This window comes from Gordonia polyisoprenivorans (assembly GCF_017654315.1).
Classification (GTDB): domain Bacteria; phylum Actinomycetota; class Actinomycetes; order Mycobacteriales; family Mycobacteriaceae; genus Gordonia; species Gordonia polyisoprenivorans_A.
The window spans coordinates 286,662-399,558 of record NZ_CP072203.1 but is presented as its reverse complement, the minus strand read 5'-3'; the positions used below and the strand labels follow the sequence as shown (position 1 = coordinate 399,558).

At 66.4% G+C, this 112,897-nt stretch carries 106 protein-coding genes and 3 pseudogenes (2 of these 109 only partly in view); 46 read left to right on the top strand and 63 right to left on the bottom strand.

The annotated features are described in order from the left end of the window. Positions 1-138 (bottom strand): annotated as a pseudogene (locus J6U32_RS01920) (AMP-binding protein) (it extends 1,412 nt beyond the left edge of the window). A gap of 12 nt (positions 139-150) precedes the next feature. Next, complete coding sequence (locus J6U32_RS01915; RefSeq protein WP_208793314.1) at positions 151-1,278, bottom strand: DUF5938 domain-containing protein; 1,128 nt, start codon at positions 1,276-1,278, stop codon at positions 151-153. Between the two features lie 226 nt (positions 1,279-1,504). On the opposite strand from J6U32_RS01915, the gene J6U32_RS01910 reads away from it, so the two are divergent. Next, a complete protein-coding gene (locus J6U32_RS01910) occupies positions 1,505-2,134 on the top strand; it encodes a TetR/AcrR family transcriptional regulator (protein WP_208793313.1) in 630 nt (209 codons plus the stop codon). 4 nt (positions 2,135-2,138) lie between these two features. Here the strand turns inward: J6U32_RS01910 and J6U32_RS01905 are convergent, their stop codons facing one another. Then, a complete protein-coding gene (locus J6U32_RS01905; protein WP_208793312.1) occupies positions 2,139-5,201 on the bottom strand; it encodes an MMPL family transporter in 3,063 nt (1,020 codons plus the stop codon). 271 nt (positions 5,202-5,472) lie between these two features. On the opposite strand from J6U32_RS01905, the gene J6U32_RS01900 reads away from it, so the two are divergent. Both J6U32_RS01900 and J6U32_RS01895 read left to right on the top strand, forming a co-directional pair. Then, positions 5,473-7,116: a GMC oxidoreductase gene (locus tag J6U32_RS01900; RefSeq protein WP_244332490.1), complete on the top strand. Its 1,644-nt coding sequence runs from the start codon at positions 5,473-5,475 to the stop codon at positions 7,114-7,116. Between the two features lie 52 nt (positions 7,117-7,168). Then, positions 7,169-8,221: a DUF6670 family protein gene (locus tag J6U32_RS01895; protein WP_208793310.1), complete on the top strand. Its 1,053-nt coding sequence runs from the start codon at positions 7,169-7,171 to the stop codon at positions 8,219-8,221. A gap of 21 nt (positions 8,222-8,242) precedes the next feature. Here J6U32_RS01895 and J6U32_RS01890 read toward each other — a convergent pair whose 3' ends face one another. The 4 genes from J6U32_RS01890 to J6U32_RS01875 all read right to left on the bottom strand — a co-directional run bounded on the left by J6U32_RS01890 (position 8,243) and on the right by J6U32_RS01875 (position 11,636). Continuing rightward, on the bottom strand, positions 8,243-8,851 hold the full coding sequence (locus J6U32_RS01890) for a glyoxalase (RefSeq protein WP_208793309.1): 609 nt from the start codon (positions 8,849-8,851) through the stop codon (positions 8,243-8,245). 69 nt (positions 8,852-8,920) lie between these two features. Beyond that, entirely contained in the window at positions 8,921-9,844 is a 924-nt protein-coding gene (locus J6U32_RS01885) for a MetQ/NlpA family ABC transporter substrate-binding protein (RefSeq protein WP_208793308.1), read from the bottom strand. A gap of 50 nt (positions 9,845-9,894) precedes the next feature. Next, positions 9,895-10,638 carry a methionine ABC transporter permease gene (locus J6U32_RS01880; protein WP_208793307.1) on the bottom strand — a complete coding sequence of 248 codons (744 nt, stop codon included), beginning with the start codon at positions 10,636-10,638 and terminating at the stop codon, positions 9,895-9,897. Further along, on the bottom strand, positions 10,635-11,636 hold the full coding sequence (locus J6U32_RS01875) for a methionine ABC transporter ATP-binding protein (RefSeq protein ID WP_208793306.1): 1,002 nt from the start codon (positions 11,634-11,636) through the stop codon (positions 10,635-10,637). The genes J6U32_RS01880 and J6U32_RS01875 overlap by 4 nt, the downstream gene beginning before the upstream one ends. Before the next feature lie 141 nt (positions 11,637-11,777). Between J6U32_RS01875 and J6U32_RS01870 the strand changes: the two genes are divergently transcribed. The 3 genes from J6U32_RS01870 to J6U32_RS01860 all read left to right on the top strand — a co-directional run bounded on the left by J6U32_RS01870 (position 11,778) and on the right by J6U32_RS01860 (position 14,396). Next, entirely contained in the window at positions 11,778-12,560 is a 783-nt protein-coding gene (locus J6U32_RS01870; protein WP_244332489.1) for an amidohydrolase family protein, read from the top strand. Between the two features lie 108 nt (positions 12,561-12,668). Further along, complete coding sequence (locus J6U32_RS01865) at positions 12,669-13,712, top strand: NAD(P)-dependent alcohol dehydrogenase (RefSeq protein ID WP_208793305.1); 1,044 nt, start codon at positions 12,669-12,671, stop codon at positions 13,710-13,712. A gap of 411 nt (positions 13,713-14,123) precedes the next feature. Beyond that, entirely contained in the window at positions 14,124-14,396 is a 273-nt protein-coding gene (locus J6U32_RS01860) for a hypothetical protein (RefSeq protein WP_208793304.1), read from the top strand. A 3-nt stretch (positions 14,397-14,399) separates the two neighbouring features. On the opposite strand, the gene J6U32_RS01855 is transcribed toward J6U32_RS01860, so the two are convergent. Further along, positions 14,400-16,052 carry an APC family permease gene (locus tag J6U32_RS01855; protein ID WP_208793303.1) on the bottom strand — a complete coding sequence of 551 codons (1,653 nt, stop codon included), beginning with the start codon at positions 16,050-16,052 and terminating at the stop codon, positions 14,400-14,402. A 165-nt stretch (positions 16,053-16,217) separates the two neighbouring features. On the opposite strand from J6U32_RS01855, the gene J6U32_RS01850 reads away from it, so the two are divergent. Further along, positions 16,218-17,042: a serine hydrolase gene (locus J6U32_RS01850; protein ID WP_208795914.1), complete on the top strand. Its 825-nt coding sequence runs from the start codon at positions 16,218-16,220 to the stop codon at positions 17,040-17,042. Positions 17,043-17,071: 29 nt separating this feature from the next. Continuing rightward, on the top strand, positions 17,072-17,665 hold the full coding sequence (locus tag J6U32_RS01845; protein WP_208793302.1) for a peroxidase-related enzyme: 594 nt from the start codon (positions 17,072-17,074) through the stop codon (positions 17,663-17,665). On the opposite strand, the gene J6U32_RS01840 is transcribed toward J6U32_RS01845, so the two are convergent. Then, on the bottom strand, positions 17,651-18,514 hold the full coding sequence (locus J6U32_RS01840; RefSeq protein WP_244332488.1) for a helix-turn-helix transcriptional regulator: 864 nt from the start codon (positions 18,512-18,514) through the stop codon (positions 17,651-17,653). The two genes, J6U32_RS01845 and J6U32_RS01840, sit on opposite strands and share 15 nt — an antisense overlap. 102 nt (positions 18,515-18,616) lie before the next feature. Here J6U32_RS01840 and J6U32_RS01835 point away from each other — a divergent pair, with 102 nt between their 5' ends. Both J6U32_RS01835 and J6U32_RS01830 read left to right on the top strand, forming a co-directional pair. Then, entirely contained in the window at positions 18,617-19,324 is a 708-nt protein-coding gene (locus J6U32_RS01835) for an SDR family NAD(P)-dependent oxidoreductase (protein WP_208793300.1), read from the top strand. Between the two features lie 84 nt (positions 19,325-19,408). Further along, positions 19,409-20,311 (top strand): hypothetical protein, encoded by a 903-nt coding sequence (locus tag J6U32_RS01830; protein ID WP_238534797.1) that lies wholly within the window; start codon positions 19,409-19,411, stop codon positions 20,309-20,311. A gap of 60 nt (positions 20,312-20,371) precedes the next feature. Here the strand turns inward: J6U32_RS01830 and J6U32_RS01825 are convergent, their stop codons facing one another. Further along, the gene (locus J6U32_RS01825) at positions 20,372-20,758 is read right to left on the bottom strand and encodes a hypothetical protein (RefSeq protein WP_208793299.1); all 387 of its coding nucleotides are present in this window, start codon (positions 20,756-20,758) and stop codon (positions 20,372-20,374) included. A gap of 209 nt (positions 20,759-20,967) precedes the next feature. Between J6U32_RS01825 and J6U32_RS01820 the strand changes: the two genes are divergently transcribed. Further along, complete coding sequence (locus tag J6U32_RS01820; RefSeq protein WP_244332487.1) at positions 20,968-22,155, top strand: arylsulfotransferase family protein; 1,188 nt, start codon at positions 20,968-20,970, stop codon at positions 22,153-22,155. An 18-nt stretch (positions 22,156-22,173) separates the two neighbouring features. On the opposite strand, the gene J6U32_RS01815 is transcribed toward J6U32_RS01820, so the two are convergent. Continuing rightward, positions 22,174-23,103 carry a LysR substrate-binding domain-containing protein gene (locus tag J6U32_RS01815; RefSeq protein WP_208795913.1) on the bottom strand — a complete coding sequence of 310 codons (930 nt, stop codon included), beginning with the start codon at positions 23,101-23,103 and terminating at the stop codon, positions 22,174-22,176. Between the two features lie 76 nt (positions 23,104-23,179). Here J6U32_RS01815 and J6U32_RS27700 point away from each other — a divergent pair. Further along, positions 23,180-23,947: pseudogene (locus J6U32_RS27700) on the top strand (EamA family transporter); the annotation flags it as partial. Here the strand turns inward: J6U32_RS27700 and J6U32_RS27170 are convergent. Beyond that, positions 23,867-24,604, bottom strand: coding sequence for an EamA family transporter (locus J6U32_RS27170; RefSeq protein ID WP_244332872.1), 738 nt, complete (start codon positions 24,602-24,604; stop codon positions 23,867-23,869). The pseudogene J6U32_RS27700 and the gene J6U32_RS27170 sit on opposite strands and share 81 nt — an antisense overlap. Before the next feature lie 305 nt (positions 24,605-24,909). Here J6U32_RS27170 and J6U32_RS01805 point away from each other — a divergent pair, with 305 nt between their 5' ends. Beyond that, on the top strand, positions 24,910-25,767 hold the full coding sequence (locus tag J6U32_RS01805; RefSeq protein WP_208793296.1) for a LysR family transcriptional regulator: 858 nt from the start codon (positions 24,910-24,912) through the stop codon (positions 25,765-25,767). 26 nt (positions 25,768-25,793) lie between these two features. Here J6U32_RS01805 and J6U32_RS01800 read toward each other — a convergent pair whose 3' ends face one another. Continuing rightward, positions 25,794-26,606 (bottom strand): DUF1206 domain-containing protein, encoded by an 813-nt coding sequence (locus J6U32_RS01800; protein WP_208793295.1) that lies wholly within the window; start codon positions 26,604-26,606, stop codon positions 25,794-25,796. Positions 26,607-26,706: 100 nt separating this feature from the next. Here J6U32_RS01800 and J6U32_RS01795 point away from each other — a divergent pair, with 100 nt between their 5' ends. After that, positions 26,707-26,862 carry a DUF6131 family protein gene (locus tag J6U32_RS01795; protein ID WP_006368790.1) on the top strand — a complete coding sequence of 52 codons (156 nt, stop codon included), beginning with the start codon at positions 26,707-26,709 and terminating at the stop codon, positions 26,860-26,862. 34 nt (positions 26,863-26,896) lie between these two features. Here J6U32_RS01795 and J6U32_RS01790 read toward each other — a convergent pair whose 3' ends face one another. Together J6U32_RS01790 and J6U32_RS01785 are read right to left on the bottom strand one after the other, a co-directional pair. After that, the gene (locus J6U32_RS01790; RefSeq protein WP_208793294.1) at positions 26,897-27,190 is read right to left on the bottom strand and encodes a YiaA/YiaB family inner membrane protein; all 294 of its coding nucleotides are present in this window, start codon (positions 27,188-27,190) and stop codon (positions 26,897-26,899) included. An 82-nt stretch (positions 27,191-27,272) separates the two neighbouring features. Next, complete coding sequence (locus J6U32_RS01785; RefSeq protein WP_244332486.1) at positions 27,273-28,613, bottom strand: flavin monoamine oxidase family protein; 1,341 nt, start codon at positions 28,611-28,613, stop codon at positions 27,273-27,275. A gap of 81 nt (positions 28,614-28,694) precedes the next feature. On the opposite strand from J6U32_RS01785, the gene J6U32_RS01780 reads away from it, so the two are divergent. Beyond that, complete coding sequence (locus J6U32_RS01780; RefSeq protein WP_208793292.1) at positions 28,695-29,276, top strand: HD domain-containing protein; 582 nt, start codon at positions 28,695-28,697, stop codon at positions 29,274-29,276. Here J6U32_RS01780 and J6U32_RS01775 read toward each other — a convergent pair. Together J6U32_RS01775 and J6U32_RS01770 are read right to left on the bottom strand one after the other, a co-directional pair. Continuing rightward, complete coding sequence (locus tag J6U32_RS01775; protein ID WP_208793291.1) at positions 29,273-31,780, bottom strand: type ISP restriction/modification enzyme; 2,508 nt, start codon at positions 31,778-31,780, stop codon at positions 29,273-29,275. The genes J6U32_RS01780 and J6U32_RS01775 overlap by 4 nt on opposite strands. 21 nt (positions 31,781-31,801) lie before the next feature. After that, positions 31,802-32,221, bottom strand: coding sequence for a nitroreductase family deazaflavin-dependent oxidoreductase (locus J6U32_RS01770; RefSeq protein ID WP_208793290.1), 420 nt, complete (start codon positions 32,219-32,221; stop codon positions 31,802-31,804). A gap of 141 nt (positions 32,222-32,362) precedes the next feature. Between J6U32_RS01770 and J6U32_RS01765 the strand changes: the two genes are divergently transcribed. Genes J6U32_RS01765 through J6U32_RS01750 form a run of 4 tightly spaced genes read left to right on the top strand, consistent with a single transcriptional unit; the run spans position 32,363 to position 37,989 of the window. Then, positions 32,363-33,208 carry an SHOCT domain-containing protein gene (locus tag J6U32_RS01765; protein ID WP_208793289.1) on the top strand — a complete coding sequence of 282 codons (846 nt, stop codon included), beginning with the start codon at positions 32,363-32,365 and terminating at the stop codon, positions 33,206-33,208. Positions 33,209-33,224: 16 nt separating this feature from the next. Beyond that, positions 33,225-33,659, top strand: coding sequence for a hypothetical protein (locus tag J6U32_RS01760; protein WP_208793288.1), 435 nt, complete (start codon positions 33,225-33,227; stop codon positions 33,657-33,659). A gap of 54 nt (positions 33,660-33,713) precedes the next feature. Beyond that, positions 33,714-37,070 carry a serine/threonine-protein kinase gene (locus tag J6U32_RS01755; protein ID WP_208793287.1) on the top strand — a complete coding sequence of 1,119 codons (3,357 nt, stop codon included), beginning with the start codon at positions 33,714-33,716 and terminating at the stop codon, positions 37,068-37,070. Positions 37,071-37,086: 16 nt separating this feature from the next. Beyond that, on the top strand, positions 37,087-37,989 hold the full coding sequence (locus tag J6U32_RS01750) for an alpha/beta fold hydrolase (protein ID WP_208793286.1): 903 nt from the start codon (positions 37,087-37,089) through the stop codon (positions 37,987-37,989). An 86-nt stretch (positions 37,990-38,075) separates the two neighbouring features. Here the strand turns inward: J6U32_RS01750 and J6U32_RS01745 are convergent, their stop codons facing one another. Beyond that, positions 38,076-39,122, bottom strand: a complete 1,047-nt coding sequence (locus J6U32_RS01745; protein WP_208793285.1) for a VOC family protein — start codon at positions 39,120-39,122, stop codon at positions 38,076-38,078. A 217-nt stretch (positions 39,123-39,339) separates the two neighbouring features. Here J6U32_RS01745 and J6U32_RS01740 point away from each other — a divergent pair, with 217 nt between their 5' ends. The 5 genes from J6U32_RS01740 to J6U32_RS01720 are packed head-to-tail and all read left to right on the top strand — an operon-like array spanning position 39,340 to position 43,976. After that, positions 39,340-40,218, top strand: coding sequence for an acetaldehyde dehydrogenase (acetylating) (locus tag J6U32_RS01740; protein ID WP_208793284.1), 879 nt, complete (start codon positions 39,340-39,342; stop codon positions 40,216-40,218). Next, on the top strand, positions 40,215-41,261 hold the full coding sequence (dmpG, locus tag J6U32_RS01735) for a 4-hydroxy-2-oxovalerate aldolase (RefSeq protein WP_208793283.1): 1,047 nt from the start codon (positions 40,215-40,217) through the stop codon (positions 41,259-41,261). The genes J6U32_RS01740 and dmpG overlap by 4 nt, the downstream gene beginning before the upstream one ends. Continuing rightward, positions 41,258-42,727: an aldehyde dehydrogenase gene (locus J6U32_RS01730; protein ID WP_208793282.1), complete on the top strand. Its 1,470-nt coding sequence runs from the start codon at positions 41,258-41,260 to the stop codon at positions 42,725-42,727. The genes dmpG and J6U32_RS01730 overlap by 4 nt, the downstream gene beginning before the upstream one ends. After that, a complete protein-coding gene (locus tag J6U32_RS01725) occupies positions 42,724-43,497 on the top strand; it encodes an SDR family NAD(P)-dependent oxidoreductase (RefSeq protein WP_208793281.1) in 774 nt (257 codons plus the stop codon). The genes J6U32_RS01730 and J6U32_RS01725 overlap by 4 nt, the downstream gene beginning before the upstream one ends. A 59-nt stretch (positions 43,498-43,556) precedes the next feature. Continuing rightward, on the top strand, positions 43,557-43,976 hold the full coding sequence (locus J6U32_RS01720) for a tautomerase family protein (protein WP_208793280.1): 420 nt from the start codon (positions 43,557-43,559) through the stop codon (positions 43,974-43,976). On the opposite strand, the gene J6U32_RS01715 is transcribed toward J6U32_RS01720, so the two are convergent. Genes J6U32_RS01715 through J6U32_RS01690 form a run of 6 tightly spaced genes read right to left on the bottom strand, consistent with a single transcriptional unit; the run spans position 43,973 to position 48,740 of the window. After that, positions 43,973-44,176, bottom strand: coding sequence for a tautomerase family protein (locus J6U32_RS01715; RefSeq protein WP_208793279.1), 204 nt, complete (start codon positions 44,174-44,176; stop codon positions 43,973-43,975). The two genes, J6U32_RS01720 and J6U32_RS01715, sit on opposite strands and share 4 nt — an antisense overlap. A 3-nt stretch (positions 44,177-44,179) precedes the next feature. Beyond that, positions 44,180-44,974, bottom strand: coding sequence for a 2-keto-4-pentenoate hydratase (locus J6U32_RS01710; protein ID WP_208793278.1), 795 nt, complete (start codon positions 44,972-44,974; stop codon positions 44,180-44,182). Beyond that, positions 44,971-45,759: a 2-keto-4-pentenoate hydratase gene (locus tag J6U32_RS01705; protein ID WP_208793277.1), complete on the bottom strand. Its 789-nt coding sequence runs from the start codon at positions 45,757-45,759 to the stop codon at positions 44,971-44,973. The genes J6U32_RS01710 and J6U32_RS01705 overlap by 4 nt, the downstream gene beginning before the upstream one ends. A 21-nt stretch (positions 45,760-45,780) precedes the next feature. Continuing rightward, entirely contained in the window at positions 45,781-46,590 is an 810-nt protein-coding gene (locus J6U32_RS01700) for an IclR family transcriptional regulator (protein WP_208793276.1), read from the bottom strand. Positions 46,591-46,626: 36 nt separating this feature from the next. Next, the gene (locus tag J6U32_RS01695) at positions 46,627-47,175 is read right to left on the bottom strand and encodes a flavin reductase family protein (protein WP_208793275.1); all 549 of its coding nucleotides are present in this window, start codon (positions 47,173-47,175) and stop codon (positions 46,627-46,629) included. Next, positions 47,172-48,740, bottom strand: a complete 1,569-nt coding sequence (locus J6U32_RS01690; protein ID WP_208793274.1) for a 4-hydroxyphenylacetate 3-hydroxylase family protein — start codon at positions 48,738-48,740, stop codon at positions 47,172-47,174. The genes J6U32_RS01695 and J6U32_RS01690 overlap by 4 nt, the downstream gene beginning before the upstream one ends. A 171-nt stretch (positions 48,741-48,911) precedes the next feature. Here J6U32_RS01690 and J6U32_RS01685 point away from each other — a divergent pair, with 171 nt between their 5' ends. After that, positions 48,912-49,901, top strand: coding sequence for a helix-turn-helix transcriptional regulator (locus J6U32_RS01685; protein WP_208793273.1), 990 nt, complete (start codon positions 48,912-48,914; stop codon positions 49,899-49,901). Positions 49,902-49,918: 17 nt separating this feature from the next. Here J6U32_RS01685 and J6U32_RS01680 read toward each other — a convergent pair whose 3' ends face one another. Genes J6U32_RS01680 through J6U32_RS01670 form a run of 3 tightly spaced genes read right to left on the bottom strand, consistent with a single transcriptional unit; the run spans position 49,919 to position 52,510 of the window. Continuing rightward, positions 49,919-50,221, bottom strand: coding sequence for an EthD family reductase (locus tag J6U32_RS01680; protein WP_208795912.1), 303 nt, complete (start codon positions 50,219-50,221; stop codon positions 49,919-49,921). A gap of 5 nt (positions 50,222-50,226) precedes the next feature. Continuing rightward, positions 50,227-51,282 (bottom strand): 2Fe-2S iron-sulfur cluster-binding protein, encoded by a 1,056-nt coding sequence (locus J6U32_RS01675; RefSeq protein WP_244332484.1) that lies wholly within the window; start codon positions 51,280-51,282, stop codon positions 50,227-50,229. 1 nt (position 51,283) lies between these two features. Continuing rightward, positions 51,284-52,510, bottom strand: a complete 1,227-nt coding sequence (locus J6U32_RS01670) for a cytochrome P450 (protein ID WP_208793272.1) — start codon at positions 52,508-52,510, stop codon at positions 51,284-51,286. 127 nt (positions 52,511-52,637) lie between these two features. Here J6U32_RS01670 and J6U32_RS01665 point away from each other — a divergent pair, with 127 nt between their 5' ends. Beyond that, positions 52,638-53,651, top strand: a complete 1,014-nt coding sequence (locus J6U32_RS01665) for an AraC family transcriptional regulator (RefSeq protein ID WP_208793271.1) — start codon at positions 52,638-52,640, stop codon at positions 53,649-53,651. A 76-nt stretch (positions 53,652-53,727) separates the two neighbouring features. On the opposite strand, the gene J6U32_RS01660 is transcribed toward J6U32_RS01665, so the two are convergent. After that, positions 53,728-55,113 carry an MFS transporter gene (locus tag J6U32_RS01660; RefSeq protein ID WP_425324101.1) on the bottom strand — a complete coding sequence of 462 codons (1,386 nt, stop codon included), beginning with the start codon at positions 55,111-55,113 and terminating at the stop codon, positions 53,728-53,730. A 256-nt stretch (positions 55,114-55,369) separates the two neighbouring features. Here J6U32_RS01660 and J6U32_RS01655 point away from each other — a divergent pair, with 256 nt between their 5' ends. Next, positions 55,370-55,918 carry a TetR/AcrR family transcriptional regulator gene (locus J6U32_RS01655; RefSeq protein ID WP_244332871.1) on the top strand — a complete coding sequence of 183 codons (549 nt, stop codon included), beginning with the start codon at positions 55,370-55,372 and terminating at the stop codon, positions 55,916-55,918. On the opposite strand, the gene J6U32_RS01650 is transcribed toward J6U32_RS01655, so the two are convergent. The 4 genes from J6U32_RS01650 to J6U32_RS01635 form a co-directional block, all read right to left on the bottom strand. Further along, the gene (locus J6U32_RS01650) at positions 55,905-56,837 is read right to left on the bottom strand and encodes a hypothetical protein (RefSeq protein WP_244332482.1); all 933 of its coding nucleotides are present in this window, start codon (positions 56,835-56,837) and stop codon (positions 55,905-55,907) included. The two genes, J6U32_RS01655 and J6U32_RS01650, sit on opposite strands and share 14 nt — an antisense overlap. An 85-nt stretch (positions 56,838-56,922) precedes the next feature. Further along, positions 56,923-57,402, bottom strand: a complete 480-nt coding sequence (gene couM / locus J6U32_RS01645; protein ID WP_006368761.1) for a p-hydroxycinnamoyl-CoA hydratase — start codon at positions 57,400-57,402, stop codon at positions 56,923-56,925. Between the two features lie 28 nt (positions 57,403-57,430). Next, a complete protein-coding gene (gene couO, locus J6U32_RS01640) occupies positions 57,431-58,324 on the bottom strand; it encodes a 4-hydroxyphenyl-beta-ketoacyl-CoA hydrolase (RefSeq protein WP_208793268.1) in 894 nt (297 codons plus the stop codon). Then, entirely contained in the window at positions 58,321-59,238 is a 918-nt protein-coding gene (locus tag J6U32_RS01635) for an SDR family oxidoreductase (RefSeq protein WP_208793267.1), read from the bottom strand. Before J6U32_RS01635 ends, couO begins: the two co-directional genes overlap by 4 nt. Positions 59,239-59,342: 104 nt before the next feature. Here J6U32_RS01635 and J6U32_RS01630 point away from each other — a divergent pair, with 104 nt between their 5' ends. Further along, positions 59,343-59,804, top strand: a complete 462-nt coding sequence (locus tag J6U32_RS01630) for a MarR family winged helix-turn-helix transcriptional regulator (protein WP_208793266.1) — start codon at positions 59,343-59,345, stop codon at positions 59,802-59,804. On the opposite strand, the gene J6U32_RS01625 is transcribed toward J6U32_RS01630, so the two are convergent. The 3 genes from J6U32_RS01625 to J6U32_RS01615 form a co-directional block, all read right to left on the bottom strand. Next, entirely contained in the window at positions 59,766-61,304 is a 1,539-nt protein-coding gene (locus tag J6U32_RS01625) for an acyl-CoA synthetase (protein WP_208793265.1), read from the bottom strand. The genes J6U32_RS01630 and J6U32_RS01625 overlap by 39 nt on opposite strands. 81 nt (positions 61,305-61,385) lie before the next feature. After that, on the bottom strand, positions 61,386-62,162 hold the full coding sequence (locus J6U32_RS01620; RefSeq protein ID WP_208793264.1) for a crotonase/enoyl-CoA hydratase family protein: 777 nt from the start codon (positions 62,160-62,162) through the stop codon (positions 61,386-61,388). A gap of 37 nt (positions 62,163-62,199) precedes the next feature. Continuing rightward, positions 62,200-62,913 (bottom strand): hypothetical protein, encoded by a 714-nt coding sequence (locus tag J6U32_RS01615; RefSeq protein ID WP_208793263.1) that lies wholly within the window; start codon positions 62,911-62,913, stop codon positions 62,200-62,202. 114 nt (positions 62,914-63,027) lie between these two features. Here J6U32_RS01615 and J6U32_RS01610 point away from each other — a divergent pair, with 114 nt between their 5' ends. Continuing rightward, complete coding sequence (locus tag J6U32_RS01610) at positions 63,028-63,681, top strand: hypothetical protein (RefSeq protein ID WP_208793262.1); 654 nt, start codon at positions 63,028-63,030, stop codon at positions 63,679-63,681. On the opposite strand, the gene J6U32_RS01605 is transcribed toward J6U32_RS01610, so the two are convergent. Genes J6U32_RS01605 through J6U32_RS01595 form a run of 3 tightly spaced genes read right to left on the bottom strand, consistent with a single transcriptional unit; the run spans position 63,678 to position 66,198 of the window. Next, positions 63,678-64,508, bottom strand: coding sequence for an SDR family oxidoreductase (locus J6U32_RS01605; protein ID WP_208793261.1), 831 nt, complete (start codon positions 64,506-64,508; stop codon positions 63,678-63,680). The two genes, J6U32_RS01610 and J6U32_RS01605, sit on opposite strands and share 4 nt — an antisense overlap. A 6-nt stretch (positions 64,509-64,514) precedes the next feature. Continuing rightward, complete coding sequence (locus J6U32_RS01600; RefSeq protein WP_208793260.1) at positions 64,515-65,402, bottom strand: LLM class flavin-dependent oxidoreductase; 888 nt, start codon at positions 65,400-65,402, stop codon at positions 64,515-64,517. A gap of 10 nt (positions 65,403-65,412) precedes the next feature. Further along, positions 65,413-66,198 carry an alpha/beta fold hydrolase gene (locus tag J6U32_RS01595; protein WP_208793259.1) on the bottom strand — a complete coding sequence of 262 codons (786 nt, stop codon included), beginning with the start codon at positions 66,196-66,198 and terminating at the stop codon, positions 65,413-65,415. Here J6U32_RS01595 and J6U32_RS01590 point away from each other — a divergent pair. Then, positions 66,178-66,768, top strand: a complete 591-nt coding sequence (locus tag J6U32_RS01590; RefSeq protein ID WP_208793258.1) for a GNAT family N-acetyltransferase — start codon at positions 66,178-66,180, stop codon at positions 66,766-66,768. The genes J6U32_RS01595 and J6U32_RS01590 overlap by 21 nt on opposite strands. Positions 66,769-67,029: 261 nt before the next feature. On the opposite strand, the gene J6U32_RS01585 is transcribed toward J6U32_RS01590, so the two are convergent. Beyond that, positions 67,030-68,445 carry a DHA2 family efflux MFS transporter permease subunit gene (locus J6U32_RS01585; protein ID WP_208793257.1) on the bottom strand — a complete coding sequence of 472 codons (1,416 nt, stop codon included), beginning with the start codon at positions 68,443-68,445 and terminating at the stop codon, positions 67,030-67,032. Between the two features lie 83 nt (positions 68,446-68,528). Between J6U32_RS01585 and J6U32_RS01580 the strand changes: the two genes are divergently transcribed. Beyond that, the gene (locus tag J6U32_RS01580; RefSeq protein WP_208793256.1) at positions 68,529-68,999 is read left to right on the top strand and encodes a winged helix-turn-helix transcriptional regulator; all 471 of its coding nucleotides are present in this window, start codon (positions 68,529-68,531) and stop codon (positions 68,997-68,999) included. Positions 69,000-69,025: 26 nt separating this feature from the next. On the opposite strand, the gene J6U32_RS01575 is transcribed toward J6U32_RS01580, so the two are convergent. The 6 genes from J6U32_RS01575 to J6U32_RS01550 form a co-directional block, all read right to left on the bottom strand. Then, on the bottom strand, positions 69,026-69,502 hold the full coding sequence (locus J6U32_RS01575; RefSeq protein ID WP_208793255.1) for a MaoC family dehydratase: 477 nt from the start codon (positions 69,500-69,502) through the stop codon (positions 69,026-69,028). A gap of 92 nt (positions 69,503-69,594) precedes the next feature. Then, complete coding sequence (locus J6U32_RS01570; protein WP_208793254.1) at positions 69,595-70,755, bottom strand: acyl-CoA dehydrogenase family protein; 1,161 nt, start codon at positions 70,753-70,755, stop codon at positions 69,595-69,597. A gap of 75 nt (positions 70,756-70,830) precedes the next feature. Further along, positions 70,831-72,951: an RNA polymerase recycling motor ATPase HelR gene (gene helR, locus J6U32_RS01565; RefSeq protein WP_280118968.1), complete on the bottom strand. Its 2,121-nt coding sequence runs from the start codon at positions 72,949-72,951 to the stop codon at positions 70,831-70,833. A 69-nt stretch (positions 72,952-73,020) separates the two neighbouring features. Next, complete coding sequence (locus J6U32_RS01560; protein WP_208793252.1) at positions 73,021-74,217, bottom strand: CynX/NimT family MFS transporter; 1,197 nt, start codon at positions 74,215-74,217, stop codon at positions 73,021-73,023. Further along, positions 74,214-74,888, bottom strand: a complete 675-nt coding sequence (locus J6U32_RS01555; RefSeq protein ID WP_208793251.1) for a FadR/GntR family transcriptional regulator — start codon at positions 74,886-74,888, stop codon at positions 74,214-74,216. The genes J6U32_RS01560 and J6U32_RS01555 overlap by 4 nt, the downstream gene beginning before the upstream one ends. Before the next feature lie 31 nt (positions 74,889-74,919). Continuing rightward, entirely contained in the window at positions 74,920-75,141 is a 222-nt protein-coding gene (locus J6U32_RS01550; RefSeq protein WP_208793250.1) for a hypothetical protein, read from the bottom strand. 82 nt (positions 75,142-75,223) lie between these two features. Between J6U32_RS01550 and J6U32_RS01545 the strand changes: the two genes are divergently transcribed. From J6U32_RS01545 to J6U32_RS01530, 4 genes and pseudogenes are all read left to right on the top strand, one after another. Next, on the top strand, positions 75,224-76,201 hold the full coding sequence (locus J6U32_RS01545) for a GlxA family transcriptional regulator (protein ID WP_208793249.1): 978 nt from the start codon (positions 75,224-75,226) through the stop codon (positions 76,199-76,201). A 2-nt stretch (positions 76,202-76,203) separates the two neighbouring features. Then, entirely contained in the window at positions 76,204-77,247 is a 1,044-nt protein-coding gene (locus J6U32_RS01540) for a nitronate monooxygenase (protein WP_208793248.1), read from the top strand. Between the two features lie 380 nt (positions 77,248-77,627). Continuing rightward, positions 77,628-78,723 (top strand): annotated as a pseudogene (locus tag J6U32_RS27755) (IS110 family transposase). 93 nt (positions 78,724-78,816) lie between these two features. Then, positions 78,817-79,137: a GIY-YIG nuclease family protein gene (locus J6U32_RS01530; RefSeq protein ID WP_208793247.1), complete on the top strand. Its 321-nt coding sequence runs from the start codon at positions 78,817-78,819 to the stop codon at positions 79,135-79,137. Positions 79,138-79,260: 123 nt separating this feature from the next. Here the strand turns inward: J6U32_RS01530 and J6U32_RS01525 are convergent, their stop codons facing one another. Continuing rightward, positions 79,261-80,553: a competence/damage-inducible protein A gene (locus J6U32_RS01525; RefSeq protein ID WP_208793246.1), complete on the bottom strand. Its 1,293-nt coding sequence runs from the start codon at positions 80,551-80,553 to the stop codon at positions 79,261-79,263. 27 nt (positions 80,554-80,580) lie between these two features. Further along, positions 80,581-81,804 (bottom strand): oxygenase MpaB family protein, encoded by a 1,224-nt coding sequence (locus tag J6U32_RS01520; RefSeq protein ID WP_208793245.1) that lies wholly within the window; start codon positions 81,802-81,804, stop codon positions 80,581-80,583. Between the two features lie 113 nt (positions 81,805-81,917). Here J6U32_RS01520 and J6U32_RS01515 point away from each other — a divergent pair, with 113 nt between their 5' ends. Further along, positions 81,918-82,595 carry a TetR/AcrR family transcriptional regulator gene (locus J6U32_RS01515; RefSeq protein WP_244332476.1) on the top strand — a complete coding sequence of 226 codons (678 nt, stop codon included), beginning with the start codon at positions 81,918-81,920 and terminating at the stop codon, positions 82,593-82,595. Between the two features lie 4 nt (positions 82,596-82,599). Here the strand turns inward: J6U32_RS01515 and J6U32_RS01510 are convergent, their stop codons facing one another. Beyond that, a complete protein-coding gene (locus J6U32_RS01510; RefSeq protein ID WP_208793244.1) occupies positions 82,600-83,310 on the bottom strand; it encodes a CPBP family intramembrane glutamic endopeptidase in 711 nt (236 codons plus the stop codon). Positions 83,311-83,419: 109 nt separating this feature from the next. On the opposite strand from J6U32_RS01510, the gene J6U32_RS01505 reads away from it, so the two are divergent. The 4 genes from J6U32_RS01505 (at position 83,420) to crtI (ending at position 88,287) form a co-directional block, all read left to right on the top strand. Beyond that, entirely contained in the window at positions 83,420-85,126 is a 1,707-nt protein-coding gene (locus J6U32_RS01505) for an alpha/beta hydrolase (RefSeq protein ID WP_208795908.1), read from the top strand. A 106-nt stretch (positions 85,127-85,232) separates the two neighbouring features. Continuing rightward, entirely contained in the window at positions 85,233-85,790 is a 558-nt protein-coding gene (idi, locus tag J6U32_RS01500) for an isopentenyl-diphosphate Delta-isomerase (protein ID WP_208793243.1), read from the top strand. Next, positions 85,787-86,710 carry a phytoene/squalene synthase family protein gene (locus J6U32_RS01495; protein WP_208793242.1) on the top strand — a complete coding sequence of 308 codons (924 nt, stop codon included), beginning with the start codon at positions 85,787-85,789 and terminating at the stop codon, positions 86,708-86,710. The genes idi and J6U32_RS01495 overlap by 4 nt, the downstream gene beginning before the upstream one ends. Continuing rightward, positions 86,707-88,287 (top strand): phytoene desaturase family protein, encoded by a 1,581-nt coding sequence (gene crtI / locus J6U32_RS01490; RefSeq protein WP_208793241.1) that lies wholly within the window; start codon positions 86,707-86,709, stop codon positions 88,285-88,287. Before J6U32_RS01495 ends, crtI begins: the two co-directional genes overlap by 4 nt. A 505-nt stretch (positions 88,288-88,792) precedes the next feature. Here crtI and J6U32_RS01485 read toward each other — a convergent pair. The 5 genes from J6U32_RS01485 to J6U32_RS01465 are packed head-to-tail and all read right to left on the bottom strand — an operon-like array spanning position 88,793 to position 94,076. Further along, a complete protein-coding gene (locus tag J6U32_RS01485) occupies positions 88,793-90,280 on the bottom strand; it encodes a phytoene desaturase family protein (protein WP_208793240.1) in 1,488 nt (495 codons plus the stop codon). Then, positions 90,273-91,439: a glycosyltransferase gene (locus tag J6U32_RS01480; RefSeq protein ID WP_208793239.1), complete on the bottom strand. Its 1,167-nt coding sequence runs from the start codon at positions 91,437-91,439 to the stop codon at positions 90,273-90,275. Before J6U32_RS01480 ends, J6U32_RS01485 begins: the two co-directional genes overlap by 8 nt. After that, positions 91,436-92,263: a carotenoid biosynthesis protein gene (locus J6U32_RS01475; RefSeq protein WP_208793238.1), complete on the bottom strand. Its 828-nt coding sequence runs from the start codon at positions 92,261-92,263 to the stop codon at positions 91,436-91,438. Before J6U32_RS01475 ends, J6U32_RS01480 begins: the two co-directional genes overlap by 4 nt. Further along, entirely contained in the window at positions 92,260-92,970 is a 711-nt protein-coding gene (locus J6U32_RS01470; RefSeq protein WP_208793237.1) for a monooxygenase, read from the bottom strand. Before J6U32_RS01470 ends, J6U32_RS01475 begins: the two co-directional genes overlap by 4 nt. Beyond that, positions 92,967-94,076 carry a polyprenyl synthetase family protein gene (locus J6U32_RS01465; RefSeq protein WP_208793236.1) on the bottom strand — a complete coding sequence of 370 codons (1,110 nt, stop codon included), beginning with the start codon at positions 94,074-94,076 and terminating at the stop codon, positions 92,967-92,969. The genes J6U32_RS01470 and J6U32_RS01465 overlap by 4 nt, the downstream gene beginning before the upstream one ends. Before the next feature lie 135 nt (positions 94,077-94,211). Between J6U32_RS01465 and J6U32_RS01460 the strand changes: the two genes are divergently transcribed. Continuing rightward, the gene (locus J6U32_RS01460) at positions 94,212-95,432 is read left to right on the top strand and encodes an NAD(P)/FAD-dependent oxidoreductase (protein WP_208793235.1); all 1,221 of its coding nucleotides are present in this window, start codon (positions 94,212-94,214) and stop codon (positions 95,430-95,432) included. 30 nt (positions 95,433-95,462) lie between these two features. Here J6U32_RS01460 and J6U32_RS01455 read toward each other — a convergent pair whose 3' ends face one another. From J6U32_RS01455 to J6U32_RS01440, 4 genes are all read right to left on the bottom strand, one after another. Further along, positions 95,463-96,833 carry an ABC transporter permease gene (locus tag J6U32_RS01455; protein ID WP_208793234.1) on the bottom strand — a complete coding sequence of 457 codons (1,371 nt, stop codon included), beginning with the start codon at positions 96,831-96,833 and terminating at the stop codon, positions 95,463-95,465. Beyond that, entirely contained in the window at positions 96,830-97,585 is a 756-nt protein-coding gene (locus J6U32_RS01450) for an ABC transporter ATP-binding protein (protein WP_208793233.1), read from the bottom strand. The genes J6U32_RS01455 and J6U32_RS01450 overlap by 4 nt, the downstream gene beginning before the upstream one ends. A 125-nt stretch (positions 97,586-97,710) precedes the next feature. Beyond that, positions 97,711-98,352: a response regulator transcription factor gene (locus J6U32_RS01445; RefSeq protein ID WP_208793232.1), complete on the bottom strand. Its 642-nt coding sequence runs from the start codon at positions 98,350-98,352 to the stop codon at positions 97,711-97,713. Continuing rightward, on the bottom strand, positions 98,349-99,548 hold the full coding sequence (locus J6U32_RS01440; RefSeq protein ID WP_208793231.1) for a sensor histidine kinase: 1,200 nt from the start codon (positions 99,546-99,548) through the stop codon (positions 98,349-98,351). Before J6U32_RS01440 ends, J6U32_RS01445 begins: the two co-directional genes overlap by 4 nt. Before the next feature lie 14 nt (positions 99,549-99,562). Here J6U32_RS01440 and J6U32_RS01435 point away from each other — a divergent pair, with 14 nt between their 5' ends. Beyond that, entirely contained in the window at positions 99,563-99,982 is a 420-nt protein-coding gene (locus J6U32_RS01435) for a hypothetical protein (protein WP_208793230.1), read from the top strand. Between the two features lie 525 nt (positions 99,983-100,507). Then, positions 100,508-102,163 carry an HNH endonuclease signature motif containing protein gene (locus J6U32_RS01430; RefSeq protein ID WP_208793229.1) on the top strand — a complete coding sequence of 552 codons (1,656 nt, stop codon included), beginning with the start codon at positions 100,508-100,510 and terminating at the stop codon, positions 102,161-102,163. A 175-nt stretch (positions 102,164-102,338) separates the two neighbouring features. Here the strand turns inward: J6U32_RS01430 and J6U32_RS01425 are convergent, their stop codons facing one another. Together J6U32_RS01425 and J6U32_RS01420 are read right to left on the bottom strand one after the other, a co-directional pair. Next, a complete protein-coding gene (locus tag J6U32_RS01425; protein ID WP_208793228.1) occupies positions 102,339-103,454 on the bottom strand; it encodes a hypothetical protein in 1,116 nt (371 codons plus the stop codon). Next, a complete protein-coding gene (locus tag J6U32_RS01420; RefSeq protein WP_208793227.1) occupies positions 103,454-104,623 on the bottom strand; it encodes a phosphotransferase family protein in 1,170 nt (389 codons plus the stop codon). The genes J6U32_RS01425 and J6U32_RS01420 overlap by 1 nt, the downstream gene beginning before the upstream one ends. Positions 104,624-104,662: 39 nt before the next feature. On the opposite strand from J6U32_RS01420, the gene J6U32_RS01415 reads away from it, so the two are divergent. Then, on the top strand, positions 104,663-105,283 hold the full coding sequence (locus tag J6U32_RS01415) for a TetR/AcrR family transcriptional regulator (protein ID WP_208793226.1): 621 nt from the start codon (positions 104,663-104,665) through the stop codon (positions 105,281-105,283). A 6-nt stretch (positions 105,284-105,289) separates the two neighbouring features. Here J6U32_RS01415 and J6U32_RS01410 read toward each other — a convergent pair whose 3' ends face one another. Beyond that, entirely contained in the window at positions 105,290-107,341 is a 2,052-nt protein-coding gene (locus tag J6U32_RS01410) for an OPT family oligopeptide transporter (RefSeq protein WP_208793225.1), read from the bottom strand. A 116-nt stretch (positions 107,342-107,457) separates the two neighbouring features. Here J6U32_RS01410 and J6U32_RS01405 point away from each other — a divergent pair, with 116 nt between their 5' ends. After that, a complete protein-coding gene (locus J6U32_RS01405; protein ID WP_208793224.1) occupies positions 107,458-107,943 on the top strand; it encodes a PPOX class F420-dependent oxidoreductase in 486 nt (161 codons plus the stop codon). Between the two features lies 1 nt (position 107,944). On the opposite strand, the gene J6U32_RS01400 is transcribed toward J6U32_RS01405, so the two are convergent. Both J6U32_RS01400 and J6U32_RS01395 read right to left on the bottom strand, forming a co-directional pair. Further along, positions 107,945-109,246: an aspartate aminotransferase family protein gene (locus J6U32_RS01400; RefSeq protein ID WP_208793223.1), complete on the bottom strand. Its 1,302-nt coding sequence runs from the start codon at positions 109,244-109,246 to the stop codon at positions 107,945-107,947. 37 nt (positions 109,247-109,283) lie between these two features. Continuing rightward, on the bottom strand, positions 109,284-109,637 hold the full coding sequence (locus J6U32_RS01395) for a nuclear transport factor 2 family protein (protein WP_208793222.1): 354 nt from the start codon (positions 109,635-109,637) through the stop codon (positions 109,284-109,286). A gap of 120 nt (positions 109,638-109,757) precedes the next feature. On the opposite strand from J6U32_RS01395, the gene J6U32_RS01390 reads away from it, so the two are divergent. Beyond that, positions 109,758-110,636 (top strand): helix-turn-helix domain-containing protein, encoded by an 879-nt coding sequence (locus J6U32_RS01390; RefSeq protein ID WP_244332475.1) that lies wholly within the window; start codon positions 109,758-109,760, stop codon positions 110,634-110,636. Here the strand turns inward: J6U32_RS01390 and J6U32_RS01385 are convergent. Beyond that, positions 110,564-112,897 carry the 3' portion of a DUF3376 domain-containing protein gene (locus J6U32_RS01385; protein ID WP_244332473.1) on the bottom strand. Its footprint extends 1,113 nt past the window's final position, so the window shows 2,334 of its 3,447 coding nt (coding positions 1,114-3,447); its start codon lies beyond the right edge, outside the window; its stop codon occupies positions 110,564-110,566. The two genes, J6U32_RS01390 and J6U32_RS01385, sit on opposite strands and share 73 nt — an antisense overlap.

Here is a 112,897-nt window from a genome sequence, read left to right as displayed (position 1 = left end):
GCTGTGCTGCAACGCTCCGGCGATGTCGACGGTCCGGTCGTGGACCTCGCCGTAGGTGAGTGTGACCGGACCGGAGGTCATGCACGGTGCGTCCCGGCCCAATGACGCGCCTTTGTCGAGGTAGTCCGATAGCCGCATGTGTCCGGCCTCTTAGTTGTTCACCGTGACAACCGGATCGAGAACGAGGCCAAAGGCGTGTAGAACACCGAGCAGCTCGCGGTGTCCGAATGCCTGGCAACTCGAGGCGAACCCGACCGCATGCGGCGGGGCTTTGAGGAGGTGGGCTGCCGCATAGGCGTTGAGCAGTGCGGTCTGCTTGTAGTTGCAGTTGCCGTTGATCAGGCAGTGCACGCGGCCCAGCGGCCCGGAAGCATAAACCGAGTCGAGAGAGGTGTTGATCCGGGGGTTCTCCCGCGGCGGTGTCTCACTGCGCACCGACGCCGAGATGGCATCGATGATCTGGTACTTCTCGGCCTCGCTCTTGCCGTCCATCTGCTCGAGCGCCGCGCCAACCATCTGCGGAACCCCCAGCATCAGAGGACGATTGAGCACTCCGCCGAGCGCACGTACATTGGCGACCCGCGGATCGTCCTTGAACCACACCGGATGCGAGGTGCCACCCCAGGGCAGCGCCAGTCCCAACTCGTGCTGGCCGGGTACGACGATCTGATACACGCCGTCTTCGTCTGGCCACTCGACGTACTCGTTCTGCTCGAGGTAGTACGCCTTGGCGAACGCCGCGTTGGTCAGGATCGTGTTGGTCGAGGCGACGGTCGGATGGCCTTTCCAGAACACCTCGATGTCGAGTGTGTCGACACCCGGGGTTTCCAGACAGATGTTCGCCGCGATCTCGCCGATCGAATACATCTGCGCCAACCCTGGTGTGAGAACCAGACTCTTCGCGGCGAAATCGGCTGCGTAGCGCTCCTTCGCGTCGATCATCCAGTTCTGCTCGCCGTTGGTGTCGGTGTAGTGCGCGCCGACCTCCAGGCAGGCCTCGACCACCGGATGGCCCCACCGGGCGAACGGCCCGACCGTGTTGAGAACGACGTCCGCACCGCGGAACGCCTCGACGAGAGCGGGAAGCGAGTGTTCGACCTCGACGATGTCGTGATCGACCGTCTCGATCCCCGGCACCGCTTCCACGATCGCATTGAGGCGGCTGTGATCGCGGCCTGCGGCGAGGAACGGGATGTTGTATTCGCGCAGGTACTCGCAGATCAATCGACCGGTGTAGCCGGAGGCTCCGTAGACGACGACGCGTTTGTCGGTGGGCATGAATCGTTCCTCTCGCAATGGACCGCCAGGGAGAAATGGCAGGTCAGGGACACGTATGAGGCACAAGGGGCGAAGCGATTTGCGGACCGAACCTGTGCTGCGGATCACACTAAGGCGAGTTCTGGACGACTGTCAAGAAAAATTTGGACGACCGTCAAGGAGTGGGGATCGACAGCCGGGCTAGACTCCGGGGACACGCCCGTGACCAGTGGGAGGAGCGACCGCGATGGCCCAACTGTCGGAGCCGCGCGCCCGTGTCGAGGAGCGTGCCCGCGACAAATTCCAGGCGAAGCGTCGAGAACTGGCGACCGCTACCCTGCACACTCTCGCCGAACTCGGATATGCGCGGACGAGTCTGCGCGAGATCGCGCAGAATTCCGAGTACTCCCATGGGGTCCTGCACTACTACTTCTCCGACAAGCTCGATCTGATCGCCGAGGCCGTCCGTCAGTACGAGGACGTCTGTGTGACCCGGTACGACGGAGTTGTCCAGCACTCTGCGGATGCCGACGATCTCCGAAAGTCATTCGGCGACACCTTCTTCGACACCCTGCTGCGCGACGCCCCGATCCACCGGCTGTGGTACGACATGCGCAACCAGAGTCTGTTCGATTCCTCTTTCCGCGCGCAGGTACTCGAGATCGAAGCCAGTCGAGAACAGATGATCTGGCGTGTGGTGACTCGCTACTGTGATCTCAAAGGTGTTGCGCCCCAGCTTGATCCGACAACCGCATATATCGTGCTCGATGGAATCTTTCAACGGGCACTCCTGCACCACCTCGCCGACGACGCCGACCAGGTCGACGCCGCGCGGGGTCATCTGGCAGCGGTGTTCGACGGACTCGACCGCGGCTGAGTCGTCACCTCCGGCCAACGGTTGCCGACGAGGTCGGCGATGGCCACCAGATTCTCTCGCCGATCACCGCCATCGCGGCCGGGACCAGAACCGTGCGCACGATCGCGATGTCGAGCAACAGGCCGACCCCGATGGTGAAGCCGATCTGCACGAGGTTGAGGACGGTGCCGCTCATGAGGGCGAACATCGTGACAGCGAAAACCACTCCGGCCGTGGTGATGACCCCGCCGGTACTCCCGAAGCCGCGGATGATGCCGCGCACCATCCCCTCTCGCGATTCCTCGCGAATGCGGTCGGCGAACAACATCGAATAATCCGCACCGACGGCGATGAGGGCCATGAACGACACTGGGATCACCGACCAGTCGAGGTCGATGCCGATCACGTGCTGCCAGACGAGCACGCTCACCCCTACTGCTGACGCAAAGCTCAGGATCACGGTGCCCACCAACAGGACCGGAGCCAGGATGCTACGCAGCAACACCATGAGGATGACCAGGACCGCCGCAGCGGCGACCGACGCGAAGATCAGGAAGTCGCGATGCAATTGGTCCTGCATATCCGCCGACAGCGACGCCAGTCCGGCCGTCGATACGGAGGCATCGGCCAAAGTGGTGCCCGTCAGCGCCCGATGCGCGACGACGGGAAGTTGACGGCTGGCCGCCATCGCTTCCTGACTGTAGGGGTTGACCTTCCATGTGACGATCATGCGTGCGGTGCGCCCGTTCGGCGAGATCAGGAGCCGGGAGCCGGCGACAAACCGCTTGTCGTGCAGCGCATCCGGCGGCAGATAGAATCCCGCTCCGGCGCCCGTCGATGTGGCGTCCCCCATGGTGGTCAGGTACTCAGAGGCCTGGTGCAGCCCTTTGGTCAACGCTCCGGTCAGAGCCACCATTTGCGCTGTCCCGTCACGCACCTGGTGCAGACCGTCGGCGAGTTGCGACATGCCACTGGAAAGATCGGCCACGCCCTGCTCGAGACGAGCCAGGTCGGCGCGTACCTGTTCGGTGGAACGTCCGGCGAGTTGCTGCAACAGTGAATCAACGGTGCTCAAGGCCGAATTGAGTTGCGGCAGTAACCCAGTAACTCGGGTGATCGTCTCGGTGGGGACTCCGGCAAAGGCATGCAGGGAGGTCAGTGCCGCAGAAGCGCGTCCGCCGAGCGCACGATCGAGTTGAGCGAACGCCGCACGCGCGGTCGCGCACGCCGGACTCGACGTGCACCGCGGCGTGGGTTCGCCCACCAGCGGAGTGAACACCTCATCGAGCTCGGTCAGGGCCTCGGTCGCCACCCGTGACGGGGAGTCGAGTGCGGCAATGGCCGATGCGGCGGTGGCCAGCGCTGTGCGCAGCACCGGAAGCGTCTGTGCCAGGGAGTCGCCGCCGGTCGCCGTTCGGGTGATGCCATTGACTTGGTCGAGGCCGTCGAGAACGGTACCGGCCATCGACACCACCTGTTGGGAACCGGACACCAGCGCGGGCATCTGGACGGCCGCCGCATCTGCTCCGGTCGAAAGCTGCTGCGCCCCTTCGGCAAGCATCCTCAATTGCGGTTCGGCCGCCGACATCCGGTGCTCGGCATCGCCGAGTTGGCCTCCGACGATGCGGGTCTGATAGCCGGTGGCGGCCTCTGCCAGCGGCTTTCCGTCGGGGCGCGTGATCGAGCGGACCAACCCGACCTCGGGAATCTTGGACAACGCCATCGCCGCCAGCTCCAGCGAGGCGAGATCGGCTGTGTTGCGCAGGTCGTGATCGGCGCGGAAGGTCACATACTCCGGCGAGATCTCGGCCGTCGGATAGTGCTGCCGCACAGCCTCATACCCTCTGGTCGAGTCGGTCGCGCGGACGGGCATCGCGGACTCGTCCCAGTTGAGGCGCAGGGTCGTCGTCGCGGCTGCGGTTCCGATCAGGAAAATCAGTGCCACGGTCGTGTACACCCCGGCATGCCGGATCACTCGAGCGCCGCGATGCTGCCACCGACTCTCCGTCGACGGCCGCGGCTCGGCGAGCCCGCGTCGCCCCGCAAGGGACAGGAGGGCATTGGGCAATGTCAACGCGATGGCGAGGGCGATCAGCACTGCGATCGCTGTGGGAGGGCCGGCCGTGGCGAACATGCCGATCTTGGTGAACACCATCGACGCACAGGCCGCGGCGATGGTCAGGGCGGACGCGATGAGGATCGGGGCGGTACGAACCGAGACGGCAGTGACCGCATCGACGACCTCTGCGCCGGCGCGGCGCGCGCGGTGATAGTTCGCGATTCCGAAGATGGCGTAGTCGGTCCCGGCGCCGAGCACCAACGCGGTCATGATCGCGATCGTGAAGTTCGATACCGGGAGCACGCCGTGTGCGCCGAGCAGGGAGATGACCGGACGGACGATCGCGAGAACGAGGCCCACGGTCAGCAGCGGGATCAACGCGGTCGTGAACCTGCGGTACGCGAGCGCCAGCATCACCGTGATCAGCAGGACCGAGACCCCGGTGATGATCAGGAGTGACACGTCGATGCCGGAGAACAGATCCGACAGCGTAGGGGTCGGCCCGCTGAAGTGCACGGTCAGCCCGCCGGGTCGCGGGAGTGCCGCGATGTGATCGCGAATCGCAATCGTTGCGTGGTGGGCGCGGGTCGAACCCGCCGATCCCGCACTGGCGACGAGTACGGTGACCGCCTTGCCGTCGCGGCTCAGCGCGATGTCGCGTGTCACCGGGTTGCCGTAGGTGTCCAGCACGTAGGCGACGTTGCTCTTGTCGGCGACCAACGCCCGCAACAAGGCGCCGTAGTACCTCTGCTCCGGGGCTCCGAAGCCGTTGCGGCTGACCAGGACCACGCTGCCCACCGCGTTGGACGCCGGAACGCCGAAGTCCTTGGCCATCTGCTCCAGGCTCTTGTTGGCTGGTAGGTCGGCGGGAACGAAATCGGCGGATCTGGTCGAGACGGTGTGCTCGAGCTGCGGGACCGTCACGGTGAGCGCGGCGGCGAGTACCACCCAGAACAGCACGATCCACACGGAGAACCGATGGGTAAGTCGCCCGATACGCCCGAGCACGGCATCACCCCGGTCGGCCATGTTCACTCCCCAGTCCATGTCAACGATCGATGATATGTATGCCACTCGGCATAGTGGGATGACAGTAGATGTGTCGCGCGGTAACAGTCAAGTGCCGGTGCCGGCGGGGGATTGTCGCCACCGGGCCGAAGGTCAAGTCATTCGTGAAACCGAAGTACGCAAAATCGTTGTCGTTCAGAAGGTTCGGCGTTGCTGCGCTACTCTCGGCGAATCGATTCAGGGTCGGGATGGGGTTCCCTGGGGGCGAAAGATGATGGATCGTCGATCGTTTATGCGGTTGACCGCTGCCGGAGTCACAGCTGCCGGCGTCTCGGCGACCGTCGGTGCGGGGGCCAGCGCGGCGCTACCTGCGGCACACGGCAGATACGAATCGCTGGTGCCGGAGATCTTTCGTCCGGTCGCCCCGCCCCGTCAACACTCCGAGGCGATCGTCATCGGCTCCGGGTTCGGCGGCTCGGTCAGCGCACTTCGACTGGCGGAGACCGGAATTCAGATAACCGTGCTCGAACGCGGATCGCGGTGGCCACACGACCCGTGGCGCAAGATCTTCGGGTGGGACGGCCGGATGCTGTGGCACGCCCAACGATCCCTTGCCGAGCGATCCGCGTCGTCGGCGCTGACGGTGCCCGCCTACGCCGAGACCCTCGGCGCGATGGCCGCCGTCGACGACTTCGGCGGAATCTTCGAGATCAGCTGGCACAACAACTCGGCCATCATGTGCGGTGCGGCGGTGGCCGGCGGATCGGTGGTCTACATCGGCATCACCGCCGAGTCCAAGCGGGACCCGTTCAACCAGGTGTTCAAGGGCGTCGTGGACTACGACGAGATGGCCACGACCTGGTACCCGAAGGCTCTGGCGGGCCTCGGAGCGACGGTGGTACCGCCGGACGTGTATCGCGATCACAGCTTCAGCAACTGCCGAGACTTCTGGCGCGTCGGCGAGAAGGCCGGATATGCACCGTATTTCGTCCCCGGCAACTGGCGATGGAACGTCGTGCGCGACGAGATCGCCGGTCGCGCCGCACCGATGGCCACCACCAGCGCGCTCGCCAACTCCAATGGTTCCCTCAACTCGCTGACATACAGCTATCTCCCCCGCGCCGAGGCCACCGGCAAAGCGACAATTCATCCGCGCCATCAAGTCAACGCCATCCACGTCGAACCTTCCGGGCGTTTCGTTCTCGACGTCGACTACGTCAGCCCGTACGGCGACGTCCTCACCAGGCGGACCCTGACGACCGACCGCCTCGTCCTCGCAGCCGGATGCCTTGGAACCAACAGACTGCTGGTGCGTGCCCGCGACACCGGAACATTGCCGAACCTCAACGAACACATCGGAACCGGCTGGGGCAACAACGGCAACGGCAACATCGACATCGCCGTCGGGGGCAGTCGTAAGGATCAGCAGTCGGCCGTCGGCGCCGCCGGATTCTTCGACACCACCGAGCAGTTCGCCCGGGTGATGGTCAACAGCACCTTCTCTCTCGGACCACTGGATTCCGCTGCCGCGGCGATGAATACCTCGGCGATCAAGATGGGCATCACATCGGTCGATCCGACGCGCGGCACCTTCCGCTACCACCGAGATTCGCAACAGGTCATCCTCGATTGGCCGGCCGGTGGCAACGGCGGCGTCGCGGAGAACTGCGAACGGATCGGCCACGTGATGGCGCGGCACGCCGACTTCCCGGTCGATGCGGTGGTCTACGAGCCCGATCTGACTTGGGCGCACTGCATGGGCGGAGCCACCCTGGGGACGGCGTGCGACGCCTACGGCCGCGTCCACGGATACCGGAACCTCTACGTCAATGACGGTGCGATGCTGCCCGGTTCGGCCGGTGCGTCCAACCCGTCGCTGACCATCACCGCCGTCGCCGAACGCAACATCGCGACCGTCATCGCCGACGGCGGCTAAGCTCGCCGGGGGGCCGCAGTGGCGCTGCGAATCAACGGCGGGGGGGGGGGACATGGAAGTTCGAGACAGGTTGCGCGCATTCGCGGCCGCCATACCCAGAGGGCTCAACCGCAACGCGCACCTCAACACTGTGCCGTTCGATCCGGCGACCCCGATGCGCACCCCGTCCGGCCGACGCCGCAACTGGGCGCACTACGGGGTGATGATTCCTGATCTGCCGGAACCGCACCGAACGTTCGGGGTCATGGCGATAGTGGGTTCGCCAGGGGTGCGAATATTCGCCAACAACCACGCCATCGTCACCACCCCCGACGACACCGCGTACACCGTGTCGGCCACCGCGGCGATGACGAGCGGCCAGTTCTTCACCCAATCCATTGCTGCGGAATGCGATTTCCGCCCGGACGGCAGTCACCTGCGGTTCGGATCAGAACTGACGATGCGCGGACGCTATCCGCATTTCACAGTCCACCGCTCCCACGACGAAGTCGATGTCGATGTCGACATCACCGCCACCGCGTCGGCCTCCTATTTCGCCAATATTCCAGGGATCTATCAGCATTGGAGTCTCCTCGCGCGGTACAGCGGCACCGTCAGCCACCGAGGTACACGCGAACCGATCGACGGACTGTGCACCGTCGAGTACGCCACGGGCGTGGGCGTTCACAGCCTGCTCGCGAATACCCGGCGAACACTGCCCGCGACGTTCTTCACCTACCATGTGCTCAACGTCGACGCCGTCACACAGGTCCTGTTCGTCACGTTGCTCGGGCCCGCCGACATCATCATTCAACAGGCGGTGTATGTCCGGACGGTGGAGGCCGCCGGGTCGGAGGTCTACACGGCCGGCATCGATTTCCGGGTCGATCGCCACGAGCCCGAACCACGGGTCACGCCCGACGGCAGGTGCATGCGGCTACCGCAATCTCTGTCGTGGAGTCTGACCGATTCGGAGGGGTGGACCATCATCAGCATCCAGGGCGCGGTCGACGACCTCGTTTACGGCCTCGGTGCGGGATACGTCGGCAATTACGAATATCACGGCAGTTTCGGCGGCCGACCAATCGCCGGCCGAGCGTATCTGGAGTATGTCGATTGCCGATGACGCGTCCGCAACACTCGTCGTTCACAAGTCCGATGCGTAGACGAACCCGTCCGGATCGGTGAACGTGGCTGTGCCGGTGAACAACCGGATGCGATGTACACCATCGCCTTCCGGGCGGACCCCGGCGTCCTTGGCGGCGGCCTTGCGCCCGTAGAGGGCGAGCGTGATCGGTCCGCCGGCGAACTCGACATACTTGCGGCCGAACGACTTGGCGACCTCGAAGCCGTGGTCGGTGTAGAACGCCTTGGACGTCGCAATGTCGTTGGCGCCGATCAACATCACGACGTTCTCGACCGTTCGCAGCGGTGCGCCGGTGTTCTTCTTCGACGACGAGGCGCTCTTCCAGATCGCGCCGTCCGGTGCGCGCAAGACACCGCCGTATCCCCAGAAGGAGCGCCGTGCGGGTTTCAGGAGCTCGGCACCGGCATCGAGTGCCGGGTCGATGAACGAGTCGACGACCGCCGGCTCTGCGACGACGAGGGAGAGCACGAACCCACGGAACCCGGTGGTCGGCTCGTTGCTGTGGTGCAGACGAAGCCGATCACCGAGTCCGAAGGCCTTGTCGTAGAACGCTTTGGCGTCTCCGGGATCGGTGGCGCCGAGGGACAGGGAATCGATGGTTGTGGTCATGTCCTCACGGTAGGACCGGTGACCGCACCCAGGCTTCTCGATTCCTGACCGGTTTTCCGACGTCTCCTATCAGAGCGGCAAGAGGATGTTCTTCACCTGCGGATCGGTGCGCAGGTAATTCTGGACGGCGGGATCCTTGAAAGCGGCGACCAGCTTCTTGATGTTGTCGGCGTCCTTCCACTTCGACCCGATGGTCAGCTGTCCGGCGAACTCGTCGGGCGCAGGCGGCGAGAAGATCTGCTTGGCGATGTCGATGTCGGCGGCGAGGTAATACTCGGTGTAGCCGACGGTGGCGTCGAGGTCGGGCAACGCACGCGACTGTGCCGCGAAGTCGAGCAACTTGAACTGCAAGTTCTTCGGATTCGTCGCGATGTCGTCCTGGGTGGCCTTCCACTTGTCCACCCCCGGCTTCAGGGTGATCAGACCGGCCCGCTCGAGTAGCCACAGGCCCTGCGCTTCGTTCGCGGGGTCGGAGTACAGCGACACCGTGCCGTTCTGCGGGATCTGTGCGGGCGAGGTGTACTTGTCCGACCAGATACCGAATCCCCAGCGGAACACCGGAGTTGCGGCCTCTTCCTGGAAGTCGGGGTTCGCGTCGAGTACCTGAGAGAGCCAGAGGCGATGCTGGTAGATGGTGCCCGCCACCTCGCCGTCACTGACCGCCCGGTTCAGCGTCGTGGAGTCCGAGAGTCCCTTGAACGCCACGGTGATCCCGTACCGGGGCGCGACGTTCTTCGACACGAAGTCGACGAGCGCTTCCTCGGCGGCATTACCCTCGGCGGTCACGACCGTCAGAGTCGCTCCGGGAGTGTCGTTGGCCGACTTGGTATCCGATCCGGCGAAGCGCCAGCCGATGATCGCTGCGATGACGACGACGACCACCCCGATCGCGGCGTAGATCGGCCACCGACGCCGGGTGCGCAGTTCGATGTCACCGCCCGGTGGTGGTGAGGAATCGGTCGAGTCGATCTGGGGTCCGGTGGTCTGGGACATGGGGTATCGCCCTTCGTGCGGGTGTGGAGTGAGCAGGGGAGTGGGGTGGGTCAGACTTTGGTGCGAGCGGATCGATCGGTGCGAATGGTTCTGCTGCGCAGCGACTTCTCCGGGGTGAGATGCCGGACGAGGCCATCGCCGATCACCTGGATCAACGCGACGACGACGATGAGGGTGACGATCGTCGCGATCATCACGCCGTGATCGAAACGTTGATAGCCGTAGGTGACCGCGACATATCCCAGGCCGCCCGCGCCGATGGTGCCGGCGATCGTGGAGTACTCGATCATCGCGATCGTGTTGATCGTGAGGCCGCCGACGATGTTGGGAAGGGCCTCGGGAATCTGTGCGGTCCAGATGATCTGGGCGTTCGACCCGCCCGACGCCTTGGCGACCTCCACCACCGAGGTGGGTACCGAGCGCAACGAGTTCTCGACGATGCGGGTGAAGAAGGCGATCCCGGCAATCGACATCGGGACGACTGCGGCCGGAATCCCGATGTTGGTGCCGGTGAGCAGTCGGGTGAACGGGATGATCGCCGTCATCAGGACGAGGAACGGCAGGGAACGTCCGATGCTGATCACCCAGGACAGCGGCGTGTGCAGGGACCGGTTCTCGAACAACCCGCCCGGGGCGAGGTTGTGGATCAGCGCACCGAGCGGCACCCCGACGACCAACACGATCACCATCACGATGCTCACCATGAGGACCGTGTCGATGAAGGCCGGGATCAGCAGTGACGGAATCTCGTTGACCGGCACGGTGATCGCGGCCAGGTGAGTGGTGTCGCTCATACCGTGGCCTCCTGGGAACGTGCGCCGGCGCCGACGGTGATCCCGTAGGTGGCGGCCTCGGCGGAGAAGGCCTCGAGCGAGTGGTCCTCGACGGAGACGGTGAGTTCGCCTGCGGTGACGCCGTCGACGCTTTGGATGTTCGCGCCGAGCACACCGACGGTGGTACCGATGGTGCTCGACACCCGTGCGATCCAGTCCGGTGGTACGGCCGCCGAGTTGTAGGTCACCTCGACGCTGCTGCGGCCGGGCGCGACGGGGGCGGCGGTTCCGCGCGGGCGCAACGCCTTCCCCAGTACCGAGTCGGGGTCGAGGACGAGATCTGCCACCGCCCCCTGCTCGACGATGCGCCCATGGTCGAGGCGACCGGCGCGGTCGGCGATCCGGGTGATGACATCCATCTCGTGGGTGATGAACACCACGGCGAGGCCCAGCTCCTCGCGGACGTCGCCGAGGAGGTTCAGGAACGACGTCGTCGCCTGCGGATCGAGACCAGAAGTCGCCTCGTCGGAGAGCAAGACGGCGGGTTTGAGCGCGAGGGCCCGAGCGATTCCCACGCGCTGCCGCTGCCCTCCGGAGAGCTGATGGGGATAGAGATCGGCTCGGTCGGCCATGCCGACGCGATCGAGCAACTCGCCCACCCGCGTTCGAATGGCGGCTTTGGTCGCGCCGAGATACTCGAGTGGGAGCGCGACGTTCTCGGCTGCGGTTCTGCGTGACAACAGATTCGCCGACTGAAAGACGGTTCCGATACGTCGCCGCGCGGCCCGCAAGGCGCCGGCGTCGAGATGCGCGAGGTTTTCGCCGTTGACGATCACCTCACCGGAGGTCGGCCGCTGCAACAGATTCAGGCATTGGGTCAGCGTGGACTTGCCCGCACCGGACGGGCCGACGACGGCGAAGATCTCACCCCCGGAGACGGAGAAGGTCACGTCGTCGAGGACGGTCACCGGTCCCGAGGGCGTGGTGAAGACCTTGTTAAGACGGGACACCTCGATCATGGGCGATCGGGCTCACTGTATGGACATTCTGGCACCAGGAGATCCTGACGACCCCGACGCCGAAGGACCATCATTACGCGCACACCGCGCGAAACGGCCAGGTCGGACGTGAAAGGGCCGGTACAGTCCCGAATCCGTAGCATGGCTGCCATGCCGGTCATCGACGCCCACTGCCACATCATCGATCCGCGGTTTCCACTGGTCGGCAACAACGGTTACGTCCCCGAACCGTTCGATGTGCACGACTACCTCGAACGGGTCAGACCCTTGGGGGTGTCCGGAGGAGTGGTGGTGGCCGGTTCCTTCCAGGGCAGCGCCCAGGACTACCTGATCGCCGCACTGCGCGAACTCGGTGATGGCTACGTCGGGGTGACCCAGCTGCCGGCCGATGTGAGTGACGAGCGGATTCGTGAGCTCGATGCCGCGGGCATCCGTGCGGTCCGATTCAATCTGTATCGGGGCCCGGTCCTGTCGTTGTCGGAGGTCTCGCGGTTCGCCCATCGGGTGTACGAGGTCGCCGGGTGGCACAGCGAGTTCTATCTCGACGCGAAGGCGCTGCCCGATCTGGCACCCATGCTCCGGCGACTACCCGCGGCCACCATCGATCACCTTGCGATGTCCGACGACGCGACCGGCATCCTGCTCACTCTCGTGGAACACGGATTGGTGATCAAGGCAACCGGATTCGGCCGGATGTCCATCACCGATCCCGACGCGTTGATGGCGGACATCCTCTCCGCCAATCCGCGCGGATTGGTCTTCGGCACCGATTTGCCCTCGACTCGCGCCGCAATTCCGTTCCAGGACGGTGATCTCGATCGTGTTCTCCAGGTGGCCGGTGCCGAGCACGCCGATGCGGTTGTTCGCACCAATGCCATCGAGCTGTATCGGCTCGGCGTCGCGGTCGATCCGTCCTCCCCGTAGACGGCCCTCCGCGGAGACGACCGCGAAGTGGGGGCCGACGACCCATGCGATTCCGGCCATCAGAGCGTAACAAGGAAGGGGGGCGACAACGCAGGAAGGTGATGCCAGATGAAGGCCGTCCAGATGATCAAGCCCGGTTCCGAGCCCGAACTCCGTGACGTGAGCAAGCCGGCGCCTGGCCCCGGGCAGGTACTGCTCAAGGTCGCCGCAGCGGGCGCCTGCCACTCCGACGACTTCGTTCTGAACATGCCTGCAGAGAACTTCCCGTATCCCCTGCCGATGATCCTCGGCCATGAAGGTGTGGGTGTCGTTGCCGAAGTGGGACAGGGGGTCTCGTCGATCTCCGAGGGTACCGCCGTTGCGGTGTACGGCCCGTGGGGATGCGGGATTTGCCACTTCTGTGCTCGAGGGCTGGAGAACTACTGTTCGCGCGCAATCGAATTGGGGATCACGCCGCCCGGACTGGGTACCGATGGCGCGATGGCCGAGTACCTCATCGTCGACGACGCGCGGCATCTCGTTCCGATCGGTGACCTCGATCCGGTAACGACCGTTCCGCTCACCGACGCCGGGTTAACGCCTTATCACGCGATAAAGCCGTCGCTGAGCAAGCTCGTCGGCGGCACGACGGCCGTGGTGATCGGTTCCGGCGGGCTCGGTCACGTCGCCATTCAGATGCTGCGTCACCTGACCCCCTCCCGGATCATCGCGCTCGATGTGACCGAGGAGAAGCTGGCCTTCGCCAAGGACGTCGGCGCTCATGAGGCAGTACTCAGCGACGCAGATGCCATCGCGAATGTCCGCAAGATCACCGGAAGCGACGGTGCCACCGCAGTTTTCGACTTCGTCGGATACCAGCCGACCATCGACACCGCGATGGGAGTGGTCGGCGCGATGGGTGATGTGACCATCGTCGGACTCGGAGACGGGGTGGCCACGGCCAAGGTGGGCATCTTCGCCCAGCCCTACGAGGTGTCGGTGCGTGCACCCTACTGGGGTGCCCGTGATGAACTCATGGAGGTGCTCGACCTGGCGCGCGACGGTGTGCTCGATGTTGCGGTGGAGCGCTTCACCCTCGACAACGCCCTCGAGGCCTACCGCAAGCTCGCGGCGAATGAGTTGCGCGGGCGTGCCGTGGTGGTTCCGGAGTAGCCGGGAGCCCAGGGCACCGACCTTGGTGGCTCGTCGCGTCGATTCCCCGGCGATGTGGTCACCGGGAGGATCAAGGACCAATTCCCGCCGGCAGGCGTGAGCCTGCGTTCGACGAGGCGTTGGGCGAATGTCGGTATTCGTCGACGGAGCCTGCCCACACAGCGAAGTCTCGATTTCGTCCGCACGAACGGGAGCGGCACGAATCCCGGTGGCACCTGCAGTCCGGCGCTGCACAGTTCATCGAGGTTGGCGCCCTTGCCGCCGGCGTCCTCGGCGGCATCGTCGAGTCGAAGGTTCGAGAATTCTCGGATCATTGCTGACCTCCTCGTTCACCTTCCATCGTCCGCGCCGACGACGCCGACGCCTAGGGACCGAGGACACCAGTTGGTGCTGGGTAGGATCGACGGGGCCATGCGAGAACCCGCCGGCACGACCGACCTGGTGATGATCACGGTCATCACCGTCGTCGGTGTGGCCGCCGCGTTCAGCGCGCTCGCCGCGGCCTACGTCTATCTGCGCGAACGTCCGGGACGCGACCGTGACATCAAGGGCAGGGACATCCGGGGCGGGGACATCCAGGGCAGGGACGCCCGGGAACGGCTCGCCCGCCGGTGGCTCATTGCCGTGGCGGTCTTCGGCGTCACCGCTGTCGTCCTGCGATTCGGATGGCTGATCCTGGGCTGATTGTCAGCTCGCCGCGGGCCCGAGTTCCTGCTCTTCGGCGTCGGCCTCGGCCAGCACCGCGTCCATGTGTTCGGTCATCGTGGCCTTGTTCAATCGGAAGTGCACGGCGAGATAGAACACGACGACGCTGAACACCACGGTGATGATGTTTGCCCACCAGAAGCCGAGGATGGCGCTGCTGTCGAGGTTGCCGGCCAGATAGGAGATCAGGGCGAGACCGGCCAGCCACAGGATCATCCATGAGCCTGAACGCATCTCGAGCACCGGCTGGTCGTACACCATCTCCAGGATGGCCAGCAGGACGAGGCCGATCAGGACGGCTATGAACAGTTTGAGGTTGATCGTCCACGTCGACCAGACGGCGATGAGATTGGAGGCGACGAACGCCAACACCGGGATCACGTCGCCGCCGGGCACACGGAACGGCCGTTCGCGCTCGGGGTCCGAACGACGCAGTGCCGCAACGACAACAGGCCCTGCAGCAAAGGACAGCACGGTCGCCGAGGTGATGAACCCGACGAGTTGCTGCCAGCTCGGGAAGGGCAACAGGATGATCAGACCGAGGACGAAGGCGACGAACAGGCTGATCAGCGGGACACCGCGGTTGGTCGTCTTGGCCAGTGCCTTCGGCGCATTGCCGTTGCGCGCCATGGCATAGGACACGCGTGAGGTGACGGTGGTGTAGATCAATCCGGTGTCTCCGGGGGAGATGATCGCGTCGATGTAGAGCAGCGTGGCGAGCCAGCCGAGTCCGATGGCGGTGGCGATTGCGGCGAGCGGACCGAAGTCGTTGGTGAACCCCATGGTCGCCCACCCGTGGATGAAGTCACGCGGATTGAGAGAACCGATGAACGCCACCTGCAACGCCACATAGATGATGCCGGTGAGGATCACCGACCCGATGACGGCGATGGGCACGTACTTCCGGGGATTCGACGTTTCGCCGGCGAGCTCGATGCCCTGACGGAAACCCAGAAACGAGAACACGATTCCCGAGGTGGCGATCGCGGTGAACACGCCTTCCCAGCCGTTGGGCATGAAGCCTTTGGAGGTGAAGTTGCTGGGATGGAACTGGGTGACGAGGAAGGCGATCACGACGACGGTGATGATCGCCAGCTTCCACCACACCAGCACGTTGTTGACTCGGGCGAACCAGCGGACGCCGATGTAGTTGACCACCACGAAGAGTGCGAGGAGGACCACGGCGGTGAGGTAGCCGAGGCCGGTCAGCGTGTGCACCGTGTCGCCGTTGACCGTCGATTTGGAGGTGAACGCGGCGTACTTGGTGGCGTACTGCAGGGCGCCCTCCACCTCGATCGGCGCGACCGTGCCGCACGCGATCCACAGGATCCAACCGCTGGTGTAGCTCGCGAACGAGCCAAAGGCGATGTGCGGGAAGCGAACCACGCCACCGGAGACCGGGAACATGGTGCCGAGTTCGGCGAAGGTCAGTGCGATCAGCAAAATCATGACCGCACCGATCGACCACGAGATGATCGCCGCCGGACCCGCCTTCTGCGCGGCATTCATCGCGCCGAAAAGCCATCCGCTACCGATGATCGAACCGACGCTGGCGAACAGCAGACCGATCAAACCGACGTCTCTGCGCAGGTTCCGGTTGTCACCCGCTTCGGGCCTCGCGCTCGTCTGTGTCATCAGAACTCCTTAGCCGACAGAAGAACTTTTACCGTTCTGAATTGCGAGCGAAAACGGATCGGGCGCCGGACTTTTCCGATTTATAACTACCTGTTTCCGTCATATCCGACTCGATGTCGGGTGCGATGAGGGCTGTGCCGTACGGTGGCGCCCATGCGACGACACATGATTCGTACAGCCCTCGCCGCAGCGCTCTCGGCGGTGGCGGCATCGGTCGTGTCCGTCACCGGAGCACCGGCACACGCCGCACCTCTGGGTGACATCGCGCGTGCCGTCGAGCTACCGGGTCGGCTGACCGCCGCCGACGCCTACGCGGCCACCCGGCCGGGCCACACCGGGATCGTGGTGATCGACCGCGTCACCGGTGCGACGTACGCCGATCGCAACGCCGACACCCCGGTGTGGACGGCGTCGACGATCAAGCTGGCGATCGCCACCGACCTGCTGAACCGCGTGCGATCGGGTGCGATCACGCTCTCGCCCGCCAATCGCGCCGACATGCACGCCATGCTCAACAGCTCCGACGACGAGGCGACCGATCGACTCTGGTTCGCCTTCGCCGGGCCTGATCACCAGACCTTCAACCGCGACTTCCGCGCGTTCGGGATGACGTCGCTGGCGCCGCAGCGAGGATTCACCGAGTTCTATCCCTATTGGGGATTCCAGAAGGACACACCGCGCGACCTCGCACGACTGGTCGACTACGTTCTCACCCGCACGGCGCCGGCCGACCGCGCCTACCTCATCGGCGAGATGCGTGGCGTCGCCGCGGATCAGCAGTGGGGGATCAAGTCGTTGCCCGCGAATCTGGCGCCCGGCAACAAGAATGGTTGGTCCGACGAGCAGGGCGGGTCGGTGATGAACTCCATCGGATTCGCCGGCGACAACCAGCGATTCGTCGTCGCCATCATGAACAACCTTGCGGGTCAGGGTGGTCAGCCGCAGGGTAGGGTCACCGTGTCCCAGGTGGCACGAGATCTCCTGGGCTGACCTACCTCCCAGGCTGAGACGGAGCAACCATGACCGACGCCCACCCGATCAGCGGGTTCGAGACGCCGACACTTGAGGACCTTCCCGATGATGTGCGTGACCGCATCCTCGCGGTACAGGAGAAGTCGGGTTTCATCCCCAATGTGTTCCTCCTGCTGGCCCGGCGCCCCGACGAATTCCGGGCATTCGTCGCCTACCACGACGCGTTGATGGACAAGCCCGGGAATCTGACCAAGGCCGACCGCGAGATGATCGTCGTCGCCACGTCGAGCCCCAACCAATGCCAGTACTGCGTCGTCGCCCACGGTGCGATCCTGCGCATCCGGGCCAAGAATCCGCTGATCGCCGATCAGGTCGCCGCCAACTATCGCAAGGCCGACATCACCGATCGCCAACGCGCCATGCTCGATTTCGCCCTCAAAGTCTCGACCGAGGCCTACGCGGTGTCCGAATCCGATTACGACGCACTGAAATACCACGGCTTCACCGATGAGGACGCCTGGGACATCGCGTCGATCTCGGCGTTCTTCGGGATGTCCAATCGGATCGCCAACGCCACCAACCTGCGGCCCAACGAGGAGTTCTACGCGATGGGACGTGCGGATCGCTCACGGTCCACGTAATAACAGTGCCTGCGTGCCGAGAACGATTGCCAGGTCCAGCTTCTCGGCATCGGCAGTGTCCGGCTCCGCAGTGTAGATCATGATGCGCAGGTCATCGCCGGCGACGACGAGGGTGTCGCAGTCGACGGTGATCGGCCCGACCGTCGGGTGAACGATCACCTTGTGACGTGCGGCGTCGGGGGCCGGCGCATCGTCGGCGGACTCCCAGAGTTCGGCGAATCTCGCACTCGACGAGGTCAATTCATCGATCAGATCGCGCAGCGCCGGATCGGCCGGATAGCGTACTGCCGTCATCCGGAGATCGGCGACGAGCCGCTCAATCTGTGCGTCGTGCTCCTGCGCGCTCTGACGCGCACGTGATGCCGGGCCGTGGATGTTGCGCCACAGAGCATTCCGCTCCCAACGCGTGAGGACCGACGTGTCGCCCATTAGTGCGTCGTAGGCGGGGTTGGCGATCAGCAGATTCCACGCGGCGTCGTACACCACGACCGGCGTGCCGGCGAGGCGGTCGAGCATCCGCGCGACACTCGGTGCGATCCGGGTGCAGATGAGCCCGACGCCGGGCGCGGTATAACCGGCGAGCAGGAACAGCCGTTCGCGGTCCGCGTCCGGAAGACGCAACGCGCGCGTCAACGATTCGACGACCTGCGGAGACGGGGAGGTCGCCCGGCCCTGCTCGAGCCGAGTCAGATAGTCCACCGAGATACCGGCGGTCATGGCGAGTTCTTCGCGACGCAGACCCGGAGCGCGCCGCCGCCCACCGCCCGGGAGGCCGACCGCTTCTGGTGAGAGGCGCTCCCGATGACGCCGGACGGTCTTGCCGAACTCCTCGTTCTTCACCACACGCACCACTTCAGTCTGCTCTCGCAGTCCGCGCGGTGTCCTGGTACTGCGAGTCCTACGACAACCAGACGGCTGCCTGGCAACTCGCCGACGCGCGAGGATCGATGCATGACAACCACAGTGATCACCGGGGCCAACAAGGGCCTCGGCAAGGAAACCGCACGCCTCCTCGTCGGCCGAGGCCACCGGGTGTACCTCGGTGCACGAGACGAGGGTCGCGGGCGAGCCGCGGCGCAGGAGGTCGGGGCGCAGTTCGTCCAGCTCGACGTCACCGATGACGCGTCGGTGGCCTCCGCATTCGAGACGATCGCGGCCGAGGGCGGACTCGATGTGCTCGTCAACAACGCCGGCATCGCCAAACGAGCCGGTGGTGCCACCGAGGCGATGGACGGTCCGAGCGTTCTCGAGGTCTTCGACACCAACGCCGTGGGCATCGTCCGCGTCACCGAAGCCGCGCTGCCGCTGCTCCAGCAGTCCGAGAATCCTGTGGTGGTGAACGTGTCCAGCGCTCTCGGCTCGTTCTGGGCGACCCACGAACCGTCGCGACCCGCGTCGCACTTCGTGTCCATCGTGTACGGCTCCAGCAAAGCGGCGGTGTCGATGCTCACCGTCCAATATGCCAAGGCCTATTCCGACATCAAGATCAACGCGGTCGAACCCGGGATCACCGCAACCGAACTCGGTGGCGGCGAGCCCGGCAGCCATCCCGGGCGCGCACCCGAGATCAGCGCCCGGACAGTCGCCCGGCTCGCCTCACTCGGGCCCGACGGACCGACCGGCACGTTCTGGGAGGACGACGCTGCGCTGCAGTGGTGAGCGTCCCGCGCAACGCTCACCAACCAGACCGGTGTCCGCTTCGCTCGCGCTGCGACCTCGGTGACCTGGGCGTACGCTCCCGATATGAGCAAGTTGAGTCCGGTGGTGTCGGCGTTGGGCGCCGCACAGTGGCAGCGTTGTCTCGAGCCACACCTCCTCGAAGGGGAGACGATCACCGCGTTCGTCGCCGTGCACCGACTCAAACCGACCGTCGAGGGCGTGGCGATCACGAACGCCCGGATTCTCGGATTCAACTCGGCCGCGGCGTCCGGTCGCGGAGTCATCACCATGCAGGTGGCCGCCGACGACATCGTCGGCGCCGAGTTCATCGGTGCACGGCTGGTGCCCACGCTGACACTTCGCACCGTCGACGGGCCGCGGGTGTTCGGGCAGTTCCATCGGGACGAGACGGAGTTCCTCACCTACTTCGTCGAGTCGCTGCACTCCGCCGGGGTGGGCGCCGATGTGGCGCCCGCGTTGACCCGGTGGCGACGGCAGCGCACCGAAGCCGCCGAGCGAACCCGACGGCGACGCGCGCAACGACGGCGGGTGACGGTGTACGGCGAACCGATGACCGAGGCGCAGTGGGAGGCCGTCGACGAGCACGCCGGCGACGGTGACTACCCGTGGATGGTCCTCAACGCGGGGCGGCACGGATTGCTGGCAGCCTTCGACGACCGCGTCGAAATCCGCAAGACCGGCTGGGAGTCCGGGTCGGCGGCCGGAGTGCATGTCGAGGCGCTCGCGCTGGCCGATATCACCGGCATCGAATATCGGTGTGGCGCTTTGACCGGCTGTCTCGAATTCTCGACAACTGATCATCCCGCGTCGGGTACCGGCGATTTCTGGCCGTGCTCGGTGCAGGATTCCGAGCATCTCTCCGCGCTGCGCCCCAACGTCATTCGGGTACCCAAACCGTACTATCTGGGTGCTCGGGCGGCGATCGAGGCGTTGCGTGAGCGGGTCGGCATGGGGCTCTCGGCCTGAGTGACGCCGTGACGGCACCGCCGCGGGGGAGGCGGCACCGTCACGACTCGCCAGGGTCACTCACGACCCGAAGGCATCACCGGTCGAATCGTTGAAATTCGTCCGCATGTCGTTGAATGGATTTCGCGGTCCGTAGAGCCGCGCGGTGGCGCTCGTGACGCCGCCCGGGCAGGTGATCTTCACCGTCGCATTCTGGGTGACCTTGATGATCCCGCCACTGTCGATCGGCTTGATGTTGGGAACGGTGAGCACCTTCGTCCCTTCGGTGGCGGTGGCCCTACATCCGGTGCGGCCGTGGGTGTTCCACGTGGCCTGAGCCGAGTCGGTGCCGATCAGCAGGATATGCGCTTCGGGGGGATCGGCAGCTGCGGCGGTGGCGGCGGGCGCGATTGCGGCGGCGACGCCGGTCACGACCGCGGCGACACCGATGAGGTGTTTCTTGTTCATGGCGGGGGCCTTTCGGGCTGGGTTCTCTGGCGGCCGGTCCGGAGTGGGCCGGTAGGAGGAACTGTGCGCCGAACAATCGGCGACGTAACGAGTAGTGCGGCACGCGGATCGGGCGAAGCGGACTACTCGCCCCGCGCTATCCGCGCAGGAAGAACTCAAGTCGGGCAGAGACTTGCCCCAGGGGGATGGTCGGCGGCAGAGTGCTTCGGGTGACGAAGAACGTGGCCGTGCGACTGTGGCTCTCGATCCTTGTGTCGGCGCTCGTCGGGTTCGGCGTGATGCTGGCGCCGACGGCATCTGCTGCGCCACCGGCCACCAATGGCTACACGGTGACATTGGATCGCAATCCCGGTCTCGGTGGCGTGATCCTGCTGGCACCCGCCGACCTGCTGAACAACCCCGCCGTACCGCGAGCGATCGGGGCCATCGGTGCCCACGACCCGGTGACGCTGCAGGTCCGCGCCCGCAACGGGGCGCTGCTGCACCAACGGGTCATCCCACAAGGTCAGGAGGCCGGCAACTTCCAGATACAGACCTACCGCGGGCAACGTGTGTACACGTGGTGGCAGGGTGCCAACGGCGCCGGTCACGGCGACGGGACGTACTTCGTCGCCGACCGCGACTTCCAAGTGCTGCACCAACTCCGGACGCCTGCGGGCACCTCCGGTGACCTGCACGAGTTCCGCATCCTGCCCGACGGACGCCGCGCCGCGGTGACCAGCTACGCGCGCACCGCCGCCGTGGTCAACGGAGCACGGGTCCCCGTCGTCGACTCGCACTTCTACATCATCGACATCGACAGCGGCAGAACCGAATTCTCTTGGGACGCACTGTCTCACGTGCCGGTGACCGCAACCACCACGCCGCTGCCGCTGCCGGGCCAGGGACTCGACTACTTCCACATCAACAGCATCTTTCCCGACGGGAAGGGCAACTACCTGGTGTCCTCACGCAACACCTCGGCGCTCTATCTCGTCGACGGCACCACCGGTGCCGTGCGTGCGGTGATCGGCGGCAATCGGTCCACCATGCGGGTTGCCGACAATGCGACGTTCCGCAATCAGCACGACGCGGAGCTGTTGCCCGACGGCACGATTCGACTCTTCGACAACAATTCCAGCCTTCCCGGCACCGGCGGCCCGTCGTCGATCCTCACCATCCGGCCCGACTGGAAGCGGGGCACCGTCAGCCTGGTGTCGCGATGGACCCATCCCGACCACCTCACCGCCTGGGCGATGGGTAACGCCGAAACCCTGCCCGATGGTTCGGTGTTCGGCGGATGGGGCACCACCGGGCACGTGTCGTCCCTCGACCGGACCGGGCGCCTGATCTACGACGCGACGCTGTCGGGGATGATGACCACCTACCGCGCGTTCTGGTATCCGCAGGGGTTGTGAGTCGGAGCGTCGACGGATCTACGCGCGGAACACTTCGACGCTCGGCACCTGCGGCGCACGTTCCGCAGCCGCCTGCGCCAACGCGTCTCGAAACGCACGTACGGCCGGATGGCCGGACCGGCCCGTACGGACCGCGGTGAACAGACTCCGTTCCGGGTCGCCGGGTAGGGCGTAGAGCCGCAGTCGCGGGTCGTCGCCGGCGATCAACGCTGGAACGAAGGCGAGCGCGTGACCGTTGGCCACGAACCTCGAATGCAGCAGGGTGTCAGGGCCGTCGAACCGCACGCGCGGCTCGAAGCCGGCCGAACGACACACGGCGCGTGCCCATTCGCCGCTGTCGGTCCCCGCGGGTTCGAGTGCCCACGGGAGTTCGGCGAGTTCGGCAAGTCCGGACGGCTCCACCGCCAGCGGTCCCTGTGCCGGGACGGCGAGCAGGAGCCGATCGTGGATGAGGTCGGCGCGATCGGTGCCCGGCCGGACCGGTGAGGGCCGCCCAGGGAACTGTTCGCCGAGGATGAGATCGAAGGCATGCAAGAGCAATCCCCGATATGCACCCTCGACCTCGCGCAGCGTCAACTCCACCTGTAACGCGGGATGGCTGCGTTCGAGCAGCGTCAGCACCCGCGGGACGATCTCGGCCACCACCGATTGGAACGACGACACGCGCAGCACTCCGTGCACCGACGGCTGGGCCTGCGCGAGGTCGACCTCCGCGCGTTCGAGTTCGGCGAGGATCACCTCGGCGTGCGCGACGAGTGTCAGCGCCTGATCGGTGAGCCGGACGCCTCGCCCGACCCGCTCGAGCAGAACCACGCCCGCCTCGCGCTCGAGCAGCGACAGCTGTTGGGAGATGGCCGACGGGGTGTACGACAACGCCTCGGCGACCTGGGCGAGCGTGCCACGCAGGTGTAGCTCCCGCAGGATGCGCAGGCGGCTGACGTTGAGCATCACCACATCCAGGATAGTTCAGTTGTGCTAATGATAGTTCAGTAGAAACATTCGCTGGATTGATCAGCTCCGACGCATGATCCTGGTAGTCATGCCGGTGCTGATGATCTTGGGTTCGTGCGTCTCGCTGCAGTTCGGCGCGGCGCTGGCCGTCGGGATCGCGTTCCCCGCGCTCGGCGCCGCCGGGGTCACCACGCTGCGTCTGGGGCTTGCCGCAATCCTCCTGTTGATGATGGCGCGGCCGCGGGCATGGCGGTGGAGCGTCGGGCAGTGGCGATCGGTCGTGGCGTTCGGGGTCGCGCTGGCCGGGATGAACGGCACCTTCTACGAGGCCATCGCGCGGCTGCCCCTCGGCGTGGCGGTCTCCATCGAATTCCTGGGCCCGTTGATCCTCGCCGCGGTGCTGTCACGACGCCGCACCGACCTGGTGTGGGTCGGCCTGGCGCTGGCCGCGATGGTGCTGCTGGGAGTCGAGAGCATGACCGAGGCCGCGAATCTCGATCCCCTCGGCGTCCTGTTCGCATTGATCGCCGGCGCGTTCTGGGCCCTCTACATCCTCACCAGTGCACGTGTGGGGCAACGGGTTCCGGGCTCCGGCGGATTGGCGATGGCACTGGCCGTCGCGACGGTATGCGTCCTGCCGTTCGGCATGGGAGGCCTGACGACCGGACACATCGACACCACCGTCGCGCTCGCCGCGCTCGGCACGGCACTGCTGTCGTCGGTCATTCCGTACACCCTCGAACTCGGGGCGCTGCGCCGCCTACCGCGGCACGTGTTCGGCGTGCTGCTCAGTCTCGAGCCGATCGTCGCCACCATCGCCGGCTGGGTGTTGCTCGGCCAGGCAGCAGGCGCCCTGCGGCTGACGGCGATCGTCCTGGTGATCATCGCCAGCATCGGCACCACGGTGGGCGACAAGCGCGGCCGCATTGCTCACGACGATGAGCCCGATCCCGATCCACTCGAAGGCCCCGAGTCGTTGACCGAGCACGATCACGCCGATCAGTGCGGCCCACACCGGGTTGATGCTCGTCAGCGTCCCGAACAGGTACGCGGGAATCCACCGCAGCGCAGTCAGGTCCGTCACGTACGGCACGATCGACGACAGCACGCCGCACAGCGCCGCGAGAACCAGCGCGGTGACGGTGGGCCGGTGGGTGAGCAGCCAACCGATGGCGATGGGCATCCACACACCCGCGGCGACGAGGCCGGCCAGGGCGCTGCCCTGCACTCCGGGCACCAGACGGCCCACCGAGCGATTGAGCAGGATGTAACACGCCCATGAGAGCGCGGCGATCAGCGCGAACCCGATCCCGACGTAGTCGGTCGTCGGGCCGGGACGGGTCAGTGTCACCACGCCGAGTGCCGCGGTCAGTGCACACCCGACCGACACCGTGCCGCGTGCTCCGCACACCGCGATAGTGAGCGGCCCGAGGAATTCCAGCGTCACCGCCAGACCGAGCCCGATACGGTCGACCGCCGAATACAGTCCGAGATTCATCACCCCGAACACCACGGCCAGACCGATGATCGGCAGCCATTGTCGGCGGGTCAGCCCGCGGATCTGCGGACGGATCGTTGCCATGAGGGCAACGGCGGTGACGATCTGCCGCACGGCGACCACCCCGACCGGGGTCAGCGTCGGAAAGGCCATGGCGCCCAGGGCGGCTCCGGTCTGATTGGATGCTGCGCTGCCCAGGACGAGTCCGATGCCGCGCGTCTGACGAGACATGTGCATACGTTGACAGTATGAGTGGCCTATACCGATGACCAGTGCATATATTGACTCCGGTATACGCTTTGGTCATGGAGTGGGACCTGCGTGAACTTCGCTTCTTCGTCACCGCTGCCGAGGCCGGATCGTTCACCGAAGCGGCTGCGCGCCTGTACGTCTCGCAGGCCGCGGTCTCGCGAACCATCGCCTCCCTCGAACGTTCGCTGGGTGAGACGCTGTTGCACAGGATTCCCCGCGGATGTGAACTCACCAGCACCGGCCGACAGGTGCTGCCGCACGCCCGTCGAGTACTCGCCGAGGCACAACGATTCACCCAGTTCCTCGACAGCCGCCATGCCGTTCTCCGGCTCGGATATGCCTGGGCCGCATTGGGAAAGCACACCACGACGCTGCAACGCGAGTGGGCCCGGCAGCACGAGAACACCGAACTCGAACTCGTGCGACACAATTCGGCAACCGGCGGACTCGCCGAAGGGCTCTGCGACGTGGCCATCGTCCGAGTCCCCGTCGACGAGAAGCGGTTCGGATCGGCGATCGTCGGCCTCGAACGGCGGCTGGTGGCCTTCGCCACCGACGACCCGCAGTGGGCGCGCCGACGCAGCCTGACGATGGCCGAGGTGGCCACCCGACCGGTACTCATCGACACCCGGTCGGGCACCACCCACCGCGAACTGTGGGCCGGGACGGCGCGATCACCCGAGGTCGTCGAGATCCACGACGTCGAGGGCTGGCTCGACGCCATCGCCGCCGGCCGCGGCGTCGGCACCACGGCCGAATCCACAGCTCATCACCACGCGCGCGGTGACATCACCTACCGCCCCGTCAAAGACGGCCCACGGATCGCGGTCCGGCTGGCGTGGTGGCTCGATCACGAGCCGGCAGCGCTCGGTGACCTGATCACCGCGACGACACGGCTCTATTCGATGTGATCGACGGGCCCGCGCGAAACGCACTGTCACATCCGCGCGAAACGCGCCATCACGAAGCAGTAGATGCCGTAGGCCGCCAACCCGAGACCGGCCAGGACGAGCAGAACCTGCCCGGCCGGCCACCCCGCGACCGTCTTGACCGCGCCGTCGATACCGGTGGCCTTGGCCGGATCGGCTGTCGCCGCCGCGACGATCACCAGGATGCCGGCACCGGCGAGTACGAGTCCCTTGGCCGCATACCCGACGACGCCGGTCACCGTGAGTGCCGGGTTGTCGTCGATGGTGAGGTCGTCGAGGAATGACTTCGTGACGCCCTTGTAGATGTGGTAGATGCCGACACCGATGATGACGAGTCCGACGATGATCAGAAGTCCTTTGCCGGCAACCGATCCCATCAGCCTGGCGCTCATCCCGGCGTTCTGGCTGCCACTGGACTGTCCGTGACCTGACGCGAATTGTGCTGCCGACCAGGCAAATCCGAGATAGACCACGGCCAGGGATGCAGCTTTGGCGCGATCGAGCCAGCCGTCGTCCTCGCCGGGCTTCGGATTGGCCGGATGCGGTCCGACGATCGTTTCGGCGATGCGCCACAACGCCATCGCGACGAAGGCGACGACCGCGGCCCACAACGCCAGCCGTCCCCCCGTCGACGACGCGAACAAACCCAACGCACCGGACTGATCGGCGTTTCCCGGATCGCCGAAGGCAAGGCGAACGACGATGTAGGCGATCAGCAGATGCAACAACCCACTCACCACGTGACCCGCCCGGGCCAGCGCCTCGAACTCGCCGTGCCCGGTCGCCTGCCGTACCGCGTCGGCCGGATTCTTGTCGATCATCTGCTGGCTCCGTATACGTCGGGGTGCGGGAGGTCTAGGGTGGAAGGTGCTTGCAGCAGCGCCGAGCAGTCCTCATCCGCGTCATCTCGAGAGGCTTCTCATGATCATCCTCGGCGCCATCTGTCTGATCCTCGGACTCATCTTCGGTATCCCGATCCTATGGACCATCGGCATCATCCTGGTGGTGATCGGTCTGATCCTCGCGATCCTCGGTGCCACCGGCCGTGCGGTGGGCGGACGCGCGCATTACTTCTGACCGATCCCCGGCGCCCCGAGCCACGCGCCCCGAGTCATGACACCTTGCTGAAGGGATCGTGTCCGGCGATCAGTTTGTCCACCCTCGCCTCGTCGAGTCGTGCCCGTACCGACGTCTGCTCCTGCCGGTCGCGCACCACCTTGGCGAGGGTGAACGTACTGGATGTGAGGAACAGCAAGGTGATTGCGAGAAAACCGCGCTGCCAGGCATCGATCGACAGATAGAAGACGCCGACAATTGCGGTCGCAAGGCTGACGCCGAAGGCGATCGCTGCCTGCAGGAAGAACGCTGCGGGGGTGGGGTTCTGGGGAATCTCTGAGGTTGCCATGCCGACAACGATCGCAACCGGTCTCGGTGCCGCCATGAGTAGAACCACGCGACCTGTCTGGGTGATACAGCCAGGTTGCTGTCTACGTGCCCGGCTGCCACAACTCCTCGAGCGCCACCGGATGGCCGAGAACATTGCCCGCCGCCCGATGCCCCGACATCAGCGCCGCGGTCACTGTCGCCGGGTCGTCGGTCCATGTGGCCTCCCCGGCGATGTGGAGCGCGCCGTCGCCGACCGGGGTCGCGAGCACGTCGTGGTCGGCGGTCGTCGAGCCGACTTTCATATACGCATACGACCCCCGCGCGAACGGATCGTCGCGCCACCGGGTGACGTCGACACGGGTCGGCTCGCGCGCGGCATCGCCGTAGATCTCGCGCAGTGCGTCGAGTACCGACTCGGCGATCCGGCTATCGGACCAGCCGCGAATCGCCCGGGCGCAGTCGGCGGCGGCAAAGGTCAGCAGCGTGGGGGTGCCGTGCAATGCGGACAGGTCGTAGAACGAATGCCACCAGCGACCGGCCGGCCCCTGCCGCCGGACGGCGTACACGCCGTCATCCCAGAATCGGTGCTCGAAGCGTAGGAAGATCTTCTCGAAGTCGTTCATCTCCAGCCGGTCGAGCGCACTGGCGAGTGGTTCGGGCAGCGGTGGCTCGACGGTCAGATCACCCGACTTCAGCACGCCCACCGGCACGGTCAACACGACGTGATCGGCGGCGAACTCCCCGGCATCGGATGCCACGGTGACACCGTCCGCCGACCACCGGACCCGCGTTACGGTGTGGCCCAACCGCACGTCGAGCCCCTGCGCCAGCGCCGACGCCAGCCGGTCGTAGCCGTCGGGAAAGACCACCTCGTCGCCGAGGGTTTCGTCGTCGTCGAGACCGTGGGCATCGAGTTCGCCACTCTCCACGCCGTACTGCTCCTCGGTGCGGTGCGCCAAGAACTCCCGCACCCGCTCGGCGCGGTCGGGCGTCCAGTCGAGCCCGGCCAAGGTGTCCTGCACGGCGTCGCGGTAGGAGCGCCCCGGACCGCCCGAGCCGATGGTGTCCGACAGCAGCGTGTCGACGGTCTGTATGTCCTCGACAAATGCGGCGACCTGTGCGTCGCTCAGTCGGGAACCGTCGGGGCCGTAGTAGGCGGTCGGCCGACTCAGTGGCTGATAACTGCCGACGGTGAACTCGACGGTCCGCATACCGAATGCGCGGGCGGCGTCGAACAACGAGGCGTCGTCGATGCCGTGAATCCACGAGGCACCCCGATCGGTGACATATCCGTCGGAGCGGTCGGTGTGGGTGCGGCCACCGATCCGGTCGCGGGCCTCCAGCACGACGACGCTGTGGCCGTACCTGTGCAACAACCTGGCGGTGGTCAACCCGGCAACGCCGGCTCCGACGACGACGGTGTGTGGCGACGGTCGTGACATCTGACAGACGTTATCGTCCGGTGTGGAACGTCGTGGCACAATCACACGTGCCGGGACGTCGGGGGACGCGGAGGAGAGGTTGTGGACGACGAGGACGCGCTCACGGCCGCGGCGCGAGAACTTGCCGCGCGACTCCTGGCGTCTGATCCGGACCGGCTTCGCCACGTGACCCGCGTGGCCGCCCAGGCCACCCGGTACGCCCAAACTGTCGATCCGCGACGGCGCGACGCGTTGATCGCAGCCGCCTGGCTCCACGACATCGGCTACGTTCCGGCTCTGCGAGACACCGGCTTTCACCCCGTGGACGGCGCGAGGTATCTCCGCGCGCGGGGTTGGCCCGAAGAGGTGTGCGCTCTCGTCGCCCACCATTCCGGGGCGCGCTACATCGCGGCCGAACGCGGCATCGACGAAGCACTGAGCGACTTCACTTTCGTCGAGGACGAGGTGACCGACGCCCTGACACTGGCCGACCAGACCTCCAGCCCGACCGGCCACGCCGTGATGGACGTCGAGGACCGGATGCGCGACATGCTGGACCGGCACGGGCCGGACTCGCCGCATCATCGCGCCCACCCGCACCGCGCGCCGTACTTTCGCGCCGTACGCGACCGCGTGACGAGGCGGCTCGACGCCGGTGGTGCAGGGGCGCCGAATCCGGTTTAGCGCCGGGGCTTTCGGTCAAGGGCGGACGCCGGTACCGTCATATCCGCCGCGGTGAGTTCGGCCTCCGAGACGAGGGGGCCGGCGAGGATCTCGCGGAGCAGGTGATCCATGTCGTCGTGGAGCGCGATGAGGGCGGCGATGGCGCACAGCACCTCGGTCAGCTCGTCCGACCACTGCTCGGGCCACGCGGGATCGTGGACCTCGTCCAATGGTGAGGACACCTTGCCCACCGGTCGCGCCAGCCGGTACTTCACCCACGACGACACCACGCCGACGCCGCCGACGCGGTAGTCGAGGATCGCCTGCGGGACGTGCTCCCAACGTCCCGAACCCACGACGAGAGTCTGGACGAGAGCGTCGTGGGAGAACGTCGTCGGACGCAGATTGTCCATCGGCACAGTCTGTTCCGGCAGTTGTATGTCCGCTGTGGCCAGCTCGGTGGCGGCACCGGGGGAGAAGGTCATCAGCCCGACCACCCGCCTGCCGAGCTCCACGGCGGTATCCCACAACGCGCAGTTCCCGGTGATCGGGATCCGCACGCCCGGGGTCGCCAACTCGTCGTCGAAGCGTGCGACGAATCCGGGATGCGCGGTGAGGGCCGCCAGGTAGAAGACGAGATCCTCGGCGCGGGCGGACGCTCCGACGAGGGTGCGCAACGCGTGGTCGAGACCGGGCGCCACATTGGGCGTGCCGTCGGGATGCAGACGCGGCAACGTACGGCCACCGCGATTGTTGAAGGCGTTGATGTCGGGCAGGAGCGCGCTGAAGTACAAGCCGGGTCCGGCACCGGGGCGGATCGAGTGCTGCTCGACGACGAAGATCTGGCCGGGACGGCGTGCCGCCCACAGGTCCGGGCGCGCGCGGTCGAGCAACCGGTTGTCGGCGACCAACCACTGACGGTCGAAGGCACGGAACGTGATTCGTTCCACCGGTACCGGCTGTCCACGGTGGTTGTCCGGCATGGCGGCGTCGAGTGGCGGCGTGGTGTCGAGGGGAACACCCGGCAACGGCCGCACCCCGCGCCTGTCCGGGCTGCGGCTGTCGGTGGTCTTGAACAGAACCGACCGACGGTCGGCGTCGTGCTCGTCGAGGAGGGCGCGCAGTCGTCTGTCGAGTGTCGTCGCCGACGGCGCGCTCACCCAATTGCGGTTGGGGGTCACGCCGGTGGACAGCCACGGCATGAGCGTGGCCACCTCGGGAAAGCTGTCCCACCCGCTCGCGGCGGCCGGTGTGAACGGCGAATGCCATTGTGTGCGCGCCGGTCTCCACCGCGGATCGTCGAAGGTCAGGGTGTCGAGGTCGGCGAGTTTCTCGGCGCTGGTGCCGTACAGGTCCAGATAGTGGATGTAGGCCGGGATGTCGTCGTCGGTATCCGTGGTGCGGGCGAAGATCCCGATGCACACCGGTGTCTCGATGGCGAACACCGCGTTGCGGGGCGGTGGTTTCTTACCCTCCGGACTGAGGTTGATGATCCACCCGTGAGAGGCTCTGCGGCGCAGGTACTCTCGCATCCCCCGAAAGCCGGGGCCGGTGAGATAGCCGGTGGCGGTGACGAAACAGATGAGTCCCGGGCCCGTTCGATCGGAGCATGCTTGTTCGGTGCGCGGTTGTTCGAGATGCGAGGCGTCGAACGCCCACCAACTCGCCCAGCGCCAGAAGTGGATGTAGGAGTTGGACAGCGCGAACTCGGTACTGCCGTTGGCCTGCAGCCGGAATGCGTCGAGCGGCGGACGGCCGGTGGCCGGATCGGTTCCGTTCTCGATCCACCCGCCCAGACCGCGTGCACGCTCCCGATACGGCGGGTTGCCGATCACGACCCGGACGGATGGTTGCTCGGCTCTTTCTTCAGCGAGGGCGAGCCAGCGGTCCGGGTCGTCGAGAGTGTTGGCCCGGAACAGGTTCGAGCCCTGTGCATGAGCCCGGATGCGGAACTCGGCGACGGTGAACGGGCCGGAGTGCAGCTCTGCGCCGTGAAGTCGCCCCGTGTTGGCGGCGCCGATCAGGCGCAGGATCGCAAGAGGGAACGTGCCGGTCCCCATGGCGGGGTCGACGATCCGCACCGCATCGTCACCGAGCCCGGCGGCCGCGTCGAAGTGGGTTCTCAGCAGCTGGTCGGTGAGCCGGACCATGGTGTCCGCCAACGGGACCGGCGTGTAGTAAGTGCCGGATGACCGTCGGAGCGTGGGGGCGTCGACGCGTAAGAACTGCTCGTAGAGATGGATGTGGAGGTCGGGGTCGGCGGCGGTGAGCGCCGCCCAGTCGATCGCACGCAGCGCTCTCAGGATCGGTGTGATCGTCGCGGCGAGCAACGGGTCGGCGGAATCGTCGGTGGAGTAATGGCGGCCGCCCTCGGCGACCGCGAGAACCAGTCCGAACACCACGGTTCGGGCGCACTCCTCGGGATGCACCCCGTCGCGCTCTGCGCACTCGCGCAGAGCCGCCGACTCCCGCAGGGCGCGCGTGAGGTCGACAAGGGTCGCGACGAGCGTCTGCGGCCGCTGCACCGGCGTCAGAAGTCTTGTCGCTCAGACACGTTCGAGAACAACCACCGGGATGACGCGAGAGGTCTTGGCCTGGTAGGCATCGTAGTCGGGCCACACCTCGACCATCCTCGCCCACATCTGCGGCTTCTCCTCATCGGTGGCGACCCGGGCGCGCACGGCGAAGCGCTCATCCTTGATCTGCACCGCAGCGTCGGGGTTGGCCTCCAGATTCCGGAACCACCCCGGCGGCGCATCGGTGCCGCCTTTGGACGCGACGACGAGGTAGGAGTTCTCGCCCCAAGGACGGAAGATCAGCGCATGTCGGCGTTCCTCGCCCGACTTGTTACCCGTGGTGAACAGGATGAGGATTTCGGTGCCATTCCAGTGATATCCCGGCTCACCTCCGGTCCTCAGGTACTCCTCGACGTGCGGGTCACCATGGAGATCATCGACGGAACTCATGGTTCCACCATGCCAGGAGATCACCCGGCCAGAAAGGGCCGCGACGGTGCGGCCCTCGTACTGCGGCCCTCGTACACTGGGGGAGTTCACCCGCACGATCTGTGCGGGACGCGAATCCACTCTCGACGAAAGAGCCTCATCATGGACGCAACCCTCACCCCCGAGGCAGAGGGCGCAGTCGCCGACATCGCCGCACGGTACGGCCTCTCGCGCGACGCGGTGCTCGCGATGTTGTACGCGGTCAACAGCGGCGGTGGCACCATGGCCCAGTTCTCCATCCCCGAACTCGGCGGCTCGGGACAGTGGATGCGCGGCGGCATGACGATGGTCGGCAACATGTTCGACAACGCACTCAAAGCCCGCGTCGACTCACTGTGCAGCGAGCTCTCGCAACTTCTTGCCACCACCATCGTGTTCCCACCGGCACCCAGCAACAATTCGTTCGGCGGCTCGTTCCGGGCCGGCTTCGGCACCGCCAACAACTGGTGGCCCGCCGACCTCGGGGTGCCCAGCTCCAGCGGCGGACAGAACGACTCGCGCTATGCGGTGTTCCCCGCGACGCGGCGGTTGGCCATCCAGGTCAATGGCGTGACAAGGGTTTTCGACACCGGCGACCATCAGATCGGCGGCGTACAGCAGCAACAGGGCGGGTACCCCGGTTCGGTGAGCTTCTCCAGCCAGTACGGCACCTTCGACGTCTCGAGCCTGCGGGAGATCGGTGGGCAGGAGATCGTTGACACACCGGTGGCGGCGCCCGAACCCCCAGCCCAGAACGGTTCGGCCCAGTTTGCCGCCGCCGAGTATTCCTTCGCCCAGATTCCTTCAGATCAGAACGGTCCCGCCCAGATTGCTCCGGCCCAGAACCTTCCGGCCGGCTCCGAGGACATCTTCGCCGCGATCGAGTCGCTGGCCGGTCTGCATCAGCGCGGCATCCTGACCGACGAGGAGTTCGCGACCAAGAAGGCCGAACTGCTCGCCCGGCTGTAGGGGAAGCGCGTTGGTGGTGGAACTCGAACCGGGATTGGCGGCCTCGCTCCGCAAGATCGAGCGGCAGGTGCTTGCCGAGGTGCCGTTGCGGCCCCGGTCGGTGCGGGTGATCTGGCTGGCAATCGTCGTGCTGGCCGCCTCCAGTATCGGTGCCTGGGTGACCAGCGACGTCGGCGGCGACCGGACACTGCTCGGTCAGATCGCGATCGGGCTCGGCGTCGGCGGCACCGTGCTCTCCGCGGCGGCGGCCACGCGGCGTCGATTCGGGTGGTGCGTCCTGGCCGGCGCGATCAGCGGGATCGCCGTTCCGCTGTCGGTGCTCGGGTACTGGTCGACGCAGACCGGATTGGGTGTGGCGTCGGGCTGGTTTCTCGTCGCGGTGCTGTGTCACGCGGTTCTCGTGGGCAACTGGGTGCAATGCGGGCGTCCGCCGGGTCCGCCGCGGAGGTAGACGCCCTAATTCGGACTGTGTCCTGCGTCACACCCGACTACGCTGGATGGAACCATGGTCGAGTTCGATCCGCAGGACACGCAGCGAGACGTCGTTCCGGACGCCGCCTCGGAGCTCATCGCGGCCGGATTCAGTGATCCGCTGTTGATCGGCCGTGGCGGATTCGGCGCGGTGTATCGCGCCGAACAGCCCAACCTCGAGCGCACCGTCGCGATCAAGATCCTCACCGACCACCTCGACGAAGCGAGTCTGGAACGGTTCCTGCGCGAACAACGGGCGATGGGCCGGTTGTCGGGGCACCCGCACATCGTGAACATCCTCGAGGTGGGGTCGACGCCGGGCGGCACGCCCTACATCGTCATGCCGTATCACCCGCACGATTCGCTCGACGCACGCATCCGCAAGCACGGCCCACTCGACTGGCCCGACGTGCTGCGTCTCGGGATCAAGATGGCCGGCGCGCTGGAGACCGCGCATCGGACGGGCACGCTGCACCGCGACATCAAACCGGGCAACATCCTGCTCACCGAGTACGGCGAACCGCAGCTCACCGACTTCGGCATCGCCCGCATCGTCGGCGGCTTCGAGACCGGCGCCGACATGGTCACCGGATCGCCGGCGTTCACCGCACCCGAATTGCTCACCGGCGATCCGCCGACCGTGGCCTCGGATCTCTACGGCCTCGGCGCCACCTTGTTCTGCGCGTTGACCGGGCACGCCGCGTTCGAGCGACGCAGCGGCGAGCAGGTCGTGGCGCAATTCCTGCGGATCGCCAGTGAGCCCGTCCCGGATCTCAGTTCCACCGATGTCCCCGACGAATTGTCCCGCGCGATCGAGCACGCGATGGCCCGCGTACCCGAGGACCGCCCCGACAGCGCGGCCGCCTACGGCGAGGAACTGCGGGCGATCCAGGCGCAATTCGGGCAGGCGGTCGCCGACATGGCGATCCCCGCGCAGGCCACCCAGGATCCGCTGACCGGAGCGTCGGCACGCAGGTCGCGCACCGATACCGCACCGCCGACGCCGGCCACGAAGTTCCGGCCGCCGTTGCGTCCGCGTGCACAGGTGGTCCGGGAGCGACTGCTGGATATCCTGCGGGCAGGCGAACGCCGACGGCTCATCCTCATCCACGGCCCGGCCGGCTACGGCAAGACCACCGTCGCCGCGCAGTGGGCCGAATACCTGCACCGCGAGGGTGTGGGGGTGGCCTGGCTGACCGTCGACGACGACGACAACAACGCCTCCTGGTTCGTGACGCATCTGATCGAGGCGATCAGACGCACCGACCCCGACGTCACCGCCGGACTCGACGATCTGCTCGACGAACGTCGCGAACACTCCGACCAGCACGCGCTGACCACGCTGATCAACGCGATCCACGAGCGGGGCACCCGGATGCTGGTCATCGTCGACGACTGGCATCGGGTCACCGATCCGGCGGCCGTCGCGTCGATGGACTTCCTGCTCGAGCACGGCTGTCACCATCTGCAGTTGCTGATCACCAGCCGGTCGCGGACGCGTCTGCCGATCAGCCGCATGCGCGTACTCGACGAACTCGTCGAGATCGACATCGCGCAACTGTGTTTCGACGCGGACGAAGCCCGGTCGTTTCTCGTCGACGTCTCCGGGCTCGACCTCGAGAGCCGTGACATCACCGAATTGTGGAACTCCACCGATGGGTGGGTCGCTGCACTGCAACTCGCCTGTGTCTCGTTGCGCGGCAGCGACACCCCGGCCGAGCTGATCTCCAACATCTCCGGTCGGCATCGCGCCATCGGCGACTTCCTCGCCGAGAACGTGCTCGGTGCCCTCCCGTCGGAGATCCTGCACTTCCTGATCACCACGTCGATCCCCGACACGGTGTGCGCGGGTCTGGCGTCGGCGCTCAGCGGTGAGATCCGTGGGCAGGCGTTGCTCGAGGATATCGAGGCGCGAGACCTGTTCCTACGCAGGATCGATGCCGACGGCGACTGGTTCGGCTTCCACCCGCTGTTCCTGGAGTTCCTACGCCGACGGCTCGAACGCGACGAGCCCGAGCAGGTCTCGGAGTTGCACCGCATCGCCTCGACGTGGTTCGGCGAACACGCAATGCTCTCGGAGGCCGTCGATCACGCACTGGCGGCCGGCGACACCGACCGCGCGGTGCGGCTCGTCGAGCAGGACGGCCGCACCCTGCTCGAACACTCGCAGATGGTGATTGTTCTCGGCATCATCGACAAACTCCCGCCGAGTGCGGTGGTCACCAGCCCGCGCCTGCAATTGACCGTCGCATGGTCCAATGTTCTTCTGCACCACACTGATCGAGCGCGCATCGCGATCGACCGAGTGGCCGCGGCGCTGGCGGCCGCCGAGGTCGGTGGCCGGGAACGTGACATGCAGGTGGAGGCCGACGTGGCGCTCGCCTGCGCCGATGCCACCGCCGACCGGATGGATCATATCGACGACCTCGTCACCGAATGTCTTTCGCGACCACAGACATTGCCACCGTTCGTGGTGTCCTCGGCCGCCGACGTGGCCACCATGAGCGCCACCATGCGGTTCGATTTCGATGAGGCGCACCGACGTCAGGCATGGGCTGCGCCCTACCATCAGCAGAACACCGGTGCCTACGCGGTGATGTACGGCTACGCCCTCGACGGATTGACCTACATCGAAGAACTCGACCTCGATCACGCCGAACAAGTCTTGCGCAGTGCCCTGCAGGTGTCGCGCCGCAACGGTGCCGGTGGTTCCCAGGCCTACCGACTCGCCGCGGGTGTGCTCGCCCAATTGTTGTACCAGCGAGGCAGTTCCGACGAGGCGAGCCAGCTGCTGGAGGACAGTCTCACCCTCGGACCCGACGAGGGCATCACCGATATGATCCGGGCGCGCTACATCACCGCCGCCCGACTCGCGGTCCAGCGCGGCGATCCGGTGGAGGCCGCGCGGCTACTCGACGAGGCCGCCGACGCCGCCGACCAGATCGACGCGTCCCGCCTGCGGGCCTACGTCGAGAACGAGATCATCGCCCTGGAGGCCCCGACCCGCCGACAGCTGCGTCCGCGCGTCGCCTTCGAGAACCGCCGGCCACCCGGCGGCGGCTGGGCCGAGATCGTCGCACAAGCCGAGGAAGAAGCGGCGATCCGGTTGCTGCTCAAAGAAACCGACGAGGTGGCGCTCGCGTGCCGGTGGGCGGGCGAATGGGTGATGCGGCTCGACGGCACGCCGCGCCGCCGCGCCCTGCTGCAGGCGCGGCGGCTCTACGCGCTGTGCCTCGACGCCGCCGGCCGCGACGACGAGGCGCAGCAGCAGATCACCGCGATGCTGATCGCCTGCGACGCAGCCGGAATGGTCCGGTTCGCGTTCGACGGCGGCGAAGAGGTGTCGGCGGTGGCCGCTGCCGCGCGCTCGGCGGCGGGTGGGCATCTGTAGGGGCAGGATGGAAGGCATGAGTGACAGCAAGAGCCGCACAATGTCCACCCCGCTCCTCGACATCGGTATCGAGGAGCACGGGAGTGCGTCGCATCCCGCGCTCGTCCTACTGCACGGCTGGCCGGACGACGTCCGGACCTGGGACGCGCTGGTGGATGATCTGACGGGGGCCGGCTTCCGCGTCATTGTGCCCTATCTACGCGGATTCGGTCCCACACGTTTCCACAGTACGAGCACGAGGCGTTCGGGTCAGCTGACCGCCCTGGCCGCCGACCTGTTCGCGCTGCTGGACGCGCTGGGCGTCGAGAGATTTGCTGTCATCGGCCATGATTGGGGCGCTCGCGCCGCATACATCGCTGCCGCCCTTCGTCCACAGCGGGTCCGCGCGTGCGCGGCGATCTCGGTCGGTTGGGGTACCAACGGTCGCGATCAGGCATTGAGTTTTCTTCAGACGCAGCACTATTGGTATCAATGGCTGATCGGCACACCGCGAGGTGAGAACATCGTCCACACCGACCGCCGCGCCTTCACCCGCCATCTCTGGGATCTGTGGAACCCGGAGCGGGCCATATCCGACACCGAGTTCGCCCGCACCGCGGCATCGTTCGACACTCCCGATTGGGCGGAGATCACCGTGCACTCCTACCGGGTGCGGTGGGGCGGGGCCGACCCCGACCCGGCCTACGCCGACGCCGAGGCGGCTGTCGTGTCGGTGCCGCACATCGCGGTTCCGACGCTGACGTTGCACGGCGGAGCCGACCCGGCGAGCTTGCCCGAGACCTCCGCCGGTCGTGATGATCTGTTCGACGCCGTGTACCGACGCGTCGTCCTCGATGATCTCGGGCACTTTCCGCAACGCATTGCGCCGCAACGAGTTCTCGACGAGATCGTGCCGTTCGTGGATCGCCATGGCCGGTGAGAACCCCGGTGGTCGGGGCGTCGCGATGTCGAGGTGACCGCGACGGTCGGCGCACCCGAAGACCCGCCGACCGGAGACCCTGGGCCTCAGGCGGGCGCGCCCGCCAACTCGTCGACAACCGGGGCCTCGGCCCCGGGACCGAAGTGGGCGAACTGCTCGATGTGCTGGTCCAGTGAGAGCGGGCTGGGCGTGCCATAGGTGAAATAGGTTTCCCACGGCAGCTTCGCGCCGCCCACGGCCAGGCCGGTGTCGATCTCGGCCATGTCCCACGTCTTGGTCTGTGCGTCGGGATCGAGATGCAGGTATCCGGCCTCGCCGAAGAGCTCGATCCGGTTGCCTCCGGGTTCGAACACATAGAGGAACTGGCCCTGGGTGATCCCATGGGTGTCGGGGCCCGCCTCGATCTGGATGTCGTAGTCGCGGAACATCTCCGCGGCATCGACATTGTGCTGGCCGGTGCCGTAATAGAACGCGAGATGGTGCAGCTTGCCGCGCCCACCGGTCATGTCGCGCATACATGCGACCTCGTGGCCGAGGAGGTTCGAGCTCATCCACGCGCCGATCTCGACCTCACCGTCGACCACCCGCTCGGTGGTGCGGAAACCCAGATGCCGCTCGAACTCGTTCTTCACCGAGGTCACGTCCGACGCCATCAGGTTCAGGTGATCGATACGTTTGACCGGAATACCCTGCAACGGCTTCTTCGACGGCCGCGAGAGGATCTTGCTCTGCAACTCCGTCGGGGCGAGGTACTTCTCGGCCTCCCACAGCAGAGCGAAGTCGTGACCGTCTGCGGTGTGGTACGCAAGCGTCTTTCCGTAGCCGAATTCGTCCTCGTGCCAACTGGTCTCGACGTTGCCGTCCTGAAGCGAGCGCGCGCGACGCTCCAGGGCCTCCGGTGAGCTGGTGCGCAACGCCGCATGCCCCATTCCGGCCTGCGCGGCCTCGGTGATCTTGAGACTCCACTGGTAGGGGTCCTCGTACCCGCGCAGGTACACCGACTGGCCCTCGCGCTTGGTCACATACATGCCGAGGAATCGGGTGAAGAAGTCTTCGGTCTCCTGCGGCTTGGGACTGAGCAGTTCGCAGCGCGCCAGGTGTGCGACGTCGAAACGGGCGGGATTCTCACTCATCGGATCTCCTGTGGTTCGTGCGGCGCCGATGACCGGCGCCATCCATGGGTGGATGACGACGAGCATGACCGGGGTTTGTGATGGCGATCACTGCCGTTCGGCTATGCCGAACGCGGTGTCGATGTGGCCGCGTCGCGTCCGGGCAGTCCGGCCATGAGCACGAGAACGCCCTCGACATCCCTACCGTCGCAGGCACAGCGATCCAAGGGAGAACACGATGAGTCGGTTAACCGCCGCAATTGTCGGCTCGGGCAACATCGGGACGGACCTGATGTACAAGTTGCTCAGGTCCGAGTATGTCGAGCCGGTATCCATGGTCGGGATCGATCCCGACAGCGAAGGCCTCGCGCGCGCCCGCACCGCAGGGCTCGAGACGTCGGCCGAGGGCATCGAATGGCTGCTGACACAGCCGGATCTACCAGACCTGGTCTTCGAGGCCACCTCCGCGAAAATTCACGCGGCCGCCGCCCCGCGCTACGCCGACGCGGGAATCACCGCGATCGACCTCACCCCGGCATCGGTCGGGCCGTATGTGGTGCCCGCGGTCAACCTCGATGAGCACCTGGGCGCACCCAACGTGAACATGGTGAGCTGCGCCGGCCAGGCGACCATACCGATCCTGCACGCCATCAACGAGGTGGCCGATGCCGCATACGGCGAGATCGTCGCTGCCATCGCCGCCAAGAGCGCGGGACCGGGCACACGACAGAACCTCAGCGAGTTCAGCGAGAAGACCGGGCGTGCGCTCGCCGCGGTTGCCGGTGCCGACCGCGCCAAGGCTATCTCGGTGATCAACCCGGCCGAACCGCCGATGAACATGCGCGACACCGTCTATGCCAAGGTGCGCAACCCCGACGCCGATGCCATCGAGCGGGCCGTCCTCGACATGGTCACCCGGGTGCAGGAGTACGTCCCGGGTTACACACTCAAACTCGTCGACGTCGACGGTGATCTCGTGACCGTCATGCTCGAGGTCGTCGGGGCAGGCGACTTCTTGCCCACCTACGCAGGCAATCTCGACATCATCACCGCCGCCGCGGTCCGCGTCGCCGACGTGATGGCCCAACAGAATCTCGTGACAGGAGCACTCCGATGAGCATCTCGCGCAACGACCGCACGGTCACCCTCGTCGACACCACCCTGCGCGACGGGATGTCCAGCGTCTCACACCAGTTCACGACAGAGAATGTGGCGGCGATCGCCGCCGGGCTCGATCGCGCCGGGGTGTCGACCATCGAGGTCGCCCACGGAATCGGGCTGGGTGCCTCCTCGATCCAATATGGCTTCGCCGCGGCCACCGACCCCGAATACGTCCGGGCCGCCGTTGATGCCGTCGACAACGCCGACATCGCAGCGCTCTATGTTCCCGGGATCGCCACGCTGACCGAGTTGCAGAGTGCCGTCGACGCCGGCATCTCCACCGTGCGCGTCGCGGTCCACTGCACCGAGGCCGACTGCGGTCAGCAGCCTATCGAATGGGCAAAAGACCAGGGCCTCACCGTGATGACGTTTCTGATGATGAGCCACAAGCTCGAGCCCGAGGCACTCGCGGAGCAGGCGGTCAAGGTCGATTCCTACGGCGCCGACGTCGTCTACGTGGTGGACTCGGCCGGCGCGCTCGTCCCGCAGCAGGCCGGCGAACGTGTCGCTGCGCTGCGATCGGCCATCGGCGCCGACATCGGATTCCACGCGCACAACAATCTCGGCGTCGGAATCGCCAACGCGCTCAACGCCGCCGAGAACGGGGCCACTTTCATCGACGGATCGTTGCGCGGACTCGGCGCCAGCGCGGGCAACGCCCAGACCGAGGTGCTCGCGACCGCCTTCGAACGCGCGGGCTGGCACACCGGCGCCGACCTCTTCGGGCTCATCGACACCGCTGAACACGTTGTCGCACCGTTGATGAAGGAACCGCAGATTGTCGACGAGACGGCGCTGGTGCTCGGATATGCGGGTGTCTATTCGACGTTCTTCCATCCCACCAAACGGGCCGCCAAGAAGTTCGGAATTCCCACGCGCGAAATCCTGCTCGAACTCGGGAGGCGGGGCGTGATCGGCGGCCAGGAAGACATGATCATCGACGTGGCCGCCGAACTGGCCGGCCGTGTGTACGAGACCCCGGAGGTGGCCGCGGTATGACCACGACCGACACTCCGCAGACTGTTCGGCACCTGATCGGCGATAACTGGGTCGACGCATCCGATGGATCGACCTTCGAATCCCTTGATCCGCATGATGGTTCGCTGCTGGCGACCGTCGCACGTGGAACAGCCGATGACGGGTCCGCCGCCATCGACGCCGCGCGTGTGGCGTTCGATGACGGACCGTGGCCGCAAATGTCGCCGAAGGAACGTGCCGCGATCCTGCATTCCGTCGCCGATGCCGTCGACGATCACCGAGACGAGTTGGCGCTGCTCGAGACTCGTGATGGGGGTAAGACCATCACGCAGTCGCTGCACGCCGAGATCCCGCGGGTGGCCCACAATCTGCGGTTCTTCGCCGACTACGTGTCGATGGCCGCCAACGAGGCCTACCCGGACGGTGATCTGCTGTCCTATGTGCTGTATCCACCTGCCGGTGTGGTGTCGGCGATCAGTCCGTGGAACGCTCCGCTGATGCTGGCGACGTGGAAGATCGCCCCCGCGTTGGCTTTCGGCAATACCGTTGTCCTCAAGCCGGCACCACAAACCCCATTGACCGCGCACCGATTCGCCGAGATCGCGCTGGCGGCCGGGCTGCCGGCGGGAGTGCTCAACGTCGTCCACGGTTTCGGTGGCGACGAGGTGGCCGGTCCGCTGACCAGTGACCCGCGGGTGGATCGCATCACCTTCACCGGATCGAGTGCCACCGGCGTGCACATCCTGCGTGCCGCCGCCGCCCATCACACCCCGGTCTCGGCGGAGATGGGTGGCAAGTCGGCGAACATCGTCTTCGAGGACGCGGATCTCGATGTGGCAGTGCCGATGTCGATTCGCGCGATCTTCGGCGGCAACGGTCAGGTCTGCCTGTCCGGTTCGCGTCTGCTGGTACAGAACTCGATTCGCGAGGAGTTCCTGGCGCGCTTCGCCGAGGAGGCGAGCAAGCTCGTCGTCGGCGACCCCAAGGACCCCGGCAGCTTCATGGGTCCGCTCATCGAACAACGCCACCTCGAGAAGGTCGCCGGCTACGTCGACCTCGCGCAGGAAGAGGGCGGCAAGGTCATCACCGGTGGCGAGCGTCTCACCGGGCCCGCACACGCCGCCGGGTTCTACTACCCGCCGACGGTGATCACCGGGCTCACCAACGACTCCCGGACGGCACGTGAAGAGATCTTCGGGCCGGTGGAGACCGTACTGGGCTTCGACACCGAGGACGAGGCGTTGCGCATCGCCAACGACTCGCCCTACGGTCTGGCCGGAATCCTGTTCACCGACAACCTCAATCGCGCCCACCGATTGGCCGCACGCTGGAAGGCCGGGACCGTCTGGATCAACACGTTCTTCGAACGCGACCTGCGCCTGCCGTTCGGTGGCGAAGGCATCTCCGGGCTGGGCAGAGAGGGCGGACAGTACTCGCGTGAGTTCTTCACCGAACCACGCGCGGTGACCATCCGGTTGCGGCGATGACCGCTACCGGCTCGGGCACCTGCGTCGTCGTCGGCGCCACCGGTGCCATGGGATCGGTCATCACCCAACGGTTGACCGACCGCGGTCACCGCGTGCTCGCGGTGGCGCGTTCGGCATACGACCTGGAGAAACTCGCCGCAGGCAACCCGCTCGTCCACGCGTGCCCCACAGACATCGGCGACGACGGGGCGGTCGACGACATCCGGGCGGCGCTCGCGCAACCGGCGCTCGACGGGCCGTTACGCATGGCAATTTTCGCGGCCGGACTACCGGTCAAGGGGTCGGTCGATGCGATCGCACCGGCGGCGCTGGCGACCGCGGCCAACATCAAGGTCGCCGGCACGGTACGGCTGCTCCACGGGGTGCGCGAACGGATGGGTCCGGGGTCGCGGTTCGTCGCGATCGCCGGGTCGCTCGGCATCGAACCCGGACCGCTCGACGCCGGGCCGGGTACCGCCAATGCCGCATTGCTGAATCTGATGCGTCAGATCTCGGCGCTCTACGGACCCAAGGGCGTCACGGTGCACACCATCGTCCCCGGACCGATCGACACCCCGCGGCTGCGTGCCCTCGTCGATTCCGAGGTCGAGCAGACCGGTCGCCGACCCGAGGAGATCTGGGAGCGCTACCGCGCCAAGACGACGCTGGGCCGGCTGCCGACTCTCGATGAAATCGCCTGGCTCGTCGAGATGCTGCTCGCTCCGCAGGCCGATGTGCTGCACGGCGCGGTACTGACCGCCGATGGCGGGGTTCGCCACGGCGTTCTCTAGGGCCTACATCCAGGTTCTTACAGCCGGGGTTCGGGACGACTACCACGAGAGGAAAAGCCATGCCGGTGGCGCACTTTCATCTTCCCTCCGGTGCCGCGACACCGGAACAGGAGCGGCAACTGCTCATCGAGGCGTCACAAGTGTATGCGGCAGTGTTGGACTCGCCGATCGAGCGAGTTCGCACCTTCGTGGTGCACCACGAGGCCACCCGGATGGCGGTGGCCGGGCAGCTCGTTGCCGACAGCGGCGTCGTCGCACCGTACTTCACCGCCATCGTGTTGGCCGGGCGCCCGGTCGCCCAGCGACAACGGTTGTTGCTGGCGTTCACCGACCTGATCGCCGAAGTCCTCGACGTCGACCGGGCGGGGGTACGCGGCCAGATCATCGAGGTGGCCCCGGAGAACTGGGGCATCGGCGGGCTGCCGGCGTCGGGAGCCCGCGCCGGGGAAATCGCGGCGCGGGCCTCGAGCGGAGCCTAACCCCGCGTGTTCGCCTCCCGCTCGGCGATGGTGACATCGCCTGCCGCCCAGTGGGTTGCGGGGACCTCGCGCACCACCACCCGGATGTTGGCGATGGGCGCTCCCAGCGCGCGGTGGGCGGCGGCGGTCAGCTCATGCTGGAGATCGCGGATCTGCTCGGGCGAGCGGCCGGCGGCGATGGTGACGTCGATGAACGGCATGGCTCACCCACCCGCCACGGTGACGGTTCCGAGCGAGGTGAAGTGTGCAGCCACGCGGCTGCCCGGGGCGACCGGCACGGCGTCGGTCATACCGCCCGTGAGCACCACCCAGCCTGGCTGCAATGTGACGCCGCGCGCCCCGAAGGTGTTGGCGGCAAAGGCAAGTGCCTCACCGGGGTGGCCGAGCACCGCCGACCCGGTGGCGCTGTCGACGACGTCGCCGTCGACTTCGAGTAGGCACGCCTCCAACCCCAGATCGAGTTCGTCCACCTGCCGGATCACCGGTCCGGTGAGGTACACACCCGACGAGTTGTTGTCGGCAACAGCGTCTTCCAGGCTGAACTTGAATCCCGAGTAGCGGCTGTCGATGATCTCGATCGCCCCCATCGCGTACTCGACGGCCGCGAGGGCTTGTGCCGCGGTGACACCGGGGCCGCGCAGTTCGCGGCCGAGGACGAAGGCGATCTCCGGCTCGGCACGCGGGTGGATGAGCCGGTCGCGTGGGATCGGCAGACCGGTAGGCAGAGCCATTGCGTCGGTCAGCCAGGCCACCGACGGCTCGTCGACACCCATCTGCTGCTGTTTGGCCCGGGAGGTGAGCCCCAGTTTGATGCCGGTGATCACCTCGCCGTGCGCGAGCCGGTCGGCGAGTGCGATGTCCTGGGCGGCGTAGGCGACGTCGAGGGTCAGCTCGGGCCATTCGGCGCGGATGGAGGTGCGTGGTGTCTGCGAGCGCTCGGCTGTCAGCAGGATCTCGGCGACGCGTCCGGCACTCCACGGCGCGGGTGTGGTGGTCATTGTGCTCCTTCCAGAACTGCGGTGACGCTGCCGATTGCGGCGAAGTCGGCAACGATCGTGTCGCCCGGGGAGATGGGCACGGCCTTGGTCATCGAGCCGGGCAGCACCACGTGGCCGGGTTCGAGGGTGACCCCGAGCGGCCCGACAGTGTTGGCCAGCCACACCAATGCGTTCAGCGGCGAACCGAGTACGGCACCACCGGCTCCGGTCGCGATGAGTTCGCCGTTGACGTGCAGGTTGACCCCGGTCAACCGCAGATCGACCTCAGTGAGTCTCGTCGGCCGGCTGCCCAGCACCACCCCACCCGACGACGCGTTGTCGGCGACGGTGTCGAAGATCCCGATCTTCCAGTCGTGGATGCGGGAGTCGACGATCTCCAGTGAGGGCAACACGAAGTCGACGGCGGCGGCGGCGTCGGCGATGGTGACCCCCGGTCCGCGCAGCGGCTTTCCGAGGACGAAGGCCACCTCCGGCTCGATCCGCGGCTGGATGAACGTACGTGCCGGGATGGGGGCATTCTCGAGGTGGAACATGCTCGCGGTGAGATGACCGAAATCGGGCTGGGAAACCCCCATCTGGCGTTGGATGGCGCGGGAGGCCAACCCCACCTTGTGTCCTTTGATGGTGTCGCCGTGCTTCACCCAGTCCTCGACCTGCGCGAGTGCGATCTCGTAGGCGAGGGACAGCGGTGCGTCCACGAACCGGTCGGCAATGGGCTCGATCGGTCGTCTGGCGCGATAGGCACCGAGCAGGTCCTCGGCGGTCCGTGCAACGTCATCGGTCATTTCTGTGAGCTCCTTCTCGTCTCATCCGGCGATCGCGTGGAGCGCGGACACCTGGGTGTCGGGGGCGATCTCGGCGGGTACCGATGCCGTGAGGGACTTGGTGACCGCGTTCGCCGCGCCGATCACCGCGCGCCGGAACTCCTGTTGCGTGGGCACGAATCGGCTGGCGGGGGCGGTGATCGAGATCGCCGCCACCACCACGCCCATCTCGTCGCGGATGGGTGCGGCCACACAATTCACGTCGGCGACGGCCTCGCCATTGTCGAAGGCGCAACCATGACGCAGAACGGCTTTGAGCTCCCTGGTGAGCTCGGCAGCGCTGGTGATCGTTGACGCGGTATAGCGGTGCAACGGACTGTTGAGGACGTTGCGTTCGATCTCACCGGGATGGCGGTGGGCCAGCAAGGCCTTGCCGACGGCGCTGCAGTGCGCGTCGAGGTGTGCGCCGATCCGCGCGCCGGACACATTGATGACATGTGTGCCGACGACCTTGTCGACGTACATCACGCGATAACGCTCCATGATCGCCAGATGTGCGGTCTCGCCGTACTTCTCCGACAGTGAGCGGAGGATCGGTGCGGCGCAGGTACGCACATCGACGGTGCCCTGCAGGGTCTGATTGAGTTCGACGATCCGCCAACCGATGCGATACCTACCCCGCGATCGGCACTGCAAGAGCCCGATGTCGACCAGGGACGCCAACAGTGCGTGTGCGCTCGAACGGGGGACGCCGATGGCCGAGGCCACCTCGGTGACACCCCACTCCGGGCGTTCGACGGTGAAGAGGTCCAGGACCGGACCGATCTTCTGAACCGTTTGTAGTGCTGCCATGATCCACCTTTCGTGAAGTGTCGCCGTTCCCGCGACCTAGAAGCCCCAGCCCTGATCGCCCTGCAGCTCCAGCGCTCGAAAACTGCCGGTGTAGAACAGGAGTGGATGACCGTCGTCGAACCAGAGTTCCTCGACCCGACCCACGTGCAGTGTGTGATCGCCTGCGGGGTGGGAGTCGGTGACGGTGCATGACAGGTGGACCAGTGCGCCGTCGAGCAGCGGGACGCCGCGACGCCAGGTGAACCTGACCAGATCGGGTTCGCTTGCCGCGCCGGCGAAATGCAGAGACAGCGGTTCCTGATCGCTGGCGAGGATCGACACCCCGTATCGGCCGGTGTCGGCGATCTTGGCGTTCATCTTCGCCCGGTTGGCGATGGAGACGAGGACCAGCGGCGGATCGAGGGAGACCGAGGTGAACGCATTGGCGGTCATCCCGTGCACGGTGTCCCCGTCCGCGGTACCCCCGTCCCCGGCTTCGGCGGTGGTCACGATGGTCACCCCGCTGGCGAAGCGCCCCAAGGCCTTACGCATCCGCAGCGGTGTCGCGCTCACCTCACCGTCGGTGTCGGGGCCGACGGCGGTCATCGCGCATCCCGCACGATGTGCAGGTCGTCGTTGTTGATCAGATCCGGTCGGGTCCACCCGTCCACGTCGTACTCCGACATGCACTGTTCGGCGAACCCCTTGAGCGCCACGTCCTGGCCGCTGCCCTGATAGGCGAACAGCGTCTGGAATCGGACGGCTTCGTGATCTCCGCCGTAGTTGCGCTCGTAGAGTTCGTGGCGCCCGCCGAATTCGGTGCCGACCGCATCCCAGAGCAGTTTGAGCAGCTGCACACGATCGATCGCCGCGATGCCGTGGGAGCCGCGAACGTACTGGTTGAGGTAGCCGGCGATCTCGGGGTTTCCCCAGTCGTCGGCGTGCGAATTCAGATAGATCAACCCCGACCCGAGGACCTGTTGGATGATCTCCTTGACCCGCGGATACCCGACGCCCATGAAGGTGCGGTAGGCGAGGCCGTAGTTCAGGTTGGGCTGCACGGCGCCGTTGACCCACTCGTCCGGGGACTTGGCCATCGCGTCGGAGAGCCCCCAGAACATGTCGCGCCAGTTGAGGATCTCGCCGATCTGCATCTGCACGCCTCGGAAACCGGCCGAGCCGGTCATCTCCACACCCTTCATGACGCATCCGGCGATGAAATCGAGTTTGACGGCCAGGCGGGCGCAGCCGTGGAACATGAAGCGGTTCAAAAAGCCCGACCGCATGACGAAGTTGTTGGTGGTTTCGACGTCGTATGCGAAGACGTTCTCCCACGGAACCAGCACCCGATCGAAGACCATGATGGCGTCGTTCTCGTCGAAGCGGCTCGACAACGGGTAGTCGAACGGCGAGCCCATCACCGCCGCATTCATCTCATACGAGGTACGGCACAACAGCTTCAGGCCCGGCGAATACATCGGCACGGTGAAGATGAGGCCGAATTCCTTCTTGCGCAGCGGCAATCCGTAGTGCGCGATGAAGTTGGCATTGGTGATGGCCGACCCGGTGGCCACGACCTTGGCGCCCGAGACGATCAGCCCTGTGTCGGTCTCCTCGACGACGTGGATGCAGACGTCGGCGGTCTCGTCGGCCGGCTTGTCACGATCGATCGGCGGGTTCACGATCGCGTGATTGAGGTACAGGACGCGTTCCTGCGACTTCTTGTACCAGTCCAACGCGTTCTGCCGGTAGTCGCCGTAGAAATCGGCGTTGGCGCCCAGTGTGCCCAGAAACGACGCCTTGTAGTCGGGGGAGCGCCCCATCCAGCCGTAGACCTCGCGCTGCCAGGTGACGATGGCGTCGCGGGCGACGACGAGGTCTTCGGAGGTGTGGGCGGTCTTGAAGAACGGGTGGGTGAAACCACCGTTGCCGGTATCGGTCGGCACCGCCAGTACACCCTGCGCGTCGGGCTGATGCAGCGCGTCGTACATACGGGCCACCGAGCGCGCGGAATTCCGGAATGCCGGATGGGTGGTGACGTCGTCGACGCGTTCTCCGCGGAAATAGATCTCGCGTCCGTCACGCAACGATTCGAGGTACTCATCACCGGTCATCGGCCGGACGTCGTTGAGTCCGGTACGGGTGCGCTCGGCAAGGGGTGCGGTGGTCATCGGTTCCTCCTGGACACATGGGTGGGGGCCAGGAGACGTGGCGTGAAGCGCTGCGGCACTTGCGTGCTCGGCAACAGATCTGGTGCTCGCGCCGCTGCTGCGATGCGGTATATGGTGGCGGTGCCACGTCCCTGTGACGTAGAACACTAGAACCCGGAGGTGTGGCACGACATGGCTGAACGCGCACAGTCGATGGACCCTGGACGCATACCGGATTCCTGGCCGGTGCTCTCGCTCGACACCCGGCAGCTCGACGCCGCCGAGGGCCGCAACGAGTGGCGCAGTGCGCTGGGCACCCTCTACGCCGAGATGGACGTCGACTGGCCCACGACCCGGAACGAACTCGACGCCGAATGGGGTGGACGTCCGGTCGGCGATCTGCACGTCAGCTCCATCCGCTGTGATGCGCAAACCGTGATCCGAACTCCGGCGATGATCGAATCCGACTCCTGCCCAGACTTTCTGGTGTGTGTGGTGACCGAGGGTCAGGTGGAGGTGCGCCAGAACGGCAGGAGTGCGGTCGTCTCGGGCGGAGCCTTTGTGCTGATGGACCTGGCCGCGCCGTTCGTCTTCGACGCCCCGACCCGGTTCCGGCAAGTGGTGGTACGGGTACCGGGCAGGCTGGTGGAGGGGCGGTTGCCCGAGGCGCTCGCCGCGCGGGTCACCGCCCGCGCCTTCGACCCTGCCGACGACGGGGCATCGGCGATCATCGGCCGGGTGCTGACTGACATGGCGGTCACCGAGTTGCCTGCGGCCACCGCGGTCCCGTTCGCGTCGTCGGCGATCAGCATGCTCTCGGCGACGATCCTCGAGTCCGCGCCCATCGTGCGCCCGGCTGACGGATATCGCGCGCAGGACCTCGCCCGCATCGAGAAGGTCATCGCCGACAACCTCCACGACGCCGACCTGACCGTCTCCGACGTTGCCCATCTCAGCGGGATGTCGCTGCGCAACCTGCAGAAACTTGCGCAGGGGGCGGGGCGCACTGCCAACGGCTGGCTGTACGAGGCCCGGATCGAGCGCGCCAAGCACCTGCTCGCGACGACCGGGGATCCGGTCGCCACGATCAGTGAGTACGTGGGATTTCGTGACGTGTCGCATTTCGGTCGTCTGTTCCGTAAGCAGGTGGGTACGAGTCCGGGCCGGTTCCGAACCGGGTGAGCGCCGCGTGCCGGGTCTCAGGCGGGGGCCTCGCCGAAGAGCATGGTGGCCCCACCGGTGGCGAAGTTCGCGACGTCGCCTGCGGCTGCTTGTCCCTCCGGCGACGAAAGGCCCTTGAGCGCATCGTCTTTGGTAGCGAAGACCAAGCGGGCAATCACGTACTCGGCGGGCGGTGACTCGTCGAGCGATTCGCATCGGCTTACCGATAGAGCCGTGAGGCCGTTGATCGCCTCGGCAAGGGGACGATGCGCCGAGGAGTAGTACTCGTCGAAGGCGGCGGGATCGTCGGGGTGGTGGTAGATGACGGTGATGACATACATGGTGCTCACTCCTGGGGTGTGGTCGCCGGGATGGCGGGGGTGAATTCTTCACGGAAGATCATGCGCGGCGCCATCCGCCGGCGCTTGAGTGCTTTGATACCGGCCTGCACCATCGGTGGTGGGCCACAGAGGAATCCGCTCATGCCCTTGCATGAGGAGAAGTCGGCGAGGACGGCGTCGGTGACCAGGCCGGTGGCACCGTCCCACTCCTGCTCACTGAGCACCGGGTGATAGTGGAACCTGCTGTCGGTGGCGGCGAGCGCGGTGAAGCGCTCGACGTCGTAGAGGTCAGCGCGCCGACGCCCGCCGTGATAAAGATGGATTTCAGGAATCAGATTGTGCTCCAGGGCGTGTGAGGCGATGGAGCACAGCGGTGCGAGCCCGGTGCCGCCGCCGATGAGGATGCCTGGTCCGGTCTGCTCGGCCACGAGATGGAATTGCCCCAACGGCCCGCGCAGGCGGAGACGATCACCGACGGCCAGGGTCGAGAAGATCCACCGTTCGGTGGCTGCCCCGCCGGGGGTGAGTTTGATGTGGAACTCCAGTCTGCGCGTTTCCGAGGGCGGGTTGGCCATCGAATACTGCCGTGTCACAACGGTACCCGGGGTTGTGCCGGTGGACGGGACGACGAGTTCGCAGTACTGGCCGGCGTTGAACGCCATGTCGTCGTCGAGATCGACCACGAGTCGCCGCGTGTGGTCGGCGATCTCGGTGATCTCGGCGAGGGTGCCGCAGTGATCGCGCAGCGGATGCCGTGGGATCGATTCGTCGATGGCTCCGATCGGCTCGACCGTCACCTCGCCGCACGGAGTGGCCATGCACGCCAACGCCATTCCACGTTCGCGTTCGTCGGCGGTCAAGGTGTATTCGGGGGAGTCGCGGTGATCGACGCGCCCGCACACCACCGACAGCTTGCACGACCCACACGTGCCCTGCGTGCAGGAGTGCGGAATCCAGGCGTTCGCGCGTAGCGCTGCGTCCAGGATGGTCTGGTCCGGGGCCACCTCGAGAGTGGTTGTGCCGACCCGCACCCGGTGGGTTGCGGCGGTGGTGGCGGTCACCTCAGACCTCCCACTGCACGTGCAGCTGCTTGGGTCCGCGGAATCCCCAACCCCAGAAGTCGATCTCGTGAGCGGTGTCCCGTTCGATGTTGGGGATCGACTCGAACAGCTCCTCGAGTGCGATCCGCACCACCGCGCTGGCGAAATAGGTTCCGGCGCAGGCGTGTACGCCACCGCCAAAGGTCAGATTCGGGATGACGGCGCGGTCGAGGTCGTAGGAGGTGGGTGCGTCGTAGGCGTTCTCGTCGTTGTTGGCCGAACCGTAGGAGAGCATCACCAGTGACCCCTGCGGCAGGGTCACGCCACCGACGGTCACCTCGCTGGTGGCGACCTTCACCGCGGCCGACCAGATCGGTGCCACCCAGCGCATGCCCTCGGCGACGGCCCGGGGGATGAGGGTGGGGTCGTCGATGACCCGCTCGAGTTGATCGGGCCGGCTGAACAGACCGGCAAGGGTGGTCCCCATCGCGTGGCCCGGCTCCTGCATCGCGCCGAGCAGGAAGACGTAGAGATTCGGGTAGATGACCTCGCGGCTGCGGGTCTGTCCCTCGGGCATGCCGTCGTGGAGCCAATGGGAGATCGCGGTGTGATCGGGGTGCTCGATCCACTGGTCGATCTTCGGGTCGACGTGCGCGATGATCTCGGCCTTGGCCTCGTCGCCGGGGATGAACCCGTCCGGATTGGCGAACTCGCCGTCGGCGGTCATGTCGGCATTGGTGAACGAGACGCTGAGCTTGTGGAACCATTCGCGCAGCTTGTCGGTGCTGACGTCGTCGAGGCCAAGGAGGTCACCCAGCGCGCGCACGCTGACCGGTTCGCAGTATTCGGCGACGATGTCGGCAGCTCCGTTGTCCTCGAAGTCGGCGAGTCTGCTGCGTGCGAAGGGCCGGACGAGGTCGTCGATGTAGGTGTCGACGGCCGATGGCTGCAGGTGCGGCTCGACCATCCCGCGCAGTTCACGGTGCTCGGGCCCATTGGAGTTGAGGATTGCCCCGGGGCCGAAGGTCCGGCCACCCGCCGGGGAGATCACCGCGGGCCAGCTCTCGGAATCCTTCGCGATCTCCAGGCACAACTCCCTGGTCGAGACGATGTGCAGACCCAGTTGCGGCACGAACGCTACTGGTGCCTCACTTCGCAGGCGTTCGTAGAACGGGCGCGGGTCGGCCTCCAGCTCGGCCATCGTGATGTCGGTGATCCAGCGCGGTGTCGCCGCGGATGTGAGCGTCATGATCGTCCTTACGTATGGGTATTCCGAACAGACGGGGGTAGGGGTGCTCCCATATCCGGAATGCCCCTGGCGTCTGCGTGGAAAAGGTTGTGATCTGGAACACTAAGGAGGGAGGTGGCGGCTGAGAATGACCGAGAGTGCACCGAATCTTGACCCGGACGGCACGGCCGCTGGTGTTTCAGACGGCACGGCCGTTGCCTTGAGTACGCGTGAGCTGGCCTCGTCGGAGGGGCGCGAGTTGTGGGCGGAGACGCTCGACATGACGTTCTGCGAGATGGATGTCGACTGGCCGCGGCTGCATTCGTCCTTCGACGCCGACATCACGGCGCGACCGGTCGGCGAGATGGCGTTGAGTCTGGTGCGCGCCGACCCGCACACCGTGGTGCGCACACCCGACATGATCGCTTCGGATCCCGTGGACGCACTGTTGTTGTGCCTGGTGACGAAGGGTGCCGCGACCATCACCCAGCAGCGGCGGACTTCGACACTCGACGCCGGTGCGTTCGGCTTCGTCGATTCGCAGCGCCCGTTCATCGTCAGTGGGGTGACCGAGTTCGAGCAGGTCGTTCTGCGGGTGCCGCGGGATCTGTTCGCCTCACGGGTCGGGGTGAGTATCGACGATGCCGTCGGGCTCCGGATAGATGCGGACTCCGGTGTGGGCCGGGTCGCCTCGAGCATGCTGGTGGATCTCGCCGTTCACGACGACGATCTCGGCGCGGGAGCAGTCGCGGCCGTCGCATCGGCGTTGCTCGACGTGGTCTCCGCGGCGGTCGACCATCGGATGCCGCAGCGTTCGCTGACCGATCGCGTGCACGCCGACGACCTGCGCACTGTGCAGCAGTCGATGCTGCGCCACATCGGCGATCCCGACCACACGATCGCCGACGTGGCCACCGAGTTGGGTATGTCGGTGCGCTACATCCACAAACTGTTCAGCGCCGCGGGCACCACACCGCGAACATGGTTGTACGGCAAACGCTTCGAACGAGCCCGCTCACTGCTCTCGGATACCGATCAGAGCGTGCACGAGATCGCCGAGCGCCTCGGTTTCCGTGACGTGTCACACTTTTCGCGGTCGTTTCGACGCACAGTAGGGGTCAGTCCGCGAAGTTTTCGGAATGCGGGTGTGGTGGCGCAATGATCGTCGGAGTGAGTCCGCGGAGTTAGCGCTCGGCCGGCGAAGTTTCGATACACGGAACCTGATTCGCGAGATGATCTCAATCAGCAGGATCGTCTTTCTGGGCGGGAAGGGCTACCGCTGTGGCCGCCACAACCAGCATGATTCCGGCGATGGCGTAATACGCCTTGTTGTATGGGTTCAATGTCGTCGCGATGTCTGAGGCGCCCGATCCGGCGATCGTGACCAGCATGGCGAGACCGAGCGCACCACCGATCTGCTTTGCCGCGTTCATCAGTCCGGAGGCCGCACCGACTTCGCTCGGCGGTACTCCCGATGTCACCGCTGATGTGATCGGCGTGGTGAGAATCCCGCTGCCGATACTGAAAACGACTGCTGGCAAGAGTATTCCGAGCGTGTAGCCGCTATCGCGGGTGAGCTGTGCCTGCAATGCGAATCCGGCTGCGGCAATGAGTGACCCGATCGAGATCAGTACACGTCCGTCAACGCGGCGCATGAGCCAGGGGGTGACCCGGACTCCGACAAAGATGACGACGAGTGTGTGGGGAATGAAAGCAAGCCCGGTCTGGATCGGGGTGTATCCCAGCGTGATCTGCATCGACAGTGTCAGAAAGTACCACATCGGATTCAGGCAAGCACCAGCCAGAAGAATCGTCAGATTGCCCACTGACACTGAGCGATTCCGGAATATCCGGAGCGGAAACAGGGGGACGGCGACGTGCGACTCGACGATGATGAAAGCGACCAGCAGGAGGAGGCCTGTGGCCAAGGGGAGAATCGTTGACGCAGCTTGCCAGCCGTGGGACGCGGCCTCAGACACTCCGAAAGCCAGTGATCCGAGCCCGATGGTGGCGAGCGCTGCGCCCGCTGCATCGATCCGTTGAACTACTGTCGCAGAGCCGGTTCGGGGGAGATATCGCAATGTGAGGAGCGCAACCACAGCGCCTGCGGGAACGTTGATGAGCAGAGTGGACCGCCACGAGAGAAACTCGGTCAGAACTCCGCCCAGGACGTTTCCCGCTGTGCCGCCGCCGATGCCGACTGAGGTCCAGGTGGCCAGCGCTCGCGTACGCCGCTGCCCTTCTGGAAAGGTAGACGTCAGGATCGTGAGTGTCGCCGGGGCGAGCACGGCTGCACCGAGGCCCTGAAGTGCGCGAGCGCCGATGAGCAGTGGTGATGCGGTGACGAGTCCACCGATGAGGCTGGCCCCTGAGAACAATCCCAATCCCACGAGGAACACCCGACGTGTGCCGAAGAGATCAGCAAGTCGGCCACCCAGTAACAAGAAGCCGGCGAATGGCAATGCGTACGCGTTGACGACCCATTGTAGCGTGACGGAATTGAAGTCGAGTGCATCGCGGATCGATGGCAGTGCAACGTTCACGACTGAGATGTCCAGCACCACCATGAATTGTGCTGCACACGCCACCGTGAGGATGACGTCAGGGGCTCTCGAGCGCCTCACGCGGAGCCCGCTGTGACTGCTCCGCCCATTGCATACCCCTTCGGTGTTGTTGATACATGTGTATCACAGAACGCGCACGGATGGATTAATCTGCGTTGACCACGCGGCACGCGGCAGTATCGTTGAAGTCTGTACCGCGAAACCCACATGGAGAGAAGGCTTGATGCCGCGCACTCCGGACCACACCGCGCGCCGGGCGGAGATAGCCAAAGCGTTGGTGCGGGTCGCCGGGCGCGACGGTCTACACGCTGTGACCATGCGATCGGTGGCCGCGGAAGCGGGCGTGTCGCTACGGCTGATCCAGTACTACTTCAACACGAAAGAAGAGCTGATGGTCGGGGCGTTGCGCTACCTCGAACGCAGTAGTCACGATCGCTGGGCCCAGCGGCTCGCCGAGTATGACGATCCACCCCCAACCCGAGCTGTCATCGAGACGTTCCTGCTCGAGGCGCTACCGACCGATGAAGCCAGCCGCGCCTTTCATCGAGTCGGCATGTCTTACGCCGTGTTGGCAATGACAGACACGAAGATCTCTGACGAGCCTTTCGTCAGTGGGATCAACCGCCTTGAGAGCATACTGGCCGAAGCCCTGAAGCGCGCCGTCGACGACGGACAGTTGCCTGCGCACGTAGCGCCCGAGCTGGAGGCCACCAGGCTGGTGACGATGGTCAACGGCCTTGGCACCAGCATTCTGGTAGACCAACGTACGCCGGAACAAGCCGCCGAGGTCATTCAGTATCATCTCGATCAGCTCTTTGCTCGGCCGTTGCTTGAAGTGGCGTCGTTGGTGCCTACTCGCCCTTGAACGGTGCGGTCCCGAGTACCAGCTGAAGCCCATCGATCCCGGAATTGGCTCGTGCGTACTGCAATTCGTGGCTGATGTCGCCGATGTTGTTGAGCGGGGGTAGCGCCAGGCCGATCGTGGAGAGCACACCGAGGGCGCGACCCTGCGCGTCGAGATAGGCGCTACCGCTGTCTCCGGGGATGCCTGGGAAACGCATCTCCACGATGTGTGACCAGCCGTTGTCGGCGGGTTGGTCGGCCTTGCTGGTCCCGTGTTGCTTGGACAGCTTCTTGAATCCGAACTTCAGGCTCGAACTGCCGTAGCTGTAGATCTTCGCGTCGGGGGTTGTGCCGTCGGTGTTGATGCCGGTGGGTCCGCCCCAGAACGGTATTGACGGATTGACCTTGCCGACGTCGTCCGGGTTCACCTTGATCAGTGCGAGATCGTTGAAACTGCAGGTGTTCTGATCGGTTTCGCCCTTCTGATGCATGGTGAGCCAACTGTTGTAGACCAGGGTGCCGGCACCGAGTTGTGTGCCCACGCCGGTGATCGGGTTGCCGCCCTTGTTGAAGGTGACGGCGGTGCCGATCGGCAGGCTGTTGTTCTGGCATCCGTTGGTCTCGGTGTCCTTACCCGTTCCCGAACAGTGTGCGGCCTGTCCGAGGTAGACGTTGCCGGATTTGTCGACGAAGACGTAGTTGGTGGTGCATTGCGCATCGCCGGTGTAGGTCTGGACGCCGGGGGTGATCGTCGCCGAATCAGCGGACGCGAAATCGACTTTCGCGGCATCCGCCGCCACCGTCATCTGCGGTGTCGCCGGGGTGGCGGGTGTCGGGGCGGTGGAGGTGCCGCACGCGCTCGCGGCGACCGCGACGAATGCGGCCGCCGCGACACAGGCCACGGCCATGCGGCGGCGTGGCTTGGCGATGTTCGTTCTCACCCGGGCAGAATATCCAGACCGGTTGCCCTGCGACGTCATTCAATGACGCGAAGTCGTTCGGCCGGTGTAGGCGAAAACCGGCAAATCACTCGAAGTAGCGGTACACGACCTCGGCGACGACGGCGGGACGCTCGCTGTTCTCGAGTTCGATGACGCCCTCGACGGTGACCTGGACGCCACCCTTGGGCAGGTGCTCCACCTTGGCCAGAGTCGCCTTGAGGCGCACGCGTCCGCCGGCGGGTACGGGGTTGGTGAACCGAACCTTGTTGAGCCCGTAGTTGACCGCCATCGTCACGCTGTCGACGGCGAGCACCTCACCCCACATCGGGATGATCAGTGACAGCGTCAGGTATCCGTGGGCGATCGGCCCGCCGAACGGGCTCTCGGCAACAGCGCGCTCGGGGTCGACGTGAATCCACTGGTGGTCGCCGGTGGCGTCGGCGAAGGTGTTGATGCGTTCCTGGGTGACCTCGAGCCACGAACTGACGCCGAGGACGGTGCCGACGAGATCGTCGAGCTCGGCGAGGGTGGCCAGGTGTGTGGTGGTGGGTGACGCGGTGGTCATCGGTACGAGTCCTTCTCTGGGTGGGGTTTCAGTGTTTGACGCCGAGGACGGTGAGTGCGTTGTCCTTGAAGATCAACGGCAGCACCTCGGGCTTCATGTCGAGGGTGGCGAAGTCCTTGCGCCATCGGTCGACCTGAATGACCGGAAAGTCCGATCCGAACAGGACCTTGTGGCGCAGCATCGAATTGGCGGCCTTGACCAACTGGGGCGGGAAGTACTTGGGCGACCAGCCGGACAGATCGATGTAGACGTTGGCCTTGTGCGTGGCGATCGAGATCTGGGCGTCGACCCACGGCACCGCCGGGTGTGCCATGACGATGGTGAGGTCGGGGAAGTCGGCGGCGACATCGTCGAGCAGCATCGGATCGGAGTAGCGCAACTTGATGCCGTGTCCGCCGGGTAAGCCGGCGCCGATTCCGGTCTGCCCGGTGTGGAACAGTGCGGGCACGCCGGCCTCGGTGATGGCCTCGAAGACCGGGTAGTACCGGCGGTCGTTGGGTTCGAAACCCTGCATGCTCGGATGGAACTTGAAGCCCCGCACGCCGAATTCGTCGACGAGCCGGTGCACGCGCTTGACCGCCGCCTTGCCCTGCAGCGGGTCGACGGAACCGAACGGGATCAGGACGTCGTTGAACTCCGCTGCGCGCTGGGCGATCTCCTCCACCGAGTTCGGCGAGTGACCCGACGCCGAGTGCGCGTCGACGGTGAACACCACCGCTGCCATGTTGCGTTGCCGGTAGTGCTCGGCGATGGATTCGATTCCCGGCGTGCGCTCTTCGCCGGAGCGGAAATACTTCTCGGAGGCGGCCATCAACTCGTCGTCGAGCGAACGATGCCCGCAGCCGTCGATTTCGACGTGGGTGTGGATGTCGATGGCGTCGATGGCGTCGAAGTCGACCGCGCACTCGTACCGGGTACTCATTTCGCGGCCGCCAACACTTCGTCGGGGAACTCCTCGCCGACTGTCTCGAGCTGAGTGGCGAAGGTGTTCGGCCAGACCTCGGCGACATCTTCGGCACTGAAACCGCCGTCGTGATAGGCGGTTTCGGACAGTTCGGGGTGCGTCCACAGGGCGATCCGGTCACCGCCGACGGAGATGGCCTGGCCGGTGATGTCGGCGGCGGCATCGGAGGCGAGGAACGCGATGAGGCCCGCAACGTCATCGGGGGTGCCCATCCCGACCTCGCGGCGGATGACGTCGGGCAGGGAGCCGGTCCGCTCGGCCTCGTCGATGAACGGCTTGAAGATCGGAATCGTGGCGGTCATCGCGGTGACCGCGACCGGGCAGACGGCGTTGGCGGTGATCCCGGCCTTCTTCAGTTCCATCGCCCAGGTGCGGACCATGCCGACGATGCCGGCCTTGGCGCCGGAGTAGTTGGTCTGCCCGAAGTTGCCGCGCTGCCCGGCGGGTGACCCGATACAGATGATCCGGCCGCCGTCGCCCTGCTTACGAAATCGCAGCACGGCCTCGCGTGCGCACGTGAAGGTGCCCTTGAGGTGCACGTCGATGACGGCGTCGAAGTCCTCGTCGGTCATCTTCCAGAGCACCTTGTCGCGCAGGATGCCGGCGTTGGTGACCATGACGTCGAGGCGTCCGAAGGTGTCCACGGCTGCGGCGACCAGCGCCTGTGCGGTCTCCGTCGATCCGACGGGTGCGACCACGGCGACGGCGCGGCCGCCATCGTCGGTGATCGTGGCGACCGCTGCCTGCGCGGTCTGCTCCGAGACGTCGTTGACGACGACAGCCGCTCCGCGGCGGGCGAGTTCGCGGGCGTAGGCCAGACCGAGTCCTTGCCCACTGCCGGTCACGACGGCGACTTTTCCGTTCAGATCCATGGTTGCCTCCTCAGGCACGGGGTACGAGTTCGATTAGAACGCTAATCATTGAGAAAATCAATGATTGTGGAAGTGGTAACGTGCTCCCGACGATGGGAGGGCCCATGACATCCCGGCGAATGCTCGACGACGATCTCGGCTTCTTGATGGCTCGCGCCAGCGTGGTGCTGAGCAAGGAGACCAATCGCGCCATCGCGCCCCTGGGGCTGAAGGTGCGTGGGTACAGCGCGCTCGCGGCCGTCTGCGACGAACCCGACGGCATCACCCAGCGTCGTCTGGCCACCGTGGTGGGTCTCGACCCCAGTCAGATCGTCGCTCTCGTCGACGATCTCGAGGACCGGAAGCTGGTGCAGCGCACCACCGACATCAATGACCGGCGCAACAAGCTCATCGTCGCGACCGAGGCGGGGGCGGAGCTGTGCGACGAGGCCCGCAGGCGCAGCGCCGCGGTGACGGCCGAGTACGTGACCGGCACCGATGCGGGGTACGTGGCGGCGGCACGGGAACTGTTGCGTCGCATCGCCTTCTCAGGCGTGGACGGGCGCGGCGGAAAACATCGACCGTAGCCGGTCCTTGCGGATCTTGCCGGTGGCATTGCGCGGTATCTCATCGAGCACCACCATCGACTTCGGGATCTTGTACCGCGCCAACCGTTCACCCAGGAACGCCGCGAGCTGCTCGTGGGTCAGCGTCGCGCCCTCGTCCAGGGTGATGGCCGCACAACCGACTTCACCCCACTTGTCGTCGGGAATCCCGAACACCCCGCATGCCACCACTCCGGGCATGGAGAGGATGACGGCCTCGACCTCGGCCGGGTAGATGTTCTCGCCGCCGGAGATGATCATGTCCTTGAGGCGGTCGACGATGGTGATGTAGCCCTCGTCGTCGCGGACGCCGACGTCGCCGGAACGGAACCAGCCGTCGTCGGTGAATGCCGCGGCGGTCGCGTCGGGGCGATTCCAGTAGCCGGCCATGACGTTGGAGCCCTGGATCTGGATCTCGCCGCGCTCGCCGGGTGCGGTTTCGTCCCCGTCGGGTCCGACGACCCGGACGTCGGTGAAAAAGTGTGGGACACCGGCACTTCCGAGCTTGCGGGCGGTGTGCGACGGGGTGAGGACCAGCGCACCGGGCCCGGTCTCGGTCAGCCCGTAGCCCTGGCACAGTGCGATGCCGCGTTCGGTGTAGGTGTGCAGAGTGCGGGGCGGAACCGGTGCCGCGGCAACGATCCAGCGGCGGATGGAGCTCAGATCGGCCGAGCCCCAGTCCTGGTGGGAGCTCATGGCGTCGAGCATGGTGGGTACCCCGAAGCCGTAGGTCACGTTGCGCTCGGCGATCACCCGCAGCACCCGGCCCGGCTCGAAGCCTTCCTCGATCACCACGGTGCCGCCCTTCAGCAGGACGGGCAGCGAGATGAAATTCAATGCGGCCGTGTGGAACAACGGTGCCACGACCAGTGCGACCTCGTCGCTGCGCAGGTCGAGGTCGAGGATCGGGTTGAGGACCGCGAAGGTCACCGTCCCGTGGTTCAGGACAACACCTTTCGGGTTCCCGGTGGTTCCCGAGGTGTACATGATGAAGCACGGGTCGTCGTGGGCGACCGCCAGATCGATGCGGTCGGTGGATGCGGCGGCGATGCTGGTCTCGTAGCCGACGGCGTCCTGGTCGGGATCGCCGTCGACGACCATGCGGATGGCCACGCCGGCCTCGGCCGTGGCCGCGATCGCCACGTCCGCCAACGCCGCGGAGTGGATCAGCACCGTGGCGCCGGAATCGGTCAGGGCGTAGGTGACTTCGGGAGTGGTCAGCCGGGCGTTGAGCGGCACCAGGATGGCGCCGAGCAAGCCGGCCGCGAAGAGCGCCTCGAGATACGCGGGATGGTTGGCGCTGAGCAGCGCGACGCGGTCGCCACGTCCGACGCCGAGGTCGGCGAGAGCGTGGGCGAGCCGCGTGGTGCGCTCGTCGAGTTCGGGATAGGTGATCGCCTGGTCACGAAAGACGATGGCCTCGGTGTCCGGCGACTGCCGTGAGGCCCGTAGCGGCCACGTGCCCACGCCTTGATTGCGCATCGTGTACTCCTCGATCGCCCGATGTAATCGAGATCACGATAGAAGGCAATCGTTGAGAATGTCAATGGTTGCCAGGTGTCGTCAGCGGGAGCGCCACTTCTTCACACGCTCGGTGTGCTCGGGTGAGAGATGGGCCAGGGGTTGCATCGCCGCGGCCATGCCGAGGACCGATTCCAAAGGGCTGGTTCGTGATTCCTGCAGCAGGCGCTTGGCCATCCGCAGCGCCTCGGCCGGGTTCTTGGTGATGCGTTCGGCGAGCGTACGGGCCTCGCCGAGGATATCGTCGGGGCTGACCACGCGGCTCACCATGCCCCACTCGGCCGCCGTCGCGGCATCCACGCGGTCGCCGGTGAACGTCATCTCCGCGGCCCGCTCATATCCGACTGCACGCGGCAGGAACCATGTTCCCCCGTCGCCCGGGATCAGCCCGACCTGCACGAAGCTCTCCGCGAAGGACGCGCGCTCGGAGGCGATCCGGATGTCGCACATCATCGCCAGGTCGCAGCCCGCGCCGACGGCCGCACCGTTGACCGCGGCGATGATCGGCACCTCGAGGCGAGCCAGGGCCCGCGGCAGACGCTGGATGCCTGCCACGTAGGCGCGTCGCTGCGCTCGCTCGTCGACGCCGAACATGCCCGTCCGGTCGGCCATCTCCTTGACGTTGCCGCCCGCGGAGAAGATCTTGCCCGCGCCGGTCAGGATGATCGCCCTGATCTCCAGGTCGGCGTTGGCGGCGTCGACCGCCGCCTCGAAGGCCTCGACGAACTCCACGTCGGTTATCGCGTTGCCGACCTCGGGCTTGTTGATCGTCCAGATCTGGGTCGCCCCGGTGGTGGCGATGTCCAGAGGTGAATGCATGTGGGAGACCTTTCGCGACGGTGAGAACGGCGCCGGGTCAGGCGTGACCCAGCGCGTTCCACCGTAATCGCAGGTCGGCGACGGAGGAATCGACGATGCGGCGCATCGGATGGGTGATCGTCGCCATGCGGTGCGCGGGGGCGGTGCGAACCGATCTGCGCGCGGTCCGGTCGGTGGGTACCGGCACCTTGGTGACGATGGTGGCGGCGAGCATCGCCGCACCCCACGCGCCCAGGAATGTGGGATGGTCGGCGACGAGATCGGCGGTACCCATCTGCGCCGACCAGCGCACACAACGGGAGATCGCGGCGCACTCGGAGACCACCGACACGCTCGTGGTCGCACCGACCCCGCGGCCCGCGGCACGTCGGAGTATCCCGATCTGCTCGGCCGACCAGTGCGGAGGATGGGCGATCGTCACCGACACCACGTGCCCGTGGTCGGCGCGCTCGGTGCCATCGATCGCCACATGCAGTGCTGCGGTGACCAATTGATGCGGAGCACGGCAGCGACCCGACGCGGTGCGCACCGCGGTCAGGTCGGCGATGCGGGTCAAGAAGTGGCCATAGACGTCGTCGGGGTTGTCGGCGGGACGAGACCAGCGCGGTGCCGCGGACGCCGGCCAGTACAACCGCGCCGGATGCGACGAGAGGTGCGGCGGACCGGGATGCGAGCCGGCGACCGAGGCCGCCGTCCCGGTGACGACGACCACCTGGTCGTCGGTCAGGTGGATTCCCATGATCAGTCGCATGAACTGAGCATGTGACCTGGGTCTAACCGATTCCTGACATCCGGTTGTCGAGTTGCTGAGAGTCGCGAGTCGCGAGGTTTGCCGAGTGTCTTCGGTGGTTATTGAGGGAGGACCATGACCGACACCCTATTCGCCGACATCTCCGAATGGCAGCCCGTGCTCGACGACTCCTACCCGTACCGGTGGCTGTCCATCCGGTCCAACGACGGGACCTATCGGGACCGACACTTCCAGGAGAACTGGACGATCGCCCGCTCCTGGTTGGACTCCCGTCGACTGCGCGGGCTGATCGTGTACTGCGTCTACCGATCCAATTGGCGAGACGCGATGACCACGCACATCGAGATGCAGGGCGAGAACCGACCCGACGTGGTGTCGATGGTCGACGTGGAATCGTGGGGCGGCCAGATCCGGAGCGACAACAGCGATTCCATCAACCGTCTGGTGTGGGGACTCGGTGACTGGCGTGGTCCGCACATCGACGGCCGGCCCCGCCGCGTCATCGGCTACCTCAACCCGAATGACGCCCGCATCTGGCGGGTGCGGCCACCGATCGGTTTCGTCATCCCGTCCTATGGGGCCCTTCCGTCATTTCCGGCCGGCACAGACGATCTGCACAGACATATGATCGCCCACCAGTACACCAACGGGGACGGCTACGGGCACGGTCTGCCGGAGGGCTACGGGACGGTGCGATGCGACATGAATGCCGCCAACGGGCGTGACCCCGAACAACTTCGGATCGCCACCGGTATCGGGGTGCCCTAGTCGCCCAGAGCTTTGGCTTCGTACTCGGCCCGCGTCGTCGAATTGCGCACCGCATCAACCTGGTTGGGCACCATCCGGCGCATCAACAGATCTCGGATCGCCTGCGGGAGCAGCCCTGCGGCCCGCACCGCGGGACCCACGAAGGAGGGCAGGGTCACCTCGAATCGCGGCTTCTCGATCGCCGCGACGACGGCGGCGGCGACGTCGGCCGGCTGCAGTATGGCTGCCGAACCGGTCGCGGTGCCCGCAGCGAGTTGGGTGTCGACGACGGTCGGCATGACGGCGGTGAGGAGAACCCCGGAGCCGCGGAGTTCCTCACGGACTGCGGTCAGGTAGCCGAGCACGCCGTGCTTGCTCGCGGCATACGTCGCCTCGCCGGGAGGGGCGAGTTTGGAAGCGGCAGAAGCGATGGTGACGATGTGGCCGTGTCCGCGGTGTCGCATCCGCGGCGCGGTGAGCCGCACCCCGCGGATCACGCCGTGCAGGTTGACCGCCAGCATCGCGTCGGCTGCCGCATCGGTCTCGGCGTCGAAGGGGCCGACCCACATGACCCCGGCGTTGTTCACCAGGACGTCGATTGGTCCGACGGACGACTCGACCGCATTGAGAAAGGCCTCGAAAGACTCGGTACTGGTGACATCGAGCGCGAAAGCATGTGCCTCGCCCGGGATCTCACTCGCCGTGACACGCGCACCGTCAAGGTCGCGATCGCCGATGGCCACCCGTGCCCCGGCGTCGGCGAGGTGCCGGGCGATCTCGCGTCCGATGCCCGCTGCGCCGCCGGTGATGGCGATGACCTTGCCCGCTATCGGTGTGCCCTTGCTCATGACCGATCAGTCTGTCACATCGACGGCGCCGGTACGCCCGGGTTGCAGTCGGGCGGCAACCTCGTCGAGGACGTGGTCGGGAGCCAGGTAGGGCTCCGAGGATCTCGGCCAGTGCACGATGACGTCGGTGAATCCCAAAGACGATGCGCGTCCGACCATTTCGTCGAAGAGGTCGACGCTCTCCAGCGCGTTGCGTGGCGAGGCGTCGAGACTCAGGTAGCGGGGGAACGCCTCGGTGATCGCGTCCTTGCCGAGCGTCTCGGTGAGCACATCGCAGCTCGCGCGGATCCCCTCGAACCAGTCGGCGACGGTCTCCGACGGCGTACCGGTGGTGATCCAGCCGTTGCCGTGCCGTGCGGCGAAGCGCACTGATCGGGGACCGTTGCCCGCCAACAGGAATGGCACGCGCGGCCGTACCGGTTCGCCGACCAGCCGCATGTCACGGGCGCGGTAGTACTGGCCGTCCGCATCGACGTGATCGTCGCGAAGGGTGCGGTCGAGCAGCAGGGTGAACTCCTGTAGGCGGTCGACGCGTTGCTTGGGCGGGAGGCGGTCGCCGCCCAGGACGGTGTCATCGGGGGTGCCGCCGGCGCCGAGGCCGAGCAGGAAGCGGCCGTCGGAGATGTCGACCAGGGTGGCGACCTCGCGACTGAACGCGACCGGATGGCGGAAGTTGGGGGAGACGACGAACGCACCGAGGTCGATGTGTCGGGTGACGGTCGCGGCGGCTGTCAGCGTCGGGATGCAGGAGAACCAGCGGGAGTCGGGCAGGCCACCCCAGACCAGGTGGTCGTAGGTCCAGGCGTGATCGAAGCCCATCTCCTCGGCGCGCTGCCACAGGGGCCGCGACTCTCGCCAGGTCAGATCGGGCAGGATGCAGATGCCGAAACGCATGGCACCCAGCCTAGCCGGTCACGAAGTCCAGAACGAGAGGCACTGTCTGCGAACGGTATTCGTCGAAGTAGGCGTGTCGGGCGCCGTCGAGGACGTGTGCGCGGGCGTCGGGGATGCGCTCGGCGAGTATCTCGGCGTTGGCCACCGGCGCCATCAGGTCATCGGTGCCGTGCAGGATCAGGGTGGGACTCGTGATGTCGGGCAGGACCGCCCACGCATCGTGTCGATTGCTCGCCAGCAGGTGCGCCCGCCGGTCGGCGTCGGACATGTCCGGATCGCCGAGTACGTGATATGGGCCGGGGTTGGCGGCACGCCACTGCGGCGAATACATGTAGTCCAACAGCGCCGCGGTTGCGTCCGGACCGGCCAGGGCACGACGCACCGACTCGTCTCGTTCGACGGCATGAACCCCACCGGGCGTGGTGCATCCGAGGACCAGCCGCCGCGCTCGACGTGGTGCCGATGCCGCCAGGAACTGCGCGGCACGACCGCCCATCGATGTGCCGTACACCGCGAACTTGTCGATGGCGAGCGAATCCATTACCGCCAGAGCATCTTCGGCGAACAATCGCGTGCTGTAGCGTTCGCCACCGGAGCCACTCGCGCCGGTCCCGCGATAGTCGAAGGTGACCGTGGTGTGGTGGGCGTCGAAGTCGCCGCGGGTGCGATCCCACCAGTGGTGATTGTTGGTCTGGCCGGGCAGGAGCAGCAGTGTCGGGCCGGACCCGCGCACCTGCACCGCCAGCCGTACCCGGTCTCGGGTGCGGACGATCTCGTGATATTCGGCGGCGGGCACGTCGGTGAGCCTAGTAGCGTCGGCACATGTAGTCGGCAGTGGTGGGAAAGCAATGCGGGGAGAGCAATGATGACGACACGCCGTCTCACCATTGTCGATCTGGCGCATGCGGATGTCGACGAACTCGTCGACATGTTGATGGATGGCGAGATCTACACATTCATCGGTGACCGTCCGGCCTCCGTTGTCGATGCACGAGCCAGAGTCGAAAGATGGTTGACAGGATCGCCCAATCCGCTGACGCGCTGGGTCAACATGGTGGCGCGAATGCGCGACACCGATCTCCTCGTCGGACTGTGCCAAGCGACGATTGCACTGAATGCGGATTTCACCGCCAACGACATCACGCTCGCCTACATCGTGTCCACCTCGTTCGGTGGGCGTGGCGTGGGAACCGAGATGATGGGCGCATTCGACGCCGAGCTCACCTCGGCGTACTCGACGGCGGTGGTCACGGCACATATTGCGCCAGGTCACGTTGCGTCCGAGAGCATCGCGCGATCGCTCGGACTGAGCCTGAGTGGTCGTCGCGACGAAGACGGAGAGCGCGTGTGGCAGCGTGGTGGGTGAGCCGGCGGGCCGCGCGGAACCGGATTCGAGCCATCCGTTGACCCCGGCCTGAGGCCACTACGAATACAGATTCCACGTGAGCGGTGCTTGACCCCGAAAAATCGGGCGTTTCGTCCGCTCATGTGGAATCTGTATTCGTACTGCGCCCTTACCGCATCGGCGTCGGCGGCCTCGGGGTTCGTCGCCGGCGCTCCGTTCGCCTCGGCCATGGGAAGGACGTGTCACCGCCCGCGACGGGAGGATTTCTCAGATGTCCACCTACTACGCCTCGGAGCCGCCCCGCCGAGGCGTCATTCCGAGTGCCGTGATCGCACCCGCTGCCGCAACGACGGCCAGTGTCCACCATGCGTGCTGGAAGACCGCATGGACGGCGTCGTATCCGACGGGACTGCCGATGATGGCGACGAGGACGCTCACGCCCAAGGCCATTCCGATCTGGCGACTCATGTTGACCACGGCGCTGCCCGTCGCCGACTGTGTGGCAGGCAGATCCACCGTCGCCGAGGACAGGATCGCAGGCAACGCCAGGCCCACACCAACTCCGCCTATCAGCCAGCCCGGCATTAGTGCCGTCGCGTAGGCGGGTGTCGACGAGATCGACAGCGAGATCAGCAGACCACCGAGGCCGAACAGTGCACAGCCGGCAGCGATGACCACACCGACCGGAATCCGGGCGGTGAGACGGTGCCCGACGGCGGCGAAGATCGGGACCATCAGTGGTCCGGGAGAGACCGCGAATCCGGTCTTGATTGCCGAGTACCCCCATACCTGCTGCATCCACAGGATGTTCGCGAGCAGCGCACCGGCGAACGGGATGGAGAAAAGTACGGCGGTGATGTTGGCGAAGGAGAATGCGCGCACGCGCAACAGATTCGGATCGATCACCGGTTCTCGGTGTCGTGCCGAACTGATCAGGAAACCGATCAGTCCGACGACGGTGACGGCCCACGCCAGCAGAATCCGGTCGTCGGTCCACCCCCAGGTCGGCCCCTCGACGAGGCCGAGGGTCAACGCGCCGATGGTGATCGCGAGCAAACCGGCGCCGAGAAGATCCGGCAGGTGCTCGTCGGCCTCGTTGCGTGATCGCGGGAGCAACACCGCGCCCCCGACGAGCGCGAGCACGCCCACGGGCAGGTTGACGAGGAACACCCACCGCCAGGAGGCCTCCACCAGTACACCGCCGACGGCCGGCCCGAGGGCCGCGGCCACTGCGCCGGTCGCGGCCCAGATCCGCACCGACCGCGCGCGGATCTCTGTCGGCATGGCGGCGACGACGAGTCCGAGGCTGGCCGGGGTCAGGATCGCAGCCCCGACCGCTTGGACGGCGCGAAACGCCACCAGCCACCAAATACCCTCAGCGGCAGCACATGCCGCGCTGGCGAGTGTGAAGATCGTGACACCGATCAAGAAGCCGGCCTTGCGTCCGTAGCGGTCGGCGATCCGGCCGGCGGGTACGAGCAGCGCGGCGTAGAGGATGGTGTACGCGTTGAGCACCCACGACAGTTCCGACAGTGAGACGCCGTGGAAGTCGCGTCCGATGTCCTCGAACGCCACGTTCACGATGAACACATCCAGGCTCGCCATGAAGGCCGCGAGCGACAGCAACGCCAGAATCAATGCGGGGCGCCGAGGAGCCGACGCGACGCCGGATTCCTGGGCATGAGCCACGTCGGTCATCGGGGTCTCCTCAGTCGTGAGTTTCGTGACGAAACTGAGGAAAGCAGATTGAGTTGTCTGACGCAACCCACTAGACTCGACGCATGCGCCGCGCCAGCTTCTCCGGGATGAATTGTTCGGTCGCGCAGACCCTCGAGGTCGTCGGTGAGTGGTGGACGCTGCTCATCATTCGCGACGCGCTGTTCGGCGTGACGCGCTTCGAAGACTTCTCGACCCGTCTGGGTATCGCTCGCAACGTGCTCACCCAGCGACTCGACACGCTCGTCGAGCATGGAATCCTGATCCGGGATCCATACCAGGACAATCCGGTTCGCTACGACTACCGATTGACCGACAAAGGCCGCGATCTGTGGACGGTGATCAACGCCCTGCGTCAATGGGGCGACAAGTGGTCGGCACCCGACGGCGCTCCGGTCGAGCTCGTGCACACCGGCTGCGGTCACACGACGACGCTCGAGCCGGTGTGCTCCGAGTGTGGTGAGCACGTTGATCGGGGATCGGTGACGGTGCGCCGCGGGCCGGGCGCCGGAGCGAATGCTCCACTGCCCACGTGAGCAATCCGCCGTCCAGCCGGCGGCGGTCAGGCGGGAGCGTCGGTCTCCGGTGATCCGCTGCGGGTCGGGACCACGATGTTGCCCACGGACGTCTGTACGGGTTTGTCATCCTGGTTGAAGGTCACAGTGCGGAGCTTGACGATTCCGACTCGCGGGTTCGACCGCGACGGCCTGACCTCGAGCACATCGCTCTCGACACGCAGCTCGTCATCCGGGCGTACCGGTCGCGGCCAGCTCAGCTCGTCGAAACCTGCGCCGACGATTCCGCCGGCCGGCCGGAACTCGCTCGCCACGAGCAACTGCATGGTGATCGCCGCGGTATGCCATCCGCTGGCCGCCAGCGATCCGAACACCGAGCCTGCCGCGCCTTCATCGCTCAGATGAAACGGCTGCGGATCGTACTTCTCGGCAAAGGCGCGGATGTCGTCGGCGGTGATCCGGGCGGTGGTTGTTCCCGGGTACCGCTGGCCCGCGGCGAGATCCTCGAAATAGAGTGGCGACATGTGCTGTGCTCCTTGCATTCTCGGACCCGTTTCGCGCGATCTCGGGTTGTCGTGCGCTCGTCGGTGTCGAGTGTGACACGCGAACCCGACGCTCAGAGGTCCAACCCACCCCGCTTGACGAGCTGCTTGGCGATGACGTTCTGCTGGATCTCGTTGGTGCCCTCGCCGACGATCATCAGGGGTGCGTCGCGGAAATACCGTTCGACGTCGTACTCGGTGGAGTAGCCGTATCCGCCGTGGATGCGCACCGCGTCGAGGGCGATCTCCATGGCGGTCTCCGAGCAGAACAGTTTGGCCATACCGGCTTCCATGTCGGCGCGTTTGCCGGTGTCGACGCGTTCGGCGGCGTCGAGCAGCAGGCTGCGGGCGGCGGCGAGTTTGGTGCCCATCGTCGCGAGCATGTTGCCGACGGCCTGGTGTTTCCAGATCGGCTGGCCGAAGCTCTCGCGGTCCTGTGCATACTGCAGCGCGTCGTCGAAGGCGGCGCGGGCCACGCCGGTCGCGCGGGCGGCCACCTGGATGCGGCCGGTCTCCAGTCCTTTCATCATCTGAGCGAAGCCCTTGCCCTCCACGCCACCGAGCACGGCGTCGACGGGAACGCGGGCGCCGTCGAAGTTCAGTTCGCAACTCTCCACGCCCTTGTACCCGAGCTTGGGTAGATCCTTGGAGACGGTGAAGCCGGGCACCTTCTCGACCAGCAGGATCGAGACGCCGGTGTGTGCGGGCTGCGCGGCCGGATCGGTCTTGCACATCAATGCGACGAGACCGGACTTGCGGGCGTTGCTGATCCAGGTCTTGGACCCGTTGATGACGTACTCGTCACCCTCTCTGGCCGCAACGGTCCGCATGTTCTGCAGGTCCGAACCCCCGCCCGGTTCGGTGAGCGCCATGGTCGCGCGCAGCTCGCCGGTGGCCATGCGTGGCAGATATTTCTGCTTCTGCTCCTCGGTGCCGAAGGTGAGCAGCAGCTTGGCGACGACGGTGTGCCCGCCCATCGCCCCGGCCAGACTCATCCAGCCGCGGGCCAACTCCTCGGTGACCTGCGCATAACAGGGCATCGACACCTGCGCGAAGCCGTAGGGCTCGGGGATGGCGAGACCGTAGATCCCGAGCTCCTTCATCGTTTCGATGAGCTCTTCGGGGTAGGTGTTGGCGTGCTCGAGTTCACGCACGACCGGACGCACCTGCTTGTCCACGAAGTCGCGAACGGTCTTGACGATGGCTTCTTCTTCGACGGACAGCTTGATGGCCATAGCAGTGTTCCTCTCAACTCTGTAAAAAATAGTCTATGGAAAATTGAGGGATGTGCAAGCCTGGCGTAGGTCCGCTCAGGAGAGGATCACCAGCTGTTGGGTGGCGCGGGTCATCGCGACGTAACGGTCGACGGCGCCGGTGATGCCGGCACCGAAGCGATCCGGCGCGACGAGAACCACCAGGTCGAACTCGAGACCGTTGACGCGCTCGGGCGCGAGCGTCCGCACGCGCGGGCGGTGGATCGGTGCCGGCAGGCTGCTCGGATCGCCGATGACGCAGGCGACACCCTCGGGATGAGTCCGCTCCCACTCGTCGAGGATCGCAGCGAGGTCGGCGACGGTGCCGTGGCCGACCTCTATGCCGCTGCTCCGGATGGAGGTCGGGACATTCGCGTCGGGTATCGCGGTCGTGATCACCGGCGCGGCCTGCGCCATGATCTCCTCGGGCGTGCGGTAGTTGATCGACAGACCGGCGACACGGACCTCGCCGAATCCGGCCCGGCGCAATCGCTCCGGCCAGCTTTCGGTGAATCCGCGCCGCGACTGGGCGCGGTCGCCGACCACGGTGACGCTGCGAGACGGGCAGCGTGCCACCAGCATCGACCACTGCGCGTCGGTCAACTCCTGCGCCTCGTCGACGATGATGTGGGCGAACGGCCCGGCCAATGGATCATGTTCGGCGCCAGGCGCATCGGAGTCGTCGACCAGTGAGTTCCGTAGATCCTCGCCGCGCAGCATCGGCGCGAGACCTTCGCCGTCGTCGAAGGTGTGTGCGGCAAGGAGGTCGTCGACAACGCGATCCATCGCGTCTCGACCGGCTGCCAACACCGCCTCACGCCGGCGTCGGCGTCGGGAGAAGCCGGGATCGCCGAGCCGACGCCGCGCCGCATCGAGGAACGGGACATCCGAGGTGGTCCACGCGGTCGGGTTGTCCCGCTGCAATGTTCGGAGTGCAGTGGCGTTCAGCTCCGGCGCGGCCAGACGCAAGTACGCCGGCACCGACCACAAATCGCCGACCAGGGTGGGGGCGTCGAGAATCGGCCATGCCGTGGTGAACGCGGAGACGACGTCGTCGTTGCCGGCCAACGCTCGACGGAGCCGGGGCAGATCACGAGTATCGAGACCGTCGGCGATGATGTGGGTGAGTGCGTCCCACACCTGTTCGCGTGCCTCGTGGTGGCTGGTGCCGGGCTCCCGGGTGCTGAAGGCCTCGGCCCACTCGGCAGCCGTGAGTTCCGTTTCACCCCAAGGGGTCTCGACTTCCACGGTGTTGGTGGGCGGCTGTTCGTAGAAGGCGACGGCCCGTTCGATCATGGCGATCGGGTCGAGGCCGTCCTTGAGTGTGGCGACGAGGGGATCGGATTCGGTTGTCGCACCGTCACCTTCGGGTACGAGGTCATGCAGGGTGCAGGTGCGGACGCCGTCCTCGCCGAGGCTGGGCAGGACGTCGGAGATGTACCCGAGGTACTCCTCGTGAGGACCCACGACCAGAAGTTCACCGCGATTGCCCGCCAGCCGCGGGTCGGCGTAGAGCAGATACGCCGCACGATGCAGCGCGACCACGGTCTTTCCGGTGCCGGGGCCGCCGTCGACGACGAGAGCACCGCTACTGTCGGCCCGGATGATGGCGTCCTGGTCTGCGGCGATGGTGCCCAACACATCTCGCATCCGCGGCTCGCGGGAAGCGCCGAGGCCGGCGAGGAACGCCGAATCGTCGTCGAGCGCGAGATGTGCGATCTCACCGTCGAATGATTCGTCCCAGAAGTCGACGACCCGTCCCCGACTCCACCGGTACCGCCGCCGACTCGACAATCCCTGGGGATCGGCGTGGGTGGCGGCGAAGAACGGTGCGGCCGCCGGGGTGCGCCAGTCGACCAGTAGTTGTTCGCCGCCACGATCGGTCATCCCGATGCGGCCGATGTAGCTGGTGGTGCCGTCGGTGCGCACGATACGTCCGAGGCACAGATCCAGGCTGTACCGGCGCAACACACGGAGCCGGCGATTCGTCTCGTGGATCTCCAGGTCACGGTCGAGTGCGCGGCGGCCGCCACCGCCGTCGGCGAGACGTAGTGCGTCGAGGCGTGCGGTGAGGTCGGCGATGGTGTGGGTGAGGTGGGCGGTGATGACGGCGAAATGCCGGTCGTCGTCACCGATGACGGCAGGATCGCACGAGGCGCGAAAAACCATGGGCGCCATTGTGAACCCGAGATGGGGCCTTGCGGCAAGCCCCCACCGGCGGGTTACAGTGAAAGGGAAGGGGAGAGGTCAGTTCATCTTCACATCGCGCCCGGCGATCAGGGTCGAGGCAGCCTGCGCGAGTAGCGGGATCGCCAGCACCGACAGCGCGATCGTCCACGATCCGGTCGAATCATGCAGTGCTCCCACGGCGATGGGCCCGAATGCGGCCAGGATGTAGCCGACCGATTGCGCCATTCCCGACACCTGGCCGGTCTGCTCGGCCGAGGAACTTCGCAGCACCATGAACAGCAGCGCGAGGCTGATCGACGATCCGGGGCCGAACATCACCAGCATCGTCCACAGCAGTGTGGCGTGGTCGCTGAGCAGGAGTCCGACCAATCCGATTCCGCACAGGACGATCACGACGAGCGTGATCAGACGTTGGTCCCGGTAGCGCCCGGCGATGATCGGGATGAGTAACGACGCCAGCAGCGCGACGACCTGACCGATGGCCAGGATGGTGCCGGCCGACGCCCGCGAATGTCCCTCGCTGATGAGAAATGCGGGCAGCCAGGCGGTGAAGGTGTAGAACACCAGCGACTGTGCGCCCATGAATACGGTGATCGCCCACGCAATCGTGTTGCGGCGCAACGATCCGGTGCCGGCGACCGTTTCCGGACGGTGCTGGACGATCTGCGGTGCCCAGATGACGACGGTGATCACGGCGAGAATCGCCCACGAGGTGATCGTGAGCCGCCAGTTGTTGCCCAGCGCATTGTCGAGGGGCACGGTGATTCCGGCGGCGACGGCGGCACCGCCGGACAGCGTCATCGAATACAACCCGGTCATCAATCCCGACCGATGGGCGAAATCGCGTTTGATCAGCGCAGGCAACACCACGTTGCAGATACCGATCGCGGCACCGACCACCGCCGACCCGATGAACAGCATCGGCGCACCGGGGATCAGGCGCATGAGGGTGCCAACAGTCAGCAGGAGCAGAGCCCCGAAGATGGTGCGTTCGATCCCGAACCGGGCTGCCAACCGTGGCGCCACGGGCGCGCTGAGCCCGAAGAACAGAACGGGAAGGGTGGTCAGCAGGCCGGCGGTGGCGCTGGAAAAGCCTTCGTCGCGGGTGATCTCGTCGATCAGCGGTGCCACCGACACGACGACGGGCCGCAGATTCGCGGCCACCAGCATCACGCCGACCGCGGTGATCACCGTGCCGAGTGGACGGCGTCCACGCGATTCCGACGTCGCGGGCGCGATGTTGGTCACGCTCATCGGACGATCTCGTGGGCGAGGTCGAGGTAGACGTGCACAGCCGCGCGTGCCGCCGCCGGGTCGGCGGCGGCGATCGCCGCGACGACCTCGCGGTGACCGTCGGGATGTCCGTCGTCGACCGCTGCCGCGGCAATCGCCTCATGCGTGCGGCGCATCACCTCGCCGACACCTTCATAGAGTTCGATCAGCAGCCGGTTGCCCGAGATCTCGACGATGGTGGCGTGGAACTCGATGTCGAGCCGGGCGTAGCGGCGCAGATCTCCGGCGGCGATGGCGGCGAGCGCCGCGTCGAGCTTGTTCTGCAGCCGGGTGACGTCGGCTGCCGAGGCGCGCAGGGCAGCGAGGTCGGCGGCCTCGGTCTCCAGTGCCCGCCGGGTGCTCAGCAGATCGGTGATCTCGGGGTCGGGAGCGCAGCGTTCCAACGCTGCGGCGAGAACGTTGCGGCTGCGCACGTAGGTGCCGTCACCGCGGCGCGGCATCAGCAGCCCGGAGTGTTCGAGCGCGCGCACCGCCTCACGAATCGTGTTGCGGCCCACGCCGAATTGTTCGACGAGTTCGGGCTCCGCGGGGATTCGGGCTCCGACGGCCCACGCCCCGTCCCGGATCAACTCGTGCATGCGATCGACGACGAGCGAACTGGTACGGGGCGGTGGGGTGATCAGCGGCGGCACGCAAAGAGCCTAACATCCCATGTTTGGGTGTCTAGGCCGAGTCCCTCCGTTGCAGATGGAGTATGCGCAGTTCCGCGGCGATACGGTCGGAGTCCGGTCCGCGTTTCCACGGACGATCGTCGCCGACCGCGAGACCGGCGAGACGCCCCAGCGGAATGGGTTGTGCGTCATCGACTTTGCGGTGCACACGGTAGACAATGACGACGGTCGGGACGACGATGAGTACGGCGAGGAGAACGATCAGTGTGGTCATGACAGAAACAATGCGCCCATAAATTACCTGCCACCAGTGGCCGAAGCGACACGCTTCGCAAATTATCTGCCAGACTGGTGGGGTGTTGAATTCTGTTGCCGTTCTGCTCTACGGGCGCGTCGCACTCTTCGAGTTCGGGGTGCTGCACGAGGTGTTCGGACTCGATCGCACCGACGACGGCGTCCCCGCCTTCGACTTTCGCGTCGCCTCACCGACTCCGCACGCGGCACTGCAGGTTGGCGGAGGCGTGACCATCGCCGCGCCGTACACGCTCGACGACTGCCTCGACGTCGACCTCGTCGCGATCCCCGGGGGCAGCACCTCCGGCGAGTATCCGCAGGAGATCCTCGACACCTTGCGCACGGTGGTCGAGCGCGGTGGCCGGGCGCTGACGGTCTGCTCCGGAGCGTTCGTCGCCGGCGCTGCCGGACTCCTCGACGGGCGACGCTGCACCACGCATTGGCGCTACGGCGACAAGCTCGCGCAGATGTTCCCCGAAGCCGAGGTCGACACCGACGTCCTCTTCGTCGACGACGGCCCGATCACCACCAGTGCGGGTACCGCCGCGGGCATCGACGCCGCGCTGCATCTCGTCCGCGAGGAGTGGGGGCCGACCATCGCCAATCGCATCGCCCGCCGCATGGTGGTGCCGCCACACCGCGACGGCGGGCAACGGCAGTTCATCGATGCGCCCATGCCCACCTGCGTCGACGAGGGTTTCGGCGAACTGCTGGACTGGATGGTCACGCACCTTGACCGTGACATCTCCGTCGATGCCCTCGCTGCCCGAATGCACATGTCGGGGCGGACTTTCGCGCGCCGATTCGTCGATGAGGTCGGCATTCCGCCACGTCGGTGGCTCACCGAACAGCGCGTCCTGCACGCCAAGAACCTGCTGGAATCGACCGATTCGTCGGTGGAGGAGGTGGCCCGGTTGTCGGGATTCGCATCGGCGACGTTGCTACGCCACCACTTCACGACGACAGTGGGGGTGGCGCCGGTCGTCTACCGCAGACGATTCGCCGGTGGTGTCACCGACCATGCGGTGGGACAGGAGTGAGGATGTTCGATCTTCGAGATCTCGAGGTGCCGATCATCGCGGCCCCGATGGCGGGTGGTCCGTCGACGCCGGGTCTGGTGATTGCGGCCGGGCACGGCGGTGGGATCGGCTTCCTGGCAGCGGGATACAAGTCACCCGAGCTCCTGGAATCGGAGATCACCGCAGTCGCCGAGGCGGGAATACCGTTCGGCGTCAACATCTTCACGCCGGGACCACCGATCCGCGATCGTGGTGCCGTGCAACGCTACCGGGATGCGCTGGCTCCGGTGGCCGAACGCTACGGTGTGCCGCTACCGGACGTCATCGGCGCCGACGACGATCATTTCGACGCGAAGATCGACCTCGTCACCGAGAGGCGGGTTGGGTTGGTGTCGTTCACCTTTGGTCTTCCGGCGGTCGATGTCGTTGGTCGGCTGCACGACGCCGGCATCACGGTGATCGCGACCGTGGCGAGTGTCGACGATGCCGATCGTGCGGTGGCCGCCGGTGTCGATGTGCTGTGCGTGCAGGGAACCGAGGCGGGCGGGCATCGGGGCACCCTGGATCTCGACGCGGTGCCGAACGACACCCCCACGGTGGATCTGGTGCGAGACGTGTTGTCCAGGACCGAAGTTCCGGTCATCGCCGCTGGCGGGGTGGGCGACGGCCGAGCTGTCGCAGCGGCCCTGGCCTCCGGGGCGACGGCCGTGCAGATCGGTACCGCGCTCCTGGACTCCGACGAGGCGGGCACCAACGGGGTGCACCGCGCCGCTTTGCGGAGCCCGGCGTCGGCGGAGACTGTTGTCACGCGGGCATTTTCGGGCCGTCCGGCGCGGGCCATACGCAACAGCTTCGTCGATAGCTACGACTCCCTCGCTCCTGCCGAGTATCCCGCCGTCCACCATCTGACGAGCCCGCTTCGCAAGGCCGCAGTCGCCGCAGGTGAGCGCCGCGACGTGAACCTCTGGGCCGGAACCTCATTCGCCTCCATTCGCGGCGGGTCGGCGTCCGACATCATCGCGAAGTTGTGGTCCGACGCCCAGCGCGGCCCGGAACCAGCGCCGTAGCACGGGGTCTCGAGGCTTCGTCGCTGGCGCTCCTACGCACCTCGACCGTCGGTCAAAGACCCACCCCGCTGGTCGACCCAACCCCGCTGGTCGAGGTGTGAGGAGCGATAGCGACGAGCCTCGAGACGGTGAGAATATGGGTAGGGCTTGACCGGGTGTTCTGACTTACCTCGAGACTGACCTCGAATTGGGTGTCTTCAAGTGGACCTGTCGGCATTCGGTGAAGCCCGGAATTGACACCTGGATTCGTGATGACTGGGCCGGGTGAGGTTATGACTTCATAGGAACCTGTCGGCTGCGGTTGGTCCGACTCTTCACCGTCCTGTCTGCCTCACCCGGCGTAGTCATCCTCCACCGAAGTGAAGGAGACAGGAACCGCAATGTCGAGCATGACTGTAGAGGGGGTGTCGACGCAACCGGTGTATGCCGGGGTCGATACCCACAAGGACACCCACCACGCCGGGATCGTTGACGATGATGGCCGGCAGATCAGTGACGCGCAGTTCGGTACTGATCGGGCCGGGAACGAGGCGATGCTGGAGTGGTTGGCCCAGTGGTGGGTGCATCGGGTCGCGGTGGAACAGACCGGTAGTTACGGGTTGGGGTTGACCACGGTGCTGCGCGAGCATGGTTACACCGTCAAAGAACTCAACCGCCCGGATCCGACGGTGCGGGCCACGGTCGGCAAGTCCGATCCGGTTGATGCCTATACCGCGGCGCAGGCGGCGCGGACCGGGCGCGCCGATATCACTCCGAAGGATCATTCCGGGATCGTTGAGTCGATCCGAATGCTGTCCACGGCAAGGGCTTCGGCGGTCAAAGCGCGTAGTGTCGCGTTGAATCAGATCCGGGATCTGGTGATCACCGCACCGGTGTTACGGGAGAAGCTGACCGGGGTTGACGACCCGGAAAATGGTGGCGGTCATCTGGTCGTGGCGACCCAATCGTGGCGAGTTGGGTGACCCGGTACAGGGTGCGAAACTCGCGTTACGGGGAATCGCCGGACGGGTTCGTGACCTCGATACCGAGATCAAGGCCTACGACACCCAACTCAACACGCTGACCCGCCGGGCCGCGCCGCGGTTGCGGGCCCGCCCGCAGGTCGGTCCGATGATCGCCGCGCAGTTGTTGGTGACCGTCGGGCAATGCCCGGACCGTATCGGTAGTGATGCGCAGTTCGCGCGGCTGGCCGGGATCGCGCCGATCCCCGCGTCCTCGGGGAAGACCAGCCGGATGCGGCTGCACCGCGGTGGGGACCGCCACGCCAACTCCGCGGTCCACCTCGTGGTCATCGGCCGGTTACGTAAACACGAGAAAGCACTCGCCTACCGAGAAAAACGACGAGCCGAGGGAATGGCCGATAAAGACATCATCCGCGCCATGAAACGCCTCGTCGCCCGCGAACTGTTCTACGCCCTCAAAGCCGATCTCAAAGACCTCGACCACACCCCAAAAAACGTCTCCCAGACCCCTTGACACGTTATAGGAACGTCCGCCGTCAGCCAAGGCTGTTTCCCTACCTGTGGATAGATTTCCGGCCAGCGCTCGATCGCACGCGATACTGACCCCATGCCCGGCTTCGTCTACATCCTCGAATGCTCCGACGGTAGCTACTACGTCGGTAGCACCGTGGATCTCGACCGACGAGTGAACGAACACAATGACGGGAAGGGTGCTGCGTACACCAGTCGCCGTCGTCCGGTGCGGGTCGTGTTCAGCGAGCAGTTTCCGACTGTTGAGGAGGCTTACCGGCTCGAGAAGCGGATACAGGGGTGGTCACGCGGCAAGCGGCGAGCGTTGATCGACGGCGATTTCGACCTACTCCGGGATCTCGCGCGTCGTCCCGGTGCGCGGGCAAAGGACGCTGGTGGGGCGGAACCAGCACCGTAGCTAGGGGTCTCGAGGCTCCGTCGCTGGCGCTCCTACGCACCTCGACCATCGGTTGGGGAAGCCGACGACCGGGCGGGTCACCGGCGATGGGGTTTGTCGACCACCGGAATGGGCGATCCTCGATCAGCGCAGCGCGCGGTACAGCATATGCATCGCGATGGTCACCGACCGCTCGCGCACGGCGGCACGGTCACCGGGCAGGTGCAGGGTCCGTGCGCGCGGTGCCGTACCGGCCAGCGCAACACCGAAACAGACGGTGCCGACCGGCTTGTCGGGGGTTCCGCCACCCGGGCCGGCGATCCCGCTGGTCGACACGGCGATGTCGACAGCAAAGCGACCGACCGCGCCCTGGGCCATCGCCGCGGCGACAGGCTCGCTGACGGCGCCGTGTTCGGCGATCAATTCGGCTGGGACGTCGAGCATTCCGGCCTTGGCCTCGTTGGAGTACGAGACGACCCCGCCCATCATATAGTCCGAGGACCCGGCGCGGTCGGTGAGGCGCGCCGCGATCAGACCGCCGGTACACGACTCCGCCGTGGCGACACTGCGGCCCTGCAGCGCCGCGGCGACGAGATCGTCGATGGTGGAACCGTCGACCGAAAAGATCTGTGTCCGATGATGTTCGAGTAATCCGCCGGCCAGTGCGTCGTAGGCGGGTTGGGCGCCGATCGGATAGCGGGTCACGATTTCCACCTCACCGCGGCGCAGGCAGGTGGTGACCTCCAGCTCGTCGGCGCCGTCGATCCCGGGTTCGATGGTGCGCAGGGTGGCGGCCAGGTCGGACTCCGAGAGCCCGAAGGCCCGGATGGTTTGTTCGCGGAAGTCGCCGCGTCCTGCGATCGCCGCCGCGATCGGTTCGGTACCGATCGCCGCGTCCCACATGCCCTGTAACTCGCGCGGCGGACCCGGCAGGACGAGGATCGCCGGTGCGCGGCGGGCGTCCTCGGCGACCGCGGGTATCGCGACTCCCGGCGCGGTGCCGACCGGAGGGATCGGTTGCGCCCCTTGGGGAATCATCGCCTGCTTGCGGGTGCCGGCCTGCGACGACTCCGTCGCGGGCTCGCCTCGCTGCTGCTGCCAGCGTGAGATGATCTGCGCGATACGGGTTTCCATCTCCGTGTCGAGATGCAGCGGGCGTCCGCAGAACCGGGCGACCGTCTCCACGGTGAGATCGTCGGCCGTCGGGCCCAGACCGCCGGTGGTGACGATGAGGTCCACCCCGGATGCGGCGAGGAAGTGCAGTTGAGCGGTCAGGTCGTCCGGGCGGTCGCCGCAGATGGTGATGTGGGCGACGTCGACGCCGAGCTCGAGCAGGCGCCGGGCCACCCACGGGCCGTTCGCGTCAGAGATCCGACCGGTGAGGACCTCGGTTCCGGTGACCACGATTCCCGCACGCACATTCACGCAATCGAGCATAGTGCGGCGGGATCGTGGGCCGCGGTGTCAGTTGTAGTTCGGGTTGTTGAAGGAGGGAATCTGGATGCTGATCGGCATCCGCAACTCGGCCATGTAGAACAGGACGAACTGCCGGAGGAACTCGTCGAAGAGCCAGTAGGTCTCCCGCGGCAGGCCGGCGTTGAGCAGGCCCTCGCGGACGGCGACGTAGGGGCCCCAAGCGGTTTCCAGCAGCGGATTCCAGACGGGCTCACGGGGGATGTGCAACCAGTCGGCGATCTTGTCGCCGAGCATGAACCGGGTCAGCGCACCGAGGATGGGCCGCGACAGCAGGGTGAGGTCGAGATCCATCCCCAGATCGAGGAGCATGTCGGCGAGTTTCTGGCCCTCCGGCGTCCATGCGAGGATCGGATCGAGAACCTGCTTGGCCTGCGAATCGGCGGTGGCCCACGAGTTGGGGATGTACTGGTCCTGCACGCCGAGCATCGCCGCGGTCACTTGCCAGGAATGCAGGAACCCTTCGGACTCGTCGGCGGGCAGTGGCACCTTCCACTTCTGGAGGTTGCGCATCACCGTCGTCGGCAGACTGTGCCAGGTGACCATGATGTTGGCCTGGCTGATCGGCTTCTCCTCGGGTGCCGAGCGCACCCAGTGTGCGGACTTGGGCAGCAGATGCCGCACACCCGCATGGGCCATCCGAGTCTTGACGCAGGTCACGACCATTTCGCCGTCGGGCTGATAGGCGTTGAGCGACCCGATGTCGTAACCGAGCTTGGCCGTCTTGGAGATGCGGTCCTTGAGGTCCCAGCCGCCCTTGGAGTAGTAGACCGCGCGCGCCTCCTTGGGGATGACGGTGCTCATCATGCCGCTGGCGAAGCCGTACAGCACTCCGAGGTAGGTGCCCCGTCGCTGATTGAATCGCACCGCGGCAGCGAGTTTGCCGCGATCGGTCCACGACGGCAGTTGGCGGGAGTGTTCGATGAAGTCCCGCAATTCCGGCGGCAACCCGGCCGGTAGTGGCTGGGAGTTGGTGCGCCATTGATTGAGCAGATTGTTGACCTCGACGACCTTGCCGCTGTCGATGACCCGAGCGATCACCTGGTCGGCCTCGTCGTCGAAGATCGTTCGCGGATCGGCTCCCGCTCCCACACCCGGGATCGAGTTGGCCGGTGCCCACGTCCAGGGCGTGGCCTGGGTGAGCGTCGCGAGGGCGCCCGCGGCGCCGATCGTGCCTGTGGCGCGCAGGACCGCGCGCCTGTTGAGCTGTTCCATGTTGTGCTCCCGTCTATCGCCACCCGACTCGATGACGCGATGTAACAACGCGAGTAACGTTGTAACATCAGGAGTAGCATACAGTGATTGACATCACAACAGATTCACCCCGAATGCGTTGGAGGTTCATGGTGGTCTCGGCGTCGTCGGCACCGAAGTCGTTGTTGGAGAGGGCATATGACGACGTCGTTGCCGAAGGGGGAGAAAGCGCGAATGCGGACGCGACCCGAGAGAAATTGCTCGATGCCGCATTTGCACAATTCTGTCGTTTCGGTATTCAACGCACCTCGCTGGAAGAGGTGGCCAAGCGCGCGGGAACCTCGCGCATCACCATCTACCGCAAGTTCACCAACAAGGACGTGCTCGTCGAGGAGGTGATGCTGCGGGAGTTCCGGCGTTACCTCGTTCAATTCCTCGCCGACATCGCCCCGGCGCGCACCATCGCCGAGCGCCTGGTGCTGGCCTTCGTCAGTTCCTATCGCGCGGTGTCGACGAACCCGCTGATCAGCGGGCTGCAGCAGACCGAACCCACCCTGCTGGCAGGTGCGCTCGGCGCCGACGGGCGGCTGCTGGCCACCGTTGCACAGTTCATCGCCCAGCAGCTGCGCCAGGAGCAGCGCGCGGGAACCCTGCGCGCCGACCTCGACACCGACCTCACCGCCGAGATGATGGCGCGGATCTCGGCGTCGTTTCTGACCACGCCGAGTGCGCTCGTCGACACCGACGACGACGATCAGCTCGCCGACATCGCCCGGCGCTATCTGGTGCCGATGCTCGACGCCCCGAGCTGACCGTTCACCCTGGCAGCTGCCACGCGATCGCCGCGGCGATCGCGCCGAGGCCGTTGACCGACCAGTGCAAGGCGATCGGCGCGAGCAGGCTCCCGCTGCGAATCCGCAACCAGCCGAGCAGGATTCCCGCGACGCCGGTCACGACGACGGCGAGCGCGACACCGGCGAACGTGGCCAGCGGGCCGGCGCCCACGATGTCACCGAGCCCCTGATTGTGTGTCGAGAGCCCCATCGACGAGCCGACGTGCCATAGTCCGAACAGTCCGGCCTGCAGGATCAGCGCTGTCCGGGGACTGCAGATCTGTCGCAGCGCACCGAGCAGCACACCGCGGAAGATCACCTCTTCGGCCAGGATGGTGTGGATCGGAATGAGGACGAGCGCAGACACCAGTGCCGCGTGGACATCTCGATAGGCGTCGTTGTGGAACAGGTCGCGCGTCCAGGGAAGGGCGACACCGATCGCGGTGATCACGGCAACCGCACCGATGATGACCGCCGCGTAGCGCAGACCCGTACCGAGTGATCGTCGGCCCAGACCGAGATCCGTCCAGGACAGGCCGGTAGCCCTGGCGAGAACGAGGATGAGCGCGGCGGCGATCGGCACCGCCCACTGCACGCCGGGAACCGGGGTCACGAAGATCAGCACTTGCACGCAGACGAGAACCGTCACGACGCCGACGCACAGCCACGCGAACCGGCGCCTCGGGAGAGACATACATTCTGCCCTTCTGCCGCGATATGCCGTCTGACAAGATGTTTCCGACCGATTGTGCCCGACCGTCGGGGCGCGGACGACAGGAGCGTGGCCAGTGCCGGAATCTGATGTGGACGCCGTCGACGGCGCCGACGCCCCGCAGGACGTGAGCGCCGAGCCGCACCGGTCACGGGCACGGGAGCGCGCCGTCGCCTACCTCGGCCGGATCAGTTACTCCGGCCTGGCGGTGGCGACGGCGTTCCTCTGGTTCTCGGCGACACCGTCACTGTTACCGCGCGGGCCGCTGTTCCAGGGCATCGTGAGCGGCGCGGCGGCCGCCGTCGGCTACTGTCTCGGCGCCTTCTTCGCCTGGCTGGTGCGGTTCATGTTGTCGAGGGATCGGCGGTGGCCCTCGCCGCCCTGGTACCTGTGGGCCGCGCTGGGTGTGATCTTCGCGGTGGGCACCTCGGTGATGTTCTATTGGTATTCGGTGTGGCAGAACGAGATCCGCTCGCTGATGAAGGTCGACCAGCTCTCGTGGACGGCTTACCCGTTGATCATTGTCGTCTCCGTGATCGTATTCGTGCTGTTGATGGTGATCGGACAACTGTGGGCCGCACTCGTCGTCTGGCCGGTGCGAAAACTCAATCGCTTTGCGCCACCGCGGATTTCTGCGGTCGCCGGTGCGACGGTGATCGTCCTGATCACCGTGTTCGTCCTCAACGGCGTGGTCGCGAACTACTCGATGAAGTGGCTCAATGCCTCCTTTGCCGCGGCGAACGACGAGACCGATGCGACCACGTCGGCACCGACGACCACGGTTCGATCAGGCGGTCCGGGCTCGCTGGTCACGTGGGGCTCGCTCGGACGGGAGGGCCGGCGATTCGTCGCGAACGGCCCCGATGTGCAACAGCTCTCGGCGTTCAACGGGGCGCCGGCGATGGAGCCGATCCGGGCGTTCGTCGGGCTCGGATCGGGAAATGATCTGCGCGCCAACGCCACCCTGGCCGCCGATGAGCTGGTCCGTGCCGGCGGTCTCGAACGGGCCGTGGTGGCCATCGGGTCGGCCACCGGATCGGGGTGGCTGAACAAGGCGACGGTCGACTCGCTGGAGTACATGTACAACGGCAACGTCGCCACGGTGTCGATGCAGTACTCCTATCTGCCGAGCTGGCTGTCGTTCCTCGTCGACAGCGAACGCGCGCGTCAGGCCGGCAGTGCGTTGTTCGAGGCCGTCGACGCACGTATCCAGCAACTGCCCGAGGGCCGCCGACCCAAGGTCGTCGTGTTCGGGGAGAGCCTCGGCTCGTTCGGTGCCGAGGCCGCCTTCGGTACCGTGCCGACGGTCGTCGCCCGCACCAACGGCGCCCTGTTCGTCGGGCCGACGTTCAACAACCAGTTGTGGAGTGACGCCACCGCCGCCCGCGATGCCGGTTCGCCGCAGGTCCTGCCGATCTATGAAGACGGCCGGCACGTCCGGTTCATTGCCGACGCCTCGGACCTGAACCGTCCCGACACGCCGTGGCTCGACCCTCGCGTCGTCTACCTGCAGCACGCGTCGGACCCGATCGCCTGGTGGTCGCCGCGGCTCATCCTCAACGAGCCGGAGTGGCTGAAGGAAGAGCACGGCCGCGACGTGCTCGGGGCGATGACGTGGATGCCGTTCGTCACGTTCCTGCAGGTGTCGGCGGATATGGCCGTGTCGGTGAACGTGCCCGACGGTCACGGCCACAACTATCTGAGCGCCATCCCGTACTCGTGGGCCGACATTCTGCAGCCGCCCGGATGGACCCAGGACAAGACCGAACGGTTGTTGCCGCTACTGCATCGGGACTGAGCCGGTCGGGTCGCCCATCCGAGTTTGCGTCGGTGTCGAAGTGCTGTTGTCTGGAGGCACGCCGGGCCGATCGTGGCCCGACCGACCAACGAGGAGCAGACCGCGCATGACCGAGTACCTGGCCGAGGACCTGGTGGTACTCGTCGAGCCCGACGGCACGCCGTGCGGTACGGCCGACCGGACATCGGTGCACACCACCTCCACCCCGCTGCACTTCGCCTTTTCCTGTCATCTCGTCGAGGCCGGCCGGTTGCTGATGACCCGCCGGGCGCTGACAAAGAAGACCTGGCCGGGTGTATGGACCAACTCCTACTGCGGGCACCCGCGACCCGGCGAGAGCGCCGTCGACGCCGTGCATCGTTACGCCCAGCGGGAATTGGGCCTCGACGTCACCGATGTGCGCTGTGTCCTACCCGATTTCCGCTATCGGGCCGTCGATGCCAGTGGTGTGGTGGAGAACGAGGTGTGCCCGGTGTTCGTCGCGCGACCGACCGGTCCGCTGCGGCCCAACCCCGACGAGGTGATGGACGTCGCGTGGACCGACGTCGACGACGTGTGGTCGGCGGCGCGACGCACCCCGTGGCTGCTCAGCCCGTGGTTCGTCGATCAGGTGCACGCGCTCGGTGCTCATCCCTACCGTGTGCCGGAGCGGGAGACGTCATGAGCCTGCGCCAGATAGGTTCGCACCGATCGCCTGCGACGACCCGTCCGTATGTGCGCTACGACGAGGTCGCCGACGCCAGCGCCGACCTGGTGATCCGCTCGTATTCGTCGTCGTTCGGCCTCGCCTCTAGGCTGCTGGCCGGGCCGATCCGCCGTGATGTGCGCAACATCTATGCGTTGGTGCGTGTGGCCGACGAGATCGTCGACGCCCCGCGGCCCGGCCAGGACGTCGAGAGCAGGCGGGCTGCGCTCGATCAGCTCGAGGCCGACAGCCTCGCGGCGATGGACACCGGGGCGAGCACCAACCTGGTCGTCCACGCCTTCGCCCGCACCGCCCGCAGGGTCGGCGTCGACGCCACGCTGACCGCGCCGTTCTTCGCGTCCATGCGCACCGACCTCACCTGCCGAGAGCACGACGAGGACAGTCTGGCCACCTACATCTACGGGTCGGCCGAGGTGGTCGGGCTGATGTGCCTGCGGGCGTTCCTTGCCGAGGAACCCGACCGCGACGTCCGCTACGCGGCGATGGCGCCGGGGGCAAAGCGTCTCGGGGCCGCGTTTCAGAAGGTCAATTTCTTGCGCGACCTCGGAGTCGATGACGGTGAACTCGGCCGACGCTATCTGACCGGCCTCGATCCGCAGGCTCCGAGCGACGCGGCGTGGCGGCGGTGGCTCGACGACATCGACGAGGATCTGGCCGCCGCGGCGCGCATCATTCCCGACCTGCCCGGTGAGGCACGGGTCGCGGTATGTACCGCCCATGATCTGTTCGCCGAGTTGTCGGCGCGTCTGCGCAAGGTGGCACCGGCGGACGCGGTCACCACGCGCGTACGGGTACCCGGACCGGTGAAGGCCGGTATCGCTGCGGCGGCAGCGGTGCGTCGCGGGTATCCACGAGCGGGAGGGGTATCGAGCCGGTGACCACACCGAAGAAGGTCGTCGTCATCGGCGGCGGTGTGGCCGGACTGGCCACTGCTGCGTTGTTGGCCGCCGACGGGCACGACGTCGACATCGTCGAGAAGAACGCGAATCCCGGTGGGCGGGCCGGGAGTTGGGAGAAGGACGGATTCCGCTTCGACACCGGACCGTCGTGGTGGCTGATGCCGCAGGTCTTCGACCACTTCTTCGCGTTGCTCGGGACGTCGACGGCGGAGCAACTGGAGCTCACCCGACTCGAACCCGGATACCGGGTGTTCTTCGAAGGTGAGCCCGATCCATTGGAGATCTCCGGCGACCGTGCTCGCAACCGAGAGTTGTTCGAGCGCACCGAACCCGGTGCAGGCGTGCGATTCGACGAGTACCTGGAGTCGGCACGCGACACCTACGACGTGGCCGTTCGACGATTCCTGTACACCAGCTTCGAGTCGGCCCGGGCCTTCACCGCCACCGAACTGCTGCGCCGCCTCCCCCGGTTGGCGCGACTGCTCAGCGAGAGCCTGGAGTCGTTCACCGCCAGGCACTTTCGTGACCGGAGGCTACGGCAGATCCTCGGCTACCCGGCAGTGTTCCTCGGGGCGTCGCCCGAGCGTGCGCCCGCGATGTATCACCTGATGAGCTGGCTGGATCTCGACGACGGGGTCCGATACCCGCAAGGGGGTTTCACCCGATTCGTCGACGCGCTCGTCGGTGTCGCCGTCGATCACGGTGCGCGCTTGCACACGGGGGTTGCGGCGACGGAGATCTGTACCCGCGATTCGGGTCGCGGACCGGTCGGAAGGCGGGCAACGGTCACCGGGGTGCGGGTGACCGGTGCGGACGGCGCCGAGAGTGTGCTGCCTGCCGACATCGTGATCGGCGCGACCGATCTGCACCACCTCGAAACGCGGTTGTTGCCACGAAGATTGCAGACATTCCCGCAACGGTGGTGGGACCGCCGGACGTCGGGACCCGGGGCGGTGTTGGTCTTCCTCGGGGTGCGTGGGCGGCTGCCACAACTCGCGCACCACTCGCTGTTCTTCACACAGGACTGGCACGCGAACTTCGACGCCATCTTCTCCGAACCCACCCGCGTTCCCGAGCCCGCGTCGCTGTATGTGTGCCGGCCGTCGGCGACCGACGATTCGGTGGCGCCGAGCGAGCATGAGAATCTGTTCATCCTGGTACCCGTACCGCCCGACCCGTCGCTGGGGCGCGGCGGTGTCGACGGCGCAGGCGATCCCGTGATCGAGCAGGCCGCCGACCGCGCCATCGAACTCGTCGCCGACTGGGCGGGCATCGAGGACCTCGCCGACCGGATCGTCGTACGCCGCACGATGGGGCCGGGCGATTTCGCCGTCGACGTCAACTCGTGGTCCGGTGGTGCGCTCGGGCCCGCACATACGTTGCGCCAGAGCGCTTTCCTGCGGGCCACCAATCGATCACGCAAGGTGGACGGACTCTACTATGCCGGCGGCTCGACCCGCCCCGGCATCGGACTGCCCATGTGCCTCATCAGCGCCGAACTGATCCGCAAGCGTCTACGCGGAGACCATTCCACCGGGCCGTCGATGGCTCCCTAGTGGTGGTGTGAAACCAGCCCTGTAGCAGGCGGTCTCGAGGCTCGGCGCGTGCGCCTCGCACCTCGACCATCGGTAGGGGGACGGCTTCCATACGGTGGTCGAGGTGCCGACGAGCGCTAGCGAGGAGCCTCGAGACCTCTTGTGCTGAAGGGTTTCCGGGCCACGGTGGGTCGAAACCAGCACCGGTGACGGTGGTCTCGAGGCTCGGCGCGCACGCCTCGCACCTCGACCATCGGTAGGGGGACGGCTTCCATACGGTGGTCGAGGTGCCGACGAGCGCTAGCGAGGAGCCTCGAGACCTCTTGTGCTGAAGGGTTTCCAGGCCACGGTGGGTCGAAAACAGTACCGGTGACGGTGGTCTCGAGGCTCGGCGCATGCGCCTCGCACCTCGACCATCGAGAGGGGGACGGCTTCCATACGGTGGTCGAGGTGTCGACGAGCGCTAGCGAGGAGCCTCGAGACCTCTTGTGCCGAAGGGTATCCGGTGTGACGATGGAGCGCTCGCCTATGCCCGGCCGATGAGCCCGGCGGTGATCTTCGCGGACAGCAGAACCAACGGCAGCCCACCGCCGGGGTGCGCCGAACCGCCGACGAGGTAGAGGCCGGGAATGGGGGAGGCGTTCGCGGGGCGCAAGAACGCGGCGCGCGGACCGTTGGATGAACTGCCGTAGATCGAACCGCCCGGCGTCAGGGTGCGGCGGGCGAGATCGGCGGGGCTGAGTACGAATCGGCGACGGATGCGATGGCGGACGTCGGTTCCGCGAGCGGCCATCGCCTCCAACACGTGGTCGGCGTAGGAATGAGCGAGACCGTCGCTGTCCCAATCCATTCCCGAATCCGGGTGGTGGCGCGGCGCGTTCACCAGCACGAACCAGGCCCCGGTTCCCGCGGCAGGGACGATGGCCGGGTCTTCCGGTGCAGTGATGTAGACGGTGGGATCGGCGACGGGACGTGGTGCTCCGTGGTGGCCGAAGACCGCGTCGAACTCGGCGTCGTAGTCGGCGGGGAACAACACGCGATGATGTGGCTGTCCGGGTGGCTCGTCGTCGAGGGCGAGCATGATGACGAAACCCGACAACGACGGTGTGCTCCGCTGCAATCGACGGAGTTGGCGGCGCGCCGACGACGTGTGCACGAGTGAGGAATACACCTGAGCTGCATCGGCATTGGCCACCACGAGATCAGCGCGACGCAGGTCGCCGGACGCGGTGATGACACCGTCGGCGCGGCCGTCGCGGACGCGGATCTCACGCACCGCGGTCCCGGTCTCGACGCATCCACCGAGGGCGGCGAGACGATCGGTGAGCGCAACGGCGATGCGGCCCAGGCCGCCGCGCACATACCAGGAACCCCAACGCTGTTCGGCCCAGGGCACACTCGCCAGCGCGGCCGGGGCGCGACGCGGGTCGGAGCCGGTATAGGTGGCGTACCTGTCGGCCATCATGCGAAGCCGCGGGTCGTGCAGATACCGGGACGCAAGGCCCCGCAGCGACGACCACGGGGCGACAGTCCGCACGTCGTCCACACTGCGCGCGAGAGAAGTCATGTCGCGCAGGCTGATCGGCGCTTCGAGGAATTGCCCGTGGGTGGCGTCCCAGATCCTGCGGGCGCGATCGAGAAACCCCGACCACTGCGCGCCACAACCGGCTCCGAGAGCGGCGTCGAGCGCAGCGGGGATCTCGGCGAAGTCGCCGGGAACATCGAGGCCGGTCCCGTCCGGAAACCGGTACCGGGCGGCGATCGGGAGCCGCTGCAGTTCGAGAATGTCGTCGACGGGTGCGCCGGTCGCCGCGAACAGTTCGGAGAGAACGTGAGGCATCGTCACCAACGACGGGCCGGTGTCGAAGACGAAGCCGTCGTGCTCGAGGGTTCCGAGTTTGCCGCCCACCGCAGTCGATTGCTCGAGGACGCTCACCCGATGCCCGGCGTGCTGCAGCCGGATGGCTGCGGCCAGCCCGCCGACGCCGGCCCCGACCACGATGACCTCAGCCACGGCGAGTCACCCGCCCTCGCGGTGTCGTCCCGGGAAGCGCACGCCCCTTCCAGCGCAATCGGTCTCGGCGATGCGCCTGCAGCGAATCCGCGGTGAGCGCCGCGAAACCCGCGATGGACAGCGGATGGACCAACGCGTCCGGCCACGCGCGCCCGCCGGTGACAGACGCCGAGATCGCTCGTGACGCCACGCCTGCAGCGTATCCCAGCAGCCCGATCCGAGAGCCCGTGAGCGCCGCCACCGCCGGGACGATGTAGGCCAGCACCAGCATCGTCACCACGCCGACGGCCCCGGCGGGTGAACCGAACGCCGACCACAACGACTTACGGTAACCCTCCCGAATCTCGCGGTGGCCGTGATACATCCGGCATTGCGCCAGGTGCGCACCGGCGCCCACCCCGCCCATACCGCCGACGGACTTGATCGCACGGAGCAGAGCGATGTCCTCGAGAACCTCACCCGCGACGGCTGCGTGGCCGCCGGCGCGGCGGTATGTCTCGGCATCCACGACCAGGAATTGTCCGTTCGCCGCGGACAGGCTAGGACGCGACGACCGCACCGCGATCCCGAGCGGCAGCGTGCTCATCCACGACCATTGCAGCAGCGGCTGGATCAGCCGCTCGGCCGGGCTGTCGGCGAGTTGACGGGGATACGGGCACAACAGTGCCAGCCCGGCGACGCGCAGGGCCGCGACGGTCGCGGTGAACGCGAACGGGCTGACCCGCACATCGGCGTCGACGAAGGCGAGAACCCCGCTACACGGAACTTGCTGTGCTGCTTGATGACACGCCCACGACTTGCCGAGCCATCCGTCCGGCCGCGGTGTTCCCGCGACAACCGTGACGCGCGGGTCGTTGGCCGCGCAGATCGCCAGGATCTCCGCGGTGTCGTCGGTCGAGTCGTCGTCGACGACGACGATCCGGGCCGGCCCCGGCCAACGATCGATCGCCGCGAGCACCGCACGGAGACACCCCGGCGCGTTCGCGGCCTCGTCGCGCATCGGGATGAGCACCGACAACGGCTCGGCCGCGGGCAGCGCATCGACATCCGGGGTGCGAATCCGCCGGGCATTGGAAATGGTCAGCACGAGGGAGGCCGCCGCCAAAGCGGTACCGGAGTTCACGACCCATCGGGCGAGGTCACGCGGCCGGATGATCATCGACGAGCCTCCCGGAACATGCTGACGGCCAGCGGGATTGCGACAGCACCCATCACCAGTCCGCCGACCAGTGCCACCGGTGGCCGACCGAAGAACACCAGATGCGCGATCACCGACGACGCATACACCCACAGGTAGGCGACCAGCGGAAGCAACTCGGCGGCGCGACGATCGGTCATCGATGCGGGTTCCTGACGACCGATCGCCACGCTGAGCACCGCCATCATCAACGCCGACACCAGCAGCCATCCCACGAAGTTGGTCAGCGGAATCGCGTCGACACCCGGCAACGCCGGATGCGGCGACGACCACCGCCAGTACCCGGCGTCGACCATCTGCGGATCGAGGAACACATCCCACGCAGTCAACGCGTAAGCACCCAGAAGTGGTACCGCCCAGGAGCTTCGGCCCGTGAGTCGTCGCGCCACGATGAACGCGGGCCATCCCATCATGATCCAGGCCAGCGGCACCACCACCGGGACGCCGAGGATCTCACCGCCGAGGGCTCCGGTATAGGCATACTCCCCGAAGGGAATTCCGGTGTGGACCCCGACGGCCTCGGCGAGCAGACCGCCACCGCCGGCCACGGCGAGAAGACCGAGCAGTCCGCGCCCACCGTGCGTCGCCGCACTGTGACACAGCATTGCCGCCGACATCGCCACCACGACGATCGTGGTGAGCACGACGTTGCCGCCGCCGGTGAGGGGAAACGCGATCTGCACACCAACACTGGTGGCCAACAGAATCCACGCCGCCACCCGTAGGGGCGGGGGCCGCCGCCGAGATGTGGCTTCGGCACGGTCGACCACATCGTCAGCGGTCACGGCGCAATCCCCCGGTAGGTTCCGGTCACCGACTCGACGCCGAACCGGGCGAACAACTCCTCGGCGTACCAGCGCTGTGGGCCGGTCTCGCGGATCGCCGAGACGTGACCTGCACTCCGGTAGGCGAAGTCGGTCAGCGCAGACGCGTTCTCCCAGAGCGAGAAGGTGCCCTGCAGCCCGATCGGTGCCTCGCCGACCCCGAGCGCCAGGCGCACTCCCGGTGCGGCCGTGAGATCCGCGACCACCGCGGGCACCGCCCGCCAGAACGACGCCATGCGCGTGGGCCGCAGCCGCGCCCGGGTCAATGCTGCCACCGGGCCCGTCCAGTCGGTGCCGCGTGCTCGAGTGGCGTTGGTGCCGAAGGGTTCTCGCCGTGACCACTGCCCGCGCGAGGACAACGGCACCAGACGTACGGTCAGCGCCTCGCTGCCCGCTCGATCCCAGGACCGCAGATAGCGCGATGCCGCGCCGGTCGCCGCGGCATCGGCATCGGCCCACACCGTCAGCAGTGCCCAGTGGTGAGCGTCGGCGTCGCGCGGGGTGAACGTGCGCGCCGAGCCCGTTCCCAACACCTTCGCGAACCGCAGGCCGGGCAGTTGGCGCAACGCCCTTCGGCCCGACGCCACCCGCAGGAGTGCTGGTCCCACCCGATCCACGCCCCAGATGCGCAGTTCGACGACCGGTTTCGCCGACGGTGTCACCGTCATGAGCGTCGCCTCACCGACTGCCGCACCAGTTCCCGCAGTGCCTCGCGTGCGAGGTCGTCGACCTCGATGCGATCGATCACCTGCTGCGCGGCCGCGGTGAGATCGTCGACGCGGACCTCGGTCTCGGCGAGCGCGCCGGTGGCCACCATCAACTCCCGTACCGCGAGAAGGTCGTCGACGGTGACCTCCGGGTTGCCCAACGCCCTGGTCAGCAGGCGCCTCCCCGCGGGGTCGGCGCGCTCCTGGGCGAGGGCGACAAGCAGCGTCCGTTTGCCCTCCCGGAGGTCGTCGATGACCGGCTTACCGGTCTCGGCGGGGTCGCCGAACATTCCGAGGACGTCGTCACGCAGTTGGAACGCCTCGCCGGCGAGAACGCCGATCTCGTCGTACTGCGCGAGGAGGCCGGCGGGCGCCCCGGCCAGCGCGCCTCCGAGCCGCAGGGGATGGGAGATCGTGTACTTGGCGCTCTTGTACTGCAGGATGGTCCGGGCGCGCCGGCGGGTGATCGTTTCACGCGTCTGCCCGAGCATGTCGAGGGTCTGCCCGGCGAAGGCCTCGTCGCGCATCGTCGACCACATCGACCGGACGACCGATCGCGTGGGGCGATCGAGATCGGCGACGGCATCGCCGAGCAACTCGTCCGACCACATCAGGCACAGGTCGCCGGCGAGGATCGCCATCGCCGACCCGTGCGCTCGTGCGTCTCCTGACAGGTGCTCGGCCACATGCCGATCAGTGAAGGCGCGGTGAACAGTCGGCATCCCGCGTCGTGCGTCGCTGCTGTCCATGATGTCGTCGTGGATGAGCGCGGCCAGGTGGAACATCTCGATGGCGGTGGCCGTCTCCCACACCCCGGGTGTACTCGGGGCCCCGGCGGGACTCCTCACCTCGGCAGCAGCTCGTGCGCCCCAGACGCAGAACTGTCCGCGCAGCCGTTTGCCGCCCACCGCGGCGGCGCGAATGGCGTCCGTGAGACGCCCGACGTCCGGATCGACGCCGGTGAGGATCGTCGCATGGCCGTCGATGGTGGATAGCAGCATCCGGTCGACACACGTGCGGATCACTTCCGCCGCGCGGCATGGGGAATGCTCGCGCAACGAATCCATTCGGCCTCCTCAAAGCGGGACAGGTCGGGCAGGACAGGTCGGGGGTGGACTTATCACGGGCCATTCGGAGCCGCTCCGACCCCGGATGGGTGCGCGTACGGTGGGACGAGTACCCACCAGGAAGGTAGGAACGCCATGACGGCTGTGGTGATCGTCGGCGGCGGCCTGGCGGGAGCCAAGACCGCCGAGGCGCTGCGCGAACAGGATTTCGACGGCGACGTCGTGCTGATCGGGGCGGAGGACCATCTGCCCTACGAGCGGCCGCCGCTGTCCAAGGAGTTTCTTGCGGGCACGAAGCAGCCCGCCGAGTTCACCGTCCACGATGCGGACTGGTATCGCGACAACAACATCGACCTCCGTCCCGGTACCACCGTCGAGCGGGTCGACATCGACGCCAAACAGGTTGTGCTACCGGATGGTTCGACCGTCGCGTACGACAAGCTGGTGCTGGCCACGGGCTCGTCCTCCCGACACCTGAACCTTCCCGGCGAGGACACCGCACACGTGCATCATCTGCGCACCCTCGACGAGGCGACCGCGCTCGGTGACGACATCGGTCCCGGACGTCGGCTGGCGATCATCGGTGGCGGATGGATCGGCCTGGAGGTCGCGGCGTCGGCGCGCCAACGCGGCGCCGAGGTCACCGTGGCCGAGGTCGGCGAACTACCGTTGCTCTCGGTGATGGGCCGCGAGGTCGCGCAGGTCTTCGCCGACCTGCACCGCGAGCACGGCATCGATCTGCGCACCGGCGTGCAGGTGCAGGAGATCCTCGAAACCGAGGGCTTCGCCACCGGCATCCGGCTCGGCGACGGCACCACCGTCGACGCCGACGCGGTACTCGTCGCCGCCGGCGCGGTCCCGGCGCTCGGGCCTGCCGAGTCCGCCGGTCTCGACATCGACGGTGGTGGTGTCCTCGTCGACGCCGGGCTGCGCAGTGGCAATCCCGACGTCTTCGTCGTCGGTGACATCGCCAACGCCGAGCACCCGGTGCTCCGGCGGCGGGTGCGCACCGAACACTGGGCGAACGCCCTGAACCAGCCGGCGGTCGCGGTCACCAACCTGTTGGGCGGCGCGGCCGAGTACGACAACCTCCCGTACTTCTTCACCGACCAGTACGACCTCGGCATGGAATACGCCGGACTCGCCGGCGCCGACGACACCGTCATCCTGCGCGGGGATGTCGCGGCCCGCGAGTTCGTGGCGCTATGGGTGTCCGACGATGCGCGGGTACTCGCCGGCATGCAGGTCAACATCTGGGATCAGCTCGACGACATCAAGGCGCTCATCACCGCGGGCCGACCCATCGATCTCGATCGGGCAGCAGACGCCGATGTGCCGTTGACGCAGCTACTCTGATCCGACTCCCCGGGTCCTCGCACCGGCGGGTCACTGCACCGCCAGGGCATCGACCGGGGTCACCGCCACCGCGCGCCGACTCGGCGGCAATGACGCCACCAGCGCCAGTGCGAAGGTGCCCACGATGATCGATGCCAGTGCCGCCCAGGGTAATCCGAGTGGGATGCCGGATGTGAGCGCTCCGACCAGCGACTGACTGCCGACAGTTCCGAACACGATACCGAGCACCAGGCCGGCTGCGACCGCGGTCCCCGACATCGCCAGCGACTCCCGGAAGATCATCGAACGGATCTGTCGCGTCGTGAATCCCATCGCGCGGAGCATGCCGATCTCCCGGGTCCGCCCGATGACGGTGAGCGACATCGTCGATACGAACCCGACCGCGGAGATGATCACCGAGATGGCGACCATGGCGATCAGGATCGCCGTCATCACCGACAACGTCTCACGGGTGGCTGCGGCGTTGGCGGGTGAGAGGTCCCAGCTGTCGACCGAACGGGTCAGCGCAGTCATACCGGTGGCGATCGTCGTCACCAGGGTGACCCCGATCAACAGACCCAGGGTCGACCGGGTGGTGCGGTGCGGGTCGCTGACCGCGTTCTTGCGGGCCACCACCGACGGCGCGCCGGCGCCGAGCGTGCGTCCACTCAGTCGCACCAAACCCGGCACGATCAGGGGTGCGCCGATCAGCGCGCCGACGGAAAATGTTGCCGCACCGAAGAATGCCACGATGAAACCCGCGAGGCTGCCGCGCTCGCCCAGCAGTGCAGCCAGCGCGAGGAGACCGGCACCCACGAGGAGCAGCGCCGCGGCGACGACGCGCCGCGCCGTGCCGATGTCGCTTCGTGCCGGGGCGGCCGCCATACCGGTCAGCGCGCCGCGGGTGCCGACCCGAGCAGCCACCACGGCGGTGGCGAGGACGGCGACACCGGCACCGATCACCCCGGGTGGAAACCATGGATAGTCAAGACTCGGGATTGTGCCATTGTGTACCAGAATGATTCGCGTGATATCGGTTCCGGCCGTGCCCAGCGTCACCCCGATGACGGCGCCGATCGCCGCGTCGAGGGCGACAGCCCGGGTCAGGCTCGCGCGCAACTGCGCCGAACTCGCCCCGATGAGCCGCAGAAGCCGTAACTGGTTGCGGCGTCCGGCGATCACGGTGGTGACCCCGTTGCTGATGACGATCGCCGACACGAACAGCGCGATCATGATGAACACCGAGGCGACGACGTCGAGGGCCGCCCCCGCGGAGCCGCCTTTGTGTGCCGAGATCACCGACAGCATCTGCGACGTGGTGAGCAGGGCGGCGCCATAGGTGGCCGAGAGTGCCGACACCACACCGATGGTGGCGAACTCGCGCAGCGACCCGACGGTCAGGCGCGTCGAGGTGGCCTTCATGCCGGAACCTCCTGCAACCCGATCAGCAGGTCGGAGATCTGGCGAGGATTCAGACCGCGGTACTCGCCGACGATCGCGCCGTCGGTGAGCACCACAATCCGGTCGGCGTAGGAGGCGGCCACCGGGTCGTGGGTGACCATCGCGATACCCTGACCGTACTCGCGGGCGGCGGTGGTCAACAGCGTCAACACCTCTCGGCCCGTACGGGTGTCGAGAGCGCCGGTCGGCTCGTCGGCGAGGATGATCGTCGGGCGGGATGCGAGAGCACGCACGATCGCCACCCGTTGCTGTTGTCCGCCGGATAGTTCCGACGGCAGGTGATCAAGCCGGTCGCGCAGACCGAGCGTTGCGACGAGATGCGCGATCCACGCCTGCTGTGTGGCATCGGGCGTTATCCCGGCAAGTACGAGTGGGAGCCGGATGTTCTCGTCGGCGGTGAGCGTCGGGATCAGGTTGAAGGCTTGGAAGACGAAGCCGATGGTGGTGCGGCGCAGCATGGTTCGGGCGGTGTCGTCGAGTCCCGCGATCGGGGTGTCGCCGAGCCAGATCTGCCCGGAGCTGATGTCGTCGAGCCCGGCGATGACGTTCATCAGCGTCGACTTGCCGGACCCGGAAGGGCCCATGATCGCGGTGAACTCGCGGCGATGCAGTTCCAGAGAGACGTGACGCAGTGCGTGGATGGGGTTGGCGGCGTCGCCGTAGGTGCGTGACACGTCGCGCAAGACGACGGCAGGTGTATCGGGTGCGTTCATGGAGTCGACGCTACGTTCGTGTGTCCGTGAGATCGTCGGCCGCGGTGCGGAAATCGGGTACATCGCAGGTCGGTCCGGCGTACATCCAGAGATGTACGCCGGGTCGTGCAGAACGGGTGTCTCGGTCAGACGAGGCCGTGATCGTAGGCGTACACGACCAGCTGAACACGGTCGCGCACAGCGAGTTTGGTGAGGATGCGAGAGATATGCGTCTTGACCGTGGCCTCGGACAGCACCTCGACCGCGGCGATCTCGGCGTTCGACAACCCGTGGGCGGCGCGCACGAGGATCTCGCGTTCTCGAGGGGTCAGCTGTGCGTACTCCGGTCCGGGCGCTCCCACACGTGTCCGATGTGTCTCGAACAGCCGGCGGGTCGCCGACGCGGCGACCACCTGGCTGCCGTCGGCGACCGCTCGGATGGCGGCGAGAAGGAGGTCGGGCTGAGCGTCCTTCAGGAGGAATCCGCTGGCACCGGCGGCGATCGCCGAGGCAGCTGCCTCGTCGGTGTCGAAGGTGGTCAGTACCAACACCTTCGGTGCATCCTCGCCGAGATCGGCGATGAGGTCGGCGGTGGCGGTGATGCCGTCGACACCGGGCATCCGCACATCCATCAACACGACGTCGGGCCTGGTGGTGCGGACCACCCCGGTGAGGCCGATGGCGGTCGACTCCTCGGTGACCACCTCCATGTCGGGTTGGCTACCGATGATCATGGCGATACCTCCGCGAAACAGCGGTTGGTCATCGATCAAGGCGATGCGGATCATCGGGTCTGCGTTCCTCCGGGTTCGTGGGTTTCGCGCATCGTGTCGGGGAGCGATGCGGGGATCTGCAGAGAGACGAGCCATCCGTCGTCGTTGTCGCGAGCACTGCGAAGCGTTCCGCCGATCTGCGCTGCCCGTTCGGCCATACCCGCGATACCCTGTCCCGCTCCACCCGGGGCCAAGGGATTGTCCGACAGCGCATTCCACACCGTCATGGAGCATCCGCGCGTCCACTCGATACGTACGACGATGGGCACAGCGAGGTCACCGTACTTGAGCGCGTTGGTGAGTGCCTCGCCGAGCACACGCCCGGCTACCCGGGTGATGTTCGCATCAACCGATTCGTCGTTGCCCGTTTCCTGGGTATCGATGGTCATGCCGGCCGCCCGCATCCGGTCGAACAGGGTGTCGCGATCCGAGCGCGACGCCGACGACACATCCTCGTTGCGGAGTTGCTCGAGGAGTCCGCGGACGTCGCCGAGGGCTCCGCGCGCGGTATCGGCGATGACGTGCAACGCCTTCCGGGTGGCTTCCGGGTCGGCGTCGAGCAGCATCCTGGCACCTTCGGCCTGTGCCACCACCACAGCGAGCGAATGCGCCACCACATCGTGCATGTCGCGTGCGAGCCTGGTGCGCTCGGATTGCTCGTCGTAGAGATCGAGTAGGCGTTTGCGTTCGAGTTCGGCGATGGTCTCGGCGATCGCCGCCTGCTGCACCATGCGGCGCTGGTAACGGATGAAACCGAAAGCCCAGCCGCCGATGACGACGACTGCCGCACCGGCAAATCCGAACAGTCGGATGGCGACCGCGTTGCCCGCGGCGTCGACGTAGGCGTGCGGGAATTCCCAACCGGCCACGACACATCCGGCGATCGCCACCGCCAGGGAACCGAACCGCACACGACGATCGGGATGTCCGCCGACGGTGGCGAACAGTGGGAAGTAGGCCAAGGACGCCACGACTGCGATCTGGTCGGTGGCCACCTGCACCGCCGCCGAGGCCAGGGCCAGCACGATCAACACGCTGGGTGCCAGCCGCCGCAGCGCCAAGGCGATCGACACGACGGCAGCAGTGACCGCGGCCGACGTGGATTGTCCGAGGTGAATCGGGATGGCGATCAATGCGAACACGACGGCGATCGCCACATCGATGATCAACCCGCGACGGGTCAGACCACCGGTGGAGAGCGGATCGCGCATGGCACGATGATCGCATGAGCACAGAGGCCGCGATCGTCCTGTTCGTCGCCGGTCTGATCTTGTTACTGGCATTGGTCCTCGGCGTGTGGAAGTACCAGCAGATGCTGACCGCCCCCGATCACCTCGCGCATCCCTACGTCGACATCGCCCACCGTGCGGCGCTGATGTACTCCTTTGCCACCGCTCTGCTTGCTGCGCTCGTGCAGTTCAGCGCGTGGCCCGCGTGGCTCGATCTCGTGGCCGCCGGCATCCCGATCGTGTTCTTCCTCGGCGCAATCCTCACCTACATCGGGCACGGCATGCGTCGCGACACCACCAATCAGTTCGCGCACCCCGATCGCGCCCTTCGCCTGTCGATGACCGCACTCATTCTGGGCGAGATCGGTGGTGTGACAGTACTTCTCGTCGGCTTCGCAGTGGGGCAGTTCGGTTAGGTCCCGCAGCGGACGCCGTCGCTTCCCCTGGCGGTCGACCCTTCCCCCGGTGGTCGAGGTGCGAGCCGCGTGCGGCGAGCCTCGAGACCGCTTGCGCCGGTGCTGGTTCAGTTCGACGGGAGATGCGAACAATGATCGGCGAGCGGGGTCTCGAGGCTCGTCGCTGGCGCTCCTCGGCACCTCGACCATCGGATGGAAAGACCCGGAGCATCATTCGGTCACCTCAGATCGATGGTCGAGCGCCTCCATCCCCCCGGATGTTTGCTCGTCCCCTGATCGTCGAGCGCTTCCTTCCTCCCGATGGTCGAGGTGCGAGCCGCGTGCGGCGAGCCTCGAGACCCTGGTGAGATGGCAAGCATTGCAACCACATCCACTACCCACTCGACGTGATTGAGCGCCCAGTCGACGCGCCCGAAAGAAGTTGTCCACAGATTTCTCCGGTCTGGCGATCATCGGACCGGTTTTGTCGGTATCCCTTCGTACACTTGTTCTCATCAAGTCCGATCGCGGGAGGGGAGGTATCTGGTGTCGACCACGTTGACGTTCACCGATCCAAATGCCGATGCTGCCGCGATCACAGCCATGACCCGCGATGAGCTCACCGAAACCGGCCCGGACCTGCTACGCGAGTCCCGCAAATACGAAGCCCGGACAGTGCTGGCTGCCGCCGAGCTGGCAGAGCGGGTATTTCACGAGCATCTCGCCGATCGGCCCGAGACCGGTGTGTGGGGTTCGGTCGTCGAGCATGCCGAGAGACTCGGCCGGGCCGAAGTATCGTTGCAGTTCAAGATCTCCCGTAGCAAAGCCGGGAGTTGGATAGCGCTGGCGGACCTCCTGGAGAAGCTACCGCTGATCCGTGCCGCCTACCTGAATGGAGAGCTCTCCACGAATCGGGCTTCGATCATGGCGCGCGCCGCCCAACGCGGCAGCGACACCGACACCACCGACAGCGACAGCGACAGCGTCGATACCGGTGACGAGTCCGGTGACAACGAGGAGATGACGTTCGAGGAGATCGTCCTGGACTACGGATCCCGCGCCACCACCGACCCGGTGCTGTCGCAACAACTCGACGCCGCCTTGATCTCGATGAACCCCGACAGCGTTATCGAGGACCGTGAGACCATCACCGACCTGGTGGGGAACGTGACCATCACCCCCGATGTTGCGGGGCACTCCTCTCTGGATGCGGTTGTGCCCGCCCATTACGGGGTGTTTCTCACGACGCAGATCAACGCCCTCGTTGACGAACGTACCTGCCGCAAGGACCCCCGCCGCGTGGGATCGCTGCGGGTGATCGCCCTCGGGGAGATCACCGGCGTCCCCGGAGCCCACCTCGACTGCCAATGCGGCTTGGCCGATTGCGCCAAGGGCCGTGCTGGCAACAGGAACGACTCCGCCGAAACTCCCGCCGACGCCCAGGACGCGGCAGCGTGGGACGACCTGCTACCCGAACCCGCCGACGCCGATGTGCCCGAACTCGAGGACATCGAACCTTCCAGTGCGCCGGAACCTGCCAATGCGCAGGCGCAGGAACCTGTCGATGTGGTGGAGCCGGTCGTCGAACCCGAGATCCCCGACCCCCTGGATGAGCCAACCACGGATGAGGTGCCGGTGGCGTTCGGACGTGCCCTGGTCGTACCCAGTGCACCCGTACTGACGGTCCTGAAAGATCCCGACGGTGAGCTGGTGACACGCCTGCAGGGATACGGTCCCATCGACCCCAGCTACGCCACCACCCTCGCCGACGTAGCGAAAACCATCCACTACCCCAAATCCGCACGTACCGCCGGACCACTCATCCCGCAGATCTCCGACCGACCCCAGGCGCCGCCGGCGGATCCGACCGGACACGGCGGTCACACCGTGCCACCCCCTGGGGCATTGACCTATGCACCCAGCGCCACACTGCGCGCTGAGGTGCTCGCCAACGACGCCTGGTGCCGATACCCCTACTGCGGTATGCCGTCACACCTGTGCGACCTCGACCACTGGCGGCCCTTTAACCATGCCGACCCCCAGGCGGGAGGGTGGACTGTGCTCGGTGACCTCATCCCGTTGTGTCGGGCTGATCACCAACGCAAACATCTCGCGGAGTGGGTGCCGACGCTCTACACCGATCGGCGGGTGGAGTGGCGGAACCGTCGGACGGGGCAGGTGATTGTCACCTATCCGCGGTGACGGAATTCCGCTGTGGGGTGGAACCAGTTGTAGCTCACCGGGTCTCGAGGCACGGCGCACGCGCCTCACACCTCGACCATCGGGAGGAAGGGTTCTCGACCATCGGTGGAGGTTCTCGACCATCGGGGGAATGGCCGCCGACATCGGGGAGGCGCGCGACGCGCAGCACCGCCGGCTACGGCGCCACCGACAGCCAGTCGGCGAATCCGGACGGGTCGTGGCGACCGAGGGCGCCGTGCTCGAACAAGCCCCAGCCCTCTCGGGTGGTGCCGTCGGATTCGCGGCAGGTCGCGGTGCCGACGTGGTCGATCATCCCAAACGGAATGCGGCCGGCGACAGCGGGATCGGCCAGATCGTAGGTCACCCGCTCGGTGAAGCCCTCGCCCTTCCACAGGCCGTGCGTCCAGTCGGGGTCACCGCCGTACCCGCCGCCGACGTGGAGCGGTGTGGCCAACAACGACCTGACCTCGAGCGAGACCGTGCCGCCCGCGGAGTCGGTCATCTCGATCGAGGCACCGGTGGGAATCCTTGTCCCGGAATGGTAGTGCGCGGTGATGCGCGGCCACCCGAGTTGTTCGATACGTCCGTCCTTCCAGATGCGGCTGCAGTCGTTGAGGGTTCGGAATCCATCGGGGTTCTCCTGGACGATGAGGACAAGGGCAAAGTCGTCGAACGCCATCGGGATGTAGTTCCACCACATCCCTTCGAACGGCGGGTCGGCCGGACGTCCCGCGGGTTCGGCCTCGCCGACGGGACGGATACCCCACGAGCGGTCACGCGACCCGAGCCACGTCGCCGGGTCGACGGCGATCTCCTCACCGTCGATCACCAGCTGTCCACGCCACGTGCCGAGTTGTGCGAAACGCTGGGCGTCCAACGTGATTCGCCGACCGGTGCGCATCACATGCGGCATTTCCTGCAGCGCGTCGAACAGCCCGGTGAAGGTGAGATCGGCAGAAATTCCGTCGGTCTCGTCGAGGACGATACGCAGCGAGCACAGAGGTTCGCTGACCTCCACACGATAGTTGCCGACATACTGATTGAGGCGGTCGTCGTCAATCGCGTCGGACAGGTGTACCGCAGTGTGGGTGCCGCCTCGGCTGATGAGGACGAACGCATCCTTGACGCCGAGGTTCGGGTAGTACCCGATACCGGTGATGAGGAAGATCTCGCCCGTGCGGTCGTGCGCATTGAAATAGGAGCGGTCGTAGAAGTTCCGGTCGGAGCTACCCGGCCATGCGATCGGCTGGGGGAGTTGGTGAATGGGGAATTCGTCGGTGGGTCCGAGCATTATGGTCCTTCCTCGAGAAGACGTTCCAGCAGGGTGCGGTGATAGAAGAGTTCGGCGTCGACGTCGGCGGGCCGGGTGATCTCACCGAAATGCACGCGTCGGGAGCCTGCGCGCATGAACACACAGCACCAGATCACCCCCGCGAACACCGAGAACCACCGCAGGTCACCGAGTTCGACTCCGGTCAATTCTCGATAGGTGTCGCGAACGTCGTTCTCACGCAGGAAATGTGGCATGCCGGGCAGCGCCGCGAGCCCACAGAGCTCCTGGAAGACCTGGTGCGCGAAGATCATCCACGACACGTCGAGCTCGCGTGGTCCGAGGGTGGCCATCTCCCAGTCGAGGATCGCCGCGGGGGTGAAGTCCTGGTAGATCACGTTGCCGATCCGCGCATCACCCCAGATGAGTACCGAATCCGACGCGGCGACGTCGTCGGGGAAGTGGTCCTCGAGCCACGGCAATGCCCGATCGACCAGCGGGGACCGGCCGATCGTCGTCGACGACTCGTACCACTGCGCCAGCCAGGTGAGACGGCTGCGCAGGTCCGACCCGGTGGCCGATTGGCCCTCGCGTAGGAACCTGAACGTCGTCGACGCCTCGGGAATCGAGTGCAGTCGCGCCACCAGTTCGATCGTCGAATCCTGCAGGGCACGTTGGCTTTCCATGGGGGCGTCGAAGAGCCAGTTGTCGCCGAAGGTGTAGGGCATGACGTCGGGTGGGACGAGCCCGTCGATGCGATCCATCAGGAAGAAAGGCGACCCCAACAGCGCGCCCGTCGGCTCGAGCCACCGCATCCGGGGGATCGGAAGGCCGGTGGCCTCGGCGGCGAGTCGCATCGTCTCGTATTGGTGATCGAGTCGGTAGGTGTCGAAGACGGGGATGTCCTCGGGTCGCGGCGCCATGCGCATCACCCACCGTTCGTCGGCCGGTGAACCCCCATCGGGCCAATGCGCATCGACCATGATCGTCTCCGACGACATGCCGTTCGCGTCGACACCGGCGTCGATGTGCAGCTGGGGTGTACCGCGAGGGGAGTCCCCGCGGCTGCCGATCCAGTCGGCGAGGATGAGTGGGACCTCCGTGGTGTCGCGTGCCGACCGCTGCAACGGGTCGACGTGGGTGTCGACCGTGGGGGTGTGACCGCTGTGTGGAGGCGCCGTGTCGGCCATCGGTGATTCCTTCCTCATTCCGCTACGCTCGGTAGCGTTATGACAGCAGAGGACGCGAGCGCCCGCAGCGGAATCCGGAAAACCGCCGGACGGCCCCGTGACGGCAGCATCGATACCGCGGTACTCGACGCGGCACGTGAACTGCTGGCCGAGACCGGATATGCAGGGGTGACGGTCGCCGCGGTTGCACATCGTGCCGGCACCACCAAGACCGCGATCTATCGGCGATGGGAGTCCAAACCGCACCTGGTACACGACGCCACGTTCGGCCGGTTCACCACGCTCGTGCCGCAGAGCGGACGGATCTCCGAGGACGTGGCACAGATGGTCGAGGAGGTGTGCGCGGTGTTCGGCAGTCCCGTGACGCGGGCGGCGCTACCGGGACTGATCGCCGATATGGCCGCCGACCCGGCGGTGCATCAGCGAGTGCTCGCGGGCTTCGCCGGAGTCTTCGGCGGCGTCGCCGAACGTCTCATGGACGCTCGCGAACGTGGAGAACTGCGCGTCGACGTGGACCCGACGATCTTCGTCGAAATGCTCGGTGGCGCAGCCATTCTGCACACCCTCATGCATCGCGAGGGCGGTCTCGACGAGGCATGGGGTGCGCAGATGTTGGCGGCGCTGTCGGCGATCGTCGTCGACGAGCCACCGGCGCAGTGAGCGGCCTCAGCGTTTGGTGACGTCGACGGGCTCGCTCGGCCCGACCCCGGTGCCGCCCATCGACCCCGCGATCCGCTGGGCCCACTTGTAGAGCCCGAGGATGAGCAGGATGAAGAACACGATGCCGAGCCATTTGGCGTAGTTCTCGAAGGAGTCGCCAACCACCCCGAGCACGCCATCGTCCCCGGAGGCGGCGACGATCGCCGCATAGACCACGCCGAAGAGGCTTTCGCCGACGATCAGACCGGTGGCCATGAGCACACCGATTCGTTTCTTCTGCTCGACGTCGCCGCCCCGACGGTCGGCCCACTTGTTGTAGAACACACCGAGGATCGCGCCGACCGGGATGATCAGCGTCAACGACATCGGCAGGTACATGCCCATACCGACGGCCAGCGGAGGCAACCGCAATCGCCCAGTCGTCCGCCCGAGCACCTCGTCGACGATGATGACGCCGATCCCGATGAGTGCGCCGATGCCGAGCAGACCCCAGTCCAGCGACCCGCCGAGCACGCCCTTGGCAAGAGTGGACAGCAGTTGCGCCTGCGGCGCCGACAGGGCGTCCTCGCCGGCGCCGGGCATACCGGCGAAGCCGAACGAATCGTTCATGAGCCCGAGGATCGGCGGGATGACCGCCGACCCGAACAGCACGCCGATGATGAGCGCGACCTGCTGTTTCCACGGTGTGGCACCGACCAGCTGACCGGTCTTGAGGTCTTGCAGGTTGTCGTTGGAGATGGTGGCCACGCCGAAGACGATCGCCGACGCGAACAACGTGTACGCGATCAGTGCGTCGGTTTGGTCGCCGGTCGCGGTGCCGTAGACGACCTTGATCAGCACCGCGGCGATGATCACCACGAGGATGCCGACACCGGAGATCGGGCTGTTCGACGACCCGATCAGTCCGGCCATGTAGCCGCAGACCGCCGCGACCACCAGGCCGATGATGGCGACGAACACGATGGTGACGGTGATGATGCCGCCGGCCGACCCGACGAGCGGCATCGAGGACGAGCCGGCTTTCGCGGTGTGGACGAAGTCCCACAGCAACAGCCCGATCGGGATGAGCATCACCAGCACTGTGCCGATGACGTAGGGGAACGGGATGTCGCGTTCGGTGATGTCGACGGTGACCCCGGCGCGGCGTGAGCGCGCGGAGGTGAGCGCGCCGGAGATACCGGTGATGATCGGCCGCATGATCTTCAGGAGAGTCCACACGGCGGCGACCGCGATCACCCCGGCGCCGATGAGCCGGACGTCGGAGGAGAAGACGGTGTCGATGGTGTCGCCGATGGCGCCGGTGGCAGCCGTGAAATCGCCCCACGAGTAGATCGGCATCAGGATGAAGAACGAGATGACCAGACCCACGAGCATCGCGATTCCGACGGTCAGACCCACCAGGTGGCCGACGCCGATCAGTGCCAGCGACAGGCTCGCGCCGAACATGCTTCCGCCACTGCCGATCCGGTAGACCGCCGACACGGAGTCGGTGAAGATCCGCATCTTCGCCAGCAGAGCGAACAGAGCCGAACCGACCGAACCGATGAGGATCGCCTTGAGGCCCGCCCGGTTGCTCTCCACCCCCACGGAGGTCTCGCCGACCTTCAAGACCTCTGCTGCGGCAACACCTTCCGGGTACGGGAGATCCGAGCCGGTGACCAGCGCCCGACGCAGCGGAATCGAATACATGACGCCGAGGATGCCGCCGACCGCGCAGACCGCGAGGGTGATCCAGTACGGAAATCCGGTCCACCATCCGATCATCACCAGACCGGGGATGACGAAGATGATCGCCGACAAGGTACCCGCGGCCGACGCGATCGTCTGCACGATGTTGTTCTCGACGATGGAGTGATGGGAGAAGAAGCGCAGCACTGCCATCGAGATCACCGCGGCCGGGATGGCCGTGGCGAAGGTCAGACCCACCTTGAGGCCCAGGTAGACGTTGGCCGCGGTGAACACCAGCGTGATCAGGCCGCCGAGAATCACGCCGCGCACGGTCAATTCGCGAAGACCTGCGGTGGGCGGTGGGGCCACCACGGTCGGAGCATCGGACATGGTGGTCTCTCCTTCGCTCGGGGTCTGTCACACCATAAGCCCGGTGCCCGGCGTGGCGGGCGACCTCGGGACCGAGACGTGTCCGCCGGATGTCGCGCGTCGCCTACGGTGGAGACATGCCCAGAACCATTGCCACCGCCACCGATGTCGAGAAGGCCGAGCTCGAACAGTTCCTGCGGCCGCGCCACAAGATGTTGCTGCTCACCACCCGGGACTCGGGCGCCCCGCAGATCTCGCCGGTCAGCGGCGGCGTCGACGACCAGGGCCGCATCGTGATCGCCACCTATCCGGGACGCGCGAAAACCACCAACGCCAAGAAGCGCCCGCAGGTCAGCGTGTGCGTCATCTCCGACGAGTGGAACGGCCCGTGGGTTCAGGTCGACGGCACCGCGGAGGTCCTCGACATGCCCGACGCCGAGGACGGTCTCGTCGACTACTTCCGGTCGATCTCCGGTGAGCACCCCGATTGGGATGAATACCGTGCAGCGATGCGACTGCAGAACAAGTCGCTGATCCGGGTCACGCCCACGTCGTGGGGGCCGATCGCCACCGGCGGGTTCCCGGCGGACGTCGCCGCCGCGCTCGACGCCAAAGACGCCTGACCTAGACGCTCTCGGCGATCGCCTGCTCCAGGATCTCGAGGCCGAGCCCGAGTTCGTCGTCGGATGCGGTGAGTGGAGGTGCGACCCGGAACGTGCCGCCCATACCCGGTAGCTGCACCACATTCATGTGCAGCCCGAGCTCGAAGCACCGACGGGTCACAGCGGCCCCCAGCCGGTCGGCGCTGGCATCGGGGTCGCCGGGCTCGACGAGTTCGAGTCCCTGCAGCAGCCCGCGCCCGCGGATGTCGCCGACGACGGCGTGGCGACGAGCGATGTCGCGCAAGCCCTCACGCAACAGTTTTCCGGCGGCGGTCGCGCGCTCGTCGAGCCGATCACGTTCCAGCACATCGAGAACGGTGTTGCCGACGGCGGCGACCAGCGGGTCGGAGACATGGGTGGTGAAGAACAAGAACCCACGGTCGTGGGCGGTCTGCTCGATCTCGGCGGAGGTGATGGTCGCCGCGAGCGGCAGACCGGCGCCCAGCGTCTTGGACAGGGTGAGGATGTCGGGGACGACGCCGTCGCGCTGGAAGGCATACCAATTGCCGGTGCGACACAACCCGGTCTGCGCCTCGTCGAGGATGAGGAGCATGTCGCGCTCACGGCATTTACGTTGCAGCGCAGCCAGATAGCCCGGCGGCAGATCGATGACACCGCCGGAGGAGAGGATCGGCTCGACGATGCATGCGGCCAGCGAGCCGACGGACTGGGCGTCGATGAGCCCGAAACCGAAGTCCAGTTGACGCTCCCAATCCAGGGTGCCGTCGGGACGGGTGAAGTCGGGGCGGAACGCATCCGGGGTGGGCAGCGCGTAGTTCCCCGGTGACACCGGACCGTAGCCGCCGCGACCCGCGCTGTAGGTGGCCGCGGCGGCCGCATGCGTCATGCCGTGCCACGACCGCGCGAACGACACGATCTCATGCTTGCCGGTGACGAGCTTGGCGAGCCGGATCGCGGCCTCGTTCGACTCGGCTCCGGTGGTCAGCAGCAACGCCTTATCCAGCGGCGCGGGCAACGAATCGGCCAGTCGCGCAGCGAGTTCGAGGACCGGCTCGGAGAGCATCCCGCTGAACAGGTGGTCGAGCGTTGCGACCTGCCGGGACACCGTCGCCACGATCTCGGGGTGCGAGTGCCCCAGGATCGCCGACATCTGCCCCGAGGTGAAGTCCAGGATGCGCCGACCGTCGGCGGTGTAGACGAAGCTGCCTTCGGCGCGGGCAATCAGCTCGGGCGAGAAACTGCCGCCGTAGCGAATCAGGTGCCGGGCGGGATCGGGCGGGGTCGGGTCGTGCGCCGTGTTCATCCGTTGACGGTAGCGGCTGAAGCGATCACCTGGAATGTCACGCCGGCACTTTGTCGAGGAATCCTCGGACGTCGTGGATCCTGCCCCGCTCATCGAGGACTATCACGTCGAAACCGACAATCACCGGTTCTGATCCGGCCGGCCCGAGCCCCCACTGGAATCGCAGTTGCCGATGGTGCGCGTCCACTTCGCTGAGTCTGGAGAACACGAATTCGGGGAACTGCTCGTGCACACCGTCGATCACAGCGCTCACGCCGGAGTGACCGCTGACCTCCACGAGCGGATCGACGTAAGAGACAGAGGGCGACCAGACGGCGGCAAGGAGATCCGCCCGGTCGTTCCCGGTGGCATTCCACGTTTGCAGGTACTTCTCTGCGATGTCGTTCATCATTTTTCCTTCCTTCTTCACGGGAATCTGTTTCCCGTAAGGAGTCTGACGATGACTGCTGCGTGTGGGCCATGACCTTGGAGGTCATGGCCGACTGGACGTGCGCTGTCTACTCTTTCGTTCATGGTCGCGACACCCATGAACGCCGACAGTGCGGGTGCCATGCTCCGGATCTGGCGAGAGCGCCGCAGGCTCAGCCAGCAGGAACTGTCGAACCGCTCCGGTGTGTCCAGTCGACATGTGAGCCGGGTGGAGACAGGCAAGGCGCACCCCAGCGTCGACATGCTCCTCCATCTGGCCGAGCAATTGGACCTACCACTTCGAGAGCGCAATCGAGTGCTTCTTGCCGGCGGGTACGCGCCCCGGTACGAGGCCCGTGATCGGGATGACGCTTCGGTCGCGGCCGTGATGGACGGCTTACGCGGTCTGCTCGATGCCCATCGCCCCTATCCCGCACTCATTCTGGACGGCTATTGGAACATCATCGACGCCAACGATGCGACGGAAGGTCTGTTGGCAGGATGTGCACCCGCACTCCTCGAGCCGCCGGTCAACGTGCTGCGTGTGTGCCTGCACCCCGACGGGATCTCCACCCGCATCCGCAATCTCAACACCTGGGCCGGCCATCTGTACCGGCAGGTCACCCATCGGGCGAATCGCACTCACGATCCCCGCCATCTCGAGCTTGCCGACGACATCGTGTCGAACGTTCCAGACGTGCTCAGCGCGCCACCCGGAGCCGGGCCCGTTCTCACTCTCGAACTCGATTCCGCCGAAGGGACTCTGCGGTTCTTCAGCGTCTCGACCCAGCTGGAGACAGCGACTGACGTCTCTTTGGAGGAGCTGCATCTCGAAACATTCCTCCCGGCAGATCAGCAAACCAGGGACCTCTTCTCGAAGTGCGAGCCGCAAGAGCACACGACCACCGCTCAGTCGGTTGGGCGCAAGCCCATCTCCTCGGAGGTGCGTGGTGTGACGTTGCCCAGGAACACCGCGAGGTAGAGCCACCACACGATCACCGGAACGAGGACTGTCAGGGGCAGCGCCGACTCCGGGATGACCCAGACGTCGAAGACTGCGGCGATTGCCCCCGAGAGGACCGCGGCGGGAGCCGCGTAGGTGTAGACCTGGGCGGCTGAGGTCCACCCCCACAGTGAGCACGCGACGAGGGCGGCGCTGCACGCCGCGGCGAGCACCGCGGTGTAGATCGGGGCGCTCGGCGGGGTGGCGTCACCCCAGAACGCGGCGACGACGATCGCGACGATGAACACTACTGCGACGATCAGGGGAACCCGCTGCCGCAGACGTCGGCCGAATCCCTGCACCGCCGGTGGGTTGTATGTCAGTGCGGGAGGCACTTTCGTGCAACGGAGGGCGAGCGTGATCGCCCCGCCGGCGACGAGCACCCACACGATGAGCAACGGCTCGATCTGGTAGCGCGTCACCACGCGTTCACCGGTGAGGACGCCGGTGATCACCGCGGCAGCGATACAGCCGACGCCCACCGCGGCGGTCCACTGACGCCACTTTCGTGTCTTCTTTTCCGCGGAGCGTAGGGTGGTCAGCCAGGACTGGTGTGGGCCGCCGCTGACGGCTTGTTTGAGTCGGCCGTCCATCTTGCGCCACTTGCTTTCTGCGGCAAGGGAACGTGAGACCATCAGAAGGCCGATGAGGCCGGTGAGAGCGGAGACGGTGTACCAGAGCACCGGCCCCGTCTCGGAATCGCCCGGCAGGAGAAACGACGTCAGCAGGGTCGCCGCCAGCGCGATCAGCAGGCGCAGCGGGTCGACGATCAACCCCAACAGGACCGGGAGGACGCGCAACAGTGCGACCCCGATGATCACGACGGATTTCTTGACCGGGCTCGGAAAGATCGACGCCGGCTGCAACGCCCGGATCACCAGACCGGACGCGCGCGAGACGAGACCCACGCGATACGACGACGGGAGGTCGGTGATCGCACCGGCACCGCGCGCGGGAATCGCTTGGGCGTCGGGGTCTTCGGCGACGATCTCGCTCTGAAGGTTTGTCTTGTAGAGGAGTCGCTGCGCGTCTTGCTGCGCTATCTGCTCGGCGTCGGCACGCGGATCGTCCGGCAGGAGAAGGTCGACGATGCCCGAGGCGGCGTTGAGTCGGCCCCAACGCCAGTCGCTCGCGCGCCACCGCCAGTCGAGAAAGCCGGCGAAACGGGCCAGTGGTGTGCCGCAGAGCTTGTCCTCGGCACGTTGGAGACCATCGATCTTGGTCATCCACTCGGACAACTGTTGCGGATCGATGGCCTCGACCGCAATGTCGTGCTTGAGCCATGCCTCCAACTGGGTCGCCACGGCGTCGGCGCGAAGGGCATCGAGATAACCGGGGCCGATGGAGACGGGAGGCTCGTCGCCGGTGATCTGGTGGTAGCGGATGACCGACTGGGTGTCGGGTCCGCCCGACACCGCGATGAGGCGCACGATCTCGTACGCGGTGTATGTGGTCTCCGCGGGAAGCCTCTGAGCCAGAGCGTGATACAAGGACTCATTCCAGAATTCCTCGTTGGCGCGCGCGGAGGCGGTCACGAGGGCTGCCAGATGCGCGTGGAGGTGGGTCCAGATCGTGGTGAGCGCCGCTGTCCCACCGTCGGATGTGAACCCGACTCCACTCGCCTCGGTCGACGGTGACAGGGCGCTGTAGAAGGTGGCGTCGTCGACGCTGTTGCCCTGGGCCAGTGCATTGTTGACATCGGCACTGATGGTCAGCGCGTCTTGCGTGGCGATACCGTCGACGAGTGCATCGGTCCACTGCTCCGGGGTCGCGGCCACCGAAGCCAGTGCGGTGTCGACGGTGAGATGGCGGGCTTGTAGGAGCACGGCGCCGCAGCGATACAGCGAGGGCTTGAACGCGCTCGCGGCACCGACTCCTGCGCCTTCGAGTGCACGGGCCCAGGCGATCAGGAATTGCGTCGCATCGATGGCGGCGGTGACGTCCCCGCGGCTCATCACCGACTGGGCCTGCGCGTCGGAGCCGGCTGCCGCCGATCCTGGGGTGACCCTCGTGTAGGCCTGCGCGAGTGCGTCTTTGATACGTAGGCTGATCAGCGGTTCGACGGGTGTGCGTGGCGCGGCCCGGAACGGCGGGGTGAACAGCATCGTGTGGGGTTCAGTGAGGATCTCGCTGTAATGTTGTGCGTCGGAACCGATCCGGGACTGGATGTAGCGGCTCACCGGAATGCTCGGCAGAGGACCTGTGGCGTTTCCCAACCACGCGGCGAGTTCCTCGGTGCG

Excerpts from the sequence above, each read along its gene's own strand:
- J6U32_RS01915 (WP_208793314.1), bottom strand. The coding sequence starts at position 1,278 with ATGCCCACCGACAAACGCGTCGTCGTCTACGGAGCCTCCGGCTACACC.
- J6U32_RS01910 (WP_208793313.1), top strand. The coding sequence starts at position 1,505 with ATGGCCCAACTGTCGGAGCCGCGCGCCCGTGTCGAGGAGCGTGCCCGC.
- J6U32_RS01905 (WP_208793312.1), bottom strand. The coding sequence starts at position 5,201 with ATGGCCGACCGGGGTGATGCCGTGCTCGGGCGTATCGGGCGACTTACC.
- J6U32_RS01900 (WP_244332490.1), top strand. The coding sequence starts at position 5,473 with ATGCGGTTGACCGCTGCCGGAGTCACAGCTGCCGGCGTCTCGGCGACC.
- J6U32_RS01895 (WP_208793310.1), top strand. The coding sequence starts at position 7,169 with ATGGAAGTTCGAGACAGGTTGCGCGCATTCGCGGCCGCCATACCCAGA.
- J6U32_RS01890 (WP_208793309.1), bottom strand. The coding sequence starts at position 8,851 with ATGACCACAACCATCGATTCCCTGTCCCTCGGCGCCACCGATCCCGGA.
- J6U32_RS01885 (WP_208793308.1), bottom strand. The coding sequence starts at position 9,844 with ATGTCCCAGACCACCGGACCCCAGATCGACTCGACCGATTCCTCACCA.
- J6U32_RS01880 (WP_208793307.1), bottom strand. The coding sequence starts at position 10,638 with ATGAGCGACACCACTCACCTGGCCGCGATCACCGTGCCGGTCAACGAG.
- J6U32_RS01875 (WP_208793306.1), bottom strand. The coding sequence starts at position 11,636 with ATGATCGAGGTGTCCCGTCTTAACAAGGTCTTCACCACGCCCTCGGGA.
- J6U32_RS01870 (WP_244332489.1), top strand. The coding sequence starts at position 11,778 with ATGGCTGCCATGCCGGTCATCGACGCCCACTGCCACATCATCGATCCG.
- J6U32_RS01865 (WP_208793305.1), top strand. The coding sequence starts at position 12,669 with ATGAAGGCCGTCCAGATGATCAAGCCCGGTTCCGAGCCCGAACTCCGT.
- J6U32_RS01860 (WP_208793304.1), top strand. The coding sequence starts at position 14,124 with ATGCGAGAACCCGCCGGCACGACCGACCTGGTGATGATCACGGTCATC.
- J6U32_RS01855 (WP_208793303.1), bottom strand. The coding sequence starts at position 16,052 with ATGACACAGACGAGCGCGAGGCCCGAAGCGGGTGACAACCGGAACCTG.
- J6U32_RS01850 (WP_208795914.1), top strand. The coding sequence starts at position 16,218 with ATGATTCGTACAGCCCTCGCCGCAGCGCTCTCGGCGGTGGCGGCATCG.
- J6U32_RS01845 (WP_208793302.1), top strand. The coding sequence starts at position 17,072 with ATGACCGACGCCCACCCGATCAGCGGGTTCGAGACGCCGACACTTGAG.
- J6U32_RS01835 (WP_208793300.1), top strand. The coding sequence starts at position 18,617 with ATGACAACCACAGTGATCACCGGGGCCAACAAGGGCCTCGGCAAGGAA.
- J6U32_RS01830 (WP_238534797.1), top strand. The coding sequence starts at position 19,409 with ATGAGCAAGTTGAGTCCGGTGGTGTCGGCGTTGGGCGCCGCACAGTGG.
- J6U32_RS01825 (WP_208793299.1), bottom strand. The coding sequence starts at position 20,758 with ATGAACAAGAAACACCTCATCGGTGTCGCCGCGGTCGTGACCGGCGTC.
- J6U32_RS01815 (WP_208795913.1), bottom strand. The coding sequence starts at position 23,103 with ATGCTCAACGTCAGCCGCCTGCGCATCCTGCGGGAGCTACACCTGCGT.
- J6U32_RS27170 (WP_244332872.1), bottom strand. The coding sequence starts at position 24,604 with ATGAATCTCGGACTGTATTCGGCGGTCGACCGTATCGGGCTCGGTCTG.
- J6U32_RS01805 (WP_208793296.1), top strand. The coding sequence starts at position 24,910 with ATGGAGTGGGACCTGCGTGAACTTCGCTTCTTCGTCACCGCTGCCGAG.
- J6U32_RS01800 (WP_208793295.1), bottom strand. The coding sequence starts at position 26,606 with ATGATCGACAAGAATCCGGCCGACGCGGTACGGCAGGCGACCGGGCAC.
- J6U32_RS01795 (WP_006368790.1), top strand. The coding sequence starts at position 26,707 with ATGATCATCCTCGGCGCCATCTGTCTGATCCTCGGACTCATCTTCGGT.
- J6U32_RS01790 (WP_208793294.1), bottom strand. The coding sequence starts at position 27,190 with ATGGCAACCTCAGAGATTCCCCAGAACCCCACCCCCGCAGCGTTCTTC.
- J6U32_RS01785 (WP_244332486.1), bottom strand. The coding sequence starts at position 28,613 with ATGTCACGACCGTCGCCACACACCGTCGTCGTCGGAGCCGGCGTTGCC.
- J6U32_RS01770 (WP_208793290.1), bottom strand. The coding sequence starts at position 32,221 with ATGAGTTCCGTCGATGATCTCCATGGTGACCCGCACGTCGAGGAGTAC.
- J6U32_RS01765 (WP_208793289.1), top strand. The coding sequence starts at position 32,363 with ATGGACGCAACCCTCACCCCCGAGGCAGAGGGCGCAGTCGCCGACATC.
- J6U32_RS01755 (WP_208793287.1), top strand. The coding sequence starts at position 33,714 with ATGGTCGAGTTCGATCCGCAGGACACGCAGCGAGACGTCGTTCCGGAC.
- J6U32_RS01750 (WP_208793286.1), top strand. The coding sequence starts at position 37,087 with ATGAGTGACAGCAAGAGCCGCACAATGTCCACCCCGCTCCTCGACATC.
- J6U32_RS01745 (WP_208793285.1), bottom strand. The coding sequence starts at position 39,122 with ATGAGTGAGAATCCCGCCCGTTTCGACGTCGCACACCTGGCGCGCTGC.
- J6U32_RS01740 (WP_208793284.1), top strand. The coding sequence starts at position 39,340 with ATGAGTCGGTTAACCGCCGCAATTGTCGGCTCGGGCAACATCGGGACG.
- dmpG (WP_208793283.1), top strand. The coding sequence starts at position 40,215 with ATGAGCATCTCGCGCAACGACCGCACGGTCACCCTCGTCGACACCACC.
- J6U32_RS01730 (WP_208793282.1), top strand. The coding sequence starts at position 41,258 with ATGACCACGACCGACACTCCGCAGACTGTTCGGCACCTGATCGGCGAT.
- J6U32_RS01725 (WP_208793281.1), top strand. The coding sequence starts at position 42,724 with ATGACCGCTACCGGCTCGGGCACCTGCGTCGTCGTCGGCGCCACCGGT.
- J6U32_RS01720 (WP_208793280.1), top strand. The coding sequence starts at position 43,557 with ATGCCGGTGGCGCACTTTCATCTTCCCTCCGGTGCCGCGACACCGGAA.
- J6U32_RS01715 (WP_208793279.1), bottom strand. The coding sequence starts at position 44,176 with ATGCCGTTCATCGACGTCACCATCGCCGCCGGCCGCTCGCCCGAGCAG.
- J6U32_RS01710 (WP_208793278.1), bottom strand. The coding sequence starts at position 44,974 with ATGACCACCACACCCGCGCCGTGGAGTGCCGGACGCGTCGCCGAGATC.
- J6U32_RS01705 (WP_208793277.1), bottom strand. The coding sequence starts at position 45,759 with ATGACCGATGACGTTGCACGGACCGCCGAGGACCTGCTCGGTGCCTAT.
- J6U32_RS01700 (WP_208793276.1), bottom strand. The coding sequence starts at position 46,590 with ATGGCAGCACTACAAACGGTTCAGAAGATCGGTCCGGTCCTGGACCTC.
- J6U32_RS01695 (WP_208793275.1), bottom strand. The coding sequence starts at position 47,175 with ATGACCGCCGTCGGCCCCGACACCGACGGTGAGGTGAGCGCGACACCG.
- J6U32_RS01690 (WP_208793274.1), bottom strand. The coding sequence starts at position 48,740 with ATGACCACCGCACCCCTTGCCGAGCGCACCCGTACCGGACTCAACGAC.
- J6U32_RS01685 (WP_208793273.1), top strand. The coding sequence starts at position 48,912 with ATGGCTGAACGCGCACAGTCGATGGACCCTGGACGCATACCGGATTCC.
- J6U32_RS01680 (WP_208795912.1), bottom strand. The coding sequence starts at position 50,221 with ATGTATGTCATCACCGTCATCTACCACCACCCCGACGATCCCGCCGCC.
- J6U32_RS01670 (WP_208793272.1), bottom strand. The coding sequence starts at position 52,510 with ATGACGCTCACATCCGCGGCGACACCGCGCTGGATCACCGACATCACG.
- J6U32_RS01665 (WP_208793271.1), top strand. The coding sequence starts at position 52,638 with ATGACCGAGAGTGCACCGAATCTTGACCCGGACGGCACGGCCGCTGGT.
- J6U32_RS01655 (WP_244332871.1), top strand. The coding sequence starts at position 55,370 with ATGCGATCGGTGGCCGCGGAAGCGGGCGTGTCGCTACGGCTGATCCAG.
- couM (WP_006368761.1), bottom strand. The coding sequence starts at position 57,402 with ATGACCACCGCGTCACCCACCACCACACACCTGGCCACCCTCGCCGAG.
- couO (WP_208793268.1), bottom strand. The coding sequence starts at position 58,324 with ATGAGTACCCGGTACGAGTGCGCGGTCGACTTCGACGCCATCGACGCC.
- J6U32_RS01635 (WP_208793267.1), bottom strand. The coding sequence starts at position 59,238 with ATGGATCTGAACGGAAAAGTCGCCGTCGTGACCGGCAGTGGGCAAGGA.
- J6U32_RS01630 (WP_208793266.1), top strand. The coding sequence starts at position 59,343 with ATGACATCCCGGCGAATGCTCGACGACGATCTCGGCTTCTTGATGGCT.
- J6U32_RS01625 (WP_208793265.1), bottom strand. The coding sequence starts at position 61,304 with ATGCGCAATCAAGGCGTGGGCACGTGGCCGCTACGGGCCTCACGGCAG.
- J6U32_RS01620 (WP_208793264.1), bottom strand. The coding sequence starts at position 62,162 with ATGCATTCACCTCTGGACATCGCCACCACCGGGGCGACCCAGATCTGG.
- J6U32_RS01615 (WP_208793263.1), bottom strand. The coding sequence starts at position 62,913 with ATGCGACTGATCATGGGAATCCACCTGACCGACGACCAGGTGGTCGTC.
- J6U32_RS01610 (WP_208793262.1), top strand. The coding sequence starts at position 63,028 with ATGACCGACACCCTATTCGCCGACATCTCCGAATGGCAGCCCGTGCTC.
- J6U32_RS01605 (WP_208793261.1), bottom strand. The coding sequence starts at position 64,508 with ATGAGCAAGGGCACACCGATAGCGGGCAAGGTCATCGCCATCACCGGC.
- J6U32_RS01600 (WP_208793260.1), bottom strand. The coding sequence starts at position 65,402 with ATGCGTTTCGGCATCTGCATCCTGCCCGATCTGACCTGGCGAGAGTCG.
- J6U32_RS01585 (WP_208793257.1), bottom strand. The coding sequence starts at position 68,445 with ATGACCGACGTGGCTCATGCCCAGGAATCCGGCGTCGCGTCGGCTCCT.
- J6U32_RS01580 (WP_208793256.1), top strand. The coding sequence starts at position 68,529 with ATGCGCCGCGCCAGCTTCTCCGGGATGAATTGTTCGGTCGCGCAGACC.
- J6U32_RS01575 (WP_208793255.1), bottom strand. The coding sequence starts at position 69,502 with ATGTCGCCACTCTATTTCGAGGATCTCGCCGCGGGCCAGCGGTACCCG.
- J6U32_RS01570 (WP_208793254.1), bottom strand. The coding sequence starts at position 70,755 with ATGGCCATCAAGCTGTCCGTCGAAGAAGAAGCCATCGTCAAGACCGTT.
- helR (WP_280118968.1), bottom strand. The coding sequence starts at position 72,951 with ATGGCGCCCATGGTTTTTCGCGCCTCGTGCGATCCTGCCGTCATCGGT.
- J6U32_RS01560 (WP_208793252.1), bottom strand. The coding sequence starts at position 74,217 with ATGAGCGTGACCAACATCGCGCCCGCGACGTCGGAATCGCGTGGACGC.
- J6U32_RS01550 (WP_208793250.1), bottom strand. The coding sequence starts at position 75,141 with ATGACCACACTGATCGTTCTCCTCGCCGTACTCATCGTCGTCCCGACC.
- J6U32_RS01540 (WP_208793248.1), top strand. The coding sequence starts at position 76,204 with ATGTTCGATCTTCGAGATCTCGAGGTGCCGATCATCGCGGCCCCGATG.
- J6U32_RS01530 (WP_208793247.1), top strand. The coding sequence starts at position 78,817 with ATGCCCGGCTTCGTCTACATCCTCGAATGCTCCGACGGTAGCTACTAC.
- J6U32_RS01525 (WP_208793246.1), bottom strand. The coding sequence starts at position 80,553 with ATGCTCGATTGCGTGAATGTGCGTGCGGGAATCGTGGTCACCGGAACC.
- J6U32_RS01520 (WP_208793245.1), bottom strand. The coding sequence starts at position 81,804 with ATGGAACAGCTCAACAGGCGCGCGGTCCTGCGCGCCACAGGCACGATC.
- J6U32_RS01515 (WP_244332476.1), top strand. The coding sequence starts at position 81,918 with ATGCGTTGGAGGTTCATGGTGGTCTCGGCGTCGTCGGCACCGAAGTCG.
- J6U32_RS01510 (WP_208793244.1), bottom strand. The coding sequence starts at position 83,310 with ATGTCTCTCCCGAGGCGCCGGTTCGCGTGGCTGTGCGTCGGCGTCGTG.
- idi (WP_208793243.1), top strand. The coding sequence starts at position 85,233 with ATGACCGAGTACCTGGCCGAGGACCTGGTGGTACTCGTCGAGCCCGAC.
- J6U32_RS01495 (WP_208793242.1), top strand. The coding sequence starts at position 85,787 with ATGAGCCTGCGCCAGATAGGTTCGCACCGATCGCCTGCGACGACCCGT.
- J6U32_RS01480 (WP_208793239.1), bottom strand. The coding sequence starts at position 91,439 with ATGATCATCCGGCCGCGTGACCTCGCCCGATGGGTCGTGAACTCCGGT.
- J6U32_RS01470 (WP_208793237.1), bottom strand. The coding sequence starts at position 92,970 with ATGACGGTGACACCGTCGGCGAAACCGGTCGTCGAACTGCGCATCTGG.
- J6U32_RS01465 (WP_208793236.1), bottom strand. The coding sequence starts at position 94,076 with ATGGATTCGTTGCGCGAGCATTCCCCATGCCGCGCGGCGGAAGTGATC.
- J6U32_RS01460 (WP_208793235.1), top strand. The coding sequence starts at position 94,212 with ATGACGGCTGTGGTGATCGTCGGCGGCGGCCTGGCGGGAGCCAAGACC.
- J6U32_RS01455 (WP_208793234.1), bottom strand. The coding sequence starts at position 96,833 with ATGAAGGCCACCTCGACGCGCCTGACCGTCGGGTCGCTGCGCGAGTTC.
- J6U32_RS01450 (WP_208793233.1), bottom strand. The coding sequence starts at position 97,585 with ATGAACGCACCCGATACACCTGCCGTCGTCTTGCGCGACGTGTCACGC.
- J6U32_RS01445 (WP_208793232.1), bottom strand. The coding sequence starts at position 98,352 with ATGATCCGCATCGCCTTGATCGATGACCAACCGCTGTTTCGCGGAGGT.
- J6U32_RS01440 (WP_208793231.1), bottom strand. The coding sequence starts at position 99,548 with ATGCGCGATCCGCTCTCCACCGGTGGTCTGACCCGTCGCGGGTTGATC.
- J6U32_RS01435 (WP_208793230.1), top strand. The coding sequence starts at position 99,563 with ATGAGCACAGAGGCCGCGATCGTCCTGTTCGTCGCCGGTCTGATCTTG.
- J6U32_RS01425 (WP_208793228.1), bottom strand. The coding sequence starts at position 103,454 with ATGCTCGGACCCACCGACGAATTCCCCATTCACCAACTCCCCCAGCCG.
- J6U32_RS01420 (WP_208793227.1), bottom strand. The coding sequence starts at position 104,623 with ATGGCCGACACGGCGCCTCCACACAGCGGTCACACCCCCACGGTCGAC.
- J6U32_RS01415 (WP_208793226.1), top strand. The coding sequence starts at position 104,663 with ATGACAGCAGAGGACGCGAGCGCCCGCAGCGGAATCCGGAAAACCGCC.
- J6U32_RS01410 (WP_208793225.1), bottom strand. The coding sequence starts at position 107,341 with ATGTCCGATGCTCCGACCGTGGTGGCCCCACCGCCCACCGCAGGTCTT.
- J6U32_RS01405 (WP_208793224.1), top strand. The coding sequence starts at position 107,458 with ATGCCCAGAACCATTGCCACCGCCACCGATGTCGAGAAGGCCGAGCTC.
- J6U32_RS01400 (WP_208793223.1), bottom strand. The coding sequence starts at position 109,246 with ATGAACACGGCGCACGACCCGACCCCGCCCGATCCCGCCCGGCACCTG.
- J6U32_RS01395 (WP_208793222.1), bottom strand. The coding sequence starts at position 109,637 with ATGATGAACGACATCGCAGAGAAGTACCTGCAAACGTGGAATGCCACC.
- J6U32_RS01390 (WP_244332475.1), top strand. The coding sequence starts at position 109,758 with ATGGTCGCGACACCCATGAACGCCGACAGTGCGGGTGCCATGCTCCGG.